Consider the following 112,493-nt stretch of genomic DNA (forward strand, 5'->3'; position numbering starts at 1 on the left):
TCCGAGCAGGCCGGTCGCCATCCCGCCGACGAAGAGGGCGTTGAACGGTCGCCGCAGCGACGTCGACCGGCCGCTGTACACCGTCCCGAAGTAGACGAACGCGACCACCGTGAGATAGGAGAACACGGTTCGCAGATACACCAGCCAGCGGCTGAGCTGCTGGTCCGCGGCGAGGAGTTCGAGCGCGGCGACCCCGGCCCAGAGCATCGCCACGATGTGTAGCGGGACGACTGCCCGGATACGGGCCGTGGACCGGCCCCGCTCGACCCAGACGTTCATCAGCGCGAAGCCGACGATGCTCACGACCAGGAGCGACAGGTACACCGCCTCGATGGGGTGTACCGCAGTGACCGCGCCACCGGTCTGGCCGACGAGGCCGCCCTCGCTCACGGGCCCACCTCCGTCTCGGCCGTCGTCGTTCCACCGGTGACGACGAACGCCGTCCCCGTCTCCGTCCGCTCGACGCCGACCTGCCAGCCCTGGGATTCGACCTGCGTCCGGACGATTTCCAGCCCGAGCCCGACGCTGGCGGCCGCGGTCGTCGTGTCGGAGTCGAAGACCGCCTCCCGGTCGCACTCGGCAATCCGTCGGCCGTCGTCCTCGTAGGTGAACCCCGTCCCGGTGAGCGCGACCTCGACTCGGTCGGCGCCGCGCTCGCCGCTGTGTCGGACGAGCTGGTCGAGCACGCTGTCCAGCCGGGCGCGGTCGGCCTCGATGTGCCCGTCAGCCGTGACCGCGAGCGCCATCTCCCCGGTGTCGGCCGCCGCCCAGACCGCCCGGACTGCCGGCCCGAACGCCACGGACTCGGTCGTCGTCACGGACTGGGCGTGTTCCGCGAGCGTCCGCAGTTCGTCCAGCCTCGCGTCCATCCGGTCGATGGCGTCGGCGACGCTGTCGAGGTGGTCGGCCGCCTCCGCCGCCGCGGGGTCGTCAGCGGCCCGGAGCTGCCGGTCCAGCAGTTCCGTCGCGCCGTCGGCGACCTGAAGCGGGTTCCTGAGGTCGTGGGCGACGGTCGAGGCGAACGACTCCAGCTGGTCGTTCTGTCGCGCCAGCTCCCGCTTTGACTCCTCGACCGCGGTGACGTCCCGTGCCACGACCGTGTAGCCGGCGACCGTGCCGCGCTCGGTAATCGGCGAGACGGACACCGCGTAGTGGGTCCGCGCGCCGTCGACGACTGTCGAGTACGTCGCCGAGACGTCCGCATCCCCCGCCGCTGGGAGCAGTATCTCCGCGGCCAGCCCCGGCAGCAACCTCGACAGCTCCGTCCCGACGGGCGTCTCCACGTCGGGCGGCAAGAGCGGCTCCGCGGCGGCGTTGTAGTCGATGAGCCGGCCCGCGTCGTCGAGTCCCAGCAACACGTCGTCGATGTGGTCGACGATTTCGGTTCGGGCCATCGGCGCGATGTCGAGTTCCCCCCGGAAGAAGACGGTGTAGGCGAGGATGACGGTCAACGGGACGATACCGAAGACGGTGTAGTCGTATCCGGGGAGGAGCGGAATCGTCTCCAGCGCGGTCACGGCGTTGGGCAGGAGGGAGGCGACCGCCGCTGCCACCAGCAGCAGTATCGAACTCGTCGGTCGGTGATTCGAGCTCAGGAAGAGCCGCGCCAGATAGACGAAACTGACCAGCAAGATGGCGGCGGCCACCACCGAGTTCAGCAGGTACAGCGGGCCCGGCTCTATCGCGAGGTACGCGACGGGCTCCTGTCGATAGGCCACCGACGCGTACTGGAGCCCGAACACCGGCTGGGTGAGGATACCGACGACGGCGACGGCCGCCCAGCCCACAGCGAGGGCGTTCTGCGGTCGCCGCGGCGACGTCGACCGGTTCGTATACACCGTCGCGAAGTAGCCGACGGTGACGATGGCGACCACCGCGAACAGGTCAGTGAGCAGGCTCAGCGCGTACTTCGCCGCCGGAACGCGGACGAGCAACTTCGCGATGGCGGCCACCACCCAGCACCACTGCACCGCGACGTAGGCGACGAACTCCGTCCGGTGGTGCGTCTCCGTCCGCGTGTAGACGAGTGCGCCGGTCGCAGCCACGATGAGCGCCGACACCACGAGTGAGCTCACGTACCAGAACTGTAGTGGTACTGAGCCGTCCATACATTCGAGACAACGGCTATCTGGAAAAATAGCCGGGGTTAGCGTCCCCCGGTTGATACGTCCGTCAGCGCCGAACGAGGTCGCCCCCATCCGCGCTCCCCGGCACGCGATGGGGCCGCGAATTATGCAGCTGAATTCCGGTAGGATTTAGCCATGGGGTTCGTAGGTGGGCCAATGACACAGATATCTGATTCCGTCCGCTTGCTATTCGAGACCTCGGTCGACGACGAGGGCGACCGGTACGTCGTCTCGATACCGTCGGAACTCGTCGAGAACGGCTCCATCGATACGGACCAGTCCTATCGGGTCGCACTCCTCGCCTCCGAGGCCGACGAGCGCTCGACGGAGACGACCGTCACGGAGCCCGACCGCTCGACGGTGTCACCGCCGGAGACCGCCTCGCCCCACTCGCAGGGGCCACCGGTCGAGGAAGGCGAGGTGCGGACGGTCTCCATCGACACGCTCGGCGACCAGGGCGACGGCATCGCCAAGGTAGAGCGGGGCTTTATCGTCATCGTCCCGGGCACCAAGCCGGGCGACCGCGTCGAGGTCGAGATAACCGACGTGAAAGAGACCGTCGCGTTCGCCGAGACGGTCGGCGAAGCGACCGTCCGATAACCGGCTTCTGCCGGCAGTTACTGGCCACGTACTCTTGGCCCGTGGTCCCCCGTCTCCCTGTATGGGCACGGAACCCGGGCGCCTGGCGTCGCTCTCACTGCGCGCCTGTGTCTACGGCCTGTCACAGGTCGTCGCCGCCGTCAGGTGCTGTCTCGGTTTCCTCCGGGCCACGGCCTTCTGGGGGGCCATCCTGCTCCCGGCCGTCATCGTCGGGGTCTTGCTCGACGGGCTGGCCACGTCGGAGCCGTTTGCCTTCACCGCCCTGCTCGGGCTGCACGTCCTCTGTCTCGTTCTGGGGCAGCGCCACTGCCCCAACGAGTGATTCGTCGTGTCGGCCGCCGGTAGGGCCAATATTACTATGTGGCCGCCGTTGTGGCCGGTGCCGGTGGTCGGCGGTATCGCCGTCTTCCGAACGGTACCGGTCGGGTCAGTCGTCCGCGTCGACGGGCTCGGCTCGGGGCACCGTGATGTCGGGTAACTGGCTCTCGATTCGCTCGCGGTCGGCCTCGAACTTCCCGGGGAGGACGAGCCGCTCGCCGAGTTCGCCGAGCGGTTCGTCGCTGGTGTAGCCCGGACCGCTGGTGGCCAGCTCGAAGAGGACGCCGCCGAACTCCCGGACGTACACCGAGCGGAACCAGTGGCGGTTTATCTGCTGGGTCGGGCGGAGCCCGGCCGACTGGACGACGTCTCGCATCGCCGACTGCTCCTCGTCGGTCGGCGTCTGGAAGGCCACGTGGTGGACGGTGCCGTGGCCCTGTCGGCCGCCCACGATGGTCGGCAACACGTCGACGTATCTCCCGACGGGGCCGCCCGCGGCAAAGCGGGTCCGCTCGTCGCCGGGGGCGTCACCCTGCGCTTCTTCGGTGCCCACTTCCTCCAGTCCCATCTCCCGGAGCAGCTCCTCGGTCGGGTCCGGATCGGCGAGCCACAGCGTCACGGAGTGAAAGCCCCGGATGGCCGCGTCCTCGGGGACGAACTCGGTCCAGGGCACCGTCGGCTCGTCGTCGGGAATCTCGACTTCGACCAGTTCCACCGGCAGACCGTCGGGGTCCGTGAACGGGAGCACCGTCTCGCCGAACCGCTCGACGCGGTCGTCGTAATCGACGCCGTGCTCGTCGAAGCGCTCCTCCCAGTAGTCGAGGCTCCCCTCGGGGACGCGAAACGCCGTTCTGGAGACCTGCCCGGAGCCGACCTTTCCCTGCCGGACGTCCTCCCACGGGAAGAACGTCATGCTGGTGCCCGGGGTCCCCTCGGCGTCGGCGAAGAAGAAGTGGTAGGTGCCGGGGTCGTCCTGGTTGACCGACCGTTTCACGAGACGCAGGCCGAGCGTCTCGACCCAGAAGTCGATGTTTCGCTGCGGGTCGCCGGCGATACACGTCACGTGGTGAATCCCTGGTGTGGACACTGTCATACACCGGCTACGCGCTCCTCGCACTTGAGTGGGCGCTGACACCGATGTTACCGGGGTCGAGTAACTCTCGGTGGAGTCGCGACTCCAGCGGGCTGTGACATGTTAGTTTCACCCGAACCTGCGGATAGAAATCCCCTCGTACGCACGTCCGATTCCGACGCGGGAAGCGGCTCTCAGTCCGCGCCCTGCTGGAGCTCGTCGTACTTCTCCGCGAAGCGGGCCTCGCAGGACGGACAGCAGAACTGGTAGAGCGAGCCGTCGATACGCGCGGCCGTCCCCTCGCTGTCGACGGTGTTGCCACACTGGGCACAGGAGAGGGCGAACTCCGTCCCGCCGAGGTCGGGCGACCACTCGGCACCGGCCAGCAGCTCCACCTCGAAGTCGGCTATCGCCTCGGTGTCGACCCGGTCCGCGAGCCAGCCCGCGATGTCGTTGTCGGGGACGCGCGCGAACACCACGATATCGGCCTCCGACGTGGTGAAGACGTGTTCGACCGCGTCGGTCCCGAGGAGGGCGTCTCGCAACGCCGCCGGGTCGCTGGCCGCCGTCTCGACCGTGACGAGCACCGGAATCCCCGTCCGGAGCTGGGACCGGTCGATATCGAGCGTGAAGCGGTTGATGACGCCCGCCTCCCGGAGGCGCGCCACCCGGTCGGAGACGGCCGGCGCCGAGAGACCGACCGTGTCGGCGATATCGCTGTAGGGACGCCGGGCGTCCGAGAGCAGTAGCTGCAGTATCTCCATGTCCGTCTCGTCGAGGTCGCGCATGGCCCCACTCTGGCCGTCGCGAAATAAAGCGCTTCGGGTGTTCGAGCTGGGTATCGAAAGCGCCGAGGTCGATTCGGGGACGAAACCGAAGGGACAACGTGTTTGACGCCGGGGGTTCTACGCCCCGGCGTATGACCACGACACTCACCGTCGAAGGGATGAGCTGTGACCACTGCGAGGACAGCGTCGCGGACGCGCTCGCCGACGTCGAAGGTGTCACCGACGTGCGGGTCGACCGCGGGACCGAGTCGGCCGAGGTCGAGGGCGACGCCGACGTGGCCGCGATGGTCGCGGCCGTCGACGAGGCCGGCTACACCGCCCACGCCTGACCACCGGCGGAGACGCTCAGTCGACCGAGAGCTCGACGGCCTCGAAGGAGACCAGCGTGGCCTCGCCGCCGGTCGCCGACAGCGAGACGCCGTCGCTCGCCGGGTCGGGAAAGACGAGGTTCGTGTTCGCGTAGCACCCGCCGTTTCCGAACACCTCGACCGAGCTCCGGTCGACGAGCACCTGTAGCGTAATCGTCCCGTCGGCACGCAGCGGGAGCGGTCCCTCGGCGACCGTGTGGTCGTCGTGGAAGAACGCCCCCGACTCGCTGCGGTCGACGGCGAGTCGCTCGCCGGGAGCGTCGTAGACGATTTCGGTCCGCTGGTCGGCGGAATCGCGGACGCCGAGTGTTACCTGCCGTGCGCTGCCGGGGTCGACGGTCGCCCTGAGTTCGAGGGTCAGGCCGGCGACGCCCTCCGCCGCCAGCGGGTCGTGGTCGGGCGTAATCGACTCGTCGGAAACCGTCGCGAGAGTTGTTCCCCGGAGCGATTCGAGGGCCGGCGCGGGCGACTGGCGGAGCGCGACGCCGTCGTCCGTCCGGGTCAGCGCGAGTTCACGCGGGAACGACTGGGCGCCCGTCCACTCCGTCGTCGGGAGCGACTTCGCGTAGTCCCAGTGGCTCATCCAGGCCAGGCCCAGCCCGGGCCCCTCTGGCGCGTTCGACCATGTCTGGGCGCCGTAGAAATCGAAGCCGTGGTCGGCCCGCACGCGCCGGTCGGCGACGAACGACTCCCCGTCGAAGCGGCCGACGTGGTGCTCGACGTGGTCCCACTCCACGGAGACGGTCAACACCCACCGCCGTTCGTCGGTGCCGGCGACCGGGAGTTCGTACAGGCTCGGGCACTCCCAGCTCTGGTCGCCCGACTCGTAGGTGTCGAGGTAGGTCCAGTCCGTCAGGTTGGGCGACTCGTATATCTCGATACCACGGGGGCGGTCCGGCGCCGGGTGCACGCGCGCGACGACCATCCGCCAGGCGTCGTCAGCCTCGTACCACAGGGGGTTCGGGTCCCTGAAATCCCCCTCGTCGCTCGGGATGACGGGGTTGTCCGGGTACATCGAGACGGTGTCGCCGCCGTCGGTGCTGTAGGCGACCCGCTGGTCCTCCCGCTCGTCGTCGTGGTGGCCGCTGTACATCGCCACGATGCTGTCCGGCCCGAAGCCGGCGGTGTCGTCGCTGTCGACGACGGCGCCGCCGGAGAACGCCTGTACTCCATCGTCCGGCACCTTACAGCCCCGCTCGTCCCACGTACAGAGGTCATCGCTCCGGGCGTGGTCCCAGCGGCGCCGGTCCGCCCCGGCCTGGTAGAACAAGTGGTACGTCCCGTCGTGGTACACCATCCCGTTCGGGTCGTTCATCCACCCTTCGGTGGGGGCGAAGTGAAACGCCGGTCTGAACGGTTCGGTGTCGGTTTTGTCCGTTGCCATTGGTTGCGTTCGACCGCGTTGCCCCTACGTCGGTTCCGTCACACCGGTCCCGTAGGGCGTCTGTGGAGGTGCGGTCGTTGTCTCCATCGTTGCGCACAGAAGGATAAGTGTCGCGACACCGGCGGCACCGTCCCCCATCTCGGCGCGCTACGAGGCGGTGACCGTATAACCACCATGCACTCACAAGCCGAGCGGTTTGGCCGCTGCGGCCTGTACCTGTCGGCGCTATGTCAACACAAAACGCCGGTTCGCCGCTCGGTAACCTCGCTATCCTCTCGACAGTGGTCGACGCCGCTCTGGCCTTCCTGCGGGGTGACCGCTGGGCCGCGGCCATCCTGCTCGGCGCCGCGGCGCTCTCGACGCGGGTCACCGGCGCGGGTGTCGTCGCCTCACTGCTGGTTCGGATACTCAGGCGCCTCCGATGACGCTCTAGCGCTCCGATTTCGTCCCGACGAGCAGCGTGTCCTCGACCAGTGACTCGGTCCCCCGCCGGAGCCGCTCGGAGAGCGCCTGGTGGGATATCTCGAACTCCTCCGCGAGCTCCTCCAGCGTCTGTTTCTGTGGCACGTCGTAGTAGCCCTTCTGGACCGCCGTGATGAGCGCGCGGTACTGGTCTTCGGTGAGCCCGAACCGCCCGGAGGGTTGCCCGTCCATCTCGCGTATCGATTCGATGGTGAACTCCATCCCGTGGTCCTTGCAGAACTCGTGCGTCTCCGAGAGATGTGACCGGGACGGGAACATCACCCGCAGCCGCCACCCTTCGCGTCGGCCGTGGGCGTCCAGAATCGTCGCTTCGGAGTTCGTCAGCATATGCAGGAGGAGCTGGACCTGGTCGATCCAGTCCATCCGGTAGAGCAACTCGTCGCCGAAATCGGCGAGCATCGTGACGTTGTTCACCGTCGGGTCACCATCGATGGCGGCTTCGAGGGGCTCGCGGTCGGCGTTCCTGGCCCACAGCAGCGGCATGACGGCGTCGTCCCCGCTCTCGATGATGCGCTCGCTCTCGAACGTCACGTCGGGCAGTGCCTCGAAGGTGTGTGCGAGCGCAAGCTCCTCCGTCGGAACCGACCCGATTACGATGGTGGCCATACGCTGCTGATATTCTCAAACGAGTAACAAGAAACTTCTCTCGCGGTGTAGACACTGGGGACCAATCCGCTCGATTTGCCGACGAACCGACTCCGACCTGTAAGTTCCCGGTCAGCAATGATGGGGATGCTACCGTGTATAATCCGGGGTTATCGAAGTTCACGCGCGAACTTCGCTCGCCCGCGCTTCCGTTCCACCGGCACTGTGCCTCCGGTCGGAACTCCTTCCAGAAACCCGACACCAATACCGTGGTCTTGCGCTCGCACGCCGGCGCGGCGGCCCACCGGTGACCACGACTCGCTTCCGGCGCAGCGCCGGGTGTCACCCTGCCAGCCCGCCGGCCGGATGTTCGGTGAACTCGAACCTGGCCCCACCGTCCCGGCTGTCGGTCACTGCCGCCTGCCAGCCGTGGGCCTCGGCTATCTGTGCGACGATGGCGAGGCCGAATCCGGTGCTCTCCGAGGCCGTCGTGAACCCCGACTCGAACACGTCTCCGCGGATGGCCTCGTCGATTCCCGAGCCGTCGTCCGCCACGTAGAACCCGCTGGGCGTGTTGCCGTCGGCGCGGGTCGAGGTGTACATCGGCTGAATCTGGCCGACCCGGATGGTGGTGGCGCCCGCCCCGTGTTTCACGGTGTTGTGAAACAGGTTTTCGAGCAGCTGTCGCAGCCGCTCCCTGTCGGCCGCGATCTCGCCGTCGCCGTCGCACGTCAGGGTGAGCTCTCCCGTCTCGACGGTCTCCCAGGCCTCCCGCGCGGTGTCGTGCAGGTCGAGCGCCTCCGTCTCGTCGACGGTCCGCCCGTGTCTCGCGAGCGTGAGGATGTTCTCGATGATGGTCTCGATGCGTGACAGCGCCTCCTTTGCCTGCTCGAACGCCTCGGGGTCACCCGTCTGCTCGGCGAGTGCCAGCTGTCCGTCCGCGACCTGCAGGGGGTTTCTGATGTCGTGGGAGACGACGTGGGCGAACTCCTCTAACCGGGCGTTCTGGCGTTCGAGCTTCATCTCGCGGCGTTTCTGGGCGGTGATATCCTGGAGGATACCGCGGACTCGCACTATCTCGCCGTTCTCCGTCTGTGGCTCGCCGCGCGTCCGAACCCACCGCTGTGTCCCGCTGGCGTCGAGCATCCGCAGTTGCAGGTCGTACACCTCCCCGTCCCTGACGGCCGACAGGAACGCCTCGCGAACCGCCGGTCGGTCGTCGGGGTGGAAATACTCCAGCGTCTCCTCGGGTGTCAGGTGCTCGTCGGTGTCGAGGGCGTGAATCCGGAGCACCTCGTCCGAGACGTGGGTGGTGTCCGTGCGGATGTCGTACTCCCAGGCGCCGACGTTGCCGATGTTCTGTGCCTTCGCAAAGAGGTCGTTCTGTCGTTCGAGCTCGCGTGCGGTGCGGTACTGGTCGACCGCGGTCGCGATACGGTTTGCCAGCAGCTCGTACTGCTCCGAGCCGATGGCCTTCTGCAGGTAGTCGGTGACGCCAGCCGAGATGGCGTCGCTTGCGACCTCCTCGCTTCCCTTGCCGGTAAAGAGGATAAAGGGGAGGTCCGGGTAGTCCGCGCGAACCGTTTCGAGGAAGGCGATACCGCTCTCCCCCGGCATGTCGAAATCCGAGACGATGCAGTCGAACTCGGTCGATTCGAGCCGCTCGCGGCCGTCTACCGGGCCGCTCGCGGTCGTCACGGAGATGCGGCTGTCCTCCCGTTCGAGCAATTCCGCCGTCAGCTCCGCGAAGTCCGGGTCGTCGTCGACGTGCAAGACCCGGATAGGACTGTCCATGACCTATCTTTCTCGACTGTACCATGATGAATATTAGGGCCAGTTCCGGTCACCGGCCGCTTGTCGCCGCACGGACCTGTCCGTTCGTCTGTGAGCGGTGCGTGTCTCGGCAACGGACGAGACAGTCGGCCTCGTTGTCCGGGAATCACCACAGAGTTATTACACGAACGTGTGAAATCCCTCCAGCGCGACTGCGGGCTGCTGTGACCGCATTTCGGCGTGTACTGAGAGCTCCATGCCACGAGACAACTCGCGTTCAGCGGCGAATCGAGGCGGACCAGTCACTCGGCGGGGCGTGTTGCGCACAGTCGCCGGCGGCGCGCTCGTCGCCGGGAGCGCCGTCGCCGGCGCGACCGCGACGACCGACGGGGGCTTCCCCCCGAACGGGACCACCAGGTTCGGTGACGAAGTCACGCTCGGTGCGGGGTCGGTCCGCCCGTTCACGACGGAGACGCCGGCGGGCGAACCGAGGTATCACGGCGTCGATTTCGACCGCGAGGTTCTCACCGGGACACTCCCGTCGGCGGCGGACCTCGCCGCGGACCGGACGGGCGACGACTCGGAGTACGTCGACAAGTACGGCCAGTCGGGCCGAGCGCTGGAGGTTCACCACCGGGAGTCCCTGGAGTTTTTCGTCCCGTTCCCGGACGCCGAGGCGACCCCGTTTACGTTCCTCGGGCTCAACTGGAACCCGGAGGGCCACGCCGGCGCCCGCGGCGCGTGGGCAGCGCCCCACTTCGATATCCACTTTCACATGCTGGGGACCGACACCGTCGACGCTATCGAGGGCCCCGATTTCGCGCCCTACGACGACATCCCGGGGGCGAGGATTCCGGCGGGATACGAGCGCTCGCCGCCGGCGGCCGCGGACGAGCGCTACGTCACGGACATGGGCGAGCACCTGGCGCCGTCGGACGCTCCGGAGGTCCCGGGGAACCCGGCGGCGTTTACGAACACGCTGATTCAGGGGTTCGTCAGCGCCGACAGCGAGCCCGAACTCGCGTTCGTCGAACCGATGCTCACCCGCGAGTTCCTGCGTGATTTCGAGGGCACGGCGCGATACGAGGTCCCACAGCCGGCGATTTATCCGCACGGCAAGCAGCATCCGACGGCGTACAGCGTTCGGGCCGACCCCGCCGGCGACACCGTCGCCGTCGCGATACAGGAGTTCGAGTCGGTCTGAGGCCGGACGGTTGCCCCGGCAGGCGTCCCGGACGCCCGACGTGGTCCTTCGTAATTATTAGTTTCAAAATACGTTTTTGCGGTCGAAGCCGCTACCGTCGCCCACCGTATGCCACCGAACGGATACATGGTCACGGAGCAGGTCCCCGGCTTCGCGGTGGGGGACATCCTCAACGTGACCGACCGATACCGACACTGGCGCGGTGCCCGACTGGAACTCGAACGCATCGGCGCCACGCCGGGGGCCGAGCGAGTGGTGGTCGTCGACGAACCGACGGGGTTCAGCGAGCGTGCCGTCCTCGACGCGACAGCGCGGTTCGGTGACTGGCACCGCTACAGCAGAACCTTCGAGGCGGGCGCCGACACACTCGGGACCGCGGGCAGCGGGGACCCCACGCGTCTCACCATGGCCACGCTGACCAGTATCGCGGACCCGATCTCGGGCTGAACGGCGGCCCTCGACACACGTTTTTGCGACGCGCCCTCCGGTGACAGTGTGGAGACACCACTGTACGAGCGCCTCGACGGGCAGGTCGCACTGGTCACCGGGGCGACCCGCGGTATCGGCAGACGCATCGCTGACGGACTGGTCGAACACGGCGCGACGGTGTACGCCGGCGCGCGCGACCCGGCGGACGTGACCGACGACGACCGCCGCGCGGTCGAACTGGACGTGACTGCGGACGACCAGATACGCGCCGCTGTGGACCGCATCGACGCGGAGGCGGGCCGGCTCGACGTGCTCGTCAACAACGCCGGCGTGATGGACTCGCGCGAGCCCCTCGACGCGATGGGGACCGACGTTATCGACCGCACACTGGCGACGAACCTCCGTGGGCCCGTCGTGCTGACGAGACAGGCTCTCCCACGCCTGCTGGAGCGCGCGGGCGGCCGCGTGGTCAACGTCTCCTCCGGGCTGGGTGCCATCACCGAACCCCAGTCCGGCGACATGCCCGCCTACCGCATCTCCAAGACGGGTCTGAACGGGCTGACACGGTATCTGGCCGGTGAGTACGGCGACGACGGCCTGCTCGCCAACTCGGTCTGTCCCGGCTACGTCCGGACCGACATGACAGACGGTGACGCCCCGAGAACGCCCGAACGGGGTGCCGAGACGCCGGTCTGGCTGGCGCGGTTTCGCCCCGAAGCCCCCAGCGGCGGCTTCTGGCGGGATAGGCAGCGGATACACTGGTGACGGGTGCGGTCGGTTCCCGAATCCCCTGACGGTATGCAAAACTTAACACCCTGACGCTCACAACGTGGCATAATGGCGAGCACTTCAGATAACACCGTGCAAAACCGGTTAGTTACTGTGAGCGAGAAGCTCCAGATACCTAATAATACGCTGCAGATAACACTGGTCCGACTGGACCAGCTCCGCAACGAGCCGGACGTCAACGAGGACCGACTCGACGACACCGCCGCGGCGGCGCTGGCACTCTCCGCTCGGGAGGACGGGCTCCCGGTCAGGGACAAGGAGATAGCGAACGTCTGGACGGAGACGCTCGACTCCCCGGAGGCCGAGATAGCCATCTCCAGCCAGCAGCTCGAAGCCGTCTCCGACTACTTCGATATCGCGGAGGTCCCGCCCCACCCCATCTCCCTCGTCCAGCGCTTCGGCGAGGCCGTCGATATGCCCGAGGAACTAATCACGGTCGCACACCGCCTCCTCCAGGACGCCTTCTCGCTGGACCCGACCGTCGTCGCCGGTGGTCCCTCGCCCGCGGCGACGGCCGGCGGGGTCCTCTCGCTGTCCGCGCTCGTCAACGGGCTCGGCGACAGCTACGAACAGAGCACACTCGGCAAAGTGTCCGGAACCAGCGAGGTGACGGTGCAGAACCGCTGTCGCGACCTCCAGGACCTGCTCGACGACCGCCTCCAGAGCGACCGATACCGGGTCGTCCCGGCCTCGAAAGCGCCCGACGAGCCGGCCGACAACCAACAGTCCGGCGACGGGGCCACCGGCCAGCAGTCGAGCGCTGACAGCACGAGCACCGGCCAGTGCAGTACCAGCCAGTCGAGCACCGGCCAGTCCAGTGACCAGCAGACCGCGGCCGACGGCGCCGGGAGCGCCGACACGGGAACTGAATCGGACGCCGACGCCGACTCGGCGGCCGAGGACGACCAGGACACGGGGGCGGTCCTCGAAACCGTGCGGTCTATCTACCCGGACGAGCTGCCGACGACGACCAACGTGGCCGAGGCCCACGACACCAGCGAGTCGGCCGCCGCGGACGCGCTCGAAGCGCTCGCCGCCGACGGCGAGATTCAGCGCAAGCGCGCCGGCTCCGTCGACGTCTGGATTCCGGCCGGCCAGGACAGCGTCGGGTCGGCGCTGACCGTCGACGCGGTGGAGACGGAGATAGACGCCCTGGTCGAGGAGCTCGACATCGGCTCCTCGACGCGGCTGCTGGCCCGCGGGATGGTCAGCGATGCCGTCGACGGCGCCGACGTCGAAGAGGCCGCGGAGCTCGCGGCGACGACGGTCGTCGCGGCCGCCCGGATGGGCGACGGGGACATCGACACCGTCGACGTGGCCCGCCATCGGGAGTTCGACCCGCGCGTCATCTCCCAGTGGCTGGACACGCTGGACGACGCGGTGGACGCGGACATCCCGCGCCGGGACGCCGAGGACATCGTCGAGGACGTGGTGGCCGAACTCGGACTCTCCGAGAGCATCCTCGCCGAGAGCCACCGGTCCCTGGAGCGCTACGACGGCGACGAGGAGTTCACCGCGGCGGAGCTCGGTGCCGGCGCCGTGCTCTTCGCCGCGACTATCGGCCAGACGCAGGTGGATATCGACCGGCTCGCCGCGCTCAGTGGCGCCGAGGCGAGCTACATCACCTCCGCGATGCACGGCATCGTCGTCTCGCTCTGTCTCGCGCTGGTCAGGGGCGACATCGACTACGAGGACTGCAACTGGACCACCGAGCTCCTCCAGTCCGAGCTGTCCCCGACCATCGGGGACTCCAGCACCGGCCGCGCCATCGCCGTCGCCAAGGCCTACACGGCCGGCCGCGAGGGCCACCACATCGACGAGACCACACTCGACGTGTTGCTCTCGGAGTGATCAGAACAGGCTGTCCGTCGTCACCGCCCCGACGACGGAGAACACCGCGGCGACACTCAGCGCCCGGAAGGTGACGAGCAGTCGCGCTCTGGGGTCCAGCTCGCTCAGAAAGAGGTCCGGCGCGGTGATGGAAAACGCCAGCATACCGACCGAACCGAAAGCGACGATCATCACCGAGATGAACCGGACCGGAATCCCGGCGACGGCCGCCTCGGTTCTGGGGTCACGGTCGTTGTCGGCGCCGTAGAGGCCGCCGTAACCGATGGCCATGATGGCGACGACGAGAAAGAGGCTGTGGTAGACGGTCATGTTCTGTGCCAGCAGCCACACCTCCTGTGTGACGACGAACGGCCCGGCAAGCAGGAACCCGCCGACTATCTGCTGGGCGGTGTCCGCGAGCTTGTGTTTCTGCCGTTGCTTCATATCTGAACCCTGTCGGCTCAGGGGCATACCAGTTCGGGCGCTCCGGTCGCAGTTTACGTGGACTTTTACGTCTCAGTTGCCAACTACTCTCCACATGAAACACGTCGGACTGAAACTACGCATGGCGTTCGTCGGTGCCGTCCTGGCGGCCTTTTATCTCGTCGCCGTCGGTATCGCGATGGTCCTGTTCGGGCCGGGAGTGTGGCCCATCGCCGTCGTCGGGAGCGTCCTGCTCGTCGGGTTCCAGTACAAGGTCGGCAAGTGGGCGGCGCTGCGCAGCGTCGGCGCCGAGGCGCTCTCGGAGGAGCAGTACCCACAGATACACCAGCAGGTGCGCCAGCTCTCCCGGGATATGGGCATCGAGAAGCCGGAGCTGAAGGTCGCCCGAATGGGAGTCCCGAACGCCTTCGCCGTCGGCCGGAAGGGCGCCGGCGTGGTCGTCATCTCCGCCGAACTGATGCAGCTGCTCGACGACGACGAACTGGAGGGCGTCCTCGCCCACGAGCTGGCTCACATCGCCAACCGCGACGTTGTCACGATGGTCATCGGCCAGGGCATCGCCTCGATCGTCGGCGTCGCCGCGCAGTTCATCGTCCTCGTGACCGGGGACAACGACATCGCCGATTTCTTCCTGGCCATCGTCGTCGGGAACCTCGTCCAGTTCATGGTCATGCTGTTCGTCCTCGCTATCTCGCGGTACCGCGAGTACGTGGCCGACGCCGACGCGAAAGACGCCATCGGCGGCGGCGACCCGCTCGCGCGGGCCCTGGAGAAGATATCGAGCGGCAACGAGCGGGCCGGCGAGTCGGCCGTCGACGACCAGGTGAGCGCCCTCTGTATCTTCGGGCGGTCCGGGAGCCTGGTGTCGAAGCTCGTCTCGACGCACCCGCCGACCGAGGAGCGCATCCGGCGGCTCCGCGAGTAGATGGTCGACATCCGCCAGCTCCTCGCCGTCGTTCTCGGCGCTCTCCTCGGGCTCGGGCTCGTCCTCGCCCCGCGGGCGGCGCTGCGGCTGTCGGTGTTTGTCGGGCCACAGCGCCGCCGCCGGGGTGAGTACGGGAGCGACGACCCGATTCCCGCCCTGTGGGTCTGGGCGACGCGCGGGCTCGGCGTCGTCTGTCTCGGCGTCGCCGCGGCTATCGCGCTCTGAGTTTCGCCGGCGAGCGCCGGTCTACGACCTGAACGTCTCGAAGTCAGCGCACAGCCGGTTCTGTGTCTCCCGTCCGGCCTGGAAGCGGCTGGCGATGGTCGACTGGTGCTCCGGACAGCCCAGTAACACCGCGGCGCCGCCGTCGACCGGAATCATTGCCCGGCGGGTGCCATGCGAGGAGAGGCGACAGCTGGGACAGGTGATGCCCCCTGCCGGCAGGTGAGCGAGCAGTCGCGCGCGCCCGCTGGTCGTGAGCCCACAGACCGCCCTGAACTGTTCGAGGTGGTCCTCACAGCCGGCCACCGGAAGCGTGAACTGGTCGAGCAGCAGGAACGAGACGGTCTCACGGCTCGGCGACGCCAGCGCCGCCCGACAGTCGCTACACGGGACCGGCGGCTGCTCGGCGGTCGCGTCCGGACGGGCCGTCGGTCTCTCCGGTGGGGCCATCTTCCCGTGGCAGTCAGGTTCCCGGACACGTAAAAGGTGGGGCGACCGCTGCCGGGCGGCGGTAGGGGTATTACTATATGTCTGCCAATTACATATCATATGCCATGACAGATGATACCATCTTCGAGTCTGAGGAGACACGAAGTCGACGCGGGCTCGCGACGTACTTCCGACGATTGGCGCGGCGACTCGGTCGCGGCGAACCCGTCCCGGCCGACGAGGAACAGACCGTCACCGTCGCGGTCCCGGACGACTCCGACTTCGAGGTGACGGTCGAGGAGGCCGACGGCACCGTCACGATGGGTGTCGAAATGGAGTTCCCCGCCGAGGCGGGCACCGTCGACACCGACGTCCACGCCAGCAAGGCGACTTTCGACCGCTACGAGGACAACCAGGGGAAGTGGCGCTGGCGGCTCGTCCACGACAACGGGAACATCATCGCCGACAGCAGCCAGGGGTACGCCTCGAAACAGAAGGCCGACCAGGGTCTCGAAAGCGTTCGCACGAACGCTCCAGGGGCGCTCGTCGTCGACACCACGAAAGACGAGACGGACGGCGCCGACGAGGGCAGCAAGGCGACCTTCGAGCTGTTCGCGGACAGCGGCGCGAAGTGGCGCTGGCGGCTCGTCCACGACAACGGGGATATCATCGCCGACGGCGGACAGGGGTACGCCTCGAAACAGAAGGCGAAACAGGGGCTCCGGAGCGTGAAGACGAACGTCCGGGGCGCCGAAATCCGGTAGCGCAGTTTTCCGACGGCGCGTTCGGATAAACCACGTACCGCGATACGATATTCGTCGGCTGACGTTGCGAATGCCGATCAAAGCGTTCACGGATATCGACTCTCTCAGCCGGTGAGACGGCGGTTCCACCAAAGATATCTCTGTAAAAGTTAGAAATCCACCAAATCTATCGATTAGACTCCAGAAAGTAAGCGGGAAAACGACCCTGTGCCTATTGCTGCTGCTCAGGAAATTCGAACCCGGAACGGGTACTATATGAGTGTACTCAGCTCCTTATCCAGCCAGTCCAGAAACCGTGACAGAGTTATACGCGGTTTCTTCCTCGTATCAATAACACCAATCCGATCCTGAGTCAGGAAGTCCACTAGCAACCACATAATCAAACTGCGCTCGACGACGTCTGACTACGCAGAGTCTGACCGTTTCTGTGATCCCTCACTGGCTACCAGATATGGTTTGAGGGAGAGCGTGGTTCTTACACCCTGGTGTGTCCCTTTCCCGAAGCAAATCCCTAGTGCAACACCTCAACCACGATGTTCCAGAGGCCGACAAGTCATGTCGGAACTGTGGCGTTACAAGCCCTAAGGGATAACTCAGACCCAACTGAGAGATGACAAGCGAAATTTTTTATATTCACATGCCCTACTCTCAGATGAGGACGCAGGTCACTCCCTTGCCTTTGCGGCGGGGACTGACCTGGCAAGCATGTGCGGTCACAGCGCACGTGTGCTGACGTCCGGCGGTTCCTTTCCGTTACAACTCATCCAACAGGTACTCCCGTACAACATCGGAGGTAACCGATTAGCAAGTGACTGGAGCGGCTGGCTCCCCCACACGTCATCAGAGGAGGGTCGGCGTCCTTCGATCCATGCAGCCGCACGGTCGTATCTTTGCTGTGACTGCCGACGGTCGCGGGAGCGAAGGCTGTATAGCGTACATGGAGGGTCGTCTGAAACGTTCCACGAATTATCGATTCTCTGAACATCATACTCGATTCCCTCAATACCAGTTTCGGGTAGTTGACTTCTGATGTATCCAGCAATGTAATCTGCTGCCGTCAGTTCTGGATAAACCCGATCGCCGTCTTGGAGTTGCGTGAGGTACACTGGAGTGACCCGATCTCCAAACCCGTTGAATTGTCGCGTCGCTGCTCTTCTAAGACGTTCTTGGCGAGAGCCGTACATCCGGTCCCCGCCATCATGAACCAGTGCTGCAGGTCCCTCATAGTCAGGAACAGTCTTTGACCCACCAGTTAGAGCTTTACTGGCAACAATGCAGGCTGTAGCCGCTCGTTGATCAACGGTATATGTTCCCCATCCCGCGACGGCGTACCAAGTGATAGGGCTGGAGTCGAGAGAGGCAAGTAACTCCTCAACTGTTACAGATAGTTCCGCTTTCGACATACCCTGTGGCGTCGAGCTTGATTTGCTCTTCCATGGTTCGAGGCCGAGTTCGACGAGTAATTCGGCGAGAGATTCACCATATGACCGAGGACACTGCACCGCAGTCATAACGAAAGCGCCATCGTTCTGATTACCGGATTCATCGACACCAACAACATGACTGGCGTGTTGGACCGGTGGCTGTGTATCAACAATCCCATGTTCAAGCAACTCAATCTGCCGCAACCCCGACGACATCTATGTTATTCAATTGTATTCACCTGTCGGGTAAATCTTCACGTAATGAATAGCTGGATGCTGTTCAATGAGCTCACGAAAAGATTGAGAAGTTCAGTATCGAAGCAGAGTACAGGAGAGTGGGGACGTCAAATGGTCGAACTGCGCTTGACGACTTCTGACTCTAAGAAGAAGTAGATATTCGGAAGACGTGTATTCGGGGTTGCTACTAATACGGGTTCATTGAGCATCTTGTTCTTGACCCGGTTCGCCAAATTCTCTGCTTCAGAACTATTCGCAGGTAATTCGAAGAGGTCTTGTTTTGATTGAGATCGCACCCGACACTGGACAAAGAACCCGAATACATACTCTGTAGTTCCGATTGGAGCAAATACTACATCTTCGCCTGTAGGACCAGTTGTGTTGGTCCAAGCCTCAATTATCTCTTCAGCACCTGTTGTTGTCCTTTGATGCTCTGCAAGATTGTCCGAGTTGGGGGGAACGGTAAACCCGACTCTCAGACGTTCTCCCACGGTGTATTGGGCGATGCCGTAGTAGTGCTATCGGTCCTCAAGAACAGTGCGGAACCGGTCGAAGGGATCGTTGTTGACTTGCTATTTTATCTCCGGCGCCCGCTCGTCGGTCCGACCGGGTAGTTCGACTTCGAGCTCCAGCGACGGCTCGCCCATCCCCTCGAAATCGATTTCGAGTTCGACGGGCTCGCCGAAGGCGAAGGGCAACTCCCACTCGTCGTCGACGATGGTTAGCTCGTCGCCGTCGCGCAGCTGTTCGCCGATGGCGATGAGGAACTCGCCGGCCTCGCTCGCGTCGAGGCGGTACTCCTGCTCGAAGTCGCGGCCGGCGCGGATTACGGATCGTTCGGCGTCTGAATCGTCAGCCATGTGTCGGGCGACCTAACGTTCTCCGTCGGTACATCGCTTGCGGTCCACCCACTATCTTGTGGCTGTTTCGGACCGTCACGGCTGGTAGTCGCCGCGGCCGACACAGATACGGCCCCGAGCGCCGGGGTCCGACCGTGGGCTTATGTGGACACCTGTCATCGTACTAACTATGTCTCCACACAGCGTCGCGATGTCCGACGAGGAGCGCGACGAGTTCCTCGGCCGGGGCGGAACGGGCGTGCTCTCGCTGTCGACCGACGACGGTCCGCCCCACGCCGTTCCCGTCTCCTACGGCTACGACGCGGCGGAAGCGACCTTCTACTTCCGGCTGGCGGTCGGCGCCGACGGGTCCAAAGGCGAGTTGAGCGACCGCCCCGTGACGTTCGTCTACTACGCTCAGGAAGACGGTGACTGGCACAGCGTCGTCGCCGAAGGCCACCTCGAAGACGTCGAACGCGAGGGCATCGAGACCGAGACGCTGGACGGGCTCCGTCGGGTCGATATCCCGCTCATCGGCATCTTCGACCACCCCACGCGCGAGGTCGATTTCGACTTCTGTCGCCTCGTTCCGGACGCCCTGAACGCCCGCGTCCAGTCCTGAGCGACTCCCCGGCTACCCCGGGAGGAACACGTTGACGACGGCGACGACGAGGCCGGCAAGCGCCATGCGGAGCGCCGCGACGTACCACCGCTGTCCGGATATCGACCCCATGTACGCGCCGAACACGCCGAGGATACCGATTCCGAGCGCGACGGCGACCAGCGCCGACTCGACCATCGAGAGGACCGCTCCTTCGAGGCCGAAGGGCGACAGCGGAACGAGAACCCCGATGAGGGGACCGAGCCCGCTCATGGTCGCGTGGACCAAGCGTGCGCCCTGCCGGTCCCGCTGGATGCGGGTGTCGTCGAGGTCCACCAGCATCGCCCGCTCCATGCGCAGTATCTCGGCTCTGGTCTCGGCCCGCTCTATCTCCCAGACGCTCCACACCGCCGAGGTACAGAGCCCGACGGCGGCGCCGAGACCGATTTTGACGACCGTCAGGCCGTCCGGAACGCCCGAGAGGACGCTCCCGACGACGACGCCGATGCAGGTCAGTGTCCCGTCGAAACCGTTGGAGACGAAGTACCGCCGCGATATCGAGCGGACGTCCTCGTCCCCCAGCAGCCGACGGAGCGCGCGGCGAATCGAGGCCACGAGCCCTCAGCGGTCCTGTGGGGTCGGCCGGTCCTCGACGACCCGCTCGCCACAGGAGACCTGGTCGACGGAGTGGACCGTGCCGCCGAGGCGCTCTACCTCGGCCTCGGTGGCCTCGACGTCGACCGCCTCGCCGGCGAGGGTTACCTTCACGTTCTGGACCTCCTTGTCCCGCTCGATGAGGGAGGCGGTGACGCCGTCGACGCCGTCGACGCCGCTGAGGTGGTCCGCGAACTCGGCGAGGTCGGGGTCGTGGGGTTTCAGGACGTCGACGACGAGGCGCTTGAGGGGTGCCATAGCTACAAATGTGAACCGCCAGACACAAAACCGTGGCCGACCCCCATGACTGCCGGAGACACCGACTCATCGGGGACCGCGGCGCCACACACTCACTCCCCCGCCGACGTGCTGGCGGCCTACGACACCGAACCGGCGGGGCTCTCGGCGGACGAGGCGACCCGGCGTCTCGCCGACCACGGCCACAACGAGGTCGAGCGCGGGGGCGGACGCGGCGCCCTCGACATCCTCGTCGCGCAGTTCGACAGCGCGCTCATCTGGGTACTGGTGGCCGCCGCGGCCCTCTCGGTGTGGGCCGGGCACGCGGTCGATGCGGTCCTCATCGCCGTCATCGTGGCCGCCAACGGCGTCTTCGGGTTCCTGCAGGACTACCGGGCCGAGGAGAGTCTCGACGCGCTCCGCGAGCTGACCGCGCCGACGGCGACGGCGCGTCGCGACGGCGAGGCGACCGCAGTCGACGCCACGTCGCTCGTCCCGGGCGATATCGTCGAGCTCTCGGGCGGCGACGTCGTCCCGGCGGACGGCCGCCTGTTAGAGGCCCGCTCGCTGGAGGTCGACGAGGCGGCGCTCACCGGTGAGAGCGTGCCCGTCTCGAAAGGGGTCGCTCCGGTCGCCGCCGACACGCCGCTCGCCGAGCGGACTCCGATGGTTTACAAGGGGACGAACGTCACCCGCGGCAGCGGTGTCGCCGTCGTCACCGCGACCGGGATGGACACCGAGGTCGGCGGTATCGCCGGCGAACTCGCCGGGACGGCCGAGACCGACACGCCGCTGCAGGTAGAACTCGACAGGCTGGGCCGGGTGCTCGGCATCGGCGTCGTCGTCCTGGCGGCGCTCGTCGTCCCCCTCCTGCTCCTGCGTGGCACCGACCCCGTCCAGTCGGCGCTGACGGCCATCTCGCTCGCCGTCGCCGCCGTTCCCGAGGGGTTGCCCGCGGTGGTGACACTGACCCTCGCCCTCGGCGTCAGGCGGATGGCCGACGAGGACGCCCTCGTCCGGCGGTTGCCGGCCGTCGAGGCGCTGGGTGCCGTCGACGTCATCTGTACGGACAAGACCGGGACCCTGACCGAGGGGGAGATGTCGGTCAGCCGGATTTGGGTAAACGACAGCATCGTCCGGCCGGACCAGTCGGCCGAGCCGCCCGACGCCGAGCGCGTCGACCAGCTGCTCCGGGCCGGGACGCTCTGTAACGACGCCACCGTCGAGGCTGGCGACCCGACCGAGCGAGCCATCGTCGCGGCGGCCCGGGAGCGCGGTATCGACGTGGCGACGCTCCGCGCGGCGCGGCCACGAACCGGCGAGATACCCTTCTCCTCGGAACGCAAGTGGATGGGGACCGTCCACGACGACGCGGTGTACGTCAAGGGCGCACCGGAAGTCGTGCTCTCGAAGGCGGACCGGGTCCACACCGCCGACGGCCCCCGGGAACTGACCGAGGCGTCCCGGGACCGGATTCACGCTCAGGTCGGCGCGTTCGCCGACGACGCCCTGCGGGTGCTCGCAGTCGGCACCGCCGAGTCGGCCGACGTGGTCGAACGCGACGCCGCCGGCGACCCGGCCGACGTCAGCGGCGGCCTGACTTTCCTCGGTCTGGTCGGGATGATAGACCCGGCCCGCGAGGAGGTGGCCGGGGCGGTCGCGGCGACCCAGCGGGCCGGCATCGACGTGAAGATGGTGACCGGCGACAACGCCCGGACCGCCGCCGCAATCGGTGCCACGCTGGGGCTGGGCGGTGCTGTCGTGACCGGCCGCGACGTCGAGGCGCTCACCGACGACCAGCTCCGCGACCGAGCCGAGTCGGTCGACATCTTCGCCCGCACCGCCCCCGAGCAGAAGGTCCGTATCCTCCGGGCGCTTCAGGCCGGCGGTCACGTCGTCGCGATGACGGGCGACGGCGTCAACGACGCCCCGGCGCTGAAAAACGCCGACATCGGGGTCGCGATGGGGGTTCGTGGCACTGACGTGGCGAAACAGGCCAGCGACATCGTCCTGCTGGACGACGACTACGCGACCATCGAGCGGGCCGTCGAACGCGGACGGGCCATCTTCGACAACGTCTGGAAGTTCGTCGGCTACCTACTGAGCGCGAACGTGGCCGAGGTGGCCATCGTCTTCATCGCGTCCCTGCTCGGCTATCTCGTGCTCCCAGCGGTCCAGTTGCTCTGGATAAATCTGCTGACGGACGGGCTGCCGGCGCTGGCGCTGGGCGTCGACCCCCGGAGCGGTGACGTGATGGAGCGTCCCCCTCGGGACCCCGAGCGCGGCATCGTCGACCGCGGGATGCTCGGGCTCGTCGGCGGGACCGGCACCGTCTCGACGGCGGCGATTCTCGGACTGCTGTTTCTCACGCTCGGCGGCGCGCCGTCGGTCACCCCCTACGTCACGACGATGGTGTTTACCGCGTTCGTGTTTCTGGAGTTCGAGAAGCTCTACGTCATCCGCTGGCTCCGGGAGACACCGACGCTCTCGAACCGGTGGCTCGCCGCCGCGGTCGGTGGCTCCGTGGCGCTGCAACTCGCAGTACTCTACACGCCGCTTGCCGACTCCTTCGGGACGGTCCCGCTCGGGCTCGCGGACTGGGGGCTCATCGGGGGCCTGATGCTAGCGGTGTTGCCGCTCTATCTCGTCGTGGCATACCTCGTGCGCCGAGTCACTGTCGGGGCCGACGGCTGACGCCGACGCGAGTCGACTCAGCGACGCTCGGGCGCAGCGTCCACCGGTGCGACGTCGTACTGCTTGAGGAACTGCTGAACCGCTTCGTCCGGGCCCGCGAGCGTCAGCCGCTCTTCGCCGGTCAGCGTTCGCTGGGGGTCGATGGTGCTGGAGAGGCCGGTCTCGTCCTCGACGGCGATGATGCGACAGCCGGTCGCCTCGTAGATGCCCGACCCCGCGACGGTCGACCCGGCGAGTGGCGTCGCGGGCACGCGGATGAGTCGGATCTGACTCGCCGGGGCGAGCACGTCCTCGCCGCGCAGCTCCATCGCGACCATCCGGGCGCTCACCCGGGGCACCGAGAGGACGTAGTCCGCTCCGGCGGAGAGCGCTTTCCGCGTGGCGTCGGTGTCGTTGACGCGGACCAGTATTTCGACGTCGGGGTTCATCGACCGCGCGAGGACCGTCGTCAGCAGCGACATCGAGTCGTCCGCCAGTCCCACGATAATCGCACCGGCGTCTTCGATACCGGCCTCGCGGAGCAGCTCCTTCGACCCCACGTCGCCGACGAGGTCGACCCCGTTGCGGCGCTCCATATCGACGGTCACCACCTCGACGCCCGCCTCGGCGATGAGCTCGCTCGCGGCCTGTCCGACTTCGCCCTGTCCGACGACGATGATGTTGTCGTGCTCCGCGAGCCCCCGCGCCTGCCGGGTCGCGTCGCTGAACGCCTCCAGGGCCTCGTGGCCGCCCGAGACCAGCAACACGGTGTTGTCCCGGATTATCGCGTCCGGGTCCGGCGGGAGCTGGAGCTCCCCGTCTATCCACGCGCCGATGATGTTCGCCCCGGTCGCCTCCCGTATCCGGGAGTTCCTGATGCGGGTTCCGACGAGCGGGCTGCCGTGTCGGACCGGGAGTTCCGTCACCTCTAGGTCGCCGCCGAGGGCGACCGTGTCGAGCTCCGAACTGAACGACGAGAGCGCCTTCTCGGCGAGGCGGCGCCCGAGCAGTCCGTGGGGCGAGAGCACGCTGTCCGCGCCGGCGTCGAGCAGGACGTCGCGCATGTCGCTGTCGTCGGAGAGCGCGATGACGTCTACGTCCTCGCGGACCGACTGCACAGTCAGTATCGTGTTGACGTTCGCGTCCCCCGCGTCGGTGATGACCGCCCGCGCCGTCCCGATGCTGGCCCGCTCGAAGGCCCGCGCGTCCTGAGGGGAGCCGTGGATAACCGAGTAGCCGTCGTCGGAGAGCTCCTTGGCGTTCGCTTCGTCGGAGGCGATGAGGACGTACTCGATGCCCAGCTCACGGAGCTCTTCCAGCAGGACGGCCGAATCACGCCGGTATTCGCAGATGACGACGTGGTCCGATTTCGGCGTCAGCCGGTCGTCGAGGTTCACCTCGGCCCCGGTAAACAGCGGGATGATGATGAGCCGCAGCGTGAAAAACCCGAGCGCGATACCCGATATCTGGGTCGCCGCGACGAACAGGAACATCGCGGGGTGGCTCCAGTAGCCGGCGTCCTGCCCGTACCCCGTCGTCGTCATCGTCTGGACGACGAACTCGAAGGAGGCAAACAGCGACTGGTCGACTCCCTCCAGGTGAGCCAGCGCGAGGTTGTAGGTGACCGTATAGCAGAGCACGAGCCCCACGAGTCCGGTGAGATAGTAGAGTATCAGCCGATTGCGTCTGGAGTACTCGATTTCGGGGAGCGACCACGAGAACAGTTTCATTCGGATTGGTACCGACTTTCGGGCAACGCGAACAAATAGATTCGGTCTCCGTGGAACCCCCCGGTAGCGGGCAGTCGACCCGCTCGAAGGCATCTGTTACGTCTGTCTGTCATAGCTGTCTGTAACGACTGTCTGGTATGAGACGCTGTATCTGCCCGATGTCGGGCGACTTTCGCGACGCGACGGTGTCACAGCGGATGGTCAGGATGGTCTGGAACCGATATCTGTCTTGGATAGCTGACCGAGATTTCTGTAACAGCTCACTGTCATAGTTATCTGTTATCGGCTTCTGTCACAGAAATCTGTATCGGCTGTTCGGGGCCGATGGCTGTAACAGCGCTCCGGGGTGAACGAGGGCTCGAACCGAGTACCGGAGCTGTCGAGGGCAAAACCGCAGTACTGCAGACGTTACAGACGAAAATAACAGACGAATGTTACAGACTACTATAACAGATAACTGGCACAAATGTCTGACACAGATTTATGCGACAGGCACGCAACAGAGTGGCATATGATAACGGCCGTTGTGTACTCGGAGTCGGGGGGGACGTACAAGACGACGATGACCGCCAACCTCGCGGTCGCGCTCCACCGCATGGGGCTGAAGACGCTCGTGCTGGACCTCGACCCGCAGGAGGGAAATCTCACGAGCCTCTTCGAGGCCGGTGGTCGCCGGAGTGACCCGGACGCGGACAATCTGGTCAAGCACATCCTCGACATGCCCGATGGCTCCTTCGACGACCTCGTCGAGACGACGGCCGAGGGCGTCGATATCGTGCCGAGCCACGACATGCTGGGCGATTTCACGTCGAATCTGGAACAGAAGATATCCTACGAGACGGGCATGCAGAACATGAGCCGCGAGGAGTACCCCCGGTTCGAGCTCCTGTACGACCTGCTGTGGGAGACCGAGGGGGTACAGGAGGAGTACGACGCCGTCCTCATCGACCCCAACGCCCGCGCCGAGGACCTGCTGTACAACGCTATCTTCGCCCTCCGGACGCTCGTCGCCCCGGTCAAACCCGCGGGCAAGGGGAACCTGAGTCTCGACGGGCTGGGCGAGCTCGTGGGGAACATGGAGCGCCAGCTCGACATCGAGGTCGGCCTCTCCTGTGTGGTCCCCTCGGGCGTCGGGCAGACCAACGCTCACCAGCAGTACCGCGAGCAGTTCGAGAACACGCCGGAGTTCGCCACGCCGGTCAGTATCGGGAACCGCGAGAGCCTGATGGACGCGATGTGGGAGGCCCGCGGGTCGGCGTTCAAGGTGGTCGAGGAGCGCTGGAAGACCTTCGAGCGCGACGGGGAGATGGTGAGCGAGCCGGGCCAGCGCCGGGTCCGGGACCGGGAGATCGAGACGCTGCGGAAGCTGTACGCGCTGGCCTACTTCATCGCGACCGAGACGTTCGACGCCGACGTCGACCCGCTGCTAGACGTCACGGTCGACGGCGAGACGCGTCGGATAGACCTCCGCGAGACGCGGGAGGTGACGACGGCATGACCAACTTCAAGTCCGGCTCCGGGAATCTCGATTTCGGCGGTGACAGCGACGAGGAGTCGACTGGCGAGCGGGCCGACACCGAGGTGGCGGGTAGCTCGACGGCCGACCCGGACGGGAGCGAGACCGCCGGAGCGACGGTCGACGGGGACGCGACCGACGACCGGCCATCGACGCGGCGGTCGGGCGGCGAGACCTACCCGTACTTCGTCCGACGGAACAACGTCGGCGACGAGCGGGACACCCGCCTGGAGATTCACGTCCGTGACAAGGTGGCTGACCAAGAAGCGGGGTTCCGCCACGACCTCGCCGAACAGCTCGGCGCGAGCGACGTCTCGAAGACCGACGCCCGGGAGTTCGCCCTGCTTGCGGCCTTCGAACACCCCGAACGGGTCGCCGAGCTCATGCGCGAGGAGGGGTTCGACTCGCTGGGGTGAGACCACCCGTTCGCCGGTCGGTTTCCGGATACGTCCCACTCCGCGCCCTTTTAGTTCCCCGGCGGTGAGAGGTTCGTATGACTGATACGGGGGTCGAGGACCGCTGGACCGCGACGGCCGACCTCGGTGTGACCGTTCTGTCGGTCGCGCTGGTGGCTGTGGTCGCCTTCTCCCCCGCGGGCTCGGTGCGCCCGCTGGCCCTCGCCGTCGGGGTACCGTTCGTCCTGCTGGTCCCCGGCTACGCGTTCGTCTCGGCCGTCTTCCCCCGGGCCGGGGAGACAGGGCCGACGGACGAGCCGGGGATGTCGTGGCTCGGCCGGCTCGGCCTGAGCGTCGGCGGGAGCGTCGTCGCGGTCGGGGTCGTCGGCGGCCTGCTGGATTTCACCGTCTGGGGGTTCCAGCGCGAGGCGGTCGTGGCCGGGCTCTGTCTGTTCACGCTCGCCGCGACAGTCGTCGCGTGGTACCGCCGCCGGCGACTCCCGGTCGACCGCCGCGCGGGCACTACTGCCGGGGCGATAGCGGCCCGCACGCGAACGGCGGTCCGCGGTGACGGGGTCGCGGGCACGCTGCTGACGCTCGTCGTGCTCCTGTCGGCCGCCGGCGCGGTCGGTGTCGTCGCAGAGGAGTCGGCGAACGACGGCCTCGTCACCGAGTTCTACCTGCTCGGCGAGGACGGGTCGGGCGAGCTCGTCGCGGACAGCTACCCCGAGGCGGCGACGGTCGGTGAACCCACGACGGTCGGTGTCGGCGTCGGCACGACCGGCCCGCGGGCGTTCGATGGACGCGTCGTTGCCCGCCTCGAACGCATCACGCGCGAGGGCGACACCATCCGGGTGCGCGACGCGCGGGTTCTCGACCAGTTCAGCGTCCGGGTCGGCCCCGGTGAGACGACCGTGCGGCGCCACACCGTCCAGCCGCCCTTCGCCGGCGAGCGACTCCGTCTCACCTACCGGCTGTACCGAGCGGGCGCCGACTCGCCGCTCCGGCAGGTCCACATCTGGCTAACTGTCACTCGTCCGGCCTGATATTTCCGGGTTCTGTCGGCATCTATATTATCCGGACGGTCGTCGAATGGGACGTACATGGGTGTGGACTGGCGATGAGTGAGCATTCAGTCGGTGACTCCGGGAGCCACAGTGACGTCTCCGTGACGCGCTCGGTCGTCGACCTAGACGGTGACCGCCACCTCTCAGTGGTGTCGATGACCGGGGACGGGAGCGATTCGACGGTGGTCCGAATCACTGATACGCTCCCGGACTCGCACACGCTCCACCTCGGCCGGACGGAGCATTCGGTCGAAAACGGTGGGACGCTCGACGTCGAGACCGCTGTCGGTCCCGACGAGGTGGTCCGCTTTGGCTACGTGCTCGCCGGCTCCGAGGAGCCGACGCTCGCCGACCTGACGGTCGAACTGGACACGGACCTGCGGACGGACGGCGGTATCCGTGCCGTCTGGCGGGGGCCGGACGGACAGGAGGCGCCACTCGTGGTGGCGCCGGACCGACTGCTCGGCAGTCAGGGCCTGGAGCTCCCGGTCGTTTCGGGGCCGACATCGAACGGGTCCCGGGCGGCCGCCGACTCCGAACGCGCGGTCTCGCCCCTGGACGGCGCCGCCATCGGCGTCGTGCTCACGCCGACCAACGGGGACGCGGCGCTGCGGACGGTGTTGCGGGCGACCCGGCGGGGCCACACGGTGTTTGTCACCTACAGCGGCCGCTCGGCCGACGTGGAGTCGCTCGACCAGCTCTCCTCGCTCGGCGCGCTCGTCGTCGAGCCGCCGGGGACGAAGACCTCCCAGTCCGCCCTCAACCGGCTACTCTCCGAGGCCGCCCGCGAGCGGGGGCTGCCCGGCATCGTCCTGCAGACGCGGGACTGCCCGCGCATCGACTACGACCGGACGGCCGAGGCGTACGAGAGGGCCGACTACGAGGTGGTCGCGATTCCGGAGAACTGGACCACCTCGTCCGACAGCCCGACGGTCGTCGTCGGCATCCCGGCGTACAACGCCGCCACGAGCATCGGCGCCGTCGTGGAGCGAGCGGCCGCCTTCGCCGACGAGGTGGTCGTCGTCGACGACGGGAGCCGCGACGAGACGGCCGTTCGTGCCCGGGAGGCCGGGGCATCGGTGGTCATTCACGAGGTGAACCGCGGCTACGGCGGGGCGCTCAAGACCCTCTTCCGGACGGCCGCGGACCGCGACGCGGAGCATCTCGTCGTCATCGACGCGGACGGGCAACACGACCCCTCGGACATCCCGATGCTGGTAGAGACCCAGACCCGCGACGACGCCGATATCGTCATCGGCAGCCGGTACGTGGGCGAGCGGGACACGAAGATCCCGTTCGTCCGGTCTATCGGCCTCGGGCTCATCAACGGCCTCACCAACGCGAGTATGGGGAATCTCCGCCCGAGCGGCTTCGTCCACGACACGCAGAGCGGCTACCGGGCCTACAGCCGACGGGCCGTCCGCTCGCTCGCGGCGGACCCGATGATAGGGAACAACATGGGCGCGAGCACCGACATCCTCTATCACGCCCACCGGGCCAGACTCGGTATCAGCGAGGTGCCGACGACGGTGTACTACGACGTGGAGAACTCCAGTTCGCAGGGCTCGCTCTCACACGGCGTCGACCTGCTGCGCAACATCGTCTGGACCGTCGAGTACGGCCGCCCGCTTCTGGTCGTGGGGATGCCCGGCGCCATCTCGACGGTCATGGGTATCGCCGTCACGGTCCTGTTGCTCACGACGTATCTGGAGACCGGCACGGTGTATGCCCACCAGCTCCTCGTCTCGATCCTGTTCGCAGTCGGCGGTATCCTGCTGTGTATCGCGGCGATACTGATGCACGTGCTGAACGTCCACCCGACGATGAAGCGACTCACGACCGATGCCAACAACTAAGCGGATTGCCCGACACCCTCGGGACATGTTCCGAGCGGCACCAGCGGCGGTGGGCCAGCGTGGGTAGCGAGGCCGCAACCGGTGGCGGGCTCCGCGACCGGTTCGGCCCGCGGAACCCGGCCCCCGCGTTCGGGGTCCTCGGGGTCGGCCTCGTCGGGGCCGCCGTCGCCGTCCCGGCCTTCGAGACGCTGCTTTTCGCCTGGGGCGGCACCGCGCTGTTTGCCGCCGTGCTCCTGCGGTTCGTCACCACCACCGCGACGGTCCCGGCAGCCGTCGCGACGGATGTCCACGCCGTCGCTGCGGGGAACGCGCGCCGGTTCGCGGGCACCGGCCCGCACCGATACGTCCCCGACGGCGACTCCGTCTCGCTCGTCGTCGGGGGGGACGCTTCCGGCGACCGGCCCGGGACGGCGCTCGACCCCGTCGGCGAGCGCCTGCTGGCGCCGCTCGCGGAGCCAGCCTCCGAGCCGACCGTCGAGAACCGCGTGCCGGTCCTCCTCGACGCCGTCGTCCACGACCTCGAACTGGCCGCCGGCGCGCGGAGCCGGACGACCGACACGGGCGTCGAAGTCACCGTCACCGGCGTGCAGGTCGGCACGGCGGAGCTGTTCGACCATCCCGCCGTCTCCGTCGTCGGCGTCGGGCTCGCCGACGCGCTCTCGGCGCCGGTCCGGGTCGACCCGACAGTCGAGGACGGCCGGCTGGTCGTGGCCTGTCACTGGCGCGAGTAGCCGGCCCTAGAACGTGGCGACGAACTTCTCGAGCGTTCGCAGTCCGACGACGACAGCGAACACGACCGTTCCCGCGACGAGCGGCCAGCGGAGCCGCGAGCGCCACGCCGGCGTCGCGTGGACCGGTGCGGTCAGCGCCGTGAGCAGCGCCAGTCCGAAAAAGGCGCTCACGAAGACGAACTCCAGTGTCAGCGCCCCGGCCGTCGCCAGCAGCCCGACACTCCCCAGCGTCCACCCGGTCTGGGCGTAGAGGAACCGGCGCTGTCTCGCTGTGGTCATCTCAGGTCCGCTACCCCGGCGACGACTATAGTTCCTGTGGGTCCCAGTGGCGCGTCACTCGGTCGGCGGGTTCAAGCCAGTTGGCACCGTCCTTGTCACAGAGATGTTCCCGTGGACTCACGCCGCCTTCGGCTACGCGCTCTTCGTCCTCCTGGCCGGAGCGCTCGTCGCCCTGGGGCTGCGTGGGCGCCTCTCGAAAGCGGAGCTACTCGCCGTGGTCTTCGCCACGCAGCTCCCGGACCTCGTCGACAAACCGCTGGCCTGGTGGTTCGCCCTCATCCCCTCCGGGCGGTCGCTGGCGCACTCGCTGGTGCTCGCCGTCCCGCTCTCGCTTGCCGTCCTCGCCGTCGCCCGCCACCGCGGCCACGCCGAGGTCGGGCTCGCCTTCGCCGTCGGCTACGCCAGCCACCTCGTCGGTGACGTCTACGTCGCGGTGTACTACTGGCGGGTCGAGGAGTTCACGTTCCTCCTGTGGCCCGTCCTGCCGGCCTACCCCTACGACGACTACGCCGGTCTGGGGGCGCTCGTCGGCGGCATCGAACTGACGACGCCGCTGCTTTCGGCCGTCGGCCTCGCGGTGTTCGCCGGCCTCGTCTTCCTCGTGCACTTCTTGCGGGCGCCGTGGTGGTCCCCCGCGGTCCGGCGCTGACCGGCCCCGCTCGTCCGCTGCGTTCCAGTTCCCGCCGCGTGCATCGCAACTGCAACACTTTTGCTACCGCCCACTGAAGGGGAGGCAACGCATCGATGGTCTCTCTCTCGCAGTTCCGACGGCCCTCCTACGTCCCCGTCGCTGTCTGTCTGCTAGCAGTCGTCGGACTGGTCGCCGCGGCCGTTCTCGAACTGGTCCCGCGGCCGACGCTGCTTCGCGCCGCGTTCACCCTCTTTGGCGCGGTCGTCGCGCTAGCGCTGTACGCCGCCTCCCGTGCGGGACCGCCGTCGGCGTCGCGGCGTCTCTCCCCCGATATCGCGACGAAAGCCGTCGTCGCGCTGGCCGCCGGCGCCGTCGTCGCCACGGCGATGCTCGACACCCGCCTGCTCCCGTTCGCGGTCGTCCTCCCGGTCGGGTTCGCCCTCGTCGCGCTCCAGCTCCGGGCCGACCCCTCCGTCCCGGCCGTGCTGACACAGCTCTGTGCGCTGTTTGTCGCCCCGCGGCTGGGCAAGTATCTCACGACCGGCTTCTACTTCGGCGGCACCGACACGTTCGCTCACGTCGCCGCCGTCGACACCCTCGTTCGGGCGCGGTACACGCCCGCGATTCCCCACGGGTACGACCTCTATCCCGTCTTTCACTTCCTCGTCGGGACGGTCACGCACATCACGGGGCTGCCGGCCTACGACGCGCTGGTGCTCACCGGCGTCGCGCTGTTCACGCTGTGTGTCCCGCTCGCGTATCTCCTGGGAGCGGCCGTCTTCGGTTCGACGCGGCTTGGACTGGCGACGGCGCTCGCGGCCGCCGTTCTGGAGTTCTTCGCGTACCACGCGCTGTATTTCTACCCGCAGGCGCTCGCTGTCGTCCTCCTGCTGGTCGCTCTCTACGCCAACAGACAGCTCCTGAGCGCCCGGTTCGAGGGGCCCTACCGCCGCCACTCCGTGTTCGTGCTGGCGCTGGTGGCGACGATGGTCGTCACCCACCACCTGACGTATCTCCTCTTTGCCGGCCTGCTCGCGGCCGCCGCGCCGGTGGCGCTCGCGCGCTCGCGGCTCTTCCCCGAGGCCGGCCTGAGCCGCTCGCTGCGATACCGGTGGCTGTTTCCGGGCGTTCTCGGCGGGCTCTTCCTCCTCGTCTACTGGGCCTACTCGCCGAGTCTCATCCTCGTCGGTATCTTCGAGCTGACCCTCGGCGTGCTGTTCGACGTCGTCGACGTGCCGACCGCCCGGCTGTTCACCTACGGCGTGACACTGCCCGCCGACACGCTCGACCGGGCGGTCGCGTGGCTGCTGACGCCGACCGGGCTGTACGCCACCGGGCTGGGCGCGGTCCTGCTGCTCGCGGGCTACGAACTCCTCGACGACCTCTCGGCGTACCGGCGCGGGTTCACGCTCGCTGTCACCGGGCTGGGCCTCTCGGCGCTGTTGCTCCCGCTTCCCGTCCCGATTCCACAGATAGAGCGGCTGAAGTTCGTCGTGTCGCTGTTCGCGCTGTTGCCACTGGCCGTCGGCCTCCACCGGGCGCTCGCCGTCGAGCGCCGCTACGTGGTCGCGTCGCTCCTGCTGGTGGCGACCCTCGGGGGCGCGACGGCGTTTACCGTCCTCGCGGCCGACGACACGACCCGCGTCTACATCGACGAGCCGCGCGAGCAGGTGTCGATGTCGAACGGCGAGTACCGGTCGGTCCGGACGACTGCGGCGTTCGTACAGGGGTACGGCAACGGCACCGTGGCCACCGACCGGGTGACCAACCGGGCCTTCGAGACCGCCCGGTTCAACGCGACCCGGCCGCTCCGGGCCCGCTCGGCGGGCGTGCGAACCGACGCGACCTACCTCGTCGCGCGCGAGCGCTGGACCGACCACGTGGTCGCGCTCGGCCAGGGGGTACGCACCGGCGACCTGAACAGCTTCGCCGTCTCACAGCGGCGCTTCGAGGCGGCCGACGCGACGGCGAACAAAGTGTACACGACGGACGGCGTCCGGGTGTACCGGAGCTCGGACGGGTTCCGCGGGGTCTACGGCGAGAACGGGAGCGCGCGGAACAGCACGCTCCGCGCCAGATAGGCGACCGAGTAGGGGTGCGGCGTGATGCGGACCGCCCGCCCGAGAAAGGTGACCGCGCGGTCGTAGTCGCCGGCGGCGTGACAGGCCACGCCGAGGTCCGTGTAGAGCTGGTTGTAGTAGACCGTGAGATACGGCTGGGCGGCCGGGACCCGCTCGCTGACCAGATAGCCGAAGCGTTTGGCGTGTTCGCGGTACTCGTCGACGGCCATCCCCGAGGCCATCATGCTCCCCTCGTGGCGGCGCCGCGAGAACAGGTCCGGGCAGCAACAGACGCCGCCCTCGGTCGCCGCTTCGAGGACGTACAGCAGGTCTTCGCCGCGCTGGAGCCCCGTCTCGAAGCGGACGCCGACCTGCTCCGTGTCGACGAGGATGGCCGAGGTGACCTCCGAGAGCTCGCCGACGAACACGTCGTAGACGAAATCGTCGAGCGTCGTCGGCGGCCCCTGCACGCAGAGCCCGGCCCCGGTCTCCCGCATCCGGTCGAGCTGGCGTTCGAGCTTGTCGGTGGCCCAGAGGTCGTCGGCGTCGAGGAAGGCGACGTAGCGCTCGCCGGCCCGCTCCAGCCCCGCGTTGCGGGCGTCCGCCGGCCCGGTGTCGACGTCGTCGACGACGACCAGCTCGGTCGGGACGGTCTGGTCCGCGACCGTGCGTTTCGCCTCTTCCAGCATCGACTCGGGCGTGTACCGCTCGCTGTACGGGATGACGACCGAGACTGTCTCGCTCACCATTCGGCCAGCACCTCCGCGTGGACCTCGGTCACCTGCTCGGCGTGATGTGACCACGTCCACTGCTGGTCCAGCAGCCGCTGGCGGCCGGCCCGTCCCATCTCGCGCAGCCGCGCCGGCTCGTCGAGCAGCCGGTCGAGCGTCGCCGTCAGCCGCTCGGGGGCTTTCGGCGGGACGAGCACGCCGGTCTCGCCGTCGACGACCATCTCCGGGATGCCGCCGACGTCCGAGGCGACGACGGGCGTCTCGGCGGCCATCGCCTCGTAGACGACCGTCGGGCGCCCCTCCCGCCAGCTAGGGTGGACGAGGGCGTCGGCCGCGACCTGCCAGCGCCGCAGCGCCACGGGGTCTAACCGCCACTGCGAGCGGGCGGGGTGGGAGAGCTCGCCGAGCCGGTCCAGCAGCCACCACCGGAGGTCCCCCTCGTGGCCGACCGTCACGAGCATCACGTCGTCGCGGTCGAGCGCGTCGACGGCCGCGACGAGCTCTTTGAGCCCCTTCTGCTCGGTGTAGGCCCCGACCGACAGCAGCAGTTTCGTGTCGGGGTCGATACCGAGCTCGGCCCGAATCTGTTCGCGCCGGTCCGTCGGGAACTTCTCGGGGTCCTCGCCGATGGGGACGGTGGTCACCTTCTCGGCGGGGGCGAAACGCCGGGCCACGCCGGCCAGTTCGTCGCTGACGACGAGGATACGGGCCGCGTAGTCGACGGTCTCCCGGATGCGCCGCTGGGCCTGCTCGTTGAACGAATCGAAGTTGTGGAGGTCGACGGCGTGGCTGTTGACCACGAGCGGGACGTCGTGGGCCCGGCAGTACGGCAGGAGCCCGTAGCCGTCCAGATAGATGTCCGAGGTGTGGACGATGTCGTGGGGCGTCTCGAACGTCCGCTCGACGTAGCGGGGCACCCGCTTTTGCAGCGAGTCGCCCGAGATGTGGTAGAAGTGCCGCTTGGGAACCATGTAGAGAAAGCGCGGGTAGTGGGCCACGTAGGTCCCCCACCGCTCGGTCTTCGGGACCCGCGAGTACTCGGAGTTGGGCCCGACCGGCGGCGCGACGGGCGTCGGCACCACCACGTCGAGGTCGGCGTTCGTCCGGTTGATGGCGTCGAACGACCGGTGGTTGAACGGCGATCGGACCTGCAGCGAGTGGCTCTGGTGGTGGATACAGCAGGCCAGCACGTCGTAGGGCGCTCCGTCGGCGGGACCGCTCATCGCTCCCTCCCGGCGAGGGCCCGCAGGCCCAGCACCGACCAGAACGCCAGCCTGGCGAGGTTCTTGGGGCGCGCGACGGTCCCGGCGTCGAGGTAGTCGGCGGCCTCGCCAAAGCGGCCCTCGGCGAGGAAGTGGCCGACGAGTCCCATCCGGTGCACCTGCCGGACCGGGACCCCACGGGCTTCGAGCTCGCGAACGAGGTCGGCGTTTCGCTCCAGGTACCGGCGGTCGTTTGCCACGTAGGCCTCCGCGGGGGCGTCCCCGGTGAAGTGGGTCAGCGCGAGCGGTTCGTCGACGTAGGCGAGTTTCCCGACGCCGAGCACCCGGAGGACGAGGTCCCAGTCCTCGTAGATAGCGAGCCCCTCGTCGAACTCGCCGGCGGCCGCCAGCGCGCTCCGTTCGACCAGCAGCGTCGACCCCGGCCCCATGAACACCTGCATCGAGAGCAGCGACTCGGCCAGCTCCCGGCCGCCCTCCCGCGGTGCCGTCGACCGAAACAAGCGCTCCGAGACGACCGTGGCGAGTCGCCCGGCCGCCGAGAGCCCCGCCGTCGCCACGTCGCAGTAGGCCCCGACCCACCCCTCGCCGCGCTCGTCGACGGCGGCCAGTTGCCGTTCGAGCTTCCGGGGGAGCCACTCGTCGTCCGAGTCGAGGAAGGCGACGTACTCGCCGCGGGCCGCCGCGACGCCGGTGTTGCGGGCGGCGCTGACGCCCCGGTTTCGCTCGTGGGCGAGCGGGCGGACCCGCTCGTCGTCGTACCCCTCGACGACGCCCCGCGTCCCGTCGCTGCTGCCGTCGTCGACGACGACCACTTCGAGGTCGGCCATCGTCTGGGCGAGCGCGCTGTCGATGGCCCGGCCGACCACGTCGGCGCGCTCGTAGGCCGGAACCACGACGCTGACGCGGGGCTCAGTCACGCATGACCCTCCGGTGGACCTCGGTCAGGCGCTCGCCGTGGCGGGTCCACGTCCACTGCTGGTCCAGCAGCCGCTGCAGGCCGGCGACGCCCAGCTCCCGCAGTCGCTCGGGGTCGTCGAGCAGGTAATCGAGCGCCTCGGTCACCGCCGCGGCGTCGTACGGCGGGACGAGCACGCCGGTCTCGCCGTCGACGACCATCTCCGGGATGCCGCCGACGTTCGAGGCCAGCACGGGCGTCTCGGCGGCCATCGCCTCGTAGATGACCGTCGGCCGCGCCTCGAAGTAGCTGGGCAGGACGAGCAGGTCGGCCGCGACGTGCAGCCGCCGGACGGCGATGGGGTCGAGCTCCCAGTAGGCGTGTGCGGGGTGGCGCAGTTCCCCCAGCCTGTCGAGGAACCACCAGCGCAGCGCCCCGCCGTGGCCGACGGCGGCGACGCTCACGTCCTCGCGGTCCAGTGCTTCGAGCGCGGCGGCCAGCTCCCGGACGCCCTTCTCCTTCTCGAAGCGGCCGACGTACAGCAGCAGCTTCGTGTCGGGGTCGATACCCAGCTCCGCGCGAATCGCCTCGCGTCGGTCACGGGGGTACTTCTCGGGGTCCTCGCCGATGGGGAGGGTCTCCACCTTGCTCGCGGGGGCGAAGCGCCGGGCGATGTCGGCGAGTTCGTCGCTGACGGTCAGGACGGCCGAGGCGTAGTCGATGGTCTCGCGAATCCGGGCCTGAACGCCGTCGTTGAACGTCTCGAAGTTCTTCAGGTCGCCCGCGTGCGAGAGCGCCACCAGCGGGATGTCGTGGGCTCGACAGTAGTCGAGGAGACCGTAGCCGTCGAGATAGAAACTGCAGGCCTGGGCCACGTCGTGGGGCGTCTCGAAGGTCGACTCCACGTAGCGCCGCGCGCGCCTTCGCAGCGAGTCGCCCGAGCGGTGGTAGAAGTAGCGTTTCGGCAGCGCGTAGAGGTACCGCGGATAGTGGACCTCGTAGCTTCCCCAGCGCTCGGTCTTCGGGACGTGTCGGTACTCCGAGAACGGGCCGACCGGCGGGGCGAAGGGCGTCGGTGACACCACGTCGAGGTCGACGCCGGTGGCTGCGAGCGCGTCGAACGAGCGGTGGTTGAACGGCGTCCGAACCGGGAAGACGTGGCTCGGGTGCTCCGTCGCGCAGCCGAGGGCGCGGTAGGGGTGGGCTGACTCGACGGGCACGTCGCTTCGGGAGGGAGCGTCATCTGACATGAGAGAGCACGTCGCCACACGGCGGTGGGACGGTGTAGTGTCCTGCTATACACCGAGTCCTGTGTTATGCCTTCCGGGGAGTATTCAGTTAGATAACGCTTTTCCTGCCCGATACCCTACGGACGGCAGTGTGTTTCCTATCGCCCGAACTGAGCTGGTACCGTGACGCCCCCGCTCGGTCGCCGCGCCTACCTCGCTGCCCTGCTCGCGTCGACGACCGCCGGCTGCTCGCTGTGGGGCGGTGAGGCGGTGCCGACCGAGACACAGGCCACGCCGTCGGCCGTCGACTCGCTCGTGACCGGGCGGGTCGTCGCTGTCGGACCCAACTTCGAGCGGACGACGGTCGCGACCGACGGGACCGAGACGCCGGTCCAAGACGCGCTGGACGCCATCGCGGACTCCGGCGGTCGCGTCTACCTCCCGCCGGGGCGGACGCGCGAGCGCGGTCCCGTTCGCCCGCACGCAAACACCGGGATTTACGGCTTCGGGATGAACGTCTCCGTCCTCGAAATCGCCCGGTCCGGCACCGACGGCATCCGGTTCGACCGGGTCCAGCGCGCGAACCGCGTCCAGCTGGACGGCTTCGAGCTCCGGGGACCGGGCCCGGACACCGAGTCGGGCGTGGCGATACGTTTCCGCGACAACGGTGCCGACCCCGTCACCGACCCGGCGGACTTCTACGTCGGCCGGCTCTACTGCTGGGGGTGGACGAACTCGGTGTACCGGGTCGAGGAGGGCGTCGGCCCCTTTCAGGGTCGCCACGATTTCCTCCGGATGGACGACTGCGACGCCGGCGACGAGGACGCGCTTCTCGAATGGCGTGCCGCCTACGGCCCGGCCAACTGGTTCGGGACGGTGGTGGCGTACCCGTCGGCGTCGTGGAGCGGCGCCGACAGCGGCCTGCTGTACCAGCGCGGGGGCGGGCTCTCCGTCGGCGACATCACGACCGGTGCGACCACGGGACGGCTCGTCGATATCCGCGAGGGGCGCCTCCACGTCGGGCGCCTCCACTACGAGCCGGTCGACCAGCGGTCGGTCCCGGAGTCGCTGGTCCGTATCGGCGGCGACGGGGCGACGCGGGTCACCGACGTCCTCGTCGACTCGGGTTCGGTCCGGTACGTCTACGAACTCGCAGACGGCACCGGCAACGCGGTCCTGTTCGGCCCGCGCGAGGGCCGCGGGACGATCCGCGAGAACATCGTCGCTGTCACCGGCCAGCTCGACCGGACCCGTCGCTCGTGGTACTTCGGTCGCTCCGGGGACGTCGACGTGAACGGGTCCCGGGGGACCGGTAGCCTCCGCGTCCTTGGCGCTGCCGGGACCGGCCTGGGCTGACGCCGGCACCGACAGGACTATTCGCTGACCCCGCGAGCGAGCAACCGTGACGGACGAGCGCCCCGACGAGGCGACCGACCCGCTCGTGTCGGTCGTCGTCGTCACCTACAACTCCGAGCGGACCGTCGGCGAGACGCTTTCCTCGCTCGCCGACCAGACCTATCCCGACGACCGGTACGAGGTCGTCGTCGTCGACGGCGGGAGCACCGACGGGACCGCCGGGCTCGCCGGCGACCACGGCGCGCAGTTCCACGTCGTCGAGGGCGGGACCATCGGTGCCTGTCGGAACCGCGGCGTCGACGTTGCCGCCGGCGACTTCGTCGCCTTCACCGACTCGGACTGTGCGGTCCCGTCCACGTGGCTGCGCTCACACGTCGACCGCATCGCGGACGCGGACGACCATATCGTCGGCGTCGGCGGCCCGAACCGGCCGTTCCCGTCGGACCCGCCCTTCGCGAAACTGGTCGGGAGCCTCCAAGGGACGGTGTTCGGCTCCGGCGGCTCGCCCCAGTCCCACGCCATCGACCGGGTCCGGGAGGTCCGCTCGGTCGCCTGCTGTAACGTCCTCTACGACGCTTCGATATTCGACGCCTACCGCTTCGACGGCGACATCAACGTCGGCGAGGACGCGGAGTTTCACTTCCGTCTCTCCGAGGCGGGCCACCGGTTCCTCTTCGACCCGGCTATCGCCGTCTCACACCACCTCTCGCCGACCTTCGCCGCGTTTTGCGAGAAGAGCCGCTCCTACGGCTACGCGATGGCCCGTATCCAGCGCCGCCACGGCAAAGTCATCCGGTGGTACTCGGCGCTGCCCTCGCTCGCCCTACTGGGCGGCTCGGTCGCGGCGCTCGACGACCTCGGCAAGCGCCGGTTGCGCAACGTCCCGCTGCTCGCGCTCTCTTTCCTGCTGGTCAGCGGCTACGCGACGCGGCAGGTGTACCGCGACCGCCACAGCGGGCTGGCCCTGCTCGTGCCGCTCATGCTCGCGGCCCAGTACGGCTACTACGGTCTCGGCTTCCTCGAAGGGCTGCTGGCGCCCGACCCCGTGCCCCAGGAGCTCCCGTAGGCCAGGCCCTGCCGGCCTCCCTAGGCGCGATAGATACCGATGGCCCAGTGGTGTTCGCCCAGCAGCTGATACCCCAGCCCGAGGTTCCCGTCGACCGCACAGTGCCACCCCTCGCCGTCGTACCAGGGGTCGACCTGATGCATGGCGCCGGAGTTCCATCCCAGCCCGCCCGGCGGTTCGAGCGCCGGCGAGTGGGCGCGCTCAGCGTCCGTGTACGTCGTCGGCGTGAGCTCGGTTATCTCGAAGGCCCGCACGCGCTCGCCGTAGCGCCGCTTGCAGTCCTGATAGAACGCCAGCACGTGGTCGTCGAAGACGACGGGGCGACCGCCGGGCCGGGCCGCCCGGGGCCGGTTCCGGGCGACCGGGTTCCCCTCGTGTGGCGTCCAGTCGGACGCTTCGAGCGCGTCGCTGTAGTAGGCATAGAGGTCGGTGCCGTCGCCCAGCAGCGCCCACCAGCGGTCCTCCCAGCGGAACGGGCTGAAATCGTGCAGCGGCGTCGCGGGCCGGACGAGGTCCGTGACCTCGGTCCACTCGTGGGGGAACGAGTCGGCCCGGTACAGCGTCACGGGAGCCGGACCGCGCTCCTTGGCCCAGCGGTCGGGCACCATGTAGTGGTCCCCCTGCCAGGTGAACACGTAGGGGTAGGACAGGTGTTCGTCCGTCTCCAGGACGACCCGGTCGTACGCCCAGTCGTAGCCGTCGTCGCTCTCGGCGTGCGCGATGGCCGCCGTGGGGTCGCGGTTGTGCGTGTACACCTCGAAAAAGCAGTGCCACTCGCCCGAGTCGGTGATAAAGAGAAAGGGGTCCGCGACGCAGTCGGTCCGCCCGAAGTCGGTCACGTCGGCGGCAGTCAACACCGGACTGATGTGGTCGGAGGGGACGAACCGGGCGGGCGGTCGCTCGGCCGCCGAGGGGTACTCGGGGACGTTCTCGCCGTCGTACAGTCCGTCGACGTCGGCCGCCGGCGGGGAGTGGGTCGATTTCGGCTGTCGCATGTGCAGTTTCTCACCGGTGTGCCAGGCCAATCGCTCTATCAGCGTCGACCTGGCGAGTCGGGTCCGGAGTCTGCTCGCCAGCGGGTCGGGCCGGTACTTCGAGTGAGCGAGCAACTCGTCGTCTCCCGTGTTGTCGGGCATACAGTTATCAGTCAGTGGCGACGGCGGTACTTAATCCCATAGGCTCGCCGTGGCTAGAAACCGGTCCCCGCGGTCCCGAGCGCACGGAAGCCGCCGGTGGCGCCCTCGCTGTGTGTCACCGTCACGTCGTCGGGCGACCCCTGGTAGAGCGACGGCTCGTCGGGGTCGACGGGGTAGGCGAGGTTGACGAGGTTCGACGTGATATCCGCCTCGGCGCCCAGTTCGATGTAGGGGCCCAGAATCTTCCGGTTGGGCGCGTTCCCGCTGAAGCTGTCGAAGCCCAGTTCGTAGACGTAGTCGGCCACGCCGGTGACGTGTTTGACCGTGTCGATGACGGCCGTCCCGTGGCCGCGCAGACGGACGATAGCCGGCGGGTTCGTCGGGTTCGTCGTCGGCTCCCAGTGGACGTTGCCAAATTCCAGAAGGCTGTCCCACGTCTGGTCGATGGCGACGCCGGCGGACCCGCCCATCGTGAGATAGTCCACCGTCTGGGTCCCGCCGCGCGAGTAGAACACCGTCGTGTTCTGGCCGCTGACGGTCGCGCTCGGGTAGGCCGCGATGGTGCCGAACCAGTTGGCCGGGCCGTAGTACGAGCGGAACTCGAAGAGGCCGTCCTCGTCGCCGGCGTCACACTCGTAGATGGTCAGTTGCTCGTGGCGACACTGGAACGGGCCCACGTCCTGGTCGACGCGGTAGACCGAGTTGTTCCAGCCCCAGAACAGCAGGCGCCCCACGAAGAGGTCCTGCGTATCCCGGTTCGTGTGGTGGATGGCCACGCCGGTCGGCTGGGTGCCGGCCGGCCCGTTCAGCGCGAAGCCGTCCAGCTTGACGCGGCTGGTGCCCGAGTCGCGGTCGAACAGGATGCCGTCGGCGCTCCGGTCGGTGATGGATACCTTCGATATCTCGACGCCCAGCCCCAGGAGCTGGGTCTCCTCGTAGGGGCGAATCGGCCCCGTCTCCTCGACGACGCCGGCGGGGAGGCGGACCTCGCCGCCGCCCGCGGCGTTCACGATGTCGAGTGCGTCCTGAATCGGGGTGTCCGTCCCGGCGGGGTCGACCGACTGCGGGGCCGTGTTGTTGCGGCCGATGGCGACGACAACGCCCTGCAGCAACAGCGAGGTTACGCCGTCGCCTTCGACCGAGGTCGCCCCGCCCGCGCCGATGGTCCCGAGCTGGTTCCAGGCGCCGCCCTCGCCCAGATAGACGTTGCCGGTGTCGGTCGCGAGGAACTTCGCGCCGGCCTTGGCGACGTAGTTCGAGCGACTGGCGTCGGTGTCGCGGATTTCGACGTCCGTGTCGATTCGTTCGAAGTTGCGGTTCAGCGGTTCGTCCCAGTCGAGGGTTCCCTCGGCCGGAGTCTCGTATTGGTGGTTGTCTGTCATCAGTTGCTCCCGTCGCCGCCGCCGTAGCCGTAGCTGCCGTAGCCGCGCTCGCCGAACTCGTCGTTCGGCACCGGCGTCGCGGTGTTCGTCGGTGTCGGGGTAGTAGTCTGCGTGGGGGTAGTCGTCGGCGTCGGAGTGGGTGTCGGCGTCGGCTCCTCGGTCGACCCGCCCGAATCGGTCCCGCCGACCAGCGCGGCGACCTGGTCGGCCGTCAGTGCGACGTCGTACACGCGCACGTCGTCGATTGCCCCGTTCATACCGTAGTAGCTGGTGTAGCCGTTGTCGCCGTAGCCGACGTACAGCGACCGGTTGCTCGGCACGACGCCGCCGGACTGGCTGCTGTCCCGGTCGACTTCCGCCCCGTCGAGATACATCACGAGGGTCTCACCGTCCCAGGTACAGCAGACGTGGTGCCACTCGCCGTCGTAGGTCTCGACGTCGGGATTGACCGACGCCTGGCCGCTCTCGACGCCGACGTGGGCCCGGATACTGCTCGGGGTCTGGACGTCGACGGCGTACCCTTCGTCGCCGTACCGCGAGTCGGCCTTCTGGACGACGGTCTGTTCCAGGTCGCCACTCGTCGTTCGGTACCAGCCGCCAAAAGAGAGCGCCGCCGTCGGGTTCAGTGCCCCCGTGTTCGGGACCTCGACGTAATCGTCCGGGCTGGCACCGAAGGCGACGCCCGAGCCGCCGAACACGCCGTCGGTGTCGAGCGTCGGCGACCCGCGGACGAACCCGTCCGCCGCGCCGGCGCTGTCGGCCACCGTCGTGGCGCCCGTCTCGGCAAACGCCCAGCGCGCCACCGGCGCCGGCTGTGACGACGGTTCTGTCGGCGTCGGTGTGGGTGTCGGCGTCGGCGTTGGCGTGGGTGTGGGGGTAGCTGTCGGCGTCGGCGTTGGCGTAGGGGTTGGTGTCGGCGTGAGTGTGGGGGTAGCTGTCGGCGTTGATGTCTCCGTTGGCGTTGGCGTCTCCGTCGGCGTGGGTATAGCCGTCGGCGTGGGTGTAGCCGTCGCAGTTTCCGTCTCCGTCGGCGTGGGCGTGACGACCCCCTCGTACAGCGCGGTGACCTCGTCGTCGGTCAGGGCGCGGCCGTACACCCGCACTTCGTCGATGGCCCCGTCCATGTCGTAGTAGCTGGTGTAGCCGTTGTCGCCCCAGCCGATGTACAGCGACCGGTCGCTGTGGACCACGCGACCGGACTGGCTGCTGTCCCGGCCAACTTCCGCCCCGTCGAGATACATCACGAGGACGCCGCCGTCCCACGTACAGCAGACGTGGTGCCACTGGTCGTCCTGCGTGGCTACGCCCCACGGGTTGACCGACGCCTGGCCGCTCTCCACGCCGACGTGGGCCCGCAGGCTGTTGTCGGTCTGGACCTCGACGGCGTACCCCCGGTCGCCGTAGCGGCTGTCGGCTTTCTGGACGACGGTCTGGCTGTTGGCGCCGCTCCCGGTCCGGTACCAGCCGCCGAAGGTGACGGCGTCGGGGCGGAGCGCCCCGGCGTCTGCCACCTCGACGTAGTTGTCCGGACTGCCCCCGAACTCGCAGGCCGTCGAGTCGTAGACGCCGGGGACGCCCCGGTCGGGGTTGCCCCGAACCGCGCCGTCGTTACCGCCGGCGACGTCCGTGACGGTCCCGTCGGTCCCGTCGAGCGGCCAGTGGCCGACCAGCCCGTCGCTCGGCCCGACGACCGCGAGCGTCGACGACAACAGTGCCGGCGAGACGATGTCGCTGACACGCCAGCTGACGCCGCCGTACCCGAGCAGATACTCGGACCGGGTGTCAGCTCCCAGACAGCCGGCCAGCGACGTCGCTCCGAGCGCGCTGACGCCCGTGAGCTTCAGCAGTGTCCGACGTGACAGGTCGCTATCGCCATCTCCGGGTGGTGGTTCTGTTGCCATCTCAGTACCATAATCTACCAGCAAATATACCCCTTACTACTACAGTCGTCGAATATCTGTAATGAAACAACGAGAACGTCTCGCGATAAAAACGACTGGGCGGTGGAATTGCGCCAGTGAACACTCTAATCGTCTGTGGACGTTCCGTGGCAATTCGCGGTCTGTCGAACACCGCGTGACCGCCACTGTCTGCTCGCTCGCCGACTCGCTCACTACCACTCGGAGGGTAGTTGCACCGGAATCGGACTCCGCTCGCGTTCCGACTAACTGTTAAATAGCTCCGACACTACGCCGTGATATGACTCGGCGAACTCCCAATCGCCCACCCGGTAGCTCGCGACTCTCGCGCCGACGGCTGTTACGAACGCTCGGCGCCGTCGGTGTGACGACGGCACTCGCGGGCTGCTCGCTGGGCGGCCGTGAGGGAGCGACCACTCCCCCGACGGAGGGCACACCGACGGGTGAGACGCCCACCGGGGAGACGGGCGGAGGGCCGGAGAACTACTTCGAACGGGGGCCGACGGTCGGCGTGACCGAGGTGGCGAGCGGACTGGTCTCGCCCAGCGCTCTCGTCACCGCCGACGACCGGCGGTTCGTCGTCGACCAGGTCGGCACGGTGTACGCCCACGACGACGACGGACTCCAGTCGACGCCGTTCCTCGATATCTCGGACCGCCTCGTCGCCCTCGGGGAGGGTCTCCCGAACTGGGTCGCCTACGACGAGCGCGGCCTGCTGGGGCTCGCTTTCCACCCGGAGTTCCCGTCGAACCGCCGCCTGTACGTCCGCTACAGCGCGCCCAGCGACGACCCCGAACTGGACCACCGCGAACGCCTCTCGGAGTTCCGCGCCACCGAGGACCGCTCCGGCGTCGTCCCCGACAGCGAGCGCGTGCTGCTCGACCTGCCCTGGCCCCGTCCCATCCACCAGTCCGGGACCATCGAGTTCGGCCCGGACGGCTACCTCTATGGCGCCCTCGGCGACGGGCTGAACCCGTTCAACGGGCAAAACCTCGACACGCTCAAGGGGTGTATCGTCCGCATCGACGTGGACGAACGCACCGGCGACCTGCCCTACGCCGTCCCGGACGACAACCCGCTGGTCGGTGCGGACGGTCGCGACGAGCTGTACGCGTGGGGGCTGCGCAACCCCTGGAAGATGGCCTTCAGCGGCGACCGGCTCATCCTGGGCGACGTGGGACAGGCCACCTGGGAGGAGGTCAACGTCGTCGAGAAGGGCGGCAACTACGGCTGGCCGCTGAAAGAGGGGTTCCACTGTCACGACCCGCAACTTGGGACCAGCACCGGCGGGGAGTGTGTCGTCGAGTCCGACCGGGGCGAACCGCTCCTCGACCCCGTTCTGGAGTTCCCCCACTTCGACGAGGCGGGCGACGCCGTCGGCTTCGCCGTCATCGGCGGCCACGTCCACGCCGGCGATATCGACGCGCTACGGGACGACTACCTCTTTGGCGTGTTCACGAGCTCCTTCACCGCGGCCGCCGGTCGGCTCGTCGCCGCGACGCCCCGGGCCTCGGGTCAGTGGCCCATGCGGGAGCTCCGGGTCGACGGCGGGCTCGACATACAGGTGCTCTCGCTCGGGCAGGACGACGGTGACAGCTACGTGCTGGGAACGCGTGCGGCGCTGGCCGAGGATCCGCTCTCGAAACAGCAGGGCGTCGTCTACCGGCTGACGAGCTGAGAGTCCGCGTGATAGCGACGCCCGCGCACCTCGGCGACTCGGGCCTGTCCGGGGACGCTCTCGGTCGTCGACACCCTCTCACCCGCGGATGTTCCGCACGTTCTCCACGATTTTCACGCGCAGCGGCGGCGCCGCCAGCACGCCGCCCCCGTAGACGGCCGCCGAGAGCGCGACGGCCGCGAGGAGGGTCGCCGGCGTCTCGACGGCCAGCAGCCGTGTCAGCCCGACCAGGGCGACCCCCATCCCGATGGCGGCGGCGACGGTCCAGCTCACGTCCCGGACCGGGAACCGGACCGCGGTGAGCCGCCCGAGGTAGTAGCCCAGGATCAGTGTGTTCACCGTCACCGACAGGAGCGTGGCGAACGCCGCCCCGACGAGGCCGTAGACGGGCACCAAGAGGACGTTCAGGACGACGTTCATCGACAGGGAGACAACGGTGGCGATAGCGCCGTATTTGGGCCTGTCGAACGCCTGAATCGCCTTGTCGAAGACGAGGTTCACCGCCTGCGGGAGCTTCTCGACCATGAGCACGAGGAACGCGGCCGCGGCGATGGTGTACTCCGGCCCGAAGATGACGCCCAGAATCTCCCGCCCGATGACGGCCACACCCACCACCGAGGGGACGATGAGCAACAGCGAGGTGGTCATGGCGTCCGAAAGCAGGTCCCGGACTTTCTCGACCGCGCCGTCGGCCTGCCACGCCGAGAGCTGCGGGAACAGGACCCGGGCGAAGACCGTGCTGAACATGATGGCCGTCGTGGTCAGCCGCCAGGCGAGCTCGTAGGCGCCGACGGCGGCCTGCGAGAGGAAAAAGCCGATGACGATGACGTCCATCCAGTTGTAGACGTGCCCGCCCAGCCCCCAGATGCCGTTGAACTTCGCGTAGTCGTACAGCGATCGCAGGTGGTACCGGCCGGGGCGGGACAGCGGCGTCGAGACGCGGAGACTCGCGCCGACGAGCAACACCGTGTAGCTGACGAGCAGGGCGTACACCAGCGCACGGACGCCGTACCCGTACTGGAGCAGTCCGACGGCGACGGTGAGGAAGGTGAGGCTCCGCAGGAAGTGCAGGACGGCGGTCTGGGCGACCCGCAGCTCGCCCTGCAGGACGTGGACGACCAGCATAGAGAGCTCGAAGGCGACGACGACGCCGACGAGCTCCACGGCGAGGTCGGCCCCGACGTAGGCCGCGAGCGGCTCGCGGACGGCCAGTACGGCGGCCGAGACGACCACGATGAGCAGGAGCTTCAGGACGACCGCGGCGCCGAACATCTGCCCCGGGTCCTCGCCGGCGCTGATGCGCTTCTCGACGGCCCCGCGCAGCCCGAAGTCGACGACAGTGGCCATCGTGTACAGGGTCGCCTCGAACAGGAAGAAGACGCCGAGCAGCGTCGCCCCCAGCTCGCGGGCGAAGTAGACCGTGCCGAAAAAGCCGATGGCGGTGTTCAACAGCTCGACGACGAACAGCAGGGAGCTCGCGCGTGCGAGGTTCATCGTCCGTCGAAGCGGCGGCGGCGAGAGCGTTCCCCGGGGACCACGCCCGCGCATGTTACAGCAGACCCACCGATTCGTACCACGCGACCGTCTCGCCGACGGCGGCCCGCCAGGACCGCTGGGACACCGGTGCCTGTTCCGTGAGCTCCTCGCGGACGGTGCCGTAGTCACCCCGTTCGAGGAACCCCTCCCCCGGCACCGGTGAGATGCCGACGCGGTACAGCAGGTCCATGGCCGGTTTGACGCCCCACCGAATCGCACCGTAGGGGACGTTGACGACGCGGTGGCTCCCGGGCGTGTGGCTGGCGATAGCACCCAGCACCTGCTTGTTCGAGAGGTTCGGCCCGGTGACGAGGTGGCGCCCCGCGGCTTCGCCGTCCAGACAGTGGACGACACTGGCGGTCACGTCGTCGACGTGGACGATGTTGTACTCGTCGAGGGTGTACAGCGGCGGGACGAGCAGGCGGTTCGTCGCCACCGGACGGACGTGCTCGAATCTGGTCAGGCGGTAGTCCCGCGGCCCGAAGATGTAGGTCGGGTAGACGGCCGACACCTCGAAGGGATGCTCGCGGCCAAAGAGCAACTCCTCTGAGGCGAGTTTCGACTGCTGGTACGCCGAGTCGGCGTCCGCGGGCACCGCGGGGTGGGCGCCGATGGTGCTTGCGAAGACGAACTGGGACACGTCGGCGTCGGCCGCCGCCTCGACCAGTCGCTCGGTGCCGGTGGCGTTCGTCCCGGCCATTCGGGCCGTGTCGTAGACGGCGGCAGCGAGGTGGACGACGCCGTCGACGCCGTCGAGCGTCGCGGCCAGCGAGCCGGGGTCGTCGAGGTCGCCCTCGACGACACCGACGCCGTCTGGCAGGCGCGCCGTCGAGGACGAGGGCCGAATCATCGCGACGGGCTCGTGGTCGGTGTCATCGAGGGCCGCCAGCAGGTTCAGGCCGATAAAACCCGTCGCGCCCGTCACGAGGACTCTCATCGCCCGCCCTCCCCGTCGGCGCCGCTTCGCTCGTAGACGCTGTCGATGACTTCGGCGACGGCGACACCGCGGCTGGCCGGGGCCGCCGTCTCGGTGTCGCCCGCGGCGGCGTGGTCCGCGAAGTCGTGGATGCGCGCGGTGTGGGCGTCCTCGTCGCCCGCGGGGAACAGGTTCGCGACGCCGATGTCCACCAGCGGGAGCGACCCCTGTTTGAACTCGAAGGGGCGCCCGTGGACGTCGCCCTGCAGGGTCTCGGAATCGAGTTCCAGCCACCCCTCGGTGCCGACGACGAGGACGCGGCTGACGCCCTCGGTCTGTGTCCACGTCGCCGACAGCTCCACCGGGACGCCGTCGAACGACAGCGAGACGCGAGCCGCGTCCTCCACTGGACGGTCGCGGAGATGCCGGACGGTCGCCCCGGTCACGGCCGGCGCTTCGCCGAACAGCTCACAGAGCACGTCGAGCGAGTGGGGGAACAGGTCGCGGGCGACGCCACCGCCCGACAGGTCGGGGTTGTAGTACCAGCCCACCGACGGCGGGGCCGAGTGGTGGGCGATGGTAACCTCGACGACGTCGCCGAGCATGTCGTTTCCGAGCAGCTCCAGCGCTCGCTCGTAGTTCCGGTAGTAGCGGTGGAGATAGCCGACCTGTGTGACGACCCCGGCTCGCTCGGCCGCCTCGGCCATCCGCCGTGCGCTCTCGGCCGACAGCGCCAGGGGTTTCTCACAGAGGACGTGACAGCCCGCCCCGACGGCGGCCAGAAAAATCCCCTCGTGAGTGCTGGGCGGTGTGCAGATGCTGACGACGTCGAGGTCGTGGGCCGCGAGCATGGCCTCGGCGTCGGCGTAGCCCGGGAGGGACAGCTCCCTTTCGACGGTCGCCCGCCGGCCGTCGTCGCGCTCGGCGAAGGCGACGACGCGGGTCCGCGGATGCGAGGTGAACGCCGGCACGTGGTAGTCTGTGGCCATCCAGCCGGCCCCGACTACCCCGACGGCAAGTTCGGTCATACGTCCCTCTGTTTAGTGACGGATATAAAGCCATCTACAGACCGACTCTCCGCTGAGAACGTCCGCTTCGTCGAAACATACAGTTAGGATGCCTGCCGGATACGTTCAGCCAATGAGCGCGCTCACGACCTCGGTCCACCGGTCTATCACCGAGGTCAAACAGGGGGAGTGGAACGCGATAGTCGCCCAGCAGGCGGACACCGGCAGCGTCTTCGAGCGCTACGAGTGGCTCAGGGCCTACGAGCGCGGGACGGGCGCGGACGCCCGCCACGTGCAGGTCCGAAAGAGCGGCACCCTCGTCGGCGTCCACCCGTCGTTCGTCCGCCCGCTCCCGGGGACGCCGTTCAGATTTCTGGGCCCGGCCAGACCCGGGACGAACGGGGCGTTGATCGCCACCGACGAAGCCGCCGTGTTCGCCGCTATCGCCGACGAGATGGCGGCGCTCACCTCGGGGCGGACTATCGGTCACCTGTTGCGGCCCGCCGGCGACCGGTCGCTGCGCTACGGGACCCGGCTCCGCGAGCGGGACTACTACCCGTCGGTGCGTGACTGCCGGTTCGTCCTCGACATCGACCGCCCGTGGGACGCCGTCCTCGGGGACCTCTCCGGGAAGAAGCGGCGGAACCTCAGGAAGGCCGACGAGGCCGGGGTGACCGCGACGGACGTCCCCGTAACGCCCGACAGCATCGACGCCTTCGCCGGGCGCCACGCCGACCACATGACGCGCCTCGGCGGTGACGGGGCCTCGCCGGCGCTCCTCCGAGCGCTTCTTGCCACCGTCGGCGACCGGCTGAAACTGTTCCGGGCGACCGTCGACGGTGAACCCGCCGGGGAACTGCTCGCGGTCCTCGACGACGAGCGGGGGACGCTCGTGCTCCTGTTCCCGGCGTACGACCCCGCCAACTTCACGCAGTTCCCGTCGGAGGCGCTCTACCGGGCGGCCATCCAGTGGGGTATCGACGCCGGCTACGCGACCTGCGATTTCGGCGAGACGACGCCCGAGTTCACCGACGGGACGTTCTCGTTCAAGACCGACTTCGGCGGCGAGGTGCGGCCGACGCTCCGGTGGGAGCGCATCGACTCGCTGGTCGGCCGGGTGTTCTATCTGCTCGGGAGCGACCGCGTCGTCGGCCGGCTGTTCGGGGCCGGGCGCTCCGCCCGGCCGGAGCGATAGCGACTGGGAACTACTGCCGGTAACTGGCCACAATTTTAACTGTGAGCTGTGCTAACTATTGACTTGATGGCCCATGTACGAGACCATCCTGTTTCCAACCGATGGCAGCGACGCTGCCGACACGGCACTCGCCCACGCTGTCGACCACGCGCGCCAGTACGGGGCGACCTTGCACGTCCTGTTCGTGGCGCAGGACGATTTCGGTCCGTCGGGCCTCGTCCAGCAGGACCACGAGGGCGTCGAGCGGTCGGAGATGGTCGGGGAGGACCACGAGACCCAGTCGTCGGGCATGACCAACGAGGACCCGGAGCGACTGGGCGCCGTCGCCGAGCGCGGCGAGGCCATCGTCTCCGAGGTCGCCGAGTCGGTCGGTGACAACGTGGCAGTCGAGACGGCCGTCCGCAGGGGGACCCCCTACGAGCGCATCCTGGACTACGCCGACGAGGAAGGCGCCGACATGGTCGTGATGGGGACCCACGGCCGGACCGGCGTCGACCGCTATCTCCTCGGGAGCGTCACCGAGAAGATCGTCCGGACCGCCGACGCGCCGGTACTCACGGTCCGCAGGGACGGGGCGTAGCCACGCGCCGTCGGCGTCGTCAACACCCGCCACCGCGTGACCGGACGGCGACCGCGTTCAGACCACTGTAGTCGCCGTCGAAAATCAATGCACACCCGACCGCACGACGACACTGCGGCCGGTGTGTGAATCGTTTTAGCGGGCGCGCCTCTCGGGTGGTAGACGCCCCGGCTCGGCGGGGTGGACGCATGGTTCGGAACTGCCCACAGCTGGCCACACCGCTCGGAGATGCCAAAACCTGTCGTCGCCAACCGTGGCAGGGGGTCGACGACACTACACCGCGAGACAGGCCGTCAGGTCGGTGCTGCTCACCATGCCGGTGACCCGGTCGTCCGAGTCGACGACGGGCAGATGGCTGATGTCGTTGCTGACCATCCGTTGGGCCGCCGTCGCGACGCTCGCGGTCGGGGCCACCGTCTCGACGCCGGTCGTCATACAGTCACCGACCGTCGTCGCCGACGTGTCCTGTGCGGCGACGCCCAGTTCCATGTAGTCGGTCGCCGTGAAGATGCCCTCGACGGCGCACTCCTCTGTGATTACGACGACCGATTTGATATCCTCTCGCGCCATCGCTCTGACGACGTCGCTCGTTCGGTCGGTCGGCGCCACGGTCAGGACGGGTGCCGTCATCACGTCCGAAACGGGTTGGTCCGCCATACGCCGTGGTTGCAGTGACAGCCGCAAGAACTTTGGGTGTCATTCACCAGCACGGTTGCGAAGCCATTCACACTCGTCCGTGCCTCACCGACGGTCACCGATGTGGCGCTGTGAAGTACGAGTCGTCCTGCAGCCCGTCGGTTATCTCCCGGAGTCCAACGCGCTCACAGCTCCCACAGCGGTTCGTCGGCGGGTTCGCGTACACCGTCTTGCACTCGTCACAGACGAAAAACTGCAGCCCGAGCATGGCTCCTCTCGGGGACGTGTGGACAAAAACCGTCCGGGCCGCGCTCGTCCCGAGATGTGGCCCTTCTACGTGTACGAGTCCACGAGAGACCGCAGTTGCCCCTCCGGCTGGACGCCGACGACCTCTTCGACCTGCGTCCCATCGGCGAACAGGACGAGTGTCGGCACCCCACGGACGCCGTAGGCGCTCGCCAGTTGCTGGTTCACGTCGACGTCCACCTTCGCGACTGTCGCCCCCGTCTCTTCGGCCAGTCGCTCGACGACGGGTTCGAGCATCGTGCAGGGGCCACACCAGTCGGCGTAGAAGTCGACGAGGACCACGTCCTCGGTCTCTACGAGGCCGTCGAGCTCGTCGGCGCTCGACACAGCGACAGGTTCGTCTGACGGTTCCGCGTCGGTGTCCGGTGTCGTCTCGGTTGCCATCACCCGGTAGTAGGGGCTTCGAGAGTTTAAGAGTTTTGGGAATATTATACAATACTGTCTGTACTGGAAGACGTCGGGGACTCGGTTCGATCGGCTGACGGTCACTCGGAGAGCGAACGCCGTTCTACCCCTCGACTTGCGGCGGAGCGTCGGTCTCTTCCTCGTACTTCCGCTCGAACTCCCCGATGAGCTGTCCCATCTTGGCGTACCAGTCGTTGAGCATCCGCTGCATCTCCCCGGCGATTTTCGAGGGGTCCGTCGGCCTGTAGACGTGGTAGTAGCCCCCCTGGTCGTAGTTTATCTGCTCTTTCTGGATGAAGCCCGTCTGGAGCAGGCGCTGGACCGCCCGATACGCCGTCGAGCGCTCTCGGTCGACGGCTTCGGCTATCTCGTCGACGGTGAGCGGTTCGTCGGCGTCGACGAGCGCCTGAAAGCACTCCTTGTCGAGCTGCTTGAGGCCGTGAAAACACTCCAGCAGCCCCTCACACTCCATGTCCTGTTGTAGCTGTTCGGTCATCGAGTCTGGCATCAGTATACGTAGACGGAGGTGCCGTGTCTGTAAAAAGATTCGTGTGGAGTTTACACAATCGTGTGCCAACGCCGTCAGGCCGGCGAGGACGGCTGTGACTCCCCGCGGAGGGCGGCGATGCTGCTGTAGACGACGGCCCCGCTGACCAGGAGCGCGGAGCCGAGGATGAGCACCATGCTGACCGTGTTCAGCATCTCGATTCCGTAGACAGCCCCTATCTCACGGACCGCGACGGCCAGTGCGCCACCGAGCAACATCAGCCCGAAGTACACTTTGATGTCGTCTTCGTCGACGATGCTGGTCGCGGCCGAGCCGATGCGAGCACCGAAGGCGCTCCCCGCCAACAGCGGGAGCACGATGGAGAGGTCGACGCCGCCGTCCAGCGCGTACAGGAAGCTCCCGAGCCCGCCCGAGAAGACGATCTCGAAGAGGTCCGTCCCGACGGCGATGGGGACGGGGACCCCGATGAGGTAGAACAGCGCGGGCATGCGGATGAACCCGCCGCCGACACCGAGGAACCCGGACAGCAGCCCCGTGACGAACGCGACGCCCAGTATCAGCCACAGGGACACGCTGACGCCCCCACGGAGCGATATCATCGGCGGGACACGGTACGACTGAATCTTTTTCGCGACGGCCGGGATATCGTCGGCGTCGACGTCGCCGTCCGCGGCGTCGTGGCCGACACCGCCCTCGCTATCGCCGCCTCGTAGCGCCTCGTAGGTGACGAACGCACCGATACCGCCCAGCAAGACGACGTACGTGACGCTGATGATACTGCCAGCCATCCCGAGCGTCTCGAGGTGGAGCACTATCTCCTTCCCGGCTTCGATGCCGGCCGTCGTCCCCGCTATCATCAACACACCCAGCTTGTAGTCCACCTGTCCCATATCACGGTGTTTCAGCGTCGCGATGACGGAGGTCCCGAACACGAACGCGAGCCCGCTCCCGACGGCGACTCGGGTGGGATACCCCATCACCAGCAGCGCCGGGGTGACCAGGAACGACCCGCCCATCCCGAAGAACCCGAAGAGGACGCCGATGAGCAGGCCGAACCCGACGAACAGGACGACCATCGCCAGCCCGAGGCCCAGTATCTCCATCCGTCACTCTCCCCGTAACCGCTCGACGACGCGCTGTCCGACCGCCGCTTCGACCGCGCCGTACCCGACGTAGAGGATGCCCGCCTCTAGCAGCACGGCTCCGATGAGCGTCGCAGCGTCGGCGCCACCCGCGCCCATAGATGCGAAAGCCGCGAGGTCTACCATCGGTAGCTGCCCCGACAATTGTGCTGTCGTGTGTATATCATACTTTTCTGCTCACTCCGTTCTAGCCGGAAGGCACTGATAACAGTTTTGGGAAAAAGATACAATATTACTAAAAAGTATCACACCGCTACCCCACGGAGATATCTCTCTAAGTTATACGGATATCGGACACCGCCAGCAGCCGTTCTACTGCCCCTCTGCAGGGCGTAACAAAGTTGCGCGCGCCGCTCTACCGTGTTTTGCTGAGGGGGTATCAGTCCGGTGCCACCTCCCTGAACCGACCAGGGTCCAGACGCAGTACCAGTATCAGAGCATCTGGTTCGGACCATTAATATTGTACAAAATAGACAATATCGGTGGCCGGTCGCGTCCCGTCGAGTACGGGTGCCATCTATGCGACAGACCTCTCGGCGGCGGGTGAAGCGGCGATACAGAACGAGACGTATCTCGAATGTCTCGGCCGCATCGGTGTCGACACCGAGACACACGTCGTGTGCGGGACCCCACAGCGACGTATCAACGGCATCGCCGAGGCCGAGAAAGCCGATATGACGATTATCGGCTCCCGGGGTCAGAGCGCGCCCACCGCTGTCATCGACCCGAAGCCGACGGTCACCGCGAGAGCGAACGACGCGGCCCAGGCGCCCACCGTGAGCAGGATCTTTTGCGGGTCGATTGCATCGCTGCCGCCGACTGCAGCGCCGCTACCGATGATGGCGCTGACGATAATCTCGTTGAACGACACCGGGACACCGAGGAAGACGGCGAGCTGGGCGATGAGGAAGGATGGCACGAGCGCGGCGATAGAGCGCCGCGGCCCGAGCGAGGAGTAGTCCTGCGCGAGCGATTTTATCATCCGGGGCGCGCCGGTCCACGACCCGGCGAGGATACCGAGGCCGCCGCCCAGCAGGACGACCGCCGGCGAGAGCGCCCCGACCTCGTCCAGCAGTGGGAGCAACGGGCCGACGGCCAGACCGACCTGACTCCCGCCTGCCGAAAAGGCGACCAGCGAACCGAGCGCCAGCAGGACGTGTCTGAGCCCGCCCGCCTCGTCGTGGCGGAGGTCCCGGTACACCACGCCCCACACCGCGAGGGCGACGATACCGGAGAGAACGACTGTCGCCACGAGTCCGTGGAAACCGAGCAGTCGCTGTCCGAGGCTTGCCAGCGAGCCCGGACCGCCGCCGGGGCCGAGAAACGCGAACTCGACGTTCGCCAGCACGACGCCGACCAGCGCCGCGAGCGTCGGAACAGTGGCCGCTTCCGGGGCGTCCGACCGCGGCAACACGCTCGCGATTGCGTAGGCGAGACCGCCGCCGACGACCGGTGTCAGCGCCCAGACGGCCCCGATTTGCCGGTACTTCCCCCAGACGGGGGTGCCGCCGAGGGCCATCCCGACACCGATGACCGCACCGGTGACGGTAAACGCCGTCGCGATGGGGTAGCCGGTGTAGATACCGACGGCCATGAGCCCGGCGCCGGCCAGCAGCGCGACGATGACGCCCACTGCGGGGAGGCTGACGCCGCCGACGAGGCCGCGCCCGACCGCCTCCGAGACGTTCGCGCCCTGTGTCACCGCGCCCGCGAGCCCGAAGATACCGACGACAAAGGCCGCCTTCATCGTCGAGATGGCGTTGGCGCCGACGGCGGGCGCGAAGGGTGTCGCGCCGCTGGAGCCGGCACCGATGACCCACGACATGAACAGGCTCGCGATACCGGCGGTCACGAAGAGGGCGAGAAGCTGTAGTTCCATCGTGAGAGGGGGGTTCAGTCCGCTCCCGTGGGGGCGGGGTCGACGCCGTCGGTCGCCCGGCTCCGCCACCAACCCTGCAGGTACGCGCCGAGGAACATCCCCGCGAGCGCCCAGAGGATGGTCACGTTGCCGATGCCGAGGCTGGCGTAGGCGGCGCCCGGACAGATGCCCGAGAGCCCCCAGCCGACGCCGAATATCCCGCCGCCGACCAGCACGTTCCGGTCGAAGGACTTCAGCCGACGCTCGAAGCGGTCGCCGGTGAGCGGTGCCCGGTCGAGCAGACGCGGCGCGACGAAGAACGCGACGCCCGTCACCGCCGCGCCGCCGAACATCACGAACAGCAGGCCGAAGTCCTCGAACTGGAGGAAGTTCAGCACCACCTCGGGGCGGGCCATGTGACTGTAGCCGAGCCCGAAGCCGAAGACGAGCCCGCCGACCAGCACGAGCGGGACGAACAGCGGGTGGCGGTCACCGGACGCCGCCATTACGGCGTCACCCCCAGCGCGGCGACGACCTGCGCCGTCACGATTGCGGTGACGAGGAACGCCAGCACGCCCGCGATAGACGTCTTGGAGGCCGACCCGACGCCACAGACGCCGTGGCCCGACGTACACCCCTTCCCGACGCGGGTTCCGATGCCGACGAAGACGCCGCCCAACAGGAGTCGCCACCAGGAGACGTCCGTCGTCCACGCGCCGTCCTGATAGATTACCGCGTACACCGCCGCCCCGAGGACGATACCGAGAGTGAACACGAGCCGCCAGTCCCGCGAGGCGGCGTACTGGTGGAACCGCGATTGGCCGGAGACGAACGACAGCGTCGATTCGAGGAATGTGCTCGCCCCGGCGCTAATGCCGGTCCCGACGTAGATGACTGCCGCGCCGAGGCCGACGAACAGCCCGCCGACGGCGTACCGGCTGATGCCGTTGGGGAACAGTTCGGCGGCCGCCTGTAACGGAACTGGGTCAGCTACCATCGGCCCGCTCAGTCACCCGCGAGCGATTCCCGGCTCGCGGCGCAGTTGTTGGGACCCAGTTCGAGCGTGAACGCCTCGTCGTCGTCGACGGTGTTCTGTCCGAGGTTGGTCGCGATGATCTCCTCGTAGTTGGCCGGTCGCGGCGGCATATCCGACAGAACCGTCTCGACGAAGTCGTCCTCGTCCATCGTGAGCGCGTCCATCTCCTCGACGAGCTGACCGACAGGAGCGGTGTAGCTCCCGTCGTCTGCGGGGACGGCCGCGTCGCTGAAGTGAGCGCCACCGACGAGGGTGTCGTCGGGCAGGGTCAGCACACGCTCTCGCAGTGATTCATAGAGCGTTCGGGCGGCCTCGGGCGCGCCCTCGTCGCCCTCTTCGAGGTCGGGGCGAGCGACGCTCTCGACGAACAGCCCGTCGCCGGTGGCGAGCAGGCTCTCGTCGACGAGATACGAGGTCATCCCGGTCGTGTGGCCGGGCGTCGCGACGGTCTCGATGGTGGCGTCGCCGACCTCGAAGGTGTCACCGTCGGCGGCGGTCGTCAGCTCGTCGGCGTCGGTGATGCCGCGGTCGACGGCCGCGGCGGGGATGACGCCCTCGACGCCTTCGGCGTCCAGTTCGCGGACCCCGGAGACGTGGTCCGCGTGGATGTGCGTGTCCAGTGCGTATTTCAGGTCGACACCGAACTCGTCGGCGTCCTGCCGAGCCTGCGAGGTAGGGCTCGCGGAACTCGGTTCCGCGACGTCGTCGAGATAACGCTCGGTGAACGCGCGCAGCGGGTCGATGACGGCGGCCTCCCCGTCGTCGTAGAGGAGGTAGCCGAGACAGCCGGAGGACGGCCGCTGGTACTGCAGCAGCGTTCCGGCTCCGTCGTAGCCGGTGACTTCGACGGTCTCGTAGATGCGGGCCCACCCGTTCATCCCGTCTTCGAGCTGGTGGACGTCGTAGCCGCGCTCCACGAGCGTGCCGGCGACGAACTCGCTGGCACCGCCTTTGGCACAGAGGACCGTGACCTCGCGGTCGTCCGGAACGTCCGCGATGATATCGGAGTCCAGTTCCTCGTCCAGGAAGTGGAAGTACGGAACGTTGACCGATTCGACGTTCTCCCCGTCGATGTGCCACTCCTCGTAGTCCCCCGACATGCGCGCGTCGAGGATGGTGACCGGTTCGCCGTCGTCGATGCGCTGTTTCAGCCGTTCGGGCGTGACCAATTCGACTTCTGCGTCCGGCGTCGGGAAGTCTTCAGCGTTCATGTAGTACACTCACTGCTACAGGGTTGAGGCATAAAAGAGTTTGTATAGAAATTCCAAATATACACAATACTAGGCTGGTCGAGTATCGCTCTAGAATTGGATATCGGGGCTGTGAGGTCTAAAAATCGAATTATGAACTCTCTCAGTCGTATAGATAGTGCTCGGTTGGTACAATAATCGGCATTCTTTTAACCACTGGCACAATATTGTACAGTAGCTCCAATACAGTAGCTGGAGTCCTTCCAACAATGAGTGACGCATTCGACATCGCGGAGACGCTCGACGTCAAAGGTGCATCGTGCCCAATGCCGGTCGTCAAGACCAAGCAGGCGATAGACGACCTCGCCGAGGGGTCGGTACTGGAGGTCCTCGCGACTGACAGCGGCAGCATGAGCGACATCGATGGGTGGGCCGAAGGGACTAGTGGCGTGGAACTGCTCGAACAGGTCGAAGACGGCGACGTGTACAAACACTACGTCGAGAAGACGGCCTAACATGAGCACAGACACAGCTTCGACCGGCGACGGCGAGTCGATGAGCGAAGCGCAGCTGCAGGCTCGCATCGAGGAACTGGAGGAGGCCGTCGCCGACTTAGAGGTCGACGACGACCAGATGAAGATGACCATCGTCGCGACGCAAGGGACGTTCGACATGGCGTATCCGCCGCTCATCCTCGCCAGCACCGCGGCCGCGTTCGGCTGGGACGTGGTCGTGTTCCACACGTTCTGGGGACTTGATATCCTCCACGAGGAGAAGTCTCAGAGCCTCCAGCTGTCGGCCGTCGGTAACCCGAACATGCCGATGCCGAACGCGCTGGCGGCGCTGCCCGGCATGGACCGGATGGCGACGCGCATGATGGAAAAGCGCATCGACGACAACGGGACGGCGACGATCGGCGAACTCATCGAGCTATCGCTGGACCAGGGCGTCGAACTGCAGGCCTGCCAGATGACCATCGAGCTGATGGACTACGACGAGGACGACTTCTACGACGACGTCACCGTCGGCGTCGGCGCCGCCACGGCGCTCCAGCACATGGCCGAGTCCGACGTCCAACTGCTCGTCTGAGCGGCTGCAGCCACCGACTGATTTTCCGCGGGACTGAAACCCAACGCACGGCTCTGGCGGATAGACCGGATAACGGGCCTTTCTTCCGTCGTCGAACGGGCGACAGCGGTACACTGCTGCAGTATCGTCTCGAACTCGAATTCGTCGCCCCGGACTGCGGCAGTTCCTCACCTACCGCTTCGACCGCGTCTTCGTCAGTAGTGCACAACAGCAGCCGCCCAGTTGGTTGAGCGACCGCTCGACTGCTGGGGGTCGACACGACCCCAGACGTCACACGACTCACGCTGCACAGTTGTTCGGACCGAGTTCGAGTTCCGTCGCCTCCCCTTCCTCGACAGTCTCGTCGCCGGTGTTGATGGCGATGATTGTCTCGTAGTTCGGCGGCTTCTCGGGAGCGCTCTCAGTTAGCTGGTCGACGAACGCTTCCCGGTCGAGGCCGAGGAGGTCGAGTTCTTTGCGGAGTCCCCCGAGCCGGGCCTCGATAGGGGCACCCGGCGACCCGGTCTCGTAGTGGCCGTCGCTCGTGACGGCGAGGTGGCCCGGCAGGATCGTCGTGTCGTCCGGGAGGCCGAGTATCGTCTCGTGGAGCGAGTCGTACAGCAGTTCCGCGCCACGCGAGGCGTCGTCCTCGCCGAACTGGAGTTCCGTCCGCCCGACGGCGTCGACGAACAGCGTATCACCGGTCAGCAAGACCTCGCCGTCGACGAGGTAGTTCATCATCTCCGACGTGTGTCCCGGCGTGTGAAGCGCCTCGATTTCGATGTCACCGACTTCGACGACGTCTCCATCTGACAGCGGTTCGTGCGCGTACTCGACCCCACGTTCACCGGCCTCTTCGCCCAGATAATAGGAGATGCCGACCTCGTCGGCGAGCGCTGGAGTTCCGGAAATGTGGTCCGCGTGGACGTGTGTATCGAGAGCACGCGAAATCGAGAGCCCGGCGTCCTGCGCGGCGACTTTGAATCGGTCAGTCTGTCTCGTCGCATCGACCACGACCGCGTCGCCCGTCTCTTTCGAGCCGATGATATAGCCCAGACAGCCCTTTGCTCGGCGCTGGACCTGCCGCACCACGAGGTCGTCGGTAGTCGTCTCTATGGGGACGACCTCGTAGAGCTTGCTCCACTCTTCCATCCCGCCGCTGACCACTGAGACATCGTCGTACCCGTGCTCGTCGAGCTCGAACGCGAACGGTGTCGATGTCAAGCCTTTCCCGCAGATAGCGACGACAGGTCGGCCGTCGACCGATGCGTTCACCTCGCTCAGTCGCGCTTCGCTCATCCCCTCCTCGGGGTCGTACGGAACGTTCGCCGCATCTCGCACATGCCAGGCCCCGTAGCTGTCGCCAGGACGCGTGTCGATGAGCGTGAACTGTTCGTCGGCGTCGATTCTGTCCGCGAGCTGTTCGGCAGTGATTTTTTCGACCATCGTATCTCACTCCGTGGTGTCTTTCATCGTTCGCTGGCCGTGGCCAGCGCCGTTCTGCTCGCCGATGGCTGTCTTGTGACCGTTCGTAACAGCGCATCTAGGGGTACGCTCCCTCTGCTCAAGAATTGTGGTGCGACCGGGAAAAGATATAGCGCTATGCGATTCATCCAATTTTATGCTCTGTATGCATATCTCCTGTTGGATAGGGAGACTGCGACGGTCACAAAGTCCAACAGATATTTTAGACCGCTTACTGTATCGCTGTCTATGCCGAAATCGGCCGATTCACACACCCGGAGCAACCCCTCCTGGACGCTGCTGGACCGCGACGGGCTCGTGGACGCCTACTGGGACGCCGTCGCGCCCGCGATGCGAGCGGACGGCCTCGACCCCGAGACCGACCAGCCGACCTACGACTGGCTCAACGACAACGGCTTCCGTCGCTTCATCTACACTCTTCAGGAGCACCACGACACTACGGTCACGGAGTTCTGGGAGCAGGAGCTCGGACTCGAATCCCGGGGATACGAGTGGGCAGTCGACCACGAAGACACCGTCGACGCGCTCGAACGCTATCTCGACCGCCAGCAACAGCGCAAGTCCTGGAGCGAGTCCACCGTCGACGCCCACCGAAGTCGACTCGGCCGGTACGTCCGGGCCTACGCTGCCGTGAACGAGACCGACGACCTCATCTCTCCAGTCGCCCGGGAGTCGGCTGTCCCGGCCCACGAGGCCGTCGACGCCTGCTGGGCGACTTTCGATGCCCTGGACGAGGCGGTCGCTCGCGAGACGCTTCGCCGTATCTACATCACGGTCTCGGACTGGTACACAACGCTGGTCAGCCGGCGTGAGGCCGCACTGAACCCCACGGACGGACTGGATTACAACTGGAGCGGTGACGACGCCGGGCCGACGTCGAACCCACCGCTGGGTCCGGCCCACGTCACAGCGCTGTTCGACGCCACTACCGAGACGCGTGAGCGGCTCCTCGTCGTGGCACTCTGTGGGTGGGGACTGCGCTCCGGGGAGGTCGCCGCACTCCACGCCGACCAGCTGGTCCTCGACGACGACGCCCCCCGCATCGAGTTCGAGAGCCGCAAGAACGGTCCGGGGTCGGTCGCGCTCATCTACGGGCAGGGTGTCGTGGAAGACCGGATACGAGAGTGTGCCGACGAGACGGACTGGAGTGGCTATCTGTTCCCGTCGCCTCGGTCGGCCAGCGGCCACCGGACCGGCGGGACGATTCGGAACTGGTTCGACGAGCTCGCTCACCGAGCCGATATCCCCGACGAAATCGGCGGTCGCAAGCCAGTGCCCCAGATGGCCCGGCGGTTCTGGTACGACCGCTACTCCTCGACCGTGGAGGAACTGGTCGAACACCAGATACAGGCGGTCGCCGAGGAACAGGGCAGCGCATCGGCCAGCGTGGTCTGGGACGACTACCTCTCCGAGGACCGGCGTCGGGAGCTCCGACGAGAGTTCATGCGAGAGAAGCTCTCTGACGCCTTCGATAGCGGCGGGACCTGAAAACTGGCACCGTCGTCTCACCCGCGAGGTCGTGCGTATCGGTGCCTGTCGTCGGGCTCGGCCGCCTCTCCGGCGGTGCGCAGTGTCGCGAGTTCCCGTACACCCCGAAACGTACGGTCTGTCGCTACTTGTACTGCTGGCAGACGCGCTCTATTCCCGTCTCGAAGTCGATACTGGGCTCCCAGCCCGTCGCCTCGCGGATCTTCGACGAGTCCGCACAGGTATCGTGGACGTAGACGTCCTCTGGAATCGGGTTCTCGACGTAGGTCGGTTCGACGTCGGTCCCCAGCTCGTCGTTTATCATCTCGACGACGGTGTTGAAGCTGTAGCGCTCGCCGGTGCCGAGGTTGTAGATACCGGTGAGCCCGTGCTCGGCCGTCTGTTCGATACCACGGACGATATCGGACACGTGGGTGAAATCGCGGGTCTGTTCGCCGTCGCCGTAGAGCTTCGGCTGGTTCCCCTGGGCGATGTCGTCGGCGAACTGCGCGATGACGTTCGCGTACTCGCCCTTGTGTTCCTCGGCGCCGCCGTAGCCCTGATAGACGGAGAAGAACCTGAGCCCCGCCATGTTCATGTCGTAGTGGTTGGCGAAGTACTCGCCGTACCGCTCCCGGGCCAGTTTCGACGCTTCGTAGCCGGTGTTGGTCTCGACGGCCATGTCCTCCGGCGACGGGTTCGTCCGGCTCCCGTAGATGGACGAGGTAGTCGCGTAGACGACGGTGTCACAGCCGTCCTGCCGGGCCTGGTCCACGGTGTTGACGAACCCCTCGACGTTGACGCGGGCGCCCTTCGTCGGGTTGTCCTCGTGCATGGCGTAGGACGACAGCGCGGCCAGGTGGACGACCACGTCGACGTCGGTCGGGAGGTCGTCGTCGAGGACGCTCTGTTCCCTGAATTCGACTTCTCTGTTCAGATTCTCCGGCGTCCCGAGGTAGCCGTCGTCTAGCGCGACGACGTCGTTGTCGGCGGCCAGCGTGTTCGCGAAGTTCGCCCCGATGAATCCGGCTCCGCCGGTGATGAGGATCCGCTGATTTTCCATATGGGAGATACAGGATAGGATTATAACTGCTTGGCGGTTTATTTTTTAATCAAAAACCGGATAGATAGTTCCACACTGGACTCTCTGCGGACCCGCTCGTCGTATCCGACAGCCGAAGAAACGGTTCATTCTGGCGGAGCTTCCGAGCCCAACCGGCCGATTCGACGGGGAGTGAATCATACGGTTATCGACGGCCTCCTCCGGTCGGAGTACCCCGGCTACGACGCGTGGCGGTCGCGGCTGAGCCTCGCCGACTGAGCGGGCCGGAGTCGGTGTCGGGATTTCGATACTGTTATTTCCTGTCGGATATCCGAACGTGACAGTGATGCAATTCGACCACGCGGGTCTCGCGACCGACGACGTAGCGGAGTTGAGCCAGCAGTTCGCCGCGCTGTTCGAGGTCGATATCGTTCACGAGGAGACGTTCGACGGGATGAAAATCGCGTTTCTCGACTTCGGCAACGGGTACTTCGAGCTGCTCGAACCGATGGATTCGGGCCCCATCAGCCGACATCTCGAACGAAACGGCCCCGGGATCCACCATCTCGCCGTCGAGACCGAAGACCTCGAATCAGCCCTCGCGCGGGCTCGCGATGCCGGTGTCGAACTCATCGACGAACGACCCCGCGAGGGGGCGTGGGGCCACAGCGTCGCGTTCCTCCATCCGAGAGACACGGGCGGCATCCTGCTGGAGTTCGTCGAACACTGAGTTCGGCGTCGACCGCTATCACGGCGCCCGCAGGTCGGCCAGATTCCGTACCATCGCTCGGACCTGTGGCAGAGTCTCCGGCGGCAACTCTTCCGGTGACAGCCACTGATAGCCGCGAATCCCCTCACAGTCGTTGGGCTCGGGCGGCTCAGTGACCGCACACTCGAAGATGGTGTACATGGAAACGACGTTCGGTCGCGAGGCGTGTACGTACGGAAACCGCCTGAGTGGCGACCCGAGGACGGACTCACACTGCAGTTCTTCCCGAAGTTCGCGACGCAGCGCTGCCCGAGGTGTCTCCCCGGGTTCTACCCCCCCGCCCGGCAGCGTCCAGAACGCTTTGCCGTCCCCGTGGCGCTCTTCGAGCAACAACACGGCGTTCGAGCTGGTCACGAGCCCCTTGACGCCCTGTCGAACTCGGCGTTCGCCGGGCAGAAACTGCGTGGTTCCCGTCTCTTGGTTCGTCTCCATGCGGTGTATAACTCCGTGCAATTATGTCTCGGTCTGCGATGAAATAACTTCTCCCTTGGAGTAAATGCATGTTATATGTAACCACACCACAGTGTGGCGGTCCGGGTTCGACAGCTCCCCGTCGATACGGGCCGGTCAGCGGGATTCCTCGTCGACCACTGTCGTCGCTGCATCGATAGCGTCGACCGCCCCGTCGTACGTGATACTGCCCTTGAACGACGCCCGTTCGTAGGCCACCGACACGTCCGACAGGGCCGACAGCCTGTCGGACTCCAGTCGTTTGTGGCAGGCGGTCACAAACTCTCGGTGGGTGAGCGCGTCGGGGAGGTCCGCTTCGTGTGCCAGACGACTGCGGACGGCGCTGTAGGCGGCCACGGCAGCCATCTCGGGCTCGTTGCTCGAAAGGGTCGAACGGGCCAGGTCGAGCCACTCGCGACTGTACTCGACCGTGTCGTCGTCAGTCGAAGGGACCTCGGGTTCGACGGCTTCCGGTGTCGGCTCTGCCGTGTCGGTATCACGGCGGGACCAGACCACCAGGGCGCCGATGAGGACCAGAAGGAACCCGCCCCCGACTCCCTCCAGTAGCGTTATCTCGTCGTCTACCAGACCGGCCAGTGTCGCCCCGATGCCGCCGGAACTGCCCGGCACCTGCACAATCGTCTCGGACTCGCTTCCATCGAGGTTCGTCCCGGTCCCGGTAAAGGTCGCCGTCACGAGTAGCTCCCCGGCGCTGAAACTGGCGTTGTTCGAGCCCTCGGCTACCTGTAACTGGAAGTACCCCGTCCGGTTCGTGGTGACCGTGCTCTGGAAATCGCCAAACGCAACCCGTACGGACTGGTTCGCGATCGACGCCCCCGCCGCTGTGGTCAGTCGGCCCCGCATCGTCACTGCCTCACCGGCCGTCACCACACCGACCGATAGCGCCGTCTCCGTCGGCGTCACGTTGATGGCGGTCGCCGTCTCGGCGGGGCCGACAGCGAGGTCCGAACGGGACTGTGTCACCCGGAGCGTCGTTTCGCCGGTCGCCAGGGACGCCGGCACCCGTTGACTGATTGTGCTCGTACCGTTCCCGGTGGTGACGGTGCCGACCGTGGTCGTCCCGAGCGTCTGTGTCACCGGCAACGAGGGGACGGGTCGTCCGCCGGCAGTCGCGGTGAGACGCGTCGAGACCGCCTCACCGTAGCCGACCGACTGTGGCGTCCCCGTCGTCGATAACGTCAGTGGGACCTGCGTGACGTTCGCCGAGACGTTCGCCCGTGCACCGAAGTAGCCCAGCGACGACCGCGGGACGTACTGGACCCGGACTGTCGTCGCGTTCGCCGGGATACTGACCGGTCGATACCGGACGGTGAACGACCCCGAGGCGTTCGTCGTGGTCCGGTACAGCCGGTTCCCGACCCTGAGCCGGACCCGCTGGTCGTCGACGGGCTCCCCCCTGTCCGTCGACAGTTGTCCGGTTATCGCCATCGGGTCGGTGAACGACACGTCCGTGCCGTTCGTTTCGACGTCCAGGGTCGTCCCGACGAACGACTCCGCCCGAACTGTCTCCTGTTCCCGACTGACCGTCCGAGCGACCGACCTGACCTCCGTCCGTAGCTCGTCCGTCTCGGTCCCGGTCCGGGCTTCGAGGGTCCTGTACTGGGCCCTGAGCGATTCGTTCTGGGCCCGCGTGGCGTTGGCTAACCGCTCTAAGTCGCGGGCGTACTCGCGGGCCCCGGACTCGTTCCCCCGTGCGCGAGCGCCCCGGTACTGCCGCAGGGTCGTGGTGTAGGTCGCAGTCGTGTTCGTAAACTCCCGCTGACTGGCGCCCAGCGCTCGCAGCGTCGCGACCGTGCGGTCGTCGGTCTGGTTGCCGGTTTCGTTAGCTACCTCGCTGTAGCGCCGCAGGTCGCTGGCGTACCCCGCACCGAGAGCCGAGCGGGCGGAGTCGAACCGCTCCGCCGAGAGGTCGCGTGTGCTCTGGCGTAACTTATCGAAGAGGGACCGTTCGAGATATCCACGCAGCCGCTGTACGTCACCCTGCTCTGACACCGACCCGGGACGTTCCTGACTCACTGTCGCGTTCGAGCCGTCTCCCGGAGTCGCTTGCTGGGCCGACGGGCCCGGCTGCACGTCGGCGCCACCAGCGACCCCGGGAGCGGTGGCGACGAGTGAGCCCACGACGAGAAGAGACAGAAAGAGAGAGGAGAGGGTTCGTTCTGAGCGGTCCATAGTTGAATTCTTTACGCGAGGGTTTGAAAATTCTCCGTCTCGGCGTCGCCCTCGCGAACGCCGTCGCTGGTGAGTCCGTCTCCCGATGACTTAACTTCCAGCTCTCCGTGACTGTAATCAGATGCAGGTGACACGCCGATACTGGACGGCGGTGGCGCTGGTGGCCTCGCTAGCGGTGTGGGCCGTCGTGCTCGAACGCCAGCTGCTACTCCTCGGTGCCGTGGCCCTCGCCAGTTGGCTGCTGACCCGTCAGTATCGGTTCGTTCGCACGACCCGCTCCGTGGTCGGGGCACTGGATGTCACACAGCGTATCGAAGACACACGCGTGGCCGCGGGCAGGGAGACGGTCGGAGAGCTCTCGGTACAGGCCGAGGAGGGTATCCGGTCCGGTGTCGTCGTCGAGACGACACCCCCGGCCGGTGGTGACGGGGCGGGCGCGCGCGTGTCTCTGAAACCGGGGTCACAGCGGGCCAGCGGTTCCTTCGAGCTTCAGTGGCCCGTTGCGGGGTCGTTCACCGTCCCCCGGCCGACGGCGCAGTTCCGGGACTCGCTCGGACTGTTCGGACAGCGCGTGCCAGTGGGGACGGAATCGGCGGTCACAGTCGAGCCGCGGGCACCGCGTGACCTGTTCATCGGAGAGCGTGACAAACGGGTACCGGCGGGCCTTGGCGAACACGAGACGGAGCAAAGCGGCAGTGGGCTCACGCCGGCGGAGATACGCAAATACCAGCCCGGGGACACCCCACGCCGGATCGACTGGAACGCCACCGCCCGTCGCAACGAGCTGTACGTCCGCGAGTTCGAGACCGAATCGGAGCTGTCGACGCTCCTGGTTTTCGACCACCGAGCGACGATGGGGACCGGACGCGACCGGGAGACGAAGCTCGATTACGCCCGGCAGGTGGCCCTCGCAGTCGTGGGAGACATCCGCGAGCGAGGCGACGCGCTGGGGTGGTACGCCGTCGGCGACCGCGGTCTGACCGAGACGTTCGCGCCGAGTCCGGCCACGAACCAACACCGGCTAATCACGGAGCGGCTGCGGTCGCTGGAACCGACCGTCGCGGAGTCCGAGGGACAGTCAGACTGGACGGACCCGGCACAGGCCCGACAGACCGCGACCCGGCTGGACGGCGAGACGGCGTTCGATAGCAAACTGAAGCCGTTCCTGTCGGACACGAACGCCTACGTCAAACGGTTCGCCGACCAGCCGCTCTTTGGCGGCCTCCGGACGGCCGAGACCCGTATCCACGGCGACCTCCGAACGATACTTGTCACCGACGACCGGAACCAGACCGAGCTCCGGGAGACGGTCCGGAACGCCCGACGGGGGAACGGGGAGGTCGTGGTCTTTCTGACCCCGTCAGTGCTGTTCGAGGCGCAGTCGTTAGCCGACGTCGACGACGCCTACCGACGGTATCAGGCCTTCGAGGACTTCCGGGAGGAACTCGGCTCGCTATCGAGAGTCACCGTGTTCGAGGTCAGCCCCACCGAGCGACTTTCGACCGTCCTCGCTGCCGACGACAGTGAGCGGGGGGTACCACAGTGACACCGGCACCGGCTGATTCGGAGGCGAGTTCGTCGAACTCCACCCGGTTGGACGCCTTGCGCTGGTCGTCGTGGCGGGGGTGGGCCGACCTCGTCGTTCTGGTGGCCGTGCTGGTGACCTTCTGGGACCTCGGCGGGCTCTTCGGGGCCTTCGGCTGGCTCCTCGTCGTCGCGGCCTGGGCGGTGGTTCCGCGGACCGTCGCGTTCGTCATCGGCCAGTTCGTTCTGGTCGTGCTCGCCCCGCCGGGTCTCCCACTGACGGCAGTCGCGCCCGGGGCGGCGGCGCTTATCGCGCTGCTCCTGATCGACTTGCGCTCGGAGTCTCGACCGCTCTTCGGCACGGTCGTGTTTCTGGGGTTCGCGGCCTTGCTGGGTGTCCTCACGGGCGGGCTCGCCCGCTCCGTCGGACTCCTCGCGGCCGCTGGTACTCTGCTGGCTGCCGTCGGGCTCCTCGCGTACCTGTTACATCGCTACTCGCTCTTGCCCGTCGAGTCGGCGTCGACCGCGACGGAACCGTGACCGGACTCCGGTCGGTGGAGGGTGTTTTCTTCGACGACCGAAAGCGACACAATAATCAGGACGCGCTCTCCAGAGCCGTGTAACCGGGCGCCAGCTCCCACCACAAATGAGCACCAAGGGCCACGCCACCGAAGCGACCGACGACGAACACTCCCGTGAGGAGCTGCGCACACAACTCGAACTCCTGGCCGAGGAAAACGAGCGGCTCCACGAATCGTACGTGCAGGCCAAGACGACACAGTACCGCCAGACAGCTATCGGACTCTGTCTCGTCGGCGTCCTGGCAGTCGGCGGCGCAGTACTCCTCCCGAACGCGCGCGACGTCCTCGTTGCCCTCGCGGGTATCGGACTGTTCGGCGCTGTTCTCACCTACTACCTCACCCCGGCGACGTTCGTCTCCGCGGAGGTCGGCAGGGACATCTACTCGGTGTTTGCCGGCAACGAGGCGGCGCTGGTCTCGGAGCTGGGCCTGTCGGACGAGCGCGTCTACGTCCCGGTACGGAACGGTGACGAGGTCCGGTTGTTCGTCCCGCAGCGGTGGCCCTACGTCCTACCGGAGGAACGCGAGCTGTCCGGGACTATCGTGGTCCCCGAGGGCGACGCCACGCGCGGACTGGCGCTGGAACCCAGTGGGGGTCGCCTCTTGACAGCCGTGGAGGACGCCGTCAGCGGCGCGCTGGCCACCGAGCCCACGACCCTCACCGACCAGCTCTCCGACGCCGTGGTCGAGCAGTTCGAGATAGCCGAACACATCTCGAAGGGGACGGACACCGACGACGGGACCATTACGGTCGCCGTCCGCGGGTCCGTCTACGGCAAGCCGACGCAGTTCGACCACCCGATAGCGTCCCTCCTCGCCGTGGGTCTGGCGTCCGGCCTCGGCGAACCGGTGTCCCTCGACGTGAACGAGGCCACTGACAACGAGGATACGTTCTTCGTCACCTGTAGCTGGGACGAGTAGCACGGAGCGGGTTGGGGTTAGACGGTCAGGACCACGACATTTATATCTGGGACCTACCTCTTCAAGGAAAATGAGTCGGCTGCGAAATATATGGTTGCTCGTCCCGCGGCCACTCGCACGGGTCCCGGCCGACCTGGCAGCAGTCGGCGTGCTGGTACTCGCCACCAACGTACTGGTGTTTCTCCCAGTACTCCGGGACACTCCACTTCGCGTACTCGTCGGCATTCCACTGGTGCTGTTCGCGCCCGGATACGCCCTACTCGCGGCCCTGTTTCCCGAATCGGGACTGGAAAAATCGTCCGTGAGAGACGACAGCGAACCCAAGCTGGACTCCCCAGCGGAGGGCGTCAGCATCGGGGGACTGGAGCGGGTGGCCCTATCGCTGGGACTGAGTATCGCCGTCGTGGCGCTCGCGGGGCTGTTGTTGAACTACACCCCGTGGGGAATCAGGTCAGTACCCATCATGGTCGCTCTCTCCGGATTTACGCTATCGTTCACCGGTATCGCCGTCCGTCGCCGGTGGGTGATACCGGAAGCGGACCGGTTTCGGGTTCCGTACCGAGACTGGTACGCGCGTGCCCGAGCGGAATTCGTCGCTCCCGACTCACAGACCGACCTCGTCCTCAACGTGGGGCTCGTGGTGAGCGTGTTACTGTTAGCCACGAGCGTCGGATACGCCGTCTCCGTCCCACAGGAGGGCGAATCCTTCTCGGAGTTCTATCTGGTCACGGAGAACGAGTCCGGGCAACTGGTCGCCGACGACTATCCCACCGAGTTCGACCGCGGCCAGCCGCGGTCGCTGGTAGTGGGCATCAGCAACAACGAACACGAGCAGACGTCGTACACAGTCATCGTCCAGTTACAGCGTGTCACGCGGTTGGACAACGAGACCCGCATAGACGAATCGACGCAGCTGGCTCGGTACCAACCCACGCTGGCACACAACGAGACGTGGACACGACAACACTCGGTCGCCCCGGAGACGACCGGCAGTGGCCTCCGGCTCCGGTATCTGCTCTACCGCGGTCAGGTCGACGAGCCTATCGACCGCTCGGCCGCCTATCGAAAACTCCACCTCTGGGTGGACGTGACTCAGTAGACACATATTTTTATTTGCGGTGTCGAGAAGTGGTATAAATGAGGCCGGTAGAGCACTTCGCCGTCGCTGTGATTCCAGTCCTCGTATACACCGTTGTTCGTCACCGCCGGCTCCCGTCCGGGCCGGGACTGCTACTGGTCTTGCTCGCGTCCCAGCTGCCCGACATCATCGACAAACCGCTCGCCTGGACGTTCGGTATCATTCCCAGCGGGCGCATGCTGGCACACTCCGTGGTGGTCGCCGTCCCGATTCTCGTCGTGGGCACTGCCATCGCCGCCAGAAAAGGGGCTGGGCGTCGCGCCGTCCTGTTCAGTCTCGTCTATCTCGCACACATCGCGGGCGATTTCTATCAGCTACTCTGGAAGGGTCGGGACGCGTACTTTTATCCGAACCTGTTCTGGCCGCTGATGGAAGCGAATCCGGACCTGAACCCGTCCTTCGCGGCGAACGCTCCGCCGAACGATATGTTCATACTGGTTTCGCTAGTGGTCTTCCCGCTGGTGGTACTGTACGGACTCGTCCACGTGGTTCTGTCCCGCCGACAGAATGGCGATTGGCACAGCTAGGGACTGAAGAGAAAGCCCGACTGTCTGTCCCGGTGTTTTCACGAGCGGGAACTACTCCAGAACGTCTCGACTCGATGTCCGATAAATACTGTCTGGTCCGGTATTTAGGGGCTCTCAGCACGTCTTTACCGATGGCAGGTAGTTACCGCGTGGTAACACGATGGGGTGATGTTGATTATTAGCCACCACGTACTTATGTCGAGAATTCCCCTAATACTATCCACGTCCGCAGTCGTAATATGGTAGTCTCAGTGCCAGAATCTGCCCTCCGGACTCGATAGCTATATGTCAAAAGATAGCGAGCCGACGAAAGAAGAGCTCGAAGCGAGGATTGCGGCGCTCGAACGGATAGTCGAGCGAGCGTTGCCGAGCCGGCGACAGGTACTCAAAGGCCTCGGCGTTCTTGGTGCAGGCGGGATATCGCTCGCAGCAAGCGGTTCGGCGGGTGCTTCCACGGGAGACGCGACACAGATCGGTACCCCCTCCGATAGACCGACCATCTACGCGGACGACATCGACGCGAACGCTCTCACTGTCGATACCGTCGAGAGCCACATCGACAACGGGACGAGAATCGTCCACGACGTATCTGAACTCCAGCGGACGCTAAACGATGCGGCCGATGCCGCCTCCGCGGACAGGCCACAGGCGGTCCATCTCGTCCCCGACAGGGTCTACGATATCACGGAGACGATAACCGTGCCCAGATTCGTCACTCTGTACAGTAACGCAGCTATCTTGCGCGTTCAAGAAGACAGAGACATCATCCGTATGGACGGAGGGAGCAGACAGGACGGTGTCTTGAAAATCAAGGTTCACGACTCGGTCAACTACAGTTCGGACGCGTTGAAGATATCCGCAGTCAGTTCACCCACAACACCGATTGCCAGGGCAGAATCAAACGTCGTTATCGGCGGTCCAGTGACCGTCGTCGGGTCCCGAAGCGGTGGCGCCGGCCTGGTTCTAGAAGGCGGTGACACATCCGGAAAGTACGTCACGCACTGCTATCTCAACGTGGTTACGATTGCCGGATTCGACATCGGAATCGATGCTCGATCAGGTGCCAAAGGTAACGGATTTCTCAACAGCAACAAAGTTCCGAACTGTACCTTCCTGTTCTGCAACACGGCGATTCGACACACGGGAGCGTCCGAAGCGAAGGTACTGATCGGTGGGCACATTCAGGGCAGCAACGTCGATATCGGAGTCGATTCGTCAGATGCCGACGTCCCGATTACTGGCGGGTCAGTTCGATTTGACGGTCACTTCGAGGACGTTCACCAGACCAGATATCCCGTCCGCGGAGGCGATATGAAAATCACGACGAGGGGTGGCATTTCGAACTGGAACAGCGACGGTCAGAACTGGTCCGGGTTGGGGCTTGGCACCACTATCGACGGGTTCGGCTACGAAAGCTCGGACGCCGTGGAACCGCACCCGCGTAACTGGCGTCCCGGAGACATGGTAATCTTTCAGAACACTGCTGACGGCAGCGGCAGCGGGCTCTACGTACGGACCGCACAGTGGCAGATGGCAAAAATCAGTGATGCGCCGCCACAGCCAAACAACAACAGTCTCTTCGAGTAGCGCAGAACGACAGGCCCGCTGGGTGTCGGGTTACCGGTATCCGAGCGCTTCGAGCTGGTCCTGTACCATCGCCGACGCCTCGCCCTCGATATCCATGTCGTCCCAGCTGTCCGGAAGCTGTGCCACTAGCCGCTCCATGGTTTCCTCCGATAGCGTGTCGAACGTCTCGCCACCGGCGTCTTTCACTGTCGCGCCCAGCGTGATATCTCTCGTCTGAGAGCGAATCACCTTCTCGTTCCCCTGATATACCGCTTTTCGTTCCGTTCCGTACCGGGTCGCCTCACAGACGGTCGAGCGGTCCGACGGAATCCCCTCGAACCAGCTGACACCGTCGAACGTCGGGTCCGTGATACCCACGCCGTCACAGATTGTGCGTGGGATATCCCTGCCGTTAGGCAAGCCGGCAAACGTCGGGCCGTCGCGTGACGGATGATGCACCGCTAGTGGCACTCGGGCGATCTCATCCAGCGGTGTGCCCCCGTGTCCGACACCGTAGTTCGGGCGCGAATCCGCGAACTGCTTGTCGAGTTCGTGGTTCTCCCACATGGCTTCGCCGTGGTCACCGACGACGACAACGAGCGTGTCGTCCAAGATTTCAGAGAGGTGTGATTCGAGGGTGTCCTCTACGTAGTCGAGCGCCGCTTGGTAGAGTCGGAGTCGTTGTTCGCGCCACTGAGGCGGTGCAGCACTGTAGTCCTCGGTGTACTTGTCCAGTTCGGCCAGTCCTTCGAGGGACGTATCGACGTCTCGGTTTCGGACGTACTCCTCCGGTGGCTCTATCGGGGCGTGCAGGTCACCGAGCTGCAGGTAGGCGTAGCTCAGCTCCCGATTGCGCCGCCAGCTTCGGTAGTCGGAGAGCACCGTTTCGGCGGGCGCGTCCCCGTAGACACGGTGGGACTGGTACCAGCCGTTGAGCGCGAGATACGGTGTGATGAACGCACTCCCGAGGTACGTCTCGTACCCCGCCGCTTCGAGCACCGCGGGGAGAGTCTCGGTGCCACCGTACTGCTTTGGAATGGCGAACGACTCGTCGTCCGGGTGCGTGTGCGCGACGGCGCCGTGTTCGTGCGGTGGGAGGCCAGTCTGCATCGACGTGACCGACGGAAACGTCCACGTCCCGGGAGCGACGGCTCTGGTGAAATCCAGCTGTAGGAGGTCCGGCGCAAAATCCGGTCGCAGCGCGTCGATAACCAGCACGACAACGTGGTCCGGTGCGTCGGGACCGGCCGTGGGCGACGCTGTCACCTCGTTCTGGTGCTTTTTGTCCGCCTGGCGCGAGAGATATCGATAGTACAGCGGACCGAAGTGAGTTTGCAAGTCTAACGGAGCCTTCTTCTGGGCTTTCCGAGCTAACTCGGTTATACGAGACATTCTCTCTAAAATTACGAAGGACCTCCGTCGTATTTATCGATGGCTACTTCGATGCGCTACTGGTAGTTTTTATTATATGTTTGCCCCTCTAAATTTAACTTCTATGGGGGAGATTGTACCGAAGTGAGGGAATCAGAAGTATGTATATCGTCCAATGGCTCCGGGAAAGCAAGGTGCGCATCCGACAGGACGGGATGACCGGTGCGAAGCGTTCATTGCAGCCAGTCAAGAACAAACTGATATCTCTGGGGGACGTTCTCACAGACTCCGGACGACCGATTTACGAGTTCGACTGGGACCTCCTCGTTATCCTCGACGCCTGTCGACTAGATCTGATGCGGGAAGTGGCAGACGAATACGAGTGGATCGAGGACCTCGGGTCGATACGGTCCGTCAACAGCGCGACCGCCGCCTGGATGCGGGATACGTTTGTCCAGTCGTATCGTGAAGAGATGGCTGAAACGTCGTACGTCTGTGGGAACCCGTTCAGCGAAAGCCAGTTACGGGCGGGCGATTTTGCGGAACTTGCCGAGATATGGCAGTCCGCATGGGTGGAACCGGGAACGGTACCCCCAGAGGCGATTACCGACGAGACTATTCGGCGGATGCGTGATTCCGATACCGAGCGCGTCATCGCTCACTACATGCAGCCCCACTGTCCGTTCCTCGACGCTGACGACCTGAGCAAAGGGAAGGAACTGGACAATTTCGGCGATCAGGAGTGGCGAGATGTCTGGGAGAAACTGTCCGACGGGTCTCTGGAGAAGCAGGAAGTTTGGGAGGGGTATCGGCATAACCTGCGCGCCGGACTCGACGAAGTCGAGACGCTCCTGAACAACGTCGATGCTGACCGCGTAATCGTGACATCGGATCACGGCAACGCACTCGGGGAGTGGACGGTGTACGGGCACCCGGGCGATATGCCGTTCGATTGCCTCCGAACCGTTCCCTGGATAGAGACAGACGCGACCGACAGCAAGACTAGAGACCCCGAGGATTGGACTGCCAACGAAGCCGATGCCGGACGGACGGAGCAACTGCATGCACTGGGGTACCGCTGACACTGGGTTGCGTTCCCTCTAGAAACGGGCTACATGAACCGTTGCACCGGTTCGAGGTCGATCCCCGTACGTTCTGCAACTCGGTCGAGGAGCTCTCTATCTGTCGAATCGAGGCTTTTGGTCCCGACCGTCGAGATGAGGGCGACGAGTCCGAACAGCGCACCGATGCCACACAGCGCGAGCAGACTGTATTCGTTCCCGCGAGTCACGTATCGGACTCCTACTGCGAAGACGACCGTCACTACGGCGGGTTTGAAATTGTTGAACGCGAACGGATGGATTCCCAAGAGTCGATAGATGATAGCGACTTCCACGACGTTGTACACGACGTAGCCGACGACAGTCGCGAACGCTGCACCGGTAATCCCGTAGCGAGGGATGAGATAGAGATTGAGAGCCACGTTGACCACGAGGCCAGCTAGAGCCGAGCCCAACTCTATTTCGGTCCGGTCCATCGCTTTCACGATATCACCGTCTAGCCCGACCATTGCACGAAAGGACTGTCCAGCGACCAACACAGCGAGTGCCGGCGCAGCAGGGAGATAGGCCACACCGAACAGCGTGCGAACGACATCCTCGGCAAACAGCGAAAAGACGAGCACTATCGGGAGTGTCCCGATTATCAGCCATTTAGTCGAAACGGAGTAGAACGACCCCAGTCCCGAGATATCGCCTTCCTCGTAGTACTGCGTCGCTGTCGGTAAGAAGAGGAACGTAAACGCGGTCATGAGCAGCGTGGAAATCTGTTGGAGTGGCTGTATCGCCCGGTAAAACCCGACTTGGCTCGACTCGAGGAAGTATCCGATCATCAGGATATCGAAATACGAGAGAAACGTGAAGATGTACGTGCTCATCGCGAGCGGCAGCGAAAACCGTCCGAGACGGCCAAGTATCTCTTTTCTGGGACGAAACGTGACGATGTCCGACACCGGATACTGGTCCCGCAAAAAAAAGAGCGCAGAGACGGTGATCAACAACGGCAGGCCGATCCAGTACCCGATAGCCGCGTTGGTCGGCATCCCCAGATACAGCGCGCTACCCAAGAACGCAAAAGGAATCAGCCGGCCGAAGATGTCTCGTGAGAGCACAGCAGCGAGAGACCGCTCTTCGGCTCGTAGTGCGTTGAACACGATGCCTCTGACGATCAGTAGTAGCACGAGCGGGGCGAAGACGACGAGGTAGCTACTCACGAGAGAGTCGTCCACAAACGTCGCGATGAGTTCCCGCGTCATCAGAAGCCCCGCGCCGAGCAATACGCCGGAGAACACTGCCAGAACGAATCCGTGCTGGAGAATCCGGAGTTTGTCTGACCGTTCCGTCTCGGCCGACATGAGGCGGGTCACTCCATCCTGGAGACCGAAGTTTCCGATGCGGCCACAAAGGAGCGTAATCGTGTATGCCAGCGCGAGTGACCCGTACGTCTCTGGGGGCAGAGACCGGACGATGAGCGCTTCTCCGAGGAGACCGAGGGCCTTCCCAAAGACCAATCCGACGAAAACGACCGCTGAGCTTTTAAGAAGGTCACCGATTTTATTTTCGAGCTTCCCCACAGTTGAATTCGGCCTCAACTCTGTGATGGCGGTACAAATGTACTTTGTTTTTGTATGAGAGAACAGATACAATCAGGACCAGAGCGAGTATCGCGATTGATATGACCACCCAGGCCCGAGAGCGTCGTCTGAGTACGACCGACCCGGTGTGGCGTCTACGAGGGTGGCTGATGCGCCCGATACCACAATGAGACGTTATTCGAAGTAGCCCAGATTCCGAAGTGTCTCCTTTACATCGCCCGAGGTTTCGGTTCGGATATCGATTTCGGGTTCGACTGTTCCTGTGTCTCTCGCAGTTGTCTCGGCCCACGGGACCTTTCGTAGCGCAGGGTGTAGTATCCCGACACCGTGGTCGTGGAGGCCGAACTCACCGAAAAGTTCACCATGGTCGGCTGTAATCACGACTTTCTGTGCGGAGAAGTTCTCCAGTAGTCGAGCCACCTCGTCGAGCACGTATCGGAGGTTATCCAGATACTCCGCCCAGATTCTGTCCTTGTCACCACCGTTGCGTAGCTCTTCCAATGGTTTCGCCTGCCAGTCATCGAGAGATGATTGGGAACGGTTGGCGAGATACGGCGCGTGCGGTTGCATGTAGTGGACGATCGTTTTCGTCGGGGATTCGGCCCGTCCGACTCTGATGGTGTAGTCTGTCACGTCTTCAGCGTACGGCGTGTGACCGTGTTCGTGGCGGTCCGACAGGTCCCAGATTCGGTGACACGAGTCCAGATCGTCCGAATCGACCACGTCGCGACTGACGAGGGGAGCGAGCCACCGTTGTGTGCTCATCCACGTCCCCTGGGTCGCGCCCCACTCTGTCCAGTCCGGCTCCTCATCGAGGACGTCCGCAGCGAACCCGTTCGCAGTGATGTACGTAGTCTCGGATATCTGGTCGCTGTACCTCTCCTGAAACGTGTTCGCTATCCATTCTTTGGATGTCGAACCGACCGACCAGATAGCGCCTACATCGCCGATGAAATCGTACTCCGCCCGCACCGCTTCGAGCGCATCGACACGACAACAGTCCAGTACGACAAGTAGGTCCCAGTCGCGGTCGTACACGTTCGTTCCAAGCTGCCACTGCTTGGTCGCTGCCAGGGATCCGAAGGCGCAGAATCCGTACAGTTCCTTTGCCAAGCTATCAGTTCCGAGCTCCATCAGTTGATTTAGAGTACAGCGTAAAGAATTTTTATTCTTCTCGTTGATATAACAAGAGATATTTATATCCACTAATCGATAAATTTTTGTTCGATAGATAGTGTAATAATATTCAGCTAATGTTCCGGGCGCGATTCTTGCCATTTATACATCATGAATATTCGTGAGAAAATCTTGTTGACAATAGGGCTAAACGCGCTCTCAGCCATGGCGATAGCCGCTGTACTGAACCCGGCTACAGGGTACGAACTATCAATTTACGCCGGTACGCCGGTCGTCTTCTGGGCTGGGCTCGCAGTTGCAGTCTGTGTCGGCATTGGTGGGGCAACATCGCTTCGAAAGCGCTCTACACAGTATCTGTCAGCTGCCATCGCCATCGGTGCTATCATGCTCTTTGTCTCTCTCCCGTTCGTTCGCGATTACTACTACTTCGGGCAAGAAGACGCCCTGCAACACCTCGGCTGGGTCCGTGAAATACTGCTCACGGGCTCGTTCAACGCAGACCCCTATCCAGGTATCCACGTTCTAGCAACCTTCCTCAACTTGGTAACTGGAGTATCGCCGTCCAGAAGCCTGCTTCTGGTTCCACCTGCCACGTTCCTCCTGTATGTCGTGTCGCTGCCGCTGCTGGCCGACTACTTCGTCGATACTGAAAGGGCCAATCTCCGACCTCTCGCGCTGCTTTCCGGGTGTCTCATACCGACCATTACAGCAGTGATGATTCCTCGGATGCAACCGATCGCTACGGTCGGAGCGATGCATATCACTCCGATAGTCATCTGGGCAACACTGAACGCCATCTCGTCGAATCGGTCGCAGTACACGTCCTTTTTCATCTGTATTGTAGTTCTACAGGGGTCGCTCGTCCTCTACCATCCACAGTACATGCTCGTATTACTCGCGATTACGAGCGTTTATACGCTCGGCATCGTCGCTTCAGATATCGTCTCCAAGGGGAGTAAAATCAGGCCTCACCCACGGTATCTCATTCCCGGGGTCGTAATACCGGGTGTAGTGTTGTCGTACGATCTGATCAAGAGTCAGTTTTTCAGCGGTGCCAGTGAGACGCTACTCACGCGGTACGGAAGTGGAGGCATCTCGACTGCCGACCCGTCCGGTTCGGGCCTCTCAGAAGTCGGTGGTAGCGCACTGACGCTGTTTGTCCGCTCACTGTCGGTCAAACTCGCGATCGGGCTCGTAGGGGTGCTAACTGTGGCCATCTCTATTTATAAGATCGGGCGCGCCCTGTGGCACGGGTCTTCGATAATCGACGAGATATCCGCCGCTCATGGCCGACAGCTTCTGTTGCTACTCGGGTGCGTCCCTGTAGCGGGGCTGGGTCTAGTGTATCTGGTTGCCGGGGACCTCCCGCAGGTCGTTCGCTACTTCTCTTTCATAACCGGGTTGGGCACAGTTTTCGTCTCGATACGATTAGTCGATATCAGTGGGAAAGTCGACCGACAGACCTTCGGCGCTATCGCTTCCGTCCTCCTCATAGTGGGTGTGGCGGGTGCTGTTCCAGCGACGTTCAATTCGCCGTACCTGTTCAAACCGACACAACAGGTAACTGAATCCCAGATGTCCGGCTACGACTGGACCTTCAACACAGCTGCTGATAAACCAACCTTCGCGACGGATACCGATGTCGGGCGTCACTACCGAGCGACCAGAGGGAACAGTCGGTATCGGAAGTGGCGTGGTTCGGATATGAGTCAGGGATTCAGTGTTCGAGGCGGCGGGTTGGTCGGACCACATTTCAACTCTCAGAACCTTTCGGAGGCTGCAGGCTCCGAGGGAATATATCTCATTACAACAGACTTTTCGAGGCAGCAACAGCTATCGTTATATAAAGGACTCGTATTCAACGAGTCGGACTACCGGTATCTACAGAGCTCTGAAAATATCTCCTGCATCTACGACAACGGTGATTTTCGAGAGTATCAGGTCCGCAATTGACTGTGGCCCTGCCGGGGTGCAGCAAATCCCTTTCGCCGACCCGTACGAGAAATCTATCGTGAGTTCGGGACCGTCACACTCTTCTTGGAACGGGCGGGCCTGAGTTATCGTCTGTTAGTGAACCCGACTGGATGATTCAGCGCCTTCGTGATAGATGGCCGATATTGGAACAGCCAGAGGCGGTGAAATGTGCCAACTATTCGTTCACCACGTAGAGATGGACAGAGCCCGAACTGTACGTCCGTGACCGATCAGAAGCGAGTCGCTTCTGTGGATCGTAGAGTATCTTCCTCGTTCCGACCTTTTTATACAACGTTATATCTCTCACCACGATTCGTTCTTCGACTGAGGTTACAGTTCCATTGTACAGTGGCAAGCCGATAACGTGCCAGCCTCTCTGCGATGCGAACTCCGCTCGGCCGGTTCTATATGTTCGGTCCGTTTCGATAGAGCTGAGTTCCCTTGCGTATTGTTCGTCGGTATATACCTCGGTTGTCACTTCGGATATAGTCTGTTTCGCGATAAGCTCTTCCGAGGACAGAAACTGCCGATTTTGTGAGGGGTGATCTGGACTAGCCGGCGGAACGCCGACCTGGGCCACTACCAACAGCGACAGAACAGCCACTGCCACAGATTTGGGTGACTCTTCTACGAGATGTCCTGCTAACAGACAAAGCGGCACTGCTGCAACGACAGAAGTTCTGACGACTGCAATACCAGGTCCGAAAATCGAAACGAAAACGAATGCCCCACAGACAAACCCCACCGCCAATAGAATACCTTTCTGATTACACCGCTGTTTGAGGTTTCGTTTGGCAAGTAGCGCCCAGCCGGCAGCTCCCGCCACTGATAGTCCAATCCAATCTGCGTTTTTCAATATGCCCCCGACCAGCCCCGGAAGGACTGGTCGTGTAGACCGCAGAACCACGCCACCTGTCTCAAGTGTCGCGCCTTTGATTGCAGGGGCTATTACGACTAGTACTGCCGAGCGGAGAAACGACGTTAGGTATAACCATTGAAAAACTAACCCACAACTCACCAGGATTACCAGTCGTATGGCCGCTCGCCTGTTATCGACGAGTCCGAAAGTGGTAACAGCAATACCCGTAACGACTAACATCGAGGTCTTGTGGGCAAACAGCATCAATACCAGCGGGATTACAAGCGCTACAAAACTTCGTCTGGACCACGTCTCTGTCCAGAGAAACAGTAGACCCGTAATCGGGATGACAAGCAGTGCCGTCAGCAACTGCGGAACCGGTTGAACACTGTATGCAAGAAGGGGACCGGCAACCCCTGCGAGGGCCCCAGCGACGATTCCGTCGTCACCGAGACGCCGAGCTATGCTTACCGCGCCAAACACGGGCAGAAACCCGAACAGAATCGGATAGATAACTAACGCGTTACGACCATCGAAACCCGTGATAAGTCCAGTTTGGGCAGCAAGTATGTGAAATCCCGACGCGACATTATAAAAGAATATCTGTGCTATCGAGTCGAGCGAACCGGAGGTGGCTATTCGTTCCACCGCTACTGCCACTTTATCCGCGTCGTTTCCGATCATCGACGGTGTAGATAGATACACCCAACTGTGCACCGCCGCTAAACCGGTAGAGAATATAGTCGAAGCTACGAGCGCACGTTCTTTTAGTGCAAAATATATTATTAGTAACAGAACCGAATAACCGATTACCATTGGGTAATACGCCCAGCGCGAAATGAACACCCCGATACCTAATCCCGTTATAGCGACGATAAGAGAAAATTTTAACTTAGTCGCGTATCTCATATTGCGGTCGTCTCGTTGAACTAAATAAATATAAATGTTTCCTTTTTTAGATTAAGTCGCCGAGTTGCGTTCAGTTGCCGCTACCGATTGCCGAAGCTACGACCGGAAGAGTTCGGGATATCGGTACGAAATAATAGCCAACTGCCGGAAAATTCAAATTGCACCGTGTGAGACGGAGTCGGAGGGTTTGATATGCTCGAAGTGTCTCGAAAATGACGTTTACCGTCGAACGGTCAGAGACGTACCAACGGAGGGGTCGCGTGAACGGCCGGTTTTAACACTTGTTTTCGATCCACCACTCCCGCCAGTCGTCCCGCTCTTTTTGTAGTTTCTGGATGCGACGCAGTCGGGCGTCGACCACCGGATAGAACACGGCGGACATGACCGAAAAGAACAATCCCTGCCAGCCGTCCAAAACCGACCGTTCGTAGAAATACCGATAGTTGAACGCCGCGGCCCCCTTTAAATAAAAGTACAAGAGGGACGAGGACCGCCCGGACTCGTACTCGTCGAGGGCGTCGGCGGCAGTGTACCCCATCCACTTCGTGATGTACTCGTCGACGCTGTCGTAGGCGTAGTGGTGTATCGGATGCTCGAGTTCACCCACATCGTATCCGTCCCGAACACGCCACTCTTCACCGACGATTGCGTCGTCCCAGCTGAGTGCTTCGACCCGAGCTAAGATAGGTCGTTTCTTGTGTTTGGCATGCATCCACCGGCCCCACATACGATTCCGTTTGAAGGTCTCGTACGCGTCCTTCGTGGGGTCGGTAAGTTTCCGTCGAATTTCGCTCGCCATCGGTTCCCGCACCTCTTCGTCTGCATCCACGTAGAGGACCCAGTCGTTCGATGCTTTGGTCGCGGCGGTCCGAAACATGTGAGCGAATCCCTCGAACTCGTAGTCGTACAGTGCCACACTGTCATAATCGCGCACGATTTCCCGAGTGCCGTCCGTCGAGTCGCTATCCAGAACGACGATTTCGTCGGCGATATCAGTAACACTGTCCAGTGCACGCTCGACGCAGTCGGCACTATTGTACGTCGGCGTACAAACAGTGAGGGGTTCCATCATTCTTACGTCCATACTGCCTCCTAAAAAATTTGCTCATACACCAGTCGGACGTCTTACCGCGCTCGTTCCGGAACGACGGATCCTAATATACTAATATCGCAGCAGTGCAAAAATACTAATTACGTTCCGCAGTACCAGTCATATAATGGAAATCGCGATTATCTCGGACCTCTACCCGCCAGAGGTCATCGGCGGCGCCGAAAAGCACGCTGCTGATGACGCGGAGAAGCTCGCCGACGAGGGGCACATCGTAACCGTCCTTACGTCGGGGGCGGAGGCACCGTTTCATCGGGTCGACGAATCCGAGACAAACGGCCTCACTGTCCGCCGGTTTCGTCCTGTCAACGCCCACGCACCGATTCGATATCAGGACGTCTCGCTACCCAGAAAACTCATCGGCCATGGTTTCAACATCTGGAACCCACACGCCGACTGGATGGTCGAAAAACAACTGACCGACATCGACCCCGACATCGTTCACGTGCACAATTACCGAGGGCTCTCGGGCGCGGTGTTCTCTGCGGTCGGTCGTCTCGACGCGCCGGTGGTGTTGACCCTACACGACTACGCGGCACTACATATCCGTTCCGGCCTGTTCAAAGACGGCGAGATAATCGAACCCGGGCCGCTGATGAAGCTCTATCAGCGGTATATCGACCCGATAATCAGCGACAACGTCGACATGATACTCTCGCCGTCCCAGTTCGTCATCGACAGGCACCACGACGAAGGCGTGTTCACCGACGTCCCGACCCAGCGCCTGCAGCTGGGTATCGACGAGAGTGAGCTCCAGTTCGAGGACGTCGACGCCGAGAACGCCAGCGAAACACGGTTGCTGTACGCGGGACAGCTCAACGAGAGCAAGGGGATAGACGTCCTCATCGACGCCGTCAAGAGCATCGACTCGTCGGACATCTCGCTGCACGTACTGGGGAAGGGGCCAGAGCGTGAGGCCCTCGAAGCCCGCGCCGGCGACGACGACAGAATCGAGTTCCACGGCTTCGTCTCCGAGAGCGAGCTCGTCCGGCAGTACAGCCTCGCCGATTTCACCGTGGTGCCGTCGCGGTGGTACGACAACTCCCCGATGGTGATATACGAGAGCTACGCCCGCGGGACACCGGTCATCGGGGCCGACATCGGCGGCATTCCCGAACTGATAGAGAGCGGCGAGACCGGCTACTGCTTCGAGCCCGACCAGCCGGAAGCGCTCGCGGAACTCATCGTGAGTCGTCGGGACGAGGCGGCGGAGCTGGCGTCGAACGTCGAGGAGCTCGACATCAGCCTCGATACCCACGTCGAGCGACTCGTCGACACCTACGAGTCGCTCGTCGACGGACCTAGGACCTGTTGACGGCGCCCGACGGGGAGGGCACAGCGGGGTCGGTCACGACTCGCCGGTACAGCTTCTCCATCTCCACGGCGCTCGCCTGCCAGGAGTACTCGTCCTCACAGAGGGCTCGGGCGACCGCGGGCTCGAACTCGTCGCCGTCGAGTTGTGCCTCGATGGACGAGGCCAGCGCCTCGGGGTCGGCGATCGGTGTGACAGTCCCGATGGGCTCGGACCTGACCTCGTCCGCGATGCCGACCACGTCCGTCGTCACGACCGGCGTCCCACAGGCCAGCGCCTCCAGCAGCACCAGCCCGAACCCTTCCTGGTCGCTGCTCGTAGAGGGGAGGACGAACAGGTCCGCACCCGAGTAGTAGCTCGTGATATCCTCTTCGGGCACGCGTCCCAGGAACGTGACCGACGAGGCGACGCCGGCCTCGTCGGCGTAGGCCTCGTACCGGGACTGGGCATCGCCGCCCCCGCCGACCAGTAGCTGTGGTGTCCGGCCCTCACCGTCGTCGAGGTGGGCCATCGCGTCGAGCAGGTCGGTCAGCCCCTTGTACTCGTGGTGCCCGTCGAGTACGCTCAGGAAGAACAGCGTCGGGCGGTCCGGGTCGAGCCCCAGGCGCTCCCGCTCCGCATCGCTCAGGTCGACGGGCGTGTAGTGCTCGGTGTCAACGCCGTTCGGAATCATATCTATCTTCTCCATCTGGTCGTCGAGGTGTGCCGAGTTGGAGACGTACTCCGGCTGGGTCACGACGACGCTGTCCGAGAGCCCCAGCGTCGCCTTGAGCATCGACTGGTTGTAGATTCTGGCCACGTAGTCGGCGAGGTCCTCACCGATGATGTCGTTGTGATACGTCACCACGACTGGCGTATCGGTAATCGCCCCCGCGAGCGCGCTCCAGTCCGCGAACCACGGTGTCGGCAGGTGCGTGTGAATCACGTCCGCCGCCCGCGCTTCCTTCAGCAAGACACCGGGCAGGGACGGCGTGATGTTGGTGTTCGCTATCTGTCCGATACTCCGCAACCGCTTGACCTCGATGCCGTCGATCCACTCGTGGTTGTCCGTCTCTTCCTGGACGTCCGCACAGACGACCGTTACCTCGTGTCCTCTGTCCACGAGCTGGGTCGAGAGGTCGTGAACGTACGCTTCGACCCCCCCGATATACGGAAAGAAGCGGACCGGCGTGTGGAGAATCTTCATCGCGTGAGCCTAAGACAGTTCTCGGTATCAAAGATTCGGTCTGCGTGTACTTCGTTTAATATCCAGATGCGTCGTATAATGACGTTTCGAGGGTCGTTTCGGGGCGTGGTGCATGCATTTCCGCAGCCTGACGGCGCGTCGCCACCGCGTAGTTACACTGACACTCCGCGAAAAGTAACGATCCGGAACGCTCAGTTAACTCGGTCGCCACCGAAACGATATTATGAAACTCGGGGTAACCGGTACCCAATGCGCATCGCGTTCGTGAGCAACGTCGTCTATCCGTTCGTCACTGGTGGTGCGGAGAAACGTATTCACGAGATCGGCACCCGGCTCGCAGATAACGGCCACGAAGTGACGGTGTACGGCCGGCATTACTGGGACGGGCCGGCGGAAATCACACACGAGGGGATGACGCTCCGGGCGGCGGCACCGTCCGCGGAGCTGTACGACGGCGACCGGCGTTCGATTACCGAGGCGCTGGATTTCGCCGCCCGTCTCGTGCCGACGCTCAGGCGGCATCTCCGGAACGACGAACACGACGTCGTGGTCGCCAGCGTCTTCCCGTACTTTCCGGTCCTCTCGACGAAGCTGACGGCGCTCGGAACCGAGACGCCGCTCGTCACGACCTGGCACGAGGTGTGGGGGGACTACTGGGAGGAGTATCTCGGGCGCCTGGGGCCGTTCGGGAAACTCGCAGAGGGGGTGACCGCACGGACTCCCCAGCATCCGGTCGCCATCTCCGGTATCACGGCCGACCGACTGGCCGACCTGGGCCCCGACCGCGGGGACATCGAAATCGTCCCGAACGGTATCGACACGGACCAGATTCGGAGCGCGCCGCTCCCGGACGAGGGGTACGACGTGCTCTTTGCCGGCCGACTGATAGAGCACAAGAACGTCGACCTGCTGCTCGAAGCCTTCGACGCCGTCGCCGGGGGGACCGACCTGACACTCGGCGTCATCGGTGACGGTCCCGAGCGGGACGCGCTGGAGGCGACGGCGGCGTCGCTGGACCACGCGGACCGGGTGGAGTTTCTCGGCTTTCTCGAGGAGTACGACGACGTGCTCGGACACATGCGCGTCGCGGACGTCTTCGCCTCCCCGAGTACGCGCGAGGGGTTCGGACTGACGTTCGCGGAGGCGATGGCCGCCGACTGTACGGTTATCGCGGCCGACCATCCGGATTCGGCGGCCGACGAGGTCCTCGGGAACGCGGGCTTTCTCGCCGAACCGACGGTCGAATCGGTCCGCGAGACGCTCGACCGGGCTGTCGACGGGGACCGCCCGCCGTCCGACCCGGTCGCGCGCGCCGACAAGTTCGACTGGGACCGGGTGGCCACCAGAGCGCTCTCGGTGTTCCGGGGCGCGACCAACGACTTCTGATGCGCGGCCGCCTCGGCGCACCGCCGATTGCCCGGCCGGTTCCACAGGCGACTGAATCAATAATTTCATGCAACAGGCACGGAACAAACTGAACGATGACGCTGTCTCGCCCGTATCTGTCCCCCTGCCGTCACGACACGGCGGCTTTCCCGCCCCGCCCTAACGGCGACTCACCGTGTCACGCGGGCCCGGGCGTGACTGCACGCCGGGTGGCCACTGGAGCGACACTCACGGTGCGGGAGCAGCCATGAGCGGTATCCTCGCCCTGTACAATCGCGACCGCTCGGCCGTAGACCGGAGCGCGGTCGAGCGGATGCAGGGGGCGATGGACCACCGCGGTCCCGACGGGAGCGATAGCTGGGACGGTGACGGCGTCGCCCTCGGGCATCAGCACCTCCGGTCCACGCCCGAAGGGCGCTACGATTCCCAGCCCTGTCGCGACGGGGACACCGTCGTCGTCGCAGACGCGCGCCTCGACAACCGACCGGAGCTGTTGTCGGAGCTCCAGCTGTCGAGCCCGCCGGAACGGATTCCGGACAGCGAGTTGCTCCTTGCGGCCTACAGGCAGTGGGGGACGGGCTGTGTCTCTCGGCTGGCCGGCGCGTTCGCCTTTGTCGTCTGGGACGGGGACCAGTTGTTCTGTGCCCGCGACCGCTTCGGCGTCAAACCGCTGTACTACCACCGCTCTCCCGAGCTGTTCGCCGTCGCCTCGGAGAAAAAGGGACTGCTGGCCCACCCCTCGATTGCGGGTGATATCGACGAAGTGAAGATCGGCGATTTCCTCGTCGAACTGTACGAGGACACGTCGCGGACGTATTTCGAGTCGCTCGACCGGCTGCCCCCCGCCCACGCGATGACAGTCGATACGGAGACGACAGAGCAGTGGCGGTACTGGTCGCTGGACCCGACGCGGACGGTGACGCTCGATTCTGACGCCGCCTACGAGCGCCGCTTTCGTGAGCTGTTCGAACAGGCGGTCCGGAGCCGCATGAGAACCGACGGCCCCGTCGGGTCGGCGCTCAGCGGCGGGATGGACTCGTCCTCGATAACCGTCGTCGCACGGGAGTTACTCCCCGACGACGAGCCGTTACACACGTTCTCGAACGTCTACGACGAGGCCCCCTCCAGCGACGAACGGGAGTACATCGAAGCGGTCACGAGCAGGGAGGGCATCGAGTCACACTACATCTTCCCGGAGGACGTGGGCGCGCTGGTCGACGAAGCACGACTGCGTGCCCACTTCGACCAGCCGCCACACAACACCATGCACTTTGCCGGCTGGGAGCGGACGAAACGCGCCGCCGACGTGGGGGTCTCGACCGTCCTCGGCGGCGCGCTGGGCGACAGCGCCATCGGCTACGGGCTCGGGTTGCTGCCGGAGCTGCTGTGGACCGGTCGGTGGGGGTCGCTGTACCGCGAGCTCAGTGCGATGAGCGGGCTCGTGGACGCGCCGGTTCGGCACCTGTTCGTCAGGCACGCCCTCTCGGAGGTCGTCCCCGAGTCGGTCCTGCGGGTACGGCGACGGGTCAACGGGACCCAGTGGTCACTGGCCGACGAGAACCCGACCATCGATCAAGCGTTCGCCGATAGAATCGGTCTCAGGACGCGCTACGAGACCCGGCAGTTGCGGGGGGCGGCGTTGACCCCGCGAGCCAGACGCAGGCAGTGCCGGTCGCTGCTGACCGGCCGGAACGCGACCAACTTCGAGGCGCTCGACCTGATTCACGCCGCGTTCGGTGTCGAGCCGCGGTACCCGTTTACCGACCACCGGCTGGTGGAGTTCTCGCTGGCGATGCCGGCGACACAGCAGCTCAAAGACGGGTGGACCCGGTCCATCGGCCGGCGAGCCCTGGGTGACCTGTTGCCGGAGCCGATACAGTGGCGCCCCTGGAAGACGCCGACGAACGAGGCGTTCTGGAACGCGCTCGAACGGGACCGAGGGCGCCTCGTCGACCTGGCCGACGAGCCGGGAGCGCTGGCGCCGTTCGTCGACGCCCACGCGCTCCACGAGTCGCTCGACCGGTTCGAGACCGAACGGAACTCCCGCGACGGCCGCGCGCTCTGGCGGGCGCTCTCACTGTCGGTCTGGCTCGACGCGTGGGGCTGACTGTCGGTCCCCGTCCCCGCGGGCGTCCAGCCAGGCACCGAGCGCCAGCGCCTTCCACAGCGAGCGGGCGTCCCTCGCGTCCCGGGTCTCGGTAAAACCGTCGTAGGCGCCACGCAGCTCGGCTTCGTCGAGGAACTCACGCAGCGGGCCCGGGTTTTGCACGACCCGCTGTAACGCCTCGTCTTCGTTCGCGAGCGCGTTCCGGAAGGCTTCGCCGACCATCGTTTTCCAGGGGCGCCACTGTATCGGCTCCGGTAGCAGGTCACCCAGCGCCCGTCGCATGACGGAGCGCGTGTACCCGTCTTTGAGCTGCTGCGTGGGTGGTATCGCCAGAGCGTACTCGACGAGGCGAACGTCGGTAAACGGGTGTCTCGGCTCGATGCCGAACGGCGCGTGCAGCATGTCTATCGTTTCGAGCGTCGCCGTGATGCGCCCGGACGTGAGCGACCGGTGTTGCCACCGTCGGCCGCTACGTCTGAGCACTGAGCCGTCCGATTGGTGGGCTCTGAGACGGTCCTGCAGGCCGTATCGCTCGACGAACGACTCCCGCAGCGTCGGGTTCGCGGCCTCCGCGAGCACCGGCTCCCCCCGCAGTGACTGGTACCACCGCTCTAGGCCGGTCGGGACGAGCGGGTCCAGCGCGTTCTCCCGAAACAGCGTCACCGGCGACGCGCCGACGACGTCGCCCATGGCCCGCAGTTCCCTGCACAGCCTGAGCCACCGCCCGGTCCGCAGCCACTGTGGCAGGGCCCCGAACCCGTAGCCGACGGCGCTGTCGCCCATCTCCCCGGTCAGGTGAACGGACACGTCGGCGGCGTCCAGCTGTTTCAGCCGTTCCCACTTCGCGAAATGCATGGTGTTGTGGGGCGGGTGGTCGAGGTATGCGAGCACCTCGTCGCTATCGACGAGCGCGCCGGTCTCGTCCAGGGAGACGCAGTGCGAGACGAGGCCCGCCCGGTCGGTTACGGTCCCGAAGAACTCCCGTTCGTCGCTGGAGGGGGCCTCGTCGAACGTGTTCGAGAACGTGTGGAGCGGCTCCGCGTCCGGGAGTACTTCCCGTGCCATCAGCGTGACTGCGGTCGAATCCAGCCCGCCGCTGAGGTCGCTCCCGACCGCGCCGCTCCCCCGGAGGCGACAGGAGACGGCCTGTTCGAACAGCTCGCGAAAGCGGCGCTCGTAGGCGGCGTCAGAGTCGAGCGTCACCGTCCGCGTCGGGTCCAGCGACCAGTACTGCCACTGCTGTGCCCCGTCCGGCCCGACGCTCATCGCGTGGGCGGGGGGCAATCGAGAGATCGACTCGAAGTAGCTGTTCTCGGTGTCGGCGAAAGTGTGCAACAGGAGGTCACCGACCGCCACCCGGTCGACGCGACCGTCGACCTGCGGGAGTGTCAGCAGCGCTTTCGGCTCGGATGCGACGGCGAACAGCTCGGGAGAACAGTGGTAGTACAGCGGTTTGACGCCGAAGTGATCGCGGGCGCAGAACAGCCGCCCGCGGTCCCCGTCCCAGACGACGAACGCGAACGCGCCGTAGAGCTTCGACGGGCACTCCCGACCCCACTTCCGGTAGGCCGCCAGAACGATATCACAGTCGGCGACGCGGGCCGGCGGGTCGCTGAACTCGAGCGCGTCCAGAAGCTCGTCGCGGTTGTCCAGTCGCAGGTCCGCGGCGACGACGCAGTCTCCCTCCCGTGTTGGCTGGTCGGTAGCTGTCGACTCCGGCGTCGTGTGGAGATGCTGGTGGCCCAGTCCCGCGGCGGGGGCGTCCCAGACACCGCTCCCGTCCGGACCGCGGTGGTCGATAGCCTCCAGCATCCGAGTGACCCGGTCGCCCGCGGCGACGCCTCCGTCCCGGTCGAACAGTGCGACGACTCCGCTCACGGGTAGCCCACCCGTGTCGAGGCGTAGTCGGGCTTGCTAACCGACCCAGCGTGCATTGGTATAATTCCGTCGCACCGAAAGATAAATTATTGGGTGTTCGACTCAGCGGTAGCCAAGCGCCTCCAGTCGCGCGTCGACCTGACGTTCGGCCGTCGCTGTCGGGTCGTGTTGCCGTGTGAGCCACGACGCCACACGCTCCGGGGGCGGCGGCGTCTCCCGGTCCGGTGTGAGCGAGCGCTCGTCGGGACCGTACGTGTAGGCGGTCGCCTCGATGTCCGTGCGCTCCCAGGGACACCGGTAGACGTCGACGTGGTCCGGCCCGATACTGGCGACCTTTCGGACCGCCAGTTCGTCGATGCGGCCGTCGTCGAACCGACTGTTCTCGTACAGCGGCGGCAGGGAGAGGGTCGGTCCATCGACACAGGCCGTGACGCGACCTGTCGGTCCACGGCTGTCGGCGCCGATAGCAGTCACCAGCTGTTCTGTCGTCGTTATCTCGCCGGCAGCGACCCCAGTCAGGGCGCTGCCCACGCCGGCGATAGACACGGGGGCGGTGATACTCCGGTCGCCGCGGTCCCAGTCGGCCGGCGGGTCGACCGCGAGCGGAACGTGAATTCCGTGTGGATGTAACGACGTGTGGTGGCCGACCATCCCGTCGGCACCGAACAGCTGTCCGTGGTCGCCGAGGACCACCACCAGGCTGTCCCGGAACGCCGCCGTGTCGCGCGCCCAGCGCTGTAACACCCGGTCGCCCTCACGGGCGAAGAGCCTGTATAGCTCCGCTTTCGCCCGGTAGAACCGCTCCCAGTCGCCGTAGCCCTCGCGGACGGCCCGCGGTGGCTCCTCGTTCGTGAGGAGATAGAGCAGGTTCGTGCCGGCCAGTCGAAGCGCCTCGCGCTCCTCGTCTGTGTGGTCGTTCCCGACGCCGGGCGGGGTGCCGTAGTAGGGGTTGTGCGGGTCCAGCAGGTTCGTCACGGTCAGCGTCGGACCCGACTGCTCGCGCAGGTAGGTGTTCAGGTGCGAGACGACGCGTCGCCCGTGGTGGGGGTACGACGGGTCGGCCCCGGCGAACCGTCGGTACGCGGCGTACACCGTGTTGAGCGCGTTCGGAACGCGACGCGGCCGCGAGAGGAGCCCACCGGCCAGCGACAGCAGGGTTCGCGGGCTCGGGTCAGTCAGGTAGCCAGAGGGCGAAAACTCCGAGAAGCGGAGTTTCGACTGGATGTCGTCGTGGACAGTGTCGACCTCGTGGTGGAACCCCGTCCGGGCGCTGAAGCTCGGGTTCTCGCTGAAAATCGCCGTCGAGTATCCGTGGTCGCTCGCAGTGCGGGGGAGCGTCGCACGCTGTGGGGGTAACGTGTCGCCCGTCCGCGCGCAGTCGTGGTCGACGACGTCCTGCCCGCTGAACAGCGACACGTGCGACGGGACCGTCCAGGTTCCGGACGAGTAACACCGGGACCACTGTACCGGTAGCGAGTCGACGAAGGGCGTCGTCGACTCGGAACACGTCGACTTTCGCAGGCAGTCCAGAGTGAACACGTGAATTGAGGGTGGCAAATAAGGTTTCATTCTTGCTTATGAGAGATAAATTAACCGGTGACGGCGAGAGACTGTCATCCGCCCGACTGCTTTGCAGGGACCACTCGAATTCGGGCGCCCGAACTGCGCGTCGTATCCGGGTTCCGGCGTCGGTCCCAGCGCGGTAGATGGACATCGGGCACGCTGGCACAGAATATGACACAAGGATTGGCCCTAGAAGACCTCTAGCACAAAAATTATATGGCTGGAGGATTATTTTACAGGCGCACTGGCATGAGATATAACTCACCAGAAGTGACTGAGTACGGCTCAGTCGAAACGATAACCGAGGGTAGTGGGACGAACAAAACGGGGAGCGGTTCCGACGAGTACTCGTCGCAGACTGGACTCACGGGTTCAGTCTTCTCGTAATACGACGCACGAGTACCACATTTTTTGCCAGTCCGTGGGGGACTGGGGGTGGGACAAGCGGTTACTTGGCCGAGCCGGACATCGGGTTCCGAGTCGGAACCGAGGCGTGTTCGACCGACAACTCGCAGTGATTGTGGGCCCCCGTTCGGATACCGGATATATCAGGCACTTCGGAGCGATTTTACGATGTTAAAGGGTTATTTTTACAAGTGAGGGTGGAGTATCTAATACCGAGGTGACGACAGAATGACATACAAGCCACCAGAGGTTAACGAATACGGGTCAGTCGAATCGATCACTGAAGGTAGCGGTACGAACAAGAGCGGTAGCGGCTCCGACGAGTACAGTTCGTCGACGTCGCTGACTGGTTCGATCTTCGGTTAATCACCGACCGTTTCCCCGTTTCGGTGGGAACGCTCGGTACTTTTTATGTCGTCGACGACACGCTCGATGAGCGACGGCAGCGCCGCGTGGTCGTCGGTACGGGTGAGCCTCCGACAGTTCGTGGTCTCGACGACCGTCGCACACTGCCCGAAGTGCGTGTCAGTCTGTTCTGTCTCCCGGAGTAGCCCACGCGTGTAGGTGCTCTCGATGAGGCTGAACAGGTGGTCGTTCTCGGAGGCGTCGTCCAGCGACACCGACTCCCCCTCCGTGAGGATGTAACAGGCTACGACGGGTGCAGGGTCCGGGGTGTCCTCGAAGCGTTGATACCGCTTGTCCGACCCGCCGTCGTCCGCGTACGTCCGCGTCTCGGCGAGGTCGAGCGCCTCGACTGCGTCCGGTTTCAACCGCAGTTCCGGCACGCCGGGGACGACGACGGGCACCCCGTCCTCGAAGCGGACACAGACGATGTCGTCCTCCATGATGGCGTAGCCGTCGGCGTGAAACGCCGCCGCCGTGGTCGATTTGCCGACGCCACGCGGTCCCAGAAACAACGCCACCCGGCCGTCGATTTCGACGGCGCTCGCGTGCAACACCAGGTGGCCGCGCTGGTGGAGCAACACGCCGAGCATCTCGTTTTCCAGCAGTCGGCGGACGACTTTCGTCCCGACGACGTCCGGCGTGTGTGGGTCGTATGTCACCGTTCGGCCGTTTTCGACGAGAAACGAGCCATACGAGTCATACGAGAGCCGGCACTGACCGGGGTCGGCCACGATACGGCGGCCGCCTTCGCCGGGGACCGACTCCGGCACCGGCTCGACAGCACCCCGCCGGAAGACGACGTCAGTATCCTCGGTTGGCTCGCTCAGCGTCGGCAACTCTGGCAGGTCGAACTCCGACCGTATCGTCACTCCGTATGTGGCGTATGTGTTCATGCAATTGGGGTCGTCTGGCCCGTACTACCGGGTCCAGATACATGTATTTTTCAATCGTCGTCCCGCTCAATAATAACCGTTCCGGGACCACCGCGACGTGTCTTCACTGTTGTGGCGTCGATTCGCGCTGTGAGCCGTACAGCTGGGCGTACCGGGAGTCGTTGGCCATCAGTTCGCTGTGGCTCCCGGTCTCGACGATTTCGCCGTCGACGACAGTGTAGATCCGGTCGGCGTCCCGCACCGTCGAGAGGAAGTGACCGATGACGACGGTGATGTACTCCTGATTCAGCCCGTCGATGCCCCGCAGGATAGCGTCCTCGGTCGGCCCGTCGAGTTCACTCGTCGCCTCGTCTAGCAACAACACGTCGGCGTCAGCGAGCAGCGCGCGGGCGATGGCGACCCGCTGGCGTTGCCCGCCCGACAGCCGGACGGCGTCGTCACCGAGGTCTGTGTCCAGTCCCTCCGGGAGTTCGTCGACGAACGCCGACACCTGACTCGCCTCGCAACTGCGCTCGATCTCCGCGTCGGACGCGTCCGGATTCCCGATAGCGATGTTGTATCGGAGCGTCTCGTTAAAGATGAACGGATGTTGCGGGACGACAGCGACACGCTGGTGCCAGGAATCGAGGTCGACTCCCCGGAGGTCCACACCGTTTGCCCGGACCGCCCCGTCGTCCGGGTCGTAGAGGCGCGCGATGAGGGAGACGATAGTCGACTTGCCCGCGCCCGAGGGCCCGACGACCGCGACCGTCTCGTCCCGGCTGGCCCGCAGCGAGATATCCGTGATATCGGTTCCCTCGTCGTCGTCGTACCGGAACGACACTCCGTCCAGAGACACGTCGGTCACGGGGTCGGGCGCCGGTTCTCCGCCGGAGCTCTCCGCGTGCCGGTCGAGTTCGTCTATCAGTTCGTGGCTGCGGACGATGTGTGGCAAGGTCCCGTCGAGCCGGTAGATATTGTCGTTGAGCGAGCTGATCTGTGGCGACAGCCGGAACATCGTCAGGAGCAACAGCCCCAGTGACGCAAAGGACAGGTCCAGATACCCGATCGCGATGTAGATGACGCCGAACAGCCCGAGCGCGTTGAGCCACTGGGTGGCGCTGTTCAGGGCCGTCTGGTTCCGGGCGAGCGCGAGATTGGTCCGGAAGAACTCCGAGTGGGCGTCCCTGAACTCGTCGGTCAGCGTCTCGGACATGTTGAACAGTTTGATCTCCTGCATGCCGCGCATCCCCGCGTTGACCAGCCCCTGAATGCGCTCGTTCGCGTTCGCGACGCGGTCGCCGATGTCGTAACTCGGCTGGACGACGTAGCGGGTGAGACCGACGACACCCCCCAGCAGGCCCATCGCCACGACAGTCAGCACGGGCGCGATAGAGAGCGCCAGCGCGAGGTAAATCCCGACGAAAAACAGGGTCTGGGCGACACTGAGCAGTTGGTTGATGGCGCCCGAGGACTTGGCGATCTCGGTCACGATGATGTTCATCATGCGGTCGCTGTCCTCCCTGTCGATGAAGGACACCTCGGCCGACAGGAGGTTATCGAAGCACTGCTGGCGGAGATGGCAGATGTATTCGGTCCGTAACTTCACCTGCAGCCAGCCGGTGAGAAAGGAGAGCGCGTACCGGACCGTCATCACGCCTGCGAGGCCGAGGATGATCGTCTCGAAGCTGAACGGGATTCCGAGAATCTCGTACGCCGCGAAGTAGTAGCCGGTGACACCGGACGTTCCCGGTCGCAAGTCACCACCCGTCTGTGCTGCTTCGATGACCGGGAGTAGCAACCCCAGTCCGATACCCTCGAACACCGCCGTAATCAGGTTCAGAACCACGATACCGGCCGCAAAACCGGGTCTGTACCCCACAACCAACCGAATCGCGGCCAGCTTCTCTCTGAGTGACGGTTCCTCCTCCATGCTGTCTCACTCGTCTCTCGTGTGGCCTGTCGGACGACCGACTGAAGGATAAAGTAACTCCCGGTTGCAGGGAGATATCACAGCCGCTGTCAGCGCGTCGCTGACCTGTACGGGTGTCCGGTTCTCTCGTATCAACTCCGGGCCTCCGGGTGCCGCGATACGTCCGCTGCCAGCAGCTGAAACACACGGACAGGCCATCGCAGAGCTACGAGTTAGCGTTGACCGCACTCATCAGGAACGAGTTGAACACGGTCTGCAAGCCCAGCACGATGGCCGTGAACGCGAGGATGTCGGCCATCACCAGCGGCAGTTGGGCGAAGCCGCTCGTGACCCACTGGCTGACGAGCACCGCGGCGTAGACGGTCCCGGCGCCGAAGAGTGCGAGTCCGACAGTGGCACCGCGGTCCAGCCTGAGACCCCGTGACAGCCACGACGTCAGTCGGTCGGACGGCTGCTGAATCGGGTCCGAAGTAACCGTCGCGAACACACCCATGTTCAACACCTGAAAGCCCACGAGTGTGAGCAGGCTCCCGGCGATCATCGAGTGGGGACCGAGGGTCACGGCGCCAAACGAGACGCCAGAGACTGCGGTCCCCATGATCGCGATTCCCAGCAGGCCGAGCACGAGGCCCGGAGCGGAGAACAGATAGCCGGGCGCGTTCACGAGCATGAACCGGACGTGGCGCCAGCCGTCCTGGAAGCTGTCCAGGGTCTCCTCGCCCTCGCGTTCGTGATAGACGATAGGCTTCTCCTCGATGTCGAGGTCCCGAGCGCCGGCGTCCATAATCATCTCGCTGGCGAACTCCATCCCGTCGGTTTTCAGGTCGAGTTCTTCCAGTGCTTCCCGCGAGAACACTCTGAAGCCGCTGTGTGCGTCACTGACGCCGGCATCGTAGAACGCGTTCAGAAACGCGGTCAACAGCGGATTTCCGACGTACTGATGCAGCGTCGGCATCGAACCGTCCCGAATCTCGCCCTCGAGTCGGCTCCCCATACAGATGTCCGCGTCCCCGTCTCGAACGGGCTCCAGCAGTTCGGGTATCTTCTCGAAATCGTACGTCGTATCGGCGTCGCCCATCACGACGAAATCGCCCCTGACGCGCTCGAAGGCGTAGCGGTAGGCGTACCCGTACCCCTTTCCGTCGGGCTCCACGACGATAGCACCCATCTCGCGGGCGATCTCGGGTGTTCGGTCCGTCGAACTGTCGCTGATTATCACTTCCCCGTAGGTCCCGATTCTATCGAGTGCGGTCCGTACGCGGTCGATACACTCTCTGACTCCGTCCTCCTCGTTGAGCGTTGGCATGACCACACTGATGGTGGGCTGGGTGTCGCTCTCCGCGCCCAGTAGCCACCCGTTTGCAGTGCTGTCATCGGCGTGTAGCTCTCGTCCGTTCTGTCGTTGACTAGCTTCGGCCATGGTGTTTCGTTTGGGATGCTGTTGTCTGGGTCCGGACACCGGGACGAACTCCCGGAGAGCGTCGGCCCCCTTCGGCCCGGATGACCCTTGCTGTTCATGACGACGGAACTAATTTTTTAGTCCCATCAGACTGAACTTATAGCTAGTGTATCAAAGATTCAACGTGCGTATATAACTTATGATTCTTCCTACAGTAATTATATAATCAGGTTAAAATTCAAAATATAGGGGGGTATTCTTCCCGAACTATCAGGTATTTACCCGTGTAATCCACCGGGGAACGTGCGTCGGCAACCAGAACAATCATCTAGATGTCACGATTGTCCGCAGCCCCGGCGTGCCGGTGAGTCACCGTTGTCCGAGTGGCGGCAGTTCCTCGAAGCTGTCGAGGTCAGGGAGCTGGCCGATGAGCACGTCGTCGTTCCACACCAACCAGCTGTGTGCCTGGATGTCCCCCTCCGTCGTTCGGTCGACACCGATGCGATGGGTCGGCGAAAACCCGTACAGGTGCAACAGCACCTCGGCCGTTAGCGACCTGACAAGGCACTTTCGCTCGCCGGGCAACCGTTGGTCTACGACGTGTACTGCCCAGACTATCCGCGACGGTGACGGGCTCCCGGGTACTCTGGCTTTGTCTGCCGCCCAGAGAAGCGCGGCTCGGAGCCGTGCAAACGAGACCACCACCCCGCCCCAGCAACAGAGCAACAGCACCGACGCTGTGCCGAGCCGAGCGAGGTCGCCCGCAGTCAGTGCCCGGATAGTCTCCCGTTTCCCCATCTCCACACCTGTTTACTCGTTGTCGACGATATGTGCCAGATCTTTCTCCAGCAGGTCCGTTACCAGTTCGTCGATGTCGGACCGGCAACGGGCGTACTCGACGTCGTACTCCTCGGCCACGACGTCGCAGATAGCTCCGACCGTCTGTGGTTCCTGTATCGTGTCCCAGACGTCGCTCGCGACTTCGTTGAATCCGTAATACTCACCGGCATCGACGTGTAGTATCACTGTTTCACCATCGAGTGTGGTCGATAGGCAGTTCTCATCGGCTACGACTGACGTTGTTTCTGTGATGCCCCCCACTTGTCACACCTAGTGTCCGGTTAATTAAACACGATAGTACATAAACTCTAAGATTGCGGTCCGCGATTGGAGCGCTCCAGCGAGACGGTAAAGCGGTCCCGCTATCCCAGCTTCCGGCCGCAGCGTCGATGCACCGATTCCACAATGTATTTATTGAATAGTGCGCGTAGTATTTTACAGTAGTTTACAGCTCGAATAATGACTCCCAGCACGGATTATCAGACGGCCCGCGCGCCAGAGGAACAGCTCCTGCTGGACTGTGCGCGGACTGTCGTCGGAGATACCGCGATATCGCCGGAGGCCGTCGACGCCGATATCGACTGGGAGGCGCTCCTGACGCTCTCGAACAGACACGGGACCAACCCGCTCGTCTACAGGGCCCTGGCCGAACACTGTACGGCCCCGTCGGAACAGCCTATTGCCTCGTCGGAACAGGAAACCTCGGAACAGGAAACCTCGGAGAGAGATACGGAACTCGTGCCCGCGTGGGTGCTGGACGAACTTCGGGGCGTGGCCAACGACACGAGTCGACGGAATCTCAGATACATGAACGAGTTGCTGGGCGTGCTGACCATGTTGGCCGAGGAAGACATCAGAGCAGTGCCGTATCGAGGGCCGGTACTCGCAAAGCAGGCCTACGGCGACGTCGCGCTGCGGCGGTTCGGTGATCTGGATCTGCTGGTCGAGCGCGACGAGATACCCCGAATCAGGTCGCTCCTCAAGGACCGGGGGTACGCCCCGCGGTACTGGCAGCAGTCGACCGAGCGGCTCTCGACCGCACAGCAGCGAGCGTACACCCGGTACTGTCGCGACTACCCGTTCTTCAACGAGGAGAAAGGGGTCGAGATAGAGCTCCACTGGCGCGTTGTCTCGGTCCACTTTCCCACGTCGCTGACGCTGGATAGCTTCTGGGACCGGACCGAGCGCGCGGAGATCGCCGGACGAGAGATACCGGTGCTGTCGGTCGAAGACCGGGTGCTGATGATCTGTGTCCACGGCTCGCGACACCACTGGGAGCGACTCGAGTGGCTCGTCGACCTGGCCGCTGTCCAACACCAGTCCGAAATCGACTGGGCAGCCGTGGCGCGGCGCGCGCGACGACACAACTGTCGGCGGATGGTCGCGCTCGGACCGCTTCTCACACACGAACTGTTCGACATCCCGATTCCCGACCCCGTCGAGGGGCTCCTCCGGGAAGACGCCGGGATGGACGACATCTACGGGACCACGGTGGAGCAGCTGTTCGACCCGGACTTCCCGCAGAATTTCGCCACCCAGCGGATACAGAGCCGGATGATGGAACGCAGACGCGACCGGGCTCGGTTCTGGTGGCGGTGGTTGACCACCCCGGACCGCCCCGACATCGAGCGGCTGGCCCTCCCCTCCTCCGTCAGTTACTGCTATCCGCTAGTGCGGATGCTCAGACTCTGCTATCTCGCTGTGGCTCGGGTTTCGGGCCGACGAACCGCGCCCGGTTCCGACCCCGACCTCCGATAGCGCCGTCACGGTGGGCTACACGGACTGCCCGCCGGGAGCCCATCACTGGGCCGGTTGTTTCTCGCGTGGCCCGCGGCGCATGGCCGTCCGGAGATGACCGGCCGCCAGGTCGACGCCGCGTTTCACCTGTGAGACTGCCGTACCAGCAGCCAGCACGCCGACGTAGACGACACCCAGAACGAGGACCTTACTGAGCGGCTTCAGCTTACCGAGCCTGGACTGTGAGTTTCCCATACGTGTAATCGGAGAGACTGGTATAAAAACACCGCCCCTGAAATTATCATATCTGAATATGGGACTGAAAACAACGCGGCCGACGTCACGCGGCTCGGTGCCCTCCGGGTCACTGGTCGGGCGTCTTGGCGGCGTCCGGTGCCTGCGACGACATCTTCCCCTCGGGCGGGTTCACCGAACCCAGAATATCCGACAGTATCTCGCTCGGTGGCGTATCACTGAGCTCCGCGTCGACTGTGAGCACGAACCGGTGGTTGAGAACCGGTTCGGCGAGCTGTTTTACGTCGTCGCTGGTGACGTAGTCCCGTCCGTGGACGGCGGCGCGGGCCTTCGAGGTCTGGAGCAGCGCCAGCGAGCCACGCGGCGACGCACCGTGGTCGAGGTCCGGGTGGTCTCGCGAGGCTGCGACCAGATCCAGTATGTACTCGAGGACCACGTCCTCGACGTGGACGTCTTTGACTGCTTCGCGCGCCGCATGGATCGCCCCGTCCGGAACTACCGGGCTGATATCCTCGGGGCCCATCGTCGGGGAGCCGTTGAACCGGTCGAGGAGGTCCCGTTCGATGTCCGCATCCGGCAGGTCCACGGTCAGTTTCTGCTGGAACCGGTCGCGCTGGGCCTCCAGCAGGTCGAAGGTCCCCTCCATTTCGATCGGGTTCTGTGTCGCGATGACGATGAACGGGTCCGGTAGCTCGAAGGTCTCGCCGTCCAGTGACACCTGTCCTTCGGCCATCGCCTCGAGCAGGGCCGACTGGGTCTTCGGCGTGGCGCGATTTATCTCGTCGGCGACGACCACGTTCGCGAACACCGGCCCCTTTCGGACGTTGAACTCCCCCGTCTGGACGCGGTAGACACTGTTCCCAGTGATATCCGACGGCAGAATGTCCGGGGTCATCTGCACGCGATTGTACGTCAGACCGCTCGTCTGTGCGAAGGTGTGAGCCAGGGTCGTCTTCGCCACCCCGGGCACGCCCTCGAGTAACACGTGCCCGCGCGTGAGCAGGGCTATGGTCAACTGTTCGATCAACTCGTCCATGCCGACCAGAACGGTCGACATCTCGCCGGCGATGTTCGCAGCCAGTGACTCGGGGTCAGTCATTAGTTTCCGTTTGACGACGGTATGATATCAAGTTGTTTGTAACTTGCTGTACGGTTTCCGCGTCCCAGTCCGGGTGGCGTTCGCTGATGGTCTCGGCGATGTCCTCCCGCGTCAGTCGCGGCACAGCGGCTGGGTTCTCACCGCGGCGGACCAGTTTGCTGCGAAGGTCCGGCCGCGTCGAGAGCGTAAACAGGAGGAGCGTCGAAACGGTGCCCGCCACGATGACGCCCACCCCCGACTGCTGGAAGAACACTTGCAGTCGAATCAGCGGCGGCGTCGCCCTGGCGCGGGAGACGCCCACGACCGCTCGCTCGTGGCTCCCGCCCACGGCCCGGAGGAACCCGCCGTTGTCGCTGCGGTCCAGCATCGAGTTGAGGAAGACACTCGGGTCGCTTACCGTGAGGACCGTCCCGTTGCCCACCTGTTCGACTGTGACGACGGGGTAGCACTGCAGCGACTCGTTCGCGTCGAGTTCCCGGTTTCGATTCCGGTCGAGATACCCGAACTCGGAGGAGTGATACAACGTCGTGGCGTCGCCCGGAGTGACCACGCTCCCGTGGTTCAGCATGAGCCCGCTGACGTTTCGCGTGTAGGGGTGGTCGGTAGCTGCCGTGGCACGCGGGAAAGCGGGGCTAGGACCGGCCCGCCGCTCGTCCCGCAGGGGAACGCCGCTGATTCGCGCCTCTGCCCCGACGGCTGCGAGGACGTCGTTGCCGCCGCTCCCGTAGTCGTCCGCGACCACCAGTGTCCCCCCGTCGCGGACGTGCTCTCTGAGGGCGGTGCGCTCGCCGCGCTCGGGGTCCGATGGCGACAGCACGAAGGCGACCGTCCCCTCGCCGCCGACGTCGTCGTACGTGGCCGGACCCCGGGCGACTGTGGTCTGGGTACCCATCGACTGCAGGGAGCTTCGCATCTCCGAGGTCCCGTTCCAGTCGGTGTTGTACGCGCTGAACGGCGACGCCGAGGTCCCGGCGACGACCACCACTGTAACCGCGAGCGTGACTACCAGAGCCAGCAGGAGCAGCCTGGGGACCGAGCGGTCTCGGAACACTACGCCACCCCCGTCGGCAGGATAGCGACGATTCGACGAGCGACTATCACGGCGAACACGACCAGTCCGGCGGCGATAATCCACCTGAGGCGGCGTCGCCAGACGGGCCGGACGGCGAAGGAAGCGGTGAGCTCCACCACGACCAGGAAGCCGATGAACGAGAGGACGAAAAACAGCTCGTGGGAGAACGACCGGAGCAAGACCAACAGCAAGAGCGCCCCGAGCATCCAGGCCAACTGGCCGATGATGAGTTGTTGTCGCCGCCGTGTTGGCATAATACAACCATCACGAGCCAATAATTTGTACCTGTCGAAGCACGGGGCTGCCCCGAGCGACGACGACAGTCGTTCCAGCCGGTAACTGGCACGGCCTCTCCAGCCGGAGAGAAGCAGACATCAACACGTTTTTTACGCGAATCAGCGACCGCTATATTATGGAACTCCGGAACCAGCGGATACTCATCACCGGCGGAGCCGGCCTCATCGGCTCCCAGCTAGCGAAGCGGCTGGCTGATGCCAACGAGATACGAATCGTCGACGACCTCTCGAACGGCATCGCCGATTCCCTTCCCGACGAGGTAGAGGTCGTGGAAGGCGATATCACGGACGAGTCCGTCGTCGCGGACGTCGTCACCGAAGACGTAGACGCCGTCTTCCATCTGGCCGCCGACAAGTACGTCAACACCGACCGCCCGCGCGAGCAGATGGAGGTCAACGAGACGATGACGTACAATCTGTTGGAGCGGATGGACGAGGTCGGCGTCGACAACATCCTGTTTACCTCCTCGTCGACGGTGTACGGCGAGGCCCCCCGTCCGACGCCAGAGGACTATGCGCCCCTGGAACCGATTAGCGTCTACGGCGTGACCAAACTCGCCGAGGAGGGGCTCCTCTCGGTGTACGCTCACAGCCACGATTTCACCGTGTGGAACTTCCGCTTTGCCAACATCGTGGGCCCGCGATACGGGGCCGGCGTCATCCCCGACTTCGTCTACAAACTGACACAGGACCCGGAGTCGCTGACCATCCTCGGCGACGGCCGGCAGGAGAAATCGTACATGCACGTAGACGACTGCGTCGACGCGATGTGTCACGTCGTCGAGCACGCGACGGGCAGTATGAACACCTTCAACCTCGGGACGCGGACGACCACGTCGGTGACCCGTATCGCGGACATCGTCAGCGAGGAGATGGACGTAGACCCCGAGTACGAGTACACCGGCGGCGACAGGGGCTGGACCGGGGACGTCCCCAAGATGCGTCTCTCCATCGAGAAGCTGGCCGCACTCGGCTGGGAGCCCTCGCTGTCGAGCGACGAGTCGGTTCGGCAGGGCGTCCGGGACGTGCTCTCGGACCCCGAGAACGAGCCGCACCTGTCGGTGTAGCGCCACCGGCGTCCGTTCCAGTACGAGGTCGGGGGAAGTGCCGTCGTCGCTGCCGGTCGGGCCGAAGGAACCGGGAGCCAAGCGCCGTCCGGACGACGACGGCGTAATCGCGGCCTCGGGCAGTCACCGTACTCGCTCGCAGGCAAGGTTTATTACGTCGGCTAGAGCAACCTGAAATTGGGGCGCGGACCGCCGTTCGCTGTCTGCTGTTGACATCGTCCCACCACACCCTCGGTCCGGGTCCCGTGTGTCTCGGGTCGGGCGTTGGTCACGCCCGACTCGTCGTCGACATCGTGAGCGGTGACACCGCCGAAATCTGTCGGCCAGAAGAGCTTTTCCGATGCGCCCGTGACTCCCGGTGCCGGCACTCACAGGGCTGTCAGCGGCATGCCGACGGACGGTTGGCACCACCGTCCACCCGCTTCTGACCGTTCGAGTGGCGGTCGGTACCGATTGTCGGAGACCACACAGCTCCGTGGACGACCGAACCGACAGCGCCCAGCATATTTATTGGTTGGCAATCCGACAATTATGCCATGGCACATCCACGGACGGCAAACGAGCTCCCGGCGACGCTCGAAGACGGTGCCGTCGCCCTGGGGCTCCTCGATAACACGTACAGTCCGACGGTCATGGAGTTCTGTGGCGAGCTGGGGCTGGACTTCGTCTGGCTGGACCTCGAACACGGCGGGCCGGACCCGTGGCACGCCGGTCGGCTGGAAACGCTCCTGCTCGCCGCCGAGCGGACCGGTATCGACCCGCTCGTTCGACTGCCGGATACGGACCCGACGCTCGTCCGCAAGGCGCTCGACCTCGGCGTCAGAAACGTGTTCCTCCCGCGCGTCGAGGGCGCCGAGGAAGTCAGACGCGCGGTCCGCTCGGCGCGGTTCCGATACGACGGCGGCCCGGGCGACCGCGGGCTCGCGGCGCCGCGGGCGAGGCGCTGGGGGCTCGCCGAGGACTACGTCGCCACGGAGGACGAACAGACGCTGGTCGGCGCGACCATAGAGACCACCGACGCCGTCGAGGCCATCGACGAGATTCTGTCCGTGCCGGAGCTGGGGTTCGTCTTCATCGGCCCGTTCGACCTCTCGGTGTCGCTCGGACAGCCGGGGGAGCTGGACCATCCTGACGTCGAAGCGGCTATCGAAACAGTCCGGGCGAGCGCGGTAGAAGCCGGCGTCCCGGTCGGCGGCCTCGGGTTCGGAATGGACGACGTCAACCAGAAGGCCGGAAACGGCTACCAGATACTGCATCTCGGCAGCACGACCGGGGCACTAAAGCAGGCGGTCAGCGGCTGGCTCGACGCCTTCGAGGGGACGCGTTCGGAGCGCGACTGAGTGAGCGGGGCCAGTTCGACTCAGCCGGCAGAAAGCCGCGCCGCGGTGTCGGACGGTCATAGCGTCCGGGAACCGACGCCGCTACAGTTTGAGCTGAGGTTCGACGACGACCGTCTGGCCGTCGACGATCGTGAGATGTGACTCGCTGTAGTCGAACGAGACAGTTCCCCGCCGGTCGCCCGTCGTCTCACCGGTGGCCGCAAACAGCGCGTCCAGCGCCTCCGGGTCGATCACGCTAGCGAGGGGCGGTAGCGACGTCGGGTCAGTGTCCTCTCTATCACTCACGGCCTCGACTACGGCGACGGTAACAGACGTATTCTCGGCAACAGAATATTCCATTGTTTACCAGTGACTCCCTCAGTGACGATAAACAACGTGTTTTCTGGACGACAGCATTCGAGCGCTGGAATTTACCGTTCGTCTGTTGAAAAAGAGTTCAGTGGTCCGATTTCCAGTACACGCCGGGATATCGGGCCGATAATAGTGCTATCGGTCAGTTCGCACGGGTCTCTCCCGGCCGGGCGACTCCGGGGACCGCGTCAGTAGTACCGACGGGCCAAACGCCCCGACTCAGCGAACGGTGATCTCGAAGCGCGCTCCGCCGGCCTCGCTCGGGACGACGCCGACATCCCAGCCGTGGGCGTCGGCGATTTCCGCGACGATAGCCAGTCCGAAGCCGGTCCCGTCGGTCGCCGTCGAGTAGCCGTACTCGAACACCTGGTCGCGCTCGGCCTCGGGGATTCCCGGGCCGTCGTCGGCGACGTAGAAGCCGTGCCCGCCGTCTAGTGGGCCGACCCGGATGACACCGTCGCCGCCGTGGTCGATAGCGTCATCGGACTGCGTCAGATTGCTCGTGGAACCGTGTTCCACGGCGTTCCGGAACAGGTTCTCTATCAGTTGCTCCGTGCGGTCGGGGTCGGCCTCGAACGACAGGTCCCCTTCGACGACGAGCTCCGCGTCGGCGGTGGCGACGACCTCCCAGCAGTCGCGGGCCACCGCCGACAGGTGCACCGGTTCGGTCTCGGTTATCGGCTGGCCCTGACGGGCCAGCGAGAGGAGGTCGTTGATGAGGCGCTCCATCCGCGTGTGGGCGCTGGCGACGGACTCCAGATGTTCGTTGTCGGTCCGTTCCCGGACGATGTTGAGCCGCCCCATAGCGACGTTGAGGGGGTTCCGGAGGTCGTGGGAGACCGTCTGGGCGAACTTCTCGAGGCGGTCGTTCTGGCGTTCCAGTTCGCTGCGGTGTTTCTCGCGGTCCGTGATATCCGTCAGCGTGACCGCTCGCCCGAGCCGGCTTCGGTCGGTGGTGAAGGGGTTCGAGGTGAGCTGGTAGTAGCGCAGTCCGCCCGCGCGCTCGACCTGGAGCACGCCGTCGGCTGTCCCGCTTACCCGGCTCGTCACGTTGGGTACGACGTCGTCGATGGGCACGTCGGTTTCGAGGTCGGGGAACAGCTCCTTCGCCGGCGCGTTGTACTCCCGAACGCGGTTGTCGTCGTCGAGCATGATGACGGGGTCGTCGCGCCCTTCGGTGAACTGGATGACCTGGAAGTCGTCGAGATAGAGGAAGAGCAGGCCGACGGCAAAGAGGGCCACACCGATAGGTTCGTACGTTATTTCCGGGAGCTGGGGGCGCAACACGCCGACCAGGTCGGGCAGAACCGGCAGGGCGGTGAGCGTGACCAGCACGCCGAGGGGGCGCGCGTCGTGGCCGACCTGCCAGAACAGTTCGAGCAGCATGAAATAGCCCACGGTCGAGAGCGCGTACGCCAGCCCGAGCACCACCCAGTGCAACACGCCGTTCTGAATCGCCAGGTGGGGAAACGGTTCGGTCGCGACCGTGGCGGTGAAGTAGAGCCCGTGGACGGGGTTCGTGAGCTTCACCAGCGAGATGGCGAGGAAGACGACGACGGCGCCACGCTGAATCGTCGGGCTGCGGTGCAGCGAGCGTCCCGTGTAGGCCGAACAGAAGTACAGCCAGGGACCGACGGTGGCGAGGCCGACGATGAGCCCGAACACGTACGCGACTTCCCTGAGCTGTGGTGACGGCAAGACCAGATAGGCCGTCTGGAACACTGCCCAACTGCCGCTCGTGAGCAGCAACCAGACGAGCCCGCGCCGCGTGTCCGGGTCCTCGATGAGCCGGGCGCGCCCGACACTCACGAAGCAGGCCGTCGCCGCCGCGCCGAACCCGACGATATAGGCCAGATAGAGCAACGACCCGGGTTCGGTCGAAACACCGATCATAGCGCCGTTTCTCGACTGCCTGTGAGTGTCCCGCGTCGACGTTCTTCGGTAGCACAGAGAGGTGAAGCGCGAGACGGGGAACCGCCAGCGACGGGGCGGGACTGACGGACAGAGAGGAGAGGTTGCATGACATATCATACTGTTTCGGCACATAAATGCGGGATACCTTACAGCGATAGCGAGTCGAAAGCCCACGCGTTTACGGGTGGGATGAGGCCGACGGTCGTCAATCGTACACGCGGACCGAGACCAGCGCCACACCGCGTATCCCCGTCTGCTCGGTCAGTGCGCCCGACTCGGAGCTCCCCGCCGGCGAGCCACACAAGTCAGCCGTTTGTCACCACAAAGCGTTTATCCGAGGGGCAAGCACACCCACATGGGCTACGGTCCATCGCAAAACCACTTCACCCACACCTCTGTGCCGGGACCGAGCCCGTTTGTGTCCCATCCGGGCACTGCCCCTGCCCGGTTTTTCCCGCAGCGCGTTCGATAATTACCGAGTAACTGGGTTCTTTTTGTGTCTCTACGTCGAAACGTCGATGCCGTATACAGAGGGCTGTCAGAGGTACCCACTGTGGCCGGCCGCCGGTTCGACCGCCCCCTGCGGGGCGGCGCCGGCGACGGAGTCGGGGCGAGCGCCACCGCCCCTCCGCGAGCCGGCTGCGTGTGAACGAATACACTTTTTATCCGACCGCCGAGAAGGTGGGCTGAATGGACCAGGCGGTCGCCCGGGCGCTGAAACTCGTGGTGCTGCTGGCGATAGCTGCCGTACTCGTGACTGCCGGGCTCTGGGTGTACCTGGCCGTGGGGCTCATCATCGGTCTGGCCGGGCCGGTCCTTGCCACGCTGTGCCTGCTGTACGTCGTCAACGATGTCTACGAGGTTCTCACGGCCGCGTAGTCGGCCGCGCCCAGTACCAAAGTTTATTACAGGCCATATTGAGTGAACCAATGGGTCGGGCGCGTGCCTCTGACATGCTGCTCGCAGTCCGTCCCGTGTGCCACGGGCCGAGGTGGTCACACTCGGCCCGTTCCCGAACAGCGCTCCCTACCGAGTACAGTGACCGAGCGCCGGTCGGGATGCCAGTTTTCAGCCGGCAGCCGTGTCAAACGCCCAACCGCTTATCCCGTCGCGCCACCCCTAGTACGATAGATGGTCGAACTGGTGCTGGGCGTCGGCATCGTCGCCGCGCTGTTCGTCGGCGTCAACATCGGGGGCTCCTCTACGGGCATCACCTGGGGGCCGTCAGTCGGCGCCCGAATCGTCAGGAAAACCACGGCCGCAGGGGTGATGACTCTCTTCGTGTTCCTCGGCGGGTGGACCGTGGGACGGAACGTGATGACGACCCTCAGCGAGGGTATCATCACCACCGAACTCTCGTTGACGGCCGGCGTCGCGGTCCTCTTTTTCATCGGGCTGGGCATCCTCGTCGCCAACCTCTTCGGGGTCCCGGTGCCGACGTCGATGACGACCGTCGGCGCCATCGCCGGGCTCGGACTGGCCACCGACACGCTGAACTACCGGACCATCGCCGAGATAATCTCGTGGTGGGTCGTCACGCCCGTCATCGGCTTCTGGATCGGGGCGACGATCGGCCGCTACGTCTATCCGATAGTCAACCGCCGCGTCCGAATCGAGAAGTCCGAAGGACCGTTGCTGGTACTGGACCGCGAGAGCGGGCTCCCCACGCCGGCCCTCGGGCCGAACACGACCCGGACCGAGCTGGTGACCACGACGGTCGTCCTCGCCATCGGCTGTTACATGGCGTTTTCGGCCGGCGCGAGCAACGTCCCGAACGCGGCCGCGCCGCTGGTCGGTGGTGGGGGCGGTCTCGACGCCGATATCGGCATCCTCCTCGCGACGGTCGCCATCGGCCTCGGCGGGTTCACCATCGCCCGTCGAACGATGGAGTCGGTCGGCGGCGAGCTGAGCGACATCCCGCTGCTCGCGGCGCTTTTCGTCATGGTGACCGCCTCGACGATAACGACCCTGCTCTCGTGGATCGGCATCCCGATCAGCCTCGTGATGGCGACGGTGATGACCATCGTCGGCATCGGCTGGGGCCGCGCCACCCGGCCGATAACCGTCCGCGGGGCGGTCACCGGGAACACCGAAGGCCACGAGATCACCACCGCAGCCATCACGGTCGGGGAAGCCGACGAGCGGTCGGCGGCTCCCATCGGCGAGCCGGAGCCAGAACCGGTCCTCGACGCCCGCTCGCTGTTCAACCCGCGTGCGGTCCTCAAGTACCTCTCGATGTGGGTCATCGGACCGTCGATGTCGACCGGGCTGGCCTACGGGTTTTTCCGGCTCTTTCCCGGCGTCGCGTGACAGGATGCTTAGGTGTACGGCCCCTCGGTGCAACCATGCTCTCACGGATTCTCGTCCCGATGGACGACTCCGAACAGGCCGGTCACGCCCTCGCGTACGCGCTCGACAACCATCCAGAGGCCGATATCACCGTGTTGCACGTCGTCGGGGCCCCCTCGATGATGATGGGTGACGCCGTCGGGCTCGCGCTCGAAGAGGACGTCGGCGAGGCCGCACGCGAACGAGCCGACCCCGTGTTCGACCGGGCTCGCGAAATCGCGGCCGAACGGGACCGGGAGGTCGACACCCGCGTCGGCATCGGCCATCCCGCGCGGAACATCCTCGACCGCGCCGACGGCTACGAGACCGTCGTGCTGGGGAGCCACGGCGAGGACTGGAACCGCGCCACACACCGGTTCCTGGTCGGTAACGTCGCCGAAACCGTGCTCCGTCGCGCCCAGGTACCGGTCACTATCGTCCGGTGAGCAGGTCGAGCGCCCCGCAGTCACTCGCCGCCGTCGGTCCCGCTGTCAGTCGCCGCGCTCTCGCTGCCGTCGGACCTGTGGCGGCCCGCGAGGCGGTCGTCGACGGCCTCCACCTGCTCTTGCACCGTGTCGAGCTGGTCGCCGATGGTCTCGTCCACCTGCTGTTCGACCTTCACACCCATCGCCTCTTCCAGGGAATCGTCAACCACTCGTTCCACCGAATCGTCCACTGCCCGCTCGACCGTGTCGTCTACGGCGCGTCCGACGGAGTCGTCCACCGCGTGCTCGACTGTCTCTTCGAGGACCGCCGTCATCCAGTCGGGGTCGAACCGGGCCATCTTCCAGACGACGTGAAGGAGGTATGCCGAGAACACGCCCAGACCGAACGCGATGCCGATGCCGAACTCGAAGGTCGCGATGAGGGCGATAGCGAGCAGTATCAGCCCGCCGTAGGCCAGGTCCACGGCCGCGTCGACGCGGAGGGGGTTCAGCATGCTCCCGCCGCCGTCACGGCGTTCCGAGACGGTCCGTCGCTCGTCCGACCGGGCCCGTTCGCGGCGTCGGGGAGGCACTCGGAGTACATGTCACTGAATGTAGGATACGTGCCGTTGAAACACTTTGGAACGGGGCCGTCACCTCACGCGACTGGACCGCCGGGCCGCTGTCGGGTGCCGGCCGGCCACAGGCTGTCGCCGAGGGGCACAGAAGGCTGGCCCCCATGGCCTGAGAGCCCCGTTCACGGCCGTTAGGCTGTGTAGTTATACGTGCAGAGGCATGAATTATCATAGTACAATGTCCACGGTATCCAAGTCCGGCGAGAACGCCGACGCGAGCTACGAGATTCGGGCCGATAGAACTGCGAGCACGCTGTATCTGGAGTTCAGCGGGACGCTCACCGCCGAGGAGATGCGGACCGCTGCCGACGAGACCGTCGAGGCAGCGGCGTCACTCGACGACGGGTTCCGCATCATCAACGATATCTCGGAGTTCACACCGCCGTCGCCGGAGGCGGCAAAGCCGATAAAGGAGGCACAGGTCGAACTGAAGGAGATGGGCGTCAGTGACGTGGTCCGCGTCGTCGCGGACGACACCAGCACCGTCACCGAGAACGCCTTCCAGCGTCGGTCCCGGCAGGCGGGCTACGACGGGAAGACGGCGACCAGCGTGGCCGAAGCCGAGCGGAAACTGGCCTAACGGTTCGACGGTCCAGCGGCGGAAACGGACACGCTGTGGACCGGTGATATCGACGTACTCCGCAGGAACGGTCGATTGGCTACCACGTGCACAGATTAGGTGCGGTCTCTATCTGTGCGGAGAGTGAACACGTGAGCATGGAAGGACAGTCAGTGGCCGAGTCGCTTTCCGAACGAGAGATGGTCGAACGACTCGTCGAAACGGAGAAACGCATCGACTGCATCGAGACGACTCTCTCGGCAGTGACCGACGAAATAGACGGGCTCTCGTTGAGCAGTCGCTGTAGCAAGTGCGAGAACGCGATGTTGATTATCAAGGACGGGGTGTTGTACTGCCCGTCGTGCGGAGACGGGCATTCGCTGTAACGTCCGTCTGTAACAGATATCTGTAATCACTTGCTCCCGGCGAGTTCGACGACCACGTCGTGGCTCCGGCAGTACTGCTCGACGCGGTCGGCGAACGGGCCGCTGCCGGGCCACGCCGCCGAGGCGCCGAGCGCCGAGGGGTCCCCGACGTAACACTCGACCGTGCCGGAGTCAGCGAGCGGTATCGCCAGTCGGCAGTACAACCCCCGGTCGACGCCCTCGTATCGGTCGAGAGCGTCGCTGTCCGGCGTCCTGAGAATCCGACCCTCGCACGTGCCTCCCGGCGCGAGCGTGGGATACCGGCCCTCGACCCGGTGGAGGCCGTCGAGTTCGGCGTCGCCGCGGAACGCGAACCGGTCCAGCACGCGCCGGGCCGTCGACGGCTCGGTGAGGGTGCCATAGACGAAGACGTCCATACCGCTGGTCCCGGGCCGACGGTGATAAGTCTACAGCGAGCTACCGCGCGCTGCCGTCCCCGTCGGTCGCGACCGGCTGCTGGGTCGCCGTGAGCGTCGCCTCGAAGGAACGGACCGGCGACGACGCGTCGGCGGCGAGCGCGCGCTGCTTCTCGACCTCGGCGGCGATGGCGTCGGTCACGCCGGGGTGGTC

Annotated in this window: 108 protein-coding genes and 1 pseudogene (2 of these 109 only partly in view); 49 read left to right on the plus strand and 60 right to left on the minus strand. The window is 65.3% G+C overall.

What is annotated here, in order from left to right; translation table 11 throughout:
- Both NDI56_RS18465 and NDI56_RS18470 read right to left on the minus strand, forming a co-directional pair.
- Positions 1 to 390 carry the start of a sensor histidine kinase gene (locus tag NDI56_RS18465; RefSeq protein ID WP_310921192.1) on the minus strand. It extends 1,455 nt beyond the left edge of the window, so 390 of the gene's 1,845 nt are visible here — the first part of the coding sequence; the start codon lies at positions 388 to 390; its stop codon lies off the left edge, out of view.
- Positions 387 to 2,108 (minus strand): histidine kinase N-terminal 7TM domain-containing protein, encoded by a 1,722-nt coding sequence (locus NDI56_RS18470; RefSeq protein ID WP_310921193.1) that lies wholly within the window; start codon positions 2,106 to 2,108, stop codon positions 387 to 389. The genes NDI56_RS18465 and NDI56_RS18470 overlap by 4 nt, the downstream gene beginning before the upstream one ends.
- 174 nt (positions 2,109 to 2,282) lie before the next feature.
- Between NDI56_RS18470 and NDI56_RS18475 the strand changes: the two genes are divergently transcribed.
- A complete protein-coding gene (locus tag NDI56_RS18475; RefSeq protein ID WP_310921194.1) occupies positions 2,283 to 2,726 on the plus strand; it encodes a TRAM domain-containing protein in 444 nt (147 codons plus the stop codon).
- A 61-nt stretch (positions 2,727 to 2,787) separates the two neighbouring features.
- A complete protein-coding gene (locus NDI56_RS18480) occupies positions 2,788 to 3,048 on the plus strand; it encodes a DUF8028 family protein (RefSeq protein WP_310921195.1) in 261 nt (86 codons plus the stop codon).
- Positions 3,049 to 3,153: 105 nt separating this feature from the next.
- Here the strand turns inward: NDI56_RS18480 and NDI56_RS18485 are convergent, their stop codons facing one another.
- Both NDI56_RS18485 and NDI56_RS18490 read right to left on the minus strand, forming a co-directional pair.
- Positions 3,154 to 4,137: a ring-cleaving dioxygenase gene (locus NDI56_RS18485; RefSeq protein WP_310921196.1), complete on the minus strand. Its 984-nt coding sequence runs from the start codon at positions 4,135 to 4,137 to the stop codon at positions 3,154 to 3,156.
- A 173-nt stretch (positions 4,138 to 4,310) separates the two neighbouring features.
- Positions 4,311 to 4,904, minus strand: a complete 594-nt coding sequence (locus NDI56_RS18490; RefSeq protein ID WP_310921198.1) for an AsnC family transcriptional regulator — start codon at positions 4,902 to 4,904, stop codon at positions 4,311 to 4,313.
- Between the two features lie 131 nt (positions 4,905 to 5,035).
- On the opposite strand from NDI56_RS18490, the gene NDI56_RS18495 reads away from it, so the two are divergent.
- On the plus strand, positions 5,036 to 5,233 hold the full coding sequence (locus NDI56_RS18495) for a heavy-metal-associated domain-containing protein (RefSeq protein WP_310921199.1): 198 nt from the start codon (positions 5,036 to 5,038) through the stop codon (positions 5,231 to 5,233).
- A 16-nt stretch (positions 5,234 to 5,249) separates the two neighbouring features.
- Here the strand turns inward: NDI56_RS18495 and NDI56_RS18500 are convergent, their stop codons facing one another.
- Positions 5,250 to 6,656 carry a glycoside hydrolase family 32 protein gene (locus NDI56_RS18500; RefSeq protein WP_310921200.1) on the minus strand — a complete coding sequence of 469 codons (1,407 nt, stop codon included), beginning with the start codon at positions 6,654 to 6,656 and terminating at the stop codon, positions 5,250 to 5,252.
- Between the two features lie 227 nt (positions 6,657 to 6,883).
- On the opposite strand from NDI56_RS18500, the gene NDI56_RS18505 reads away from it, so the two are divergent.
- Complete coding sequence (locus tag NDI56_RS18505; RefSeq protein ID WP_310921201.1) at positions 6,884 to 7,081, plus strand: hypothetical protein; 198 nt, start codon at positions 6,884 to 6,886, stop codon at positions 7,079 to 7,081.
- Between the two features lie 4 nt (positions 7,082 to 7,085).
- Here NDI56_RS18505 and NDI56_RS18510 read toward each other — a convergent pair whose 3' ends face one another.
- Together NDI56_RS18510 and NDI56_RS18515 are read right to left on the minus strand one after the other, a co-directional pair.
- The gene (locus NDI56_RS18510; protein ID WP_310921202.1) at positions 7,086 to 7,745 is read right to left on the minus strand and encodes a helix-turn-helix domain-containing protein; all 660 of its coding nucleotides are present in this window, start codon (positions 7,743 to 7,745) and stop codon (positions 7,086 to 7,088) included.
- Between the two features lie 321 nt (positions 7,746 to 8,066).
- Positions 8,067 to 9,518: an ATP-binding response regulator gene (locus tag NDI56_RS18515; RefSeq protein ID WP_310921203.1), complete on the minus strand. Its 1,452-nt coding sequence runs from the start codon at positions 9,516 to 9,518 to the stop codon at positions 8,067 to 8,069.
- A gap of 235 nt (positions 9,519 to 9,753) precedes the next feature.
- On the opposite strand from NDI56_RS18515, the gene NDI56_RS18520 reads away from it, so the two are divergent.
- From NDI56_RS18520 to NDI56_RS18535, 4 genes are all read left to right on the plus strand, one after another.
- Positions 9,754 to 10,701, plus strand: coding sequence for a hypothetical protein (locus NDI56_RS18520; protein ID WP_417936042.1), 948 nt, complete (start codon positions 9,754 to 9,756; stop codon positions 10,699 to 10,701).
- A 108-nt stretch (positions 10,702 to 10,809) separates the two neighbouring features.
- Positions 10,810 to 11,148 (plus strand): hypothetical protein, encoded by a 339-nt coding sequence (locus tag NDI56_RS18525; protein ID WP_310921206.1) that lies wholly within the window; start codon positions 10,810 to 10,812, stop codon positions 11,146 to 11,148.
- A gap of 48 nt (positions 11,149 to 11,196) precedes the next feature.
- Complete coding sequence (locus tag NDI56_RS18530; RefSeq protein ID WP_310921207.1) at positions 11,197 to 11,895, plus strand: SDR family NAD(P)-dependent oxidoreductase; 699 nt, start codon at positions 11,197 to 11,199, stop codon at positions 11,893 to 11,895.
- Positions 11,896 to 11,967: 72 nt separating this feature from the next.
- Positions 11,968 to 13,770, plus strand: coding sequence for a transcription initiation factor IIB family protein (locus NDI56_RS18535; RefSeq protein ID WP_310921208.1), 1,803 nt, complete (start codon positions 11,968 to 11,970; stop codon positions 13,768 to 13,770).
- Here the strand turns inward: NDI56_RS18535 and NDI56_RS18540 are convergent, their stop codons facing one another.
- On the minus strand, positions 13,771 to 14,193 hold the full coding sequence (locus NDI56_RS18540) for a DUF2391 family protein (RefSeq protein WP_310921210.1): 423 nt from the start codon (positions 14,191 to 14,193) through the stop codon (positions 13,771 to 13,773).
- A gap of 121 nt (positions 14,194 to 14,314) precedes the next feature.
- Here NDI56_RS18540 and NDI56_RS18545 point away from each other — a divergent pair, with 121 nt between their 5' ends.
- Both NDI56_RS18545 and NDI56_RS18550 read left to right on the plus strand, forming a co-directional pair.
- Complete coding sequence (locus NDI56_RS18545) at positions 14,315 to 15,118, plus strand: M48 family metallopeptidase (protein ID WP_417936046.1); 804 nt, start codon at positions 14,315 to 14,317, stop codon at positions 15,116 to 15,118.
- Entirely contained in the window at positions 15,119 to 15,343 is a 225-nt protein-coding gene (locus NDI56_RS18550) for a DUF6199 family natural product biosynthesis protein (RefSeq protein WP_310921214.1), read from the plus strand.
- Between the two features lie 21 nt (positions 15,344 to 15,364).
- Here NDI56_RS18550 and NDI56_RS18555 read toward each other — a convergent pair whose 3' ends face one another.
- On the minus strand, positions 15,365 to 15,790 hold the full coding sequence (locus tag NDI56_RS18555) for a hypothetical protein (protein ID WP_310921215.1): 426 nt from the start codon (positions 15,788 to 15,790) through the stop codon (positions 15,365 to 15,367).
- A gap of 104 nt (positions 15,791 to 15,894) precedes the next feature.
- Between NDI56_RS18555 and NDI56_RS18560 the strand changes: the two genes are divergently transcribed.
- Positions 15,895 to 16,533: an HVO_2922 family protein gene (locus NDI56_RS18560; RefSeq protein WP_310921217.1), complete on the plus strand. Its 639-nt coding sequence runs from the start codon at positions 15,895 to 15,897 to the stop codon at positions 16,531 to 16,533.
- Positions 16,534 to 18,766: 2,233 nt separating this feature from the next.
- Here the strand turns inward: NDI56_RS18560 and NDI56_RS18565 are convergent.
- Complete coding sequence (locus NDI56_RS18565; protein WP_310921218.1) at positions 18,767 to 19,054, minus strand: amphi-Trp domain-containing protein; 288 nt, start codon at positions 19,052 to 19,054, stop codon at positions 18,767 to 18,769.
- Positions 19,055 to 19,223: 169 nt separating this feature from the next.
- Between NDI56_RS18565 and NDI56_RS18570 the strand changes: the two genes are divergently transcribed.
- The gene (locus tag NDI56_RS18570) at positions 19,224 to 19,655 is read left to right on the plus strand and encodes a pyridoxamine 5'-phosphate oxidase family protein (protein ID WP_310921219.1); all 432 of its coding nucleotides are present in this window, start codon (positions 19,224 to 19,226) and stop codon (positions 19,653 to 19,655) included.
- Between the two features lie 12 nt (positions 19,656 to 19,667).
- On the opposite strand, the gene NDI56_RS18575 is transcribed toward NDI56_RS18570, so the two are convergent.
- Both NDI56_RS18575 and NDI56_RS18580 read right to left on the minus strand, forming a co-directional pair.
- Complete coding sequence (locus tag NDI56_RS18575; protein ID WP_310921220.1) at positions 19,668 to 20,249, minus strand: VIT1/CCC1 transporter family protein; 582 nt, start codon at positions 20,247 to 20,249, stop codon at positions 19,668 to 19,670.
- A 6-nt stretch (positions 20,250 to 20,255) separates the two neighbouring features.
- The gene (locus NDI56_RS18580) at positions 20,256 to 20,546 is read right to left on the minus strand and encodes a DUF211 domain-containing protein (protein WP_310921221.1); all 291 of its coding nucleotides are present in this window, start codon (positions 20,544 to 20,546) and stop codon (positions 20,256 to 20,258) included.
- Positions 20,547 to 20,591: 45 nt separating this feature from the next.
- On the opposite strand from NDI56_RS18580, the gene NDI56_RS18585 reads away from it, so the two are divergent.
- Positions 20,592 to 23,219 carry a cation-translocating P-type ATPase gene (locus tag NDI56_RS18585; RefSeq protein ID WP_310921222.1) on the plus strand — a complete coding sequence of 876 codons (2,628 nt, stop codon included), beginning with the start codon at positions 20,592 to 20,594 and terminating at the stop codon, positions 23,217 to 23,219.
- Between the two features lie 17 nt (positions 23,220 to 23,236).
- On the opposite strand, the gene NDI56_RS18590 is transcribed toward NDI56_RS18585, so the two are convergent.
- On the minus strand, positions 23,237 to 24,928 hold the full coding sequence (locus tag NDI56_RS18590) for an NAD-binding protein (protein WP_310921223.1): 1,692 nt from the start codon (positions 24,926 to 24,928) through the stop codon (positions 23,237 to 23,239).
- Between the two features lie 511 nt (positions 24,929 to 25,439).
- On the opposite strand from NDI56_RS18590, the gene NDI56_RS18595 reads away from it, so the two are divergent.
- From NDI56_RS18595 to NDI56_RS18615, 5 genes are all read left to right on the plus strand, one after another.
- Positions 25,440 to 26,426, plus strand: a complete 987-nt coding sequence (locus tag NDI56_RS18595; RefSeq protein ID WP_310921224.1) for a ParA family protein — start codon at positions 25,440 to 25,442, stop codon at positions 26,424 to 26,426.
- Positions 26,423 to 26,860 carry a DUF7970 domain-containing protein gene (locus NDI56_RS18600; protein WP_310921225.1) on the plus strand — a complete coding sequence of 146 codons (438 nt, stop codon included), beginning with the start codon at positions 26,423 to 26,425 and terminating at the stop codon, positions 26,858 to 26,860. Before NDI56_RS18595 ends, NDI56_RS18600 begins: the two co-directional genes overlap by 4 nt.
- 77 nt (positions 26,861 to 26,937) lie before the next feature.
- A complete protein-coding gene (locus tag NDI56_RS18605; RefSeq protein WP_310921226.1) occupies positions 26,938 to 27,885 on the plus strand; it encodes a DUF1616 domain-containing protein in 948 nt (315 codons plus the stop codon).
- Between the two features lie 74 nt (positions 27,886 to 27,959).
- Positions 27,960 to 29,762, plus strand: coding sequence for a glycosyltransferase family 2 protein (locus NDI56_RS18610; protein WP_310921227.1), 1,803 nt, complete (start codon positions 27,960 to 27,962; stop codon positions 29,760 to 29,762).
- Positions 29,763 to 29,821: 59 nt separating this feature from the next.
- A complete protein-coding gene (locus tag NDI56_RS18615) occupies positions 29,822 to 30,493 on the plus strand; it encodes a DUF7982 domain-containing protein (RefSeq protein WP_310921228.1) in 672 nt (223 codons plus the stop codon).
- A 6-nt stretch (positions 30,494 to 30,499) separates the two neighbouring features.
- On the opposite strand, the gene NDI56_RS18620 is transcribed toward NDI56_RS18615, so the two are convergent.
- Entirely contained in the window at positions 30,500 to 30,772 is a 273-nt protein-coding gene (locus tag NDI56_RS18620) for a DUF8044 family membrane protein (protein ID WP_310921229.1), read from the minus strand.
- Between the two features lie 103 nt (positions 30,773 to 30,875).
- Between NDI56_RS18620 and NDI56_RS18625 the strand changes: the two genes are divergently transcribed.
- Positions 30,876 to 31,421 carry a metal-dependent hydrolase gene (locus tag NDI56_RS18625; RefSeq protein ID WP_310921230.1) on the plus strand — a complete coding sequence of 182 codons (546 nt, stop codon included), beginning with the start codon at positions 30,876 to 30,878 and terminating at the stop codon, positions 31,419 to 31,421.
- Between the two features lie 95 nt (positions 31,422 to 31,516).
- Positions 31,517 to 33,484 (plus strand): hypothetical protein, encoded by a 1,968-nt coding sequence (locus NDI56_RS18630; protein ID WP_310921231.1) that lies wholly within the window; start codon positions 31,517 to 31,519, stop codon positions 33,482 to 33,484.
- Here NDI56_RS18630 and NDI56_RS18635 read toward each other — a convergent pair.
- From NDI56_RS18635 to NDI56_RS18650, 4 genes are read right to left on the minus strand one after another with little or no spacing between them, the layout of a single operon-like run.
- Positions 33,436 to 34,212 (minus strand): glycosyltransferase, encoded by a 777-nt coding sequence (locus NDI56_RS18635; protein ID WP_310921232.1) that lies wholly within the window; start codon positions 34,210 to 34,212, stop codon positions 33,436 to 33,438. The two genes, NDI56_RS18630 and NDI56_RS18635, sit on opposite strands and share 49 nt — an antisense overlap.
- Positions 34,206 to 35,417: a glycosyltransferase family 4 protein gene (locus NDI56_RS18640; RefSeq protein ID WP_310921233.1), complete on the minus strand. Its 1,212-nt coding sequence runs from the start codon at positions 35,415 to 35,417 to the stop codon at positions 34,206 to 34,208. Before NDI56_RS18640 ends, NDI56_RS18635 begins: the two co-directional genes overlap by 7 nt.
- Positions 35,414 to 36,334: a glycosyltransferase family 2 protein gene (locus NDI56_RS18645; RefSeq protein WP_310921234.1), complete on the minus strand. Its 921-nt coding sequence runs from the start codon at positions 36,332 to 36,334 to the stop codon at positions 35,414 to 35,416. Before NDI56_RS18645 ends, NDI56_RS18640 begins: the two co-directional genes overlap by 4 nt.
- Complete coding sequence (locus tag NDI56_RS18650) at positions 36,327 to 37,562, minus strand: glycosyltransferase family 4 protein (protein ID WP_310921235.1); 1,236 nt, start codon at positions 37,560 to 37,562, stop codon at positions 36,327 to 36,329. Before NDI56_RS18650 ends, NDI56_RS18645 begins: the two co-directional genes overlap by 8 nt.
- Before the next feature lie 162 nt (positions 37,563 to 37,724).
- On the opposite strand from NDI56_RS18650, the gene NDI56_RS18655 reads away from it, so the two are divergent.
- Complete coding sequence (locus NDI56_RS18655) at positions 37,725 to 38,897, plus strand: hypothetical protein (protein WP_310921236.1); 1,173 nt, start codon at positions 37,725 to 37,727, stop codon at positions 38,895 to 38,897.
- A 46-nt stretch (positions 38,898 to 38,943) separates the two neighbouring features.
- The gene (locus NDI56_RS18660) at positions 38,944 to 39,963 is read left to right on the plus strand and encodes a glycosyltransferase (RefSeq protein ID WP_310921237.1); all 1,020 of its coding nucleotides are present in this window, start codon (positions 38,944 to 38,946) and stop codon (positions 39,961 to 39,963) included.
- 20 nt (positions 39,964 to 39,983) lie between these two features.
- Here the strand turns inward: NDI56_RS18660 and NDI56_RS18665 are convergent, their stop codons facing one another.
- From NDI56_RS18665 to NDI56_RS18675, 3 genes are read right to left on the minus strand one after another with little or no spacing between them, the layout of a single operon-like run.
- Positions 39,984 to 41,099 (minus strand): glucosamine inositolphosphorylceramide transferase family protein, encoded by a 1,116-nt coding sequence (locus NDI56_RS18665; protein ID WP_310921238.1) that lies wholly within the window; start codon positions 41,097 to 41,099, stop codon positions 39,984 to 39,986.
- A gap of 53 nt (positions 41,100 to 41,152) precedes the next feature.
- Positions 41,153 to 42,481 (minus strand): hypothetical protein, encoded by a 1,329-nt coding sequence (locus NDI56_RS18670; RefSeq protein ID WP_310921239.1) that lies wholly within the window; start codon positions 42,479 to 42,481, stop codon positions 41,153 to 41,155.
- The gene (locus NDI56_RS18675; RefSeq protein ID WP_310921240.1) at positions 42,481 to 44,382 is read right to left on the minus strand and encodes a LamG domain-containing protein; all 1,902 of its coding nucleotides are present in this window, start codon (positions 44,380 to 44,382) and stop codon (positions 42,481 to 42,483) included. The genes NDI56_RS18670 and NDI56_RS18675 overlap by 1 nt, the downstream gene beginning before the upstream one ends.
- A gap of 298 nt (positions 44,383 to 44,680) precedes the next feature.
- On the opposite strand from NDI56_RS18675, the gene NDI56_RS18680 reads away from it, so the two are divergent.
- Positions 44,681 to 46,078, plus strand: coding sequence for a PQQ-dependent sugar dehydrogenase (locus tag NDI56_RS18680; RefSeq protein ID WP_310921241.1), 1,398 nt, complete (start codon positions 44,681 to 44,683; stop codon positions 46,076 to 46,078).
- Between the two features lie 78 nt (positions 46,079 to 46,156).
- Here NDI56_RS18680 and NDI56_RS18685 read toward each other — a convergent pair whose 3' ends face one another.
- The 3 genes from NDI56_RS18685 to NDI56_RS18695 are packed head-to-tail and all read right to left on the minus strand — an operon-like array spanning position 46,157 to position 49,558.
- Positions 46,157 to 47,626 carry an oligosaccharide flippase family protein gene (locus NDI56_RS18685; RefSeq protein ID WP_310921242.1) on the minus strand — a complete coding sequence of 490 codons (1,470 nt, stop codon included), beginning with the start codon at positions 47,624 to 47,626 and terminating at the stop codon, positions 46,157 to 46,159.
- Position 47,627: 1 nt separating this feature from the next.
- On the minus strand, positions 47,628 to 48,551 hold the full coding sequence (locus NDI56_RS18690; protein WP_310921243.1) for an NAD-dependent epimerase/dehydratase family protein: 924 nt from the start codon (positions 48,549 to 48,551) through the stop codon (positions 47,628 to 47,630).
- A complete protein-coding gene (locus tag NDI56_RS18695; protein ID WP_310921245.1) occupies positions 48,548 to 49,558 on the minus strand; it encodes a Gfo/Idh/MocA family protein in 1,011 nt (336 codons plus the stop codon). Before NDI56_RS18695 ends, NDI56_RS18690 begins: the two co-directional genes overlap by 4 nt.
- 112 nt (positions 49,559 to 49,670) lie before the next feature.
- Between NDI56_RS18695 and NDI56_RS18700 the strand changes: the two genes are divergently transcribed.
- Entirely contained in the window at positions 49,671 to 50,732 is a 1,062-nt protein-coding gene (locus NDI56_RS18700) for a GNAT family N-acetyltransferase (protein ID WP_310921246.1), read from the plus strand.
- A 73-nt stretch (positions 50,733 to 50,805) separates the two neighbouring features.
- Positions 50,806 to 51,312 (plus strand): universal stress protein, encoded by a 507-nt coding sequence (locus NDI56_RS18705; RefSeq protein ID WP_310921248.1) that lies wholly within the window; start codon positions 50,806 to 50,808, stop codon positions 51,310 to 51,312.
- 273 nt (positions 51,313 to 51,585) lie between these two features.
- Here NDI56_RS18705 and NDI56_RS18710 read toward each other — a convergent pair whose 3' ends face one another.
- The 6 genes from NDI56_RS18710 to NDI56_RS18735 all read right to left on the minus strand — a co-directional run bounded on the left by NDI56_RS18710 (position 51,586) and on the right by NDI56_RS18735 (position 54,435).
- Positions 51,586 to 51,969: a CBS domain-containing protein gene (locus tag NDI56_RS18710; RefSeq protein ID WP_310921250.1), complete on the minus strand. Its 384-nt coding sequence runs from the start codon at positions 51,967 to 51,969 to the stop codon at positions 51,586 to 51,588.
- A gap of 94 nt (positions 51,970 to 52,063) precedes the next feature.
- Positions 52,064 to 52,216: a hypothetical protein gene (locus tag NDI56_RS18715; RefSeq protein ID WP_310921252.1), complete on the minus strand. Its 153-nt coding sequence runs from the start codon at positions 52,214 to 52,216 to the stop codon at positions 52,064 to 52,066.
- Between the two features lie 65 nt (positions 52,217 to 52,281).
- Positions 52,282 to 52,638, minus strand: coding sequence for a thioredoxin (trxA, locus tag NDI56_RS18720; protein ID WP_310921254.1), 357 nt, complete (start codon positions 52,636 to 52,638; stop codon positions 52,282 to 52,284).
- 124 nt (positions 52,639 to 52,762) lie between these two features.
- Entirely contained in the window at positions 52,763 to 53,167 is a 405-nt protein-coding gene (locus tag NDI56_RS18725) for a helix-turn-helix domain-containing protein (RefSeq protein ID WP_310921256.1), read from the minus strand.
- 74 nt (positions 53,168 to 53,241) lie between these two features.
- Entirely contained in the window at positions 53,242 to 54,270 is a 1,029-nt protein-coding gene (locus NDI56_RS18730; protein ID WP_310921258.1) for a sulfite exporter TauE/SafE family protein, read from the minus strand.
- A 3-nt stretch (positions 54,271 to 54,273) separates the two neighbouring features.
- On the minus strand, positions 54,274 to 54,435 hold the full coding sequence (locus NDI56_RS18735) for a DUF7512 family protein (protein WP_470303423.1): 162 nt from the start codon (positions 54,433 to 54,435) through the stop codon (positions 54,274 to 54,276).
- Between the two features lie 356 nt (positions 54,436 to 54,791).
- Between NDI56_RS18735 and NDI56_RS18740 the strand changes: the two are divergent.
- Positions 54,792 to 55,013: pseudogene (locus tag NDI56_RS18740) on the plus strand (universal stress protein); the annotation flags it as partial.
- Here the strand turns inward: NDI56_RS18740 and NDI56_RS18745 are convergent.
- The 4 genes from NDI56_RS18745 to NDI56_RS18760 are packed head-to-tail and all read right to left on the minus strand — an operon-like array spanning position 55,007 to position 58,414.
- A complete protein-coding gene (locus tag NDI56_RS18745) occupies positions 55,007 to 56,188 on the minus strand; it encodes an inorganic phosphate transporter (protein ID WP_310921261.1) in 1,182 nt (393 codons plus the stop codon). The pseudogene NDI56_RS18740 and the gene NDI56_RS18745 overlap by 7 nt on opposite strands.
- Positions 56,189 to 56,202: 14 nt before the next feature.
- Entirely contained in the window at positions 56,203 to 56,673 is a 471-nt protein-coding gene (locus tag NDI56_RS18750; RefSeq protein ID WP_310921262.1) for a DUF6691 family protein, read from the minus strand.
- Positions 56,673 to 57,164: a YeeE/YedE family protein gene (locus NDI56_RS18755; RefSeq protein ID WP_310921263.1), complete on the minus strand. Its 492-nt coding sequence runs from the start codon at positions 57,162 to 57,164 to the stop codon at positions 56,673 to 56,675. The genes NDI56_RS18750 and NDI56_RS18755 overlap by 1 nt, the downstream gene beginning before the upstream one ends.
- Positions 57,165 to 57,172: 8 nt before the next feature.
- Positions 57,173 to 58,414 carry an MBL fold metallo-hydrolase gene (locus NDI56_RS18760; RefSeq protein WP_310921264.1) on the minus strand — a complete coding sequence of 414 codons (1,242 nt, stop codon included), beginning with the start codon at positions 58,412 to 58,414 and terminating at the stop codon, positions 57,173 to 57,175.
- A 248-nt stretch (positions 58,415 to 58,662) separates the two neighbouring features.
- Here NDI56_RS18760 and NDI56_RS18765 point away from each other — a divergent pair, with 248 nt between their 5' ends.
- Positions 58,663 to 58,908: a sulfurtransferase TusA family protein gene (locus NDI56_RS18765; RefSeq protein WP_310921265.1), complete on the plus strand. Its 246-nt coding sequence runs from the start codon at positions 58,663 to 58,665 to the stop codon at positions 58,906 to 58,908.
- Position 58,909: 1 nt separating this feature from the next.
- Positions 58,910 to 59,482 (plus strand): DsrE/DsrF/DrsH-like family protein, encoded by a 573-nt coding sequence (locus NDI56_RS18770; RefSeq protein ID WP_310921267.1) that lies wholly within the window; start codon positions 58,910 to 58,912, stop codon positions 59,480 to 59,482.
- Positions 59,483 to 59,761: 279 nt separating this feature from the next.
- Here the strand turns inward: NDI56_RS18770 and NDI56_RS18775 are convergent, their stop codons facing one another.
- Positions 59,762 to 60,907: an MBL fold metallo-hydrolase gene (locus tag NDI56_RS18775; RefSeq protein ID WP_310921268.1), complete on the minus strand. Its 1,146-nt coding sequence runs from the start codon at positions 60,905 to 60,907 to the stop codon at positions 59,762 to 59,764.
- Between the two features lie 267 nt (positions 60,908 to 61,174).
- Here NDI56_RS18775 and NDI56_RS18780 point away from each other — a divergent pair, with 267 nt between their 5' ends.
- Entirely contained in the window at positions 61,175 to 62,434 is a 1,260-nt protein-coding gene (locus tag NDI56_RS18780) for a tyrosine-type recombinase/integrase (protein WP_310921269.1), read from the plus strand.
- Between the two features lie 124 nt (positions 62,435 to 62,558).
- Here the strand turns inward: NDI56_RS18780 and NDI56_RS18785 are convergent, their stop codons facing one another.
- The gene (locus NDI56_RS18785) at positions 62,559 to 63,476 is read right to left on the minus strand and encodes an NAD-dependent epimerase/dehydratase family protein (protein WP_310921270.1); all 918 of its coding nucleotides are present in this window, start codon (positions 63,474 to 63,476) and stop codon (positions 62,559 to 62,561) included.
- A 325-nt stretch (positions 63,477 to 63,801) separates the two neighbouring features.
- On the opposite strand from NDI56_RS18785, the gene mce reads away from it, so the two are divergent.
- On the plus strand, positions 63,802 to 64,185 hold the full coding sequence (gene mce / locus NDI56_RS18790) for a methylmalonyl-CoA epimerase (protein ID WP_310921271.1): 384 nt from the start codon (positions 63,802 to 63,804) through the stop codon (positions 64,183 to 64,185).
- Between the two features lie 18 nt (positions 64,186 to 64,203).
- Here mce and NDI56_RS18795 read toward each other — a convergent pair whose 3' ends face one another.
- Positions 64,204 to 64,656, minus strand: coding sequence for an NUDIX hydrolase (locus NDI56_RS18795; RefSeq protein ID WP_310921273.1), 453 nt, complete (start codon positions 64,654 to 64,656; stop codon positions 64,204 to 64,206).
- Between the two features lie 135 nt (positions 64,657 to 64,791).
- Entirely contained in the window at positions 64,792 to 66,867 is a 2,076-nt protein-coding gene (locus NDI56_RS18800) for a hypothetical protein (protein WP_310921275.1), read from the minus strand.
- Positions 66,868 to 66,988: 121 nt separating this feature from the next.
- Here NDI56_RS18800 and NDI56_RS18805 point away from each other — a divergent pair, with 121 nt between their 5' ends.
- The 6 genes from NDI56_RS18805 to NDI56_RS18830 all read left to right on the plus strand — a co-directional run bounded on the left by NDI56_RS18805 (position 66,989) and on the right by NDI56_RS18830 (position 73,144).
- Entirely contained in the window at positions 66,989 to 68,413 is a 1,425-nt protein-coding gene (locus tag NDI56_RS18805; RefSeq protein WP_310921276.1) for a DUF58 domain-containing protein, read from the plus strand.
- The gene (locus NDI56_RS18810; protein WP_310921278.1) at positions 68,410 to 68,931 is read left to right on the plus strand and encodes a DUF8163 family membrane protein; all 522 of its coding nucleotides are present in this window, start codon (positions 68,410 to 68,412) and stop codon (positions 68,929 to 68,931) included. Before NDI56_RS18805 ends, NDI56_RS18810 begins: the two co-directional genes overlap by 4 nt.
- Positions 68,932 to 69,037: 106 nt before the next feature.
- Entirely contained in the window at positions 69,038 to 69,892 is an 855-nt protein-coding gene (locus tag NDI56_RS18815) for a DUF7982 domain-containing protein (protein ID WP_310921280.1), read from the plus strand.
- Positions 69,893 to 69,962: 70 nt separating this feature from the next.
- Positions 69,963 to 70,991 (plus strand): DUF1616 domain-containing protein, encoded by a 1,029-nt coding sequence (locus NDI56_RS18820; RefSeq protein ID WP_310921281.1) that lies wholly within the window; start codon positions 69,963 to 69,965, stop codon positions 70,989 to 70,991.
- Between the two features lie 38 nt (positions 70,992 to 71,029).
- Entirely contained in the window at positions 71,030 to 71,557 is a 528-nt protein-coding gene (locus NDI56_RS18825) for a metal-dependent hydrolase (protein ID WP_310921282.1), read from the plus strand.
- A 285-nt stretch (positions 71,558 to 71,842) separates the two neighbouring features.
- Positions 71,843 to 73,144, plus strand: a complete 1,302-nt coding sequence (locus NDI56_RS18830; protein WP_310921283.1) for a hypothetical protein — start codon at positions 71,843 to 71,845, stop codon at positions 73,142 to 73,144.
- A gap of 30 nt (positions 73,145 to 73,174) precedes the next feature.
- Here the strand turns inward: NDI56_RS18830 and NDI56_RS18835 are convergent, their stop codons facing one another.
- Entirely contained in the window at positions 73,175 to 74,389 is a 1,215-nt protein-coding gene (locus NDI56_RS18835; RefSeq protein ID WP_310921285.1) for a sulfatase-like hydrolase/transferase, read from the minus strand.
- A gap of 266 nt (positions 74,390 to 74,655) precedes the next feature.
- On the opposite strand from NDI56_RS18835, the gene NDI56_RS18840 reads away from it, so the two are divergent.
- Positions 74,656 to 75,576, plus strand: a complete 921-nt coding sequence (locus tag NDI56_RS18840; RefSeq protein WP_310921286.1) for an alkaline phosphatase family protein — start codon at positions 74,656 to 74,658, stop codon at positions 75,574 to 75,576.
- Between the two features lie 29 nt (positions 75,577 to 75,605).
- Here the strand turns inward: NDI56_RS18840 and NDI56_RS18845 are convergent, their stop codons facing one another.
- Complete coding sequence (locus NDI56_RS18845) at positions 75,606 to 77,126, minus strand: flippase (protein ID WP_310921288.1); 1,521 nt, start codon at positions 77,124 to 77,126, stop codon at positions 75,606 to 75,608.
- A gap of 195 nt (positions 77,127 to 77,321) precedes the next feature.
- Positions 77,322 to 78,425 (minus strand): sulfatase-like hydrolase/transferase, encoded by a 1,104-nt coding sequence (locus NDI56_RS18850; RefSeq protein WP_310921290.1) that lies wholly within the window; start codon positions 78,423 to 78,425, stop codon positions 77,322 to 77,324.
- 63 nt (positions 78,426 to 78,488) lie between these two features.
- On the opposite strand from NDI56_RS18850, the gene NDI56_RS18855 reads away from it, so the two are divergent.
- A complete protein-coding gene (locus tag NDI56_RS18855; protein WP_310921291.1) occupies positions 78,489 to 80,237 on the plus strand; it encodes a hypothetical protein in 1,749 nt (582 codons plus the stop codon).
- Between the two features lie 196 nt (positions 80,238 to 80,433).
- Here the strand turns inward: NDI56_RS18855 and NDI56_RS18860 are convergent, their stop codons facing one another.
- The gene (locus NDI56_RS18860) at positions 80,434 to 82,026 is read right to left on the minus strand and encodes a hypothetical protein (protein WP_310921292.1); all 1,593 of its coding nucleotides are present in this window, start codon (positions 82,024 to 82,026) and stop codon (positions 80,434 to 80,436) included.
- A 274-nt stretch (positions 82,027 to 82,300) separates the two neighbouring features.
- Positions 82,301 to 83,110, minus strand: a complete 810-nt coding sequence (locus NDI56_RS18865) for a glycosyltransferase family 2 protein (RefSeq protein ID WP_310921293.1) — start codon at positions 83,108 to 83,110, stop codon at positions 82,301 to 82,303.
- A 133-nt stretch (positions 83,111 to 83,243) separates the two neighbouring features.
- Here NDI56_RS18865 and NDI56_RS18870 point away from each other — a divergent pair, with 133 nt between their 5' ends.
- Complete coding sequence (locus NDI56_RS18870) at positions 83,244 to 84,449, plus strand: glycosyltransferase family 4 protein (protein ID WP_310921295.1); 1,206 nt, start codon at positions 83,244 to 83,246, stop codon at positions 84,447 to 84,449.
- Here NDI56_RS18870 and NDI56_RS18875 read toward each other — a convergent pair.
- A complete protein-coding gene (locus NDI56_RS18875) occupies positions 84,436 to 85,632 on the minus strand; it encodes a glycosyltransferase family 4 protein (protein ID WP_310921296.1) in 1,197 nt (398 codons plus the stop codon). The genes NDI56_RS18870 and NDI56_RS18875 overlap by 14 nt on opposite strands.
- 249 nt (positions 85,633 to 85,881) lie before the next feature.
- Between NDI56_RS18875 and NDI56_RS18880 the strand changes: the two genes are divergently transcribed.
- Together NDI56_RS18880 and asnB (NDI56_RS18885) are read left to right on the plus strand one after the other, a co-directional pair.
- On the plus strand, positions 85,882 to 87,018 hold the full coding sequence (locus tag NDI56_RS18880; RefSeq protein ID WP_310921297.1) for a glycosyltransferase family 4 protein: 1,137 nt from the start codon (positions 85,882 to 85,884) through the stop codon (positions 87,016 to 87,018).
- 247 nt (positions 87,019 to 87,265) lie between these two features.
- Positions 87,266 to 89,125, plus strand: coding sequence for an asparagine synthase (glutamine-hydrolyzing) (asnB, locus tag NDI56_RS18885; protein WP_310921298.1), 1,860 nt, complete (start codon positions 87,266 to 87,268; stop codon positions 89,123 to 89,125).
- On the opposite strand, the gene asnB (NDI56_RS18890) is transcribed toward asnB (NDI56_RS18885), so the two are convergent.
- From asnB (NDI56_RS18890) to NDI56_RS18920, 7 genes are all read right to left on the minus strand, one after another.
- On the minus strand, positions 89,093 to 91,003 hold the full coding sequence (asnB, locus tag NDI56_RS18890; protein WP_310921299.1) for an asparagine synthase (glutamine-hydrolyzing): 1,911 nt from the start codon (positions 91,001 to 91,003) through the stop codon (positions 89,093 to 89,095). The two genes, asnB (NDI56_RS18885) and asnB (NDI56_RS18890), sit on opposite strands and share 33 nt — an antisense overlap.
- Positions 91,004 to 91,105: 102 nt before the next feature.
- Entirely contained in the window at positions 91,106 to 92,542 is a 1,437-nt protein-coding gene (locus NDI56_RS18895) for a sulfatase-like hydrolase/transferase (RefSeq protein ID WP_310921300.1), read from the minus strand.
- A gap of 791 nt (positions 92,543 to 93,333) precedes the next feature.
- Positions 93,334 to 94,269 (minus strand): hypothetical protein, encoded by a 936-nt coding sequence (locus tag NDI56_RS18900; RefSeq protein ID WP_310921301.1) that lies wholly within the window; start codon positions 94,267 to 94,269, stop codon positions 93,334 to 93,336.
- 103 nt (positions 94,270 to 94,372) lie between these two features.
- Positions 94,373 to 96,181 (minus strand): ABC transporter ATP-binding protein, encoded by a 1,809-nt coding sequence (locus tag NDI56_RS18905; protein ID WP_310921302.1) that lies wholly within the window; start codon positions 96,179 to 96,181, stop codon positions 94,373 to 94,375.
- 205 nt (positions 96,182 to 96,386) lie between these two features.
- Positions 96,387 to 97,601 (minus strand): glycosyltransferase family 2 protein, encoded by a 1,215-nt coding sequence (locus tag NDI56_RS18910; RefSeq protein WP_417936044.1) that lies wholly within the window; start codon positions 97,599 to 97,601, stop codon positions 96,387 to 96,389.
- Between the two features lie 348 nt (positions 97,602 to 97,949).
- Positions 97,950 to 98,378, minus strand: coding sequence for a lasso peptide biosynthesis B2 protein (locus tag NDI56_RS18915; protein ID WP_310921305.1), 429 nt, complete (start codon positions 98,376 to 98,378; stop codon positions 97,950 to 97,952).
- A gap of 12 nt (positions 98,379 to 98,390) precedes the next feature.
- The gene (locus NDI56_RS18920; protein ID WP_310921306.1) at positions 98,391 to 98,606 is read right to left on the minus strand and encodes a PqqD family protein; all 216 of its coding nucleotides are present in this window, start codon (positions 98,604 to 98,606) and stop codon (positions 98,391 to 98,393) included.
- 273 nt (positions 98,607 to 98,879) lie between these two features.
- Between NDI56_RS18920 and NDI56_RS18925 the strand changes: the two genes are divergently transcribed.
- Complete coding sequence (locus tag NDI56_RS18925) at positions 98,880 to 100,178, plus strand: nucleotidyltransferase domain-containing protein (protein WP_310921308.1); 1,299 nt, start codon at positions 98,880 to 98,882, stop codon at positions 100,176 to 100,178.
- Positions 100,179 to 100,220: 42 nt separating this feature from the next.
- Here the strand turns inward: NDI56_RS18925 and NDI56_RS18930 are convergent, their stop codons facing one another.
- The 4 genes from NDI56_RS18930 to NDI56_RS18945 all read right to left on the minus strand — a co-directional run bounded on the left by NDI56_RS18930 (position 100,221) and on the right by NDI56_RS18945 (position 102,837).
- Positions 100,221 to 100,412 carry a hypothetical protein gene (locus tag NDI56_RS18930; RefSeq protein WP_310921309.1) on the minus strand — a complete coding sequence of 64 codons (192 nt, stop codon included), beginning with the start codon at positions 100,410 to 100,412 and terminating at the stop codon, positions 100,221 to 100,223.
- A 109-nt stretch (positions 100,413 to 100,521) separates the two neighbouring features.
- Entirely contained in the window at positions 100,522 to 101,511 is a 990-nt protein-coding gene (locus NDI56_RS18935) for an AAA family ATPase (RefSeq protein WP_310921310.1), read from the minus strand.
- Positions 101,504 to 102,562: a DUF4350 domain-containing protein gene (locus NDI56_RS18940; protein ID WP_310921311.1), complete on the minus strand. Its 1,059-nt coding sequence runs from the start codon at positions 102,560 to 102,562 to the stop codon at positions 101,504 to 101,506. The genes NDI56_RS18935 and NDI56_RS18940 overlap by 8 nt, the downstream gene beginning before the upstream one ends.
- Entirely contained in the window at positions 102,562 to 102,837 is a 276-nt protein-coding gene (locus tag NDI56_RS18945; protein WP_310921312.1) for a DUF8044 family membrane protein, read from the minus strand. The genes NDI56_RS18940 and NDI56_RS18945 overlap by 1 nt, the downstream gene beginning before the upstream one ends.
- A 158-nt stretch (positions 102,838 to 102,995) precedes the next feature.
- Between NDI56_RS18945 and NDI56_RS18950 the strand changes: the two genes are divergently transcribed.
- Together NDI56_RS18950 and NDI56_RS18955 are read left to right on the plus strand one after the other, a co-directional pair.
- Positions 102,996 to 103,946 carry an NAD-dependent epimerase/dehydratase family protein gene (locus tag NDI56_RS18950; protein WP_310921313.1) on the plus strand — a complete coding sequence of 317 codons (951 nt, stop codon included), beginning with the start codon at positions 102,996 to 102,998 and terminating at the stop codon, positions 103,944 to 103,946.
- Positions 103,947 to 104,482: 536 nt separating this feature from the next.
- Positions 104,483 to 105,286, plus strand: coding sequence for an HpcH/HpaI aldolase family protein (locus NDI56_RS18955; RefSeq protein WP_310921314.1), 804 nt, complete (start codon positions 104,483 to 104,485; stop codon positions 105,284 to 105,286).
- Between the two features lie 81 nt (positions 105,287 to 105,367).
- Here the strand turns inward: NDI56_RS18955 and NDI56_RS18960 are convergent, their stop codons facing one another.
- Both NDI56_RS18960 and NDI56_RS18965 read right to left on the minus strand, forming a co-directional pair.
- On the minus strand, positions 105,368 to 105,625 hold the full coding sequence (locus NDI56_RS18960) for a HalOD1 output domain-containing protein (protein WP_310921315.1): 258 nt from the start codon (positions 105,623 to 105,625) through the stop codon (positions 105,368 to 105,370).
- Between the two features lie 231 nt (positions 105,626 to 105,856).
- The gene (locus tag NDI56_RS18965; RefSeq protein WP_310921316.1) at positions 105,857 to 107,530 is read right to left on the minus strand and encodes a sensor histidine kinase; all 1,674 of its coding nucleotides are present in this window, start codon (positions 107,528 to 107,530) and stop codon (positions 105,857 to 105,859) included.
- Between the two features lie 711 nt (positions 107,531 to 108,241).
- Between NDI56_RS18965 and NDI56_RS18970 the strand changes: the two genes are divergently transcribed.
- From NDI56_RS18970 to NDI56_RS18980, 3 genes are all read left to right on the plus strand, one after another.
- Positions 108,242 to 108,430: a hypothetical protein gene (locus tag NDI56_RS18970; RefSeq protein ID WP_310921317.1), complete on the plus strand. Its 189-nt coding sequence runs from the start codon at positions 108,242 to 108,244 to the stop codon at positions 108,428 to 108,430.
- Between the two features lie 252 nt (positions 108,431 to 108,682).
- The gene (locus tag NDI56_RS18975; protein WP_310921318.1) at positions 108,683 to 109,861 is read left to right on the plus strand and encodes an inorganic phosphate transporter; all 1,179 of its coding nucleotides are present in this window, start codon (positions 108,683 to 108,685) and stop codon (positions 109,859 to 109,861) included.
- Between the two features lie 35 nt (positions 109,862 to 109,896).
- Positions 109,897 to 110,325 carry a universal stress protein gene (locus tag NDI56_RS18980; protein WP_310921319.1) on the plus strand — a complete coding sequence of 143 codons (429 nt, stop codon included), beginning with the start codon at positions 109,897 to 109,899 and terminating at the stop codon, positions 110,323 to 110,325.
- Positions 110,326 to 110,345: 20 nt separating this feature from the next.
- Here the strand turns inward: NDI56_RS18980 and NDI56_RS18985 are convergent, their stop codons facing one another.
- The gene (locus NDI56_RS18985) at positions 110,346 to 110,897 is read right to left on the minus strand and encodes a hypothetical protein (protein ID WP_310921320.1); all 552 of its coding nucleotides are present in this window, start codon (positions 110,895 to 110,897) and stop codon (positions 110,346 to 110,348) included.
- Positions 110,898 to 111,117: 220 nt separating this feature from the next.
- Between NDI56_RS18985 and NDI56_RS18990 the strand changes: the two genes are divergently transcribed.
- Entirely contained in the window at positions 111,118 to 111,519 is a 402-nt protein-coding gene (locus NDI56_RS18990) for a hypothetical protein (RefSeq protein WP_310921321.1), read from the plus strand.
- Between the two features lie 137 nt (positions 111,520 to 111,656).
- Positions 111,657 to 111,884 carry a hypothetical protein gene (locus tag NDI56_RS18995; RefSeq protein ID WP_310921323.1) on the plus strand — a complete coding sequence of 76 codons (228 nt, stop codon included), beginning with the start codon at positions 111,657 to 111,659 and terminating at the stop codon, positions 111,882 to 111,884.
- 26 nt (positions 111,885 to 111,910) lie between these two features.
- Here NDI56_RS18995 and NDI56_RS19000 read toward each other — a convergent pair whose 3' ends face one another.
- Entirely contained in the window at positions 111,911 to 112,300 is a 390-nt protein-coding gene (locus NDI56_RS19000; RefSeq protein ID WP_310921324.1) for a gamma-glutamylcyclotransferase family protein, read from the minus strand.
- A 40-nt stretch (positions 112,301 to 112,340) separates the two neighbouring features.
- Positions 112,341 to 112,493, minus strand: the final stretch of a protein-coding gene (locus NDI56_RS19005; RefSeq protein WP_310921325.1) for a CbiX/SirB N-terminal domain-containing protein. Its footprint extends 636 nt past the window's final position; only the last 153 of its 789 coding nucleotides appear in the window; the start codon falls outside the window, past its right edge; it ends in the stop codon at positions 112,341 to 112,343.

This window comes from Halomicroarcula saliterrae, assembly GCF_031624395.1.
In the GTDB taxonomy this organism is placed as follows: domain Archaea; phylum Halobacteriota; class Halobacteria; order Halobacteriales; family Haloarculaceae; genus Haloarcula; species Haloarcula saliterrae.

Bases quoted from the DNA above. Each gene is read 5' to 3' on its own strand.
- NDI56_RS18870 (WP_310921295.1), top strand. From the start codon at position 83,244: ATGGAAATCGCGATTATCTCGGACCTCTACCCGCCAGAGGTCATCGGC.
- NDI56_RS18865 (WP_310921293.1), bottom strand. From the start codon at position 83,110: ATGGACGTAAGAATGATGGAACCCCTCACTGTTTGTACGCCGACGTAC.
- NDI56_RS18725 (WP_310921256.1), bottom strand. From the start codon at position 53,167: ATGCCAGACTCGATGACCGAACAGCTACAACAGGACATGGAGTGTGAG.
- NDI56_RS18970 (WP_310921317.1), top strand. From the start codon at position 108,242: ATGGACCAGGCGGTCGCCCGGGCGCTGAAACTCGTGGTGCTGCTGGCG.
- NDI56_RS18690 (WP_310921243.1), bottom strand. From the start codon at position 48,551: ATGAGAGTCCTCGTGACGGGCGCGACGGGTTTTATCGGCCTGAACCTG.
- NDI56_RS18730 (WP_310921258.1), bottom strand. From the start codon at position 54,270: ATGGAGATACTGGGCCTCGGGCTGGCGATGGTCGTCCTGTTCGTCGGG.
- NDI56_RS18700 (WP_310921246.1), top strand. From the start codon at position 49,671: ATGAGCGCGCTCACGACCTCGGTCCACCGGTCTATCACCGAGGTCAAA.
- NDI56_RS18960 (WP_310921315.1), bottom strand. From the start codon at position 105,625: ATGGAATATTCTGTTGCCGAGAATACGTCTGTTACCGTCGCCGTAGTC.
- NDI56_RS18600 (WP_310921225.1), top strand. From the start codon at position 26,423: ATGACCAACTTCAAGTCCGGCTCCGGGAATCTCGATTTCGGCGGTGAC.
- NDI56_RS18560 (WP_310921217.1), top strand. From the start codon at position 15,895: ATGACAGATGATACCATCTTCGAGTCTGAGGAGACACGAAGTCGACGC.
- NDI56_RS18605 (WP_310921226.1), top strand. From the start codon at position 26,938: ATGACTGATACGGGGGTCGAGGACCGCTGGACCGCGACGGCCGACCTC.
- NDI56_RS18685 (WP_310921242.1), bottom strand. From the start codon at position 47,626: ATGCGCGGGCGTGGTCCCCGGGGAACGCTCTCGCCGCCGCCGCTTCGA.
- NDI56_RS19000 (WP_310921324.1), bottom strand. From the start codon at position 112,300: ATGGACGTCTTCGTCTATGGCACCCTCACCGAGCCGTCGACGGCCCGG.
- NDI56_RS18905 (WP_310921302.1), bottom strand. From the start codon at position 96,181: ATGGAGGAGGAACCGTCACTCAGAGAGAAGCTGGCCGCGATTCGGTTG.
- mce (WP_310921271.1), top strand. From the start codon at position 63,802: ATGCAATTCGACCACGCGGGTCTCGCGACCGACGACGTAGCGGAGTTG.
- NDI56_RS18910 (WP_417936044.1), bottom strand. From the start codon at position 97,601: ATGGCCGAAGCTAGTCAACGACAGAACGGACGAGAGCTACACGCCGAT.
- NDI56_RS18540 (WP_310921210.1), bottom strand. From the start codon at position 14,193: ATGAAGCAACGGCAGAAACACAAGCTCGCGGACACCGCCCAGCAGATA.
- NDI56_RS18915 (WP_310921305.1), bottom strand. From the start codon at position 98,378: ATGGGGAAACGGGAGACTATCCGGGCACTGACTGCGGGCGACCTCGCT.
- NDI56_RS18875 (WP_310921296.1), bottom strand. From the start codon at position 85,632: ATGAAGATTCTCCACACGCCGGTCCGCTTCTTTCCGTATATCGGGGGG.
- NDI56_RS18925 (WP_310921308.1), top strand. From the start codon at position 98,880: ATGACTCCCAGCACGGATTATCAGACGGCCCGCGCGCCAGAGGAACAG.
- asnB (WP_310921298.1), top strand. From the start codon at position 87,266: ATGAGCGGTATCCTCGCCCTGTACAATCGCGACCGCTCGGCCGTAGAC.
- NDI56_RS18975 (WP_310921318.1), top strand. From the start codon at position 108,683: ATGGTCGAACTGGTGCTGGGCGTCGGCATCGTCGCCGCGCTGTTCGTC.
- NDI56_RS18510 (WP_310921202.1), bottom strand. From the start codon at position 7,745: ATGGCCACCATCGTAATCGGGTCGGTTCCGACGGAGGAGCTTGCGCTC.
- NDI56_RS18715 (WP_310921252.1), bottom strand. From the start codon at position 52,216: ATGCTCGGGCTGCAGTTTTTCGTCTGTGACGAGTGCAAGACGGTGTAC.
- NDI56_RS18485 (WP_310921196.1), bottom strand. From the start codon at position 4,137: ATGACAGTGTCCACACCAGGGATTCACCACGTGACGTGTATCGCCGGC.
- NDI56_RS18585 (WP_310921222.1), top strand. From the start codon at position 20,592: ATGACTGCCGGAGACACCGACTCATCGGGGACCGCGGCGCCACACACT.
- NDI56_RS18880 (WP_310921297.1), top strand. From the start codon at position 85,882: ATGCGCATCGCGTTCGTGAGCAACGTCGTCTATCCGTTCGTCACTGGT.
- NDI56_RS18595 (WP_310921224.1), top strand. From the start codon at position 25,440: ATGATAACGGCCGTTGTGTACTCGGAGTCGGGGGGGACGTACAAGACG.
- NDI56_RS18515 (WP_310921203.1), bottom strand. From the start codon at position 9,518: ATGGACAGTCCTATCCGGGTCTTGCACGTCGACGACGACCCGGACTTC.
- NDI56_RS18900 (WP_310921301.1), bottom strand. From the start codon at position 94,269: ATGAACACATACGCCACATACGGAGTGACGATACGGTCGGAGTTCGAC.
- NDI56_RS18850 (WP_310921290.1), bottom strand. From the start codon at position 78,425: ATGGCAAGAATCGCGCCCGGAACATTAGCTGAATATTATTACACTATC.
- NDI56_RS18640 (WP_310921233.1), bottom strand. From the start codon at position 35,417: ATGAGCGGTCCCGCCGACGGAGCGCCCTACGACGTGCTGGCCTGCTGT.
- NDI56_RS18620 (WP_310921229.1), bottom strand. From the start codon at position 30,772: ATGACCACAGCGAGACAGCGCCGGTTCCTCTACGCCCAGACCGGGTGG.
- NDI56_RS18935 (WP_310921310.1), bottom strand. From the start codon at position 101,511: ATGACTGACCCCGAGTCACTGGCTGCGAACATCGCCGGCGAGATGTCG.
- NDI56_RS18550 (WP_310921214.1), top strand. From the start codon at position 15,119: ATGGTCGACATCCGCCAGCTCCTCGCCGTCGTTCTCGGCGCTCTCCTC.
- NDI56_RS18995 (WP_310921323.1), top strand. From the start codon at position 111,657: ATGGAAGGACAGTCAGTGGCCGAGTCGCTTTCCGAACGAGAGATGGTC.
- NDI56_RS18675 (WP_310921240.1), bottom strand. From the start codon at position 44,382: ATGGCAACAGAACCACCACCCGGAGATGGCGATAGCGACCTGTCACGT.
- NDI56_RS18795 (WP_310921273.1), bottom strand. From the start codon at position 64,656: ATGGAGACGAACCAAGAGACGGGAACCACGCAGTTTCTGCCCGGCGAA.
- NDI56_RS18750 (WP_310921262.1), bottom strand. From the start codon at position 56,673: ATGGCGGCGTCCGGTGACCGCCACCCGCTGTTCGTCCCGCTCGTGCTG.
- NDI56_RS18965 (WP_310921316.1), bottom strand. From the start codon at position 107,530: ATGATCGGTGTTTCGACCGAACCCGGGTCGTTGCTCTATCTGGCCTAT.
- NDI56_RS18770 (WP_310921267.1), top strand. From the start codon at position 58,910: ATGAGCACAGACACAGCTTCGACCGGCGACGGCGAGTCGATGAGCGAA.
- NDI56_RS18590 (WP_310921223.1), bottom strand. From the start codon at position 24,928: ATGAAACTGTTCTCGTGGTCGCTCCCCGAAATCGAGTACTCCAGACGC.
- NDI56_RS18470 (WP_310921193.1), bottom strand. From the start codon at position 2,108: ATGGACGGCTCAGTACCACTACAGTTCTGGTACGTGAGCTCACTCGTG.
- NDI56_RS18495 (WP_310921199.1), top strand. From the start codon at position 5,036: ATGACCACGACACTCACCGTCGAAGGGATGAGCTGTGACCACTGCGAG.
- NDI56_RS18555 (WP_310921215.1), bottom strand. From the start codon at position 15,790: ATGGCCCCACCGGAGAGACCGACGGCCCGTCCGGACGCGACCGCCGAG.
- NDI56_RS18945 (WP_310921312.1), bottom strand. From the start codon at position 102,837: ATGCCAACACGGCGGCGACAACAACTCATCATCGGCCAGTTGGCCTGG.
- NDI56_RS18765 (WP_310921265.1), top strand. From the start codon at position 58,663: ATGAGTGACGCATTCGACATCGCGGAGACGCTCGACGTCAAAGGTGCA.
- NDI56_RS18930 (WP_310921309.1), bottom strand. From the start codon at position 100,412: ATGGGAAACTCACAGTCCAGGCTCGGTAAGCTGAAGCCGCTCAGTAAG.
- NDI56_RS18990 (WP_310921321.1), top strand. From the start codon at position 111,118: ATGTCCACGGTATCCAAGTCCGGCGAGAACGCCGACGCGAGCTACGAG.
- NDI56_RS18665 (WP_310921238.1), bottom strand. From the start codon at position 41,099: ATGCCCGACAACACGGGAGACGACGAGTTGCTCGCTCACTCGAAGTAC.
- NDI56_RS18820 (WP_310921281.1), top strand. From the start codon at position 69,963: ATGAGTCGGCTGCGAAATATATGGTTGCTCGTCCCGCGGCCACTCGCA.
- NDI56_RS18505 (WP_310921201.1), top strand. From the start codon at position 6,884: ATGTCAACACAAAACGCCGGTTCGCCGCTCGGTAACCTCGCTATCCTC.
- NDI56_RS18825 (WP_310921282.1), top strand. From the start codon at position 71,030: ATGAGGCCGGTAGAGCACTTCGCCGTCGCTGTGATTCCAGTCCTCGTA.
- NDI56_RS18755 (WP_310921263.1), bottom strand. From the start codon at position 57,164: ATGGTAGCTGACCCAGTTCCGTTACAGGCGGCCGCCGAACTGTTCCCC.
- NDI56_RS18570 (WP_310921219.1), top strand. From the start codon at position 19,224: ATGTCTCCACACAGCGTCGCGATGTCCGACGAGGAGCGCGACGAGTTC.
- NDI56_RS18785 (WP_310921270.1), bottom strand. From the start codon at position 63,476: ATGGAAAATCAGCGGATCCTCATCACCGGCGGAGCCGGATTCATCGGG.
- NDI56_RS18680 (WP_310921241.1), top strand. From the start codon at position 44,681: ATGACTCGGCGAACTCCCAATCGCCCACCCGGTAGCTCGCGACTCTCG.
- NDI56_RS18545 (WP_417936046.1), top strand. From the start codon at position 14,315: ATGGCGTTCGTCGGTGCCGTCCTGGCGGCCTTTTATCTCGTCGCCGTC.
- NDI56_RS18760 (WP_310921264.1), bottom strand. From the start codon at position 58,414: ATGAACGCTGAAGACTTCCCGACGCCGGACGCAGAAGTCGAATTGGTC.
- NDI56_RS18735 (WP_470303423.1), bottom strand. From the start codon at position 54,435: ATGGTAGACCTCGCGGCTTTCGCATCTATGGGCGCGGGTGGCGCCGAC.
- trxA (WP_310921254.1), bottom strand. From the start codon at position 52,638: ATGGCAACCGAGACGACACCGGACACCGACGCGGAACCGTCAGACGAA.
- NDI56_RS18650 (WP_310921235.1), bottom strand. From the start codon at position 37,562: ATGTCAGATGACGCTCCCTCCCGAAGCGACGTGCCCGTCGAGTCAGCC.
- NDI56_RS18525 (WP_310921206.1), top strand. From the start codon at position 10,810: ATGCCACCGAACGGATACATGGTCACGGAGCAGGTCCCCGGCTTCGCG.
- NDI56_RS18830 (WP_310921283.1), top strand. From the start codon at position 71,843: ATGTCAAAAGATAGCGAGCCGACGAAAGAAGAGCTCGAAGCGAGGATT.
- NDI56_RS18520 (WP_417936042.1), top strand. From the start codon at position 9,754: ATGCCACGAGACAACTCGCGTTCAGCGGCGAATCGAGGCGGACCAGTC.
- NDI56_RS18670 (WP_310921239.1), bottom strand. From the start codon at position 42,481: ATGACAGACAACCACCAATACGAGACTCCGGCCGAGGGAACCCTCGAC.
- NDI56_RS18710 (WP_310921250.1), bottom strand. From the start codon at position 51,969: ATGGCGGACCAACCCGTTTCGGACGTGATGACGGCACCCGTCCTGACC.
- NDI56_RS18780 (WP_310921269.1), top strand. From the start codon at position 61,175: ATGCCGAAATCGGCCGATTCACACACCCGGAGCAACCCCTCCTGGACG.
- NDI56_RS18630 (WP_310921231.1), top strand. From the start codon at position 31,517: ATGGTCTCTCTCTCGCAGTTCCGACGGCCCTCCTACGTCCCCGTCGCT.
- NDI56_RS18625 (WP_310921230.1), top strand. From the start codon at position 30,876: ATGTTCCCGTGGACTCACGCCGCCTTCGGCTACGCGCTCTTCGTCCTC.
- NDI56_RS18635 (WP_310921232.1), bottom strand. From the start codon at position 34,212: ATGGTGAGCGAGACAGTCTCGGTCGTCATCCCGTACAGCGAGCGGTAC.
- NDI56_RS18580 (WP_310921221.1), bottom strand. From the start codon at position 20,546: ATGGCACCCCTCAAGCGCCTCGTCGTCGACGTCCTGAAACCCCACGAC.
- NDI56_RS18815 (WP_310921280.1), top strand. From the start codon at position 69,038: ATGAGCACCAAGGGCCACGCCACCGAAGCGACCGACGACGAACACTCC.
- NDI56_RS18805 (WP_310921276.1), top strand. From the start codon at position 66,989: ATGCAGGTGACACGCCGATACTGGACGGCGGTGGCGCTGGTGGCCTCG.
- NDI56_RS18950 (WP_310921313.1), top strand. From the start codon at position 102,996: ATGGAACTCCGGAACCAGCGGATACTCATCACCGGCGGAGCCGGCCTC.
- NDI56_RS18500 (WP_310921200.1), bottom strand. From the start codon at position 6,656: ATGGCAACGGACAAAACCGACACCGAACCGTTCAGACCGGCGTTTCAC.
- NDI56_RS18695 (WP_310921245.1), bottom strand. From the start codon at position 49,558: ATGACCGAACTTGCCGTCGGGGTAGTCGGGGCCGGCTGGATGGCCACA.
- NDI56_RS18705 (WP_310921248.1), top strand. From the start codon at position 50,806: ATGTACGAGACCATCCTGTTTCCAACCGATGGCAGCGACGCTGCCGAC.
- NDI56_RS18840 (WP_310921286.1), top strand. From the start codon at position 74,656: ATGTATATCGTCCAATGGCTCCGGGAAAGCAAGGTGCGCATCCGACAG.
- NDI56_RS18565 (WP_310921218.1), bottom strand. From the start codon at position 19,054: ATGGCTGACGATTCAGACGCCGAACGATCCGTAATCCGCGCCGGCCGC.
- NDI56_RS18860 (WP_310921292.1), bottom strand. From the start codon at position 82,026: ATGAGATACGCGACTAAGTTAAAATTTTCTCTTATCGTCGCTATAACG.
- NDI56_RS18855 (WP_310921291.1), top strand. From the start codon at position 78,489: ATGGCGATAGCCGCTGTACTGAACCCGGCTACAGGGTACGAACTATCA.
- NDI56_RS18490 (WP_310921198.1), bottom strand. From the start codon at position 4,904: ATGCGCGACCTCGACGAGACGGACATGGAGATACTGCAGCTACTGCTC.
- NDI56_RS18775 (WP_310921268.1), bottom strand. From the start codon at position 60,907: ATGGTCGAAAAAATCACTGCCGAACAGCTCGCGGACAGAATCGACGCC.
- NDI56_RS18480 (WP_310921195.1), top strand. From the start codon at position 2,788: ATGGGCACGGAACCCGGGCGCCTGGCGTCGCTCTCACTGCGCGCCTGT.
- NDI56_RS18800 (WP_310921275.1), bottom strand. From the start codon at position 66,867: ATGGACCGCTCAGAACGAACCCTCTCCTCTCTCTTTCTGTCTCTTCTC.
- NDI56_RS18535 (WP_310921208.1), top strand. From the start codon at position 11,968: ATGGCGAGCACTTCAGATAACACCGTGCAAAACCGGTTAGTTACTGTG.
- NDI56_RS18610 (WP_310921227.1), top strand. From the start codon at position 27,960: ATGAGTGAGCATTCAGTCGGTGACTCCGGGAGCCACAGTGACGTCTCC.
- NDI56_RS18980 (WP_310921319.1), top strand. From the start codon at position 109,897: ATGCTCTCACGGATTCTCGTCCCGATGGACGACTCCGAACAGGCCGGT.
- NDI56_RS18955 (WP_310921314.1), top strand. From the start codon at position 104,483: ATGGCACATCCACGGACGGCAAACGAGCTCCCGGCGACGCTCGAAGAC.
- NDI56_RS18475 (WP_310921194.1), top strand. From the start codon at position 2,283: ATGACACAGATATCTGATTCCGTCCGCTTGCTATTCGAGACCTCGGTC.
- NDI56_RS18745 (WP_310921261.1), bottom strand. From the start codon at position 56,188: ATGGAACTACAGCTTCTCGCCCTCTTCGTGACCGCCGGTATCGCGAGC.